Source organism: Paenibacillus sp. 102 (assembly GCF_039549175.1).
In the GTDB taxonomy this organism is placed as follows: Bacteria; Bacillota; Bacilli; order Bacillales; family Bacillaceae_G; genus Bacillus_A.
This window is the reverse complement of sequence record NZ_JBCGHT010000008.1, coordinates 57,672-173,014: the sequence shown is the minus strand read 5'-3', so window position 1 is coordinate 173,014 and position 115,343 is coordinate 57,672. Positions and strand designations below refer to the sequence as shown.

The 115,343-nt window shown below is 34.7% G+C and carries 114 protein-coding genes, 2 pseudogenes and 1 riboswitch (2 of these 117 cut by a window edge); of the genes and pseudogenes, 93 read left to right on the top strand and 23 right to left on the bottom strand.

Annotation, left to right across the window (positions count from 1 at the left end; all coding sequences use genetic code 11):
- From fosB to AAIE21_RS18305, 7 genes are all read left to right on the top strand, one after another.
- Positions 1 to 231, top strand: the 3' portion of a protein-coding gene (gene fosB / locus AAIE21_RS18335; RefSeq protein WP_343268082.1) for a FosB family fosfomycin resistance bacillithiol transferase. The gene continues 186 nt to the left of window position 1, outside the view; the window shows 231 of its 417 coding nt (coding positions 187–417); its start codon lies beyond the left edge, outside the window; it ends in the stop codon at positions 229 to 231.
- A gap of 199 nt (positions 232 to 430) precedes the next feature.
- Positions 431 to 1,867, top strand: a complete 1,437-nt coding sequence (locus AAIE21_RS18330) for an IS4 family transposase (protein WP_343268081.1) — start codon at positions 431 to 433, stop codon at positions 1,865 to 1,867.
- Positions 1,868 to 2,275: 408 nt separating this feature from the next.
- Positions 2,276 to 3,013, top strand: coding sequence for an ABC transporter ATP-binding protein (locus tag AAIE21_RS18325; RefSeq protein WP_343268080.1), 738 nt, complete (start codon positions 2,276 to 2,278; stop codon positions 3,011 to 3,013).
- 75 nt (positions 3,014 to 3,088) lie between these two features.
- Positions 3,089 to 4,039 carry an ABC transporter ATP-binding protein gene (locus AAIE21_RS18320; RefSeq protein WP_343268079.1) on the top strand — a complete coding sequence of 317 codons (951 nt, stop codon included), beginning with the start codon at positions 3,089 to 3,091 and terminating at the stop codon, positions 4,037 to 4,039.
- A gap of 1 nt (position 4,040) precedes the next feature.
- Entirely contained in the window at positions 4,041 to 4,781 is a 741-nt protein-coding gene (locus AAIE21_RS18315; protein WP_098674507.1) for an ABC transporter permease, read from the top strand.
- Between the two features lie 545 nt (positions 4,782 to 5,326).
- On the top strand, positions 5,327 to 6,613 hold the full coding sequence (locus tag AAIE21_RS18310; protein ID WP_343268078.1) for an APC family permease: 1,287 nt from the start codon (positions 5,327 to 5,329) through the stop codon (positions 6,611 to 6,613).
- Positions 6,597 to 7,193 carry a bifunctional transcriptional activator/DNA repair enzyme AdaA gene (locus tag AAIE21_RS18305; RefSeq protein ID WP_343268077.1) on the top strand — a complete coding sequence of 199 codons (597 nt, stop codon included), beginning with the start codon at positions 6,597 to 6,599 and terminating at the stop codon, positions 7,191 to 7,193. The genes AAIE21_RS18310 and AAIE21_RS18305 overlap by 17 nt, the downstream gene beginning before the upstream one ends.
- Before the next feature lie 545 nt (positions 7,194 to 7,738).
- Here the strand turns inward: AAIE21_RS18305 and AAIE21_RS18300 are convergent.
- A complete protein-coding gene (locus tag AAIE21_RS18300) occupies positions 7,739 to 9,169 on the bottom strand; it encodes an IS4 family transposase (protein WP_343268076.1) in 1,431 nt (476 codons plus the stop codon).
- 190 nt (positions 9,170 to 9,359) lie between these two features.
- Here AAIE21_RS18300 and AAIE21_RS18295 point away from each other — a divergent pair, with 190 nt between their 5' ends.
- On the top strand, positions 9,360 to 9,932 hold the full coding sequence (locus AAIE21_RS18295; RefSeq protein ID WP_327903905.1) for a DJ-1/PfpI family protein: 573 nt from the start codon (positions 9,360 to 9,362) through the stop codon (positions 9,930 to 9,932).
- Between the two features lie 256 nt (positions 9,933 to 10,188).
- On the opposite strand, the gene AAIE21_RS18290 is transcribed toward AAIE21_RS18295, so the two are convergent.
- The 3 genes from AAIE21_RS18290 to AAIE21_RS18280 form a co-directional block, all read right to left on the bottom strand.
- Positions 10,189 to 11,619, bottom strand: a complete 1,431-nt coding sequence (locus tag AAIE21_RS18290; RefSeq protein ID WP_343268075.1) for an IS4 family transposase — start codon at positions 11,617 to 11,619, stop codon at positions 10,189 to 10,191.
- 144 nt (positions 11,620 to 11,763) lie between these two features.
- The gene (locus tag AAIE21_RS18285) at positions 11,764 to 12,141 is read right to left on the bottom strand and encodes a YxeA family protein (RefSeq protein WP_343268074.1); all 378 of its coding nucleotides are present in this window, start codon (positions 12,139 to 12,141) and stop codon (positions 11,764 to 11,766) included.
- A gap of 390 nt (positions 12,142 to 12,531) precedes the next feature.
- Complete coding sequence (locus tag AAIE21_RS18280) at positions 12,532 to 12,738, bottom strand: hypothetical protein (RefSeq protein ID WP_343268073.1); 207 nt, start codon at positions 12,736 to 12,738, stop codon at positions 12,532 to 12,534.
- Between the two features lie 268 nt (positions 12,739 to 13,006).
- On the opposite strand from AAIE21_RS18280, the gene AAIE21_RS18275 reads away from it, so the two are divergent.
- The 6 genes from AAIE21_RS18275 to AAIE21_RS18250 all read left to right on the top strand — a co-directional run bounded on the left by AAIE21_RS18275 (position 13,007) and on the right by AAIE21_RS18250 (position 17,705).
- Positions 13,007 to 13,612 (top strand): pentapeptide repeat-containing protein, encoded by a 606-nt coding sequence (locus tag AAIE21_RS18275; RefSeq protein ID WP_343268072.1) that lies wholly within the window; start codon positions 13,007 to 13,009, stop codon positions 13,610 to 13,612.
- Positions 13,613 to 13,690: 78 nt separating this feature from the next.
- Entirely contained in the window at positions 13,691 to 14,137 is a 447-nt protein-coding gene (locus AAIE21_RS18270; RefSeq protein WP_343268071.1) for a GNAT family N-acetyltransferase, read from the top strand.
- A gap of 27 nt (positions 14,138 to 14,164) precedes the next feature.
- Positions 14,165 to 14,509, top strand: coding sequence for a YunG family protein (locus AAIE21_RS18265; RefSeq protein ID WP_343268070.1), 345 nt, complete (start codon positions 14,165 to 14,167; stop codon positions 14,507 to 14,509).
- Positions 14,510 to 14,601: 92 nt separating this feature from the next.
- The gene (locus AAIE21_RS18260) at positions 14,602 to 15,930 is read left to right on the top strand and encodes a bifunctional S-methyl-5'-thioadenosine deaminase/S-adenosylhomocysteine deaminase (RefSeq protein WP_343268069.1); all 1,329 of its coding nucleotides are present in this window, start codon (positions 14,602 to 14,604) and stop codon (positions 15,928 to 15,930) included.
- A 208-nt stretch (positions 15,931 to 16,138) separates the two neighbouring features.
- Positions 16,139 to 17,020: a phosphotransferase family protein gene (locus AAIE21_RS18255; RefSeq protein WP_343268068.1), complete on the top strand. Its 882-nt coding sequence runs from the start codon at positions 16,139 to 16,141 to the stop codon at positions 17,018 to 17,020.
- A gap of 235 nt (positions 17,021 to 17,255) precedes the next feature.
- Positions 17,256 to 17,705, top strand: coding sequence for an AraC family transcriptional regulator (locus AAIE21_RS18250; RefSeq protein ID WP_343268067.1), 450 nt, complete (start codon positions 17,256 to 17,258; stop codon positions 17,703 to 17,705).
- Between the two features lie 48 nt (positions 17,706 to 17,753).
- Here the strand turns inward: AAIE21_RS18250 and AAIE21_RS18245 are convergent, their stop codons facing one another.
- Positions 17,754 to 19,049, bottom strand: a complete 1,296-nt coding sequence (locus AAIE21_RS18245; RefSeq protein WP_343268066.1) for an Nramp family divalent metal transporter — start codon at positions 19,047 to 19,049, stop codon at positions 17,754 to 17,756.
- A gap of 524 nt (positions 19,050 to 19,573) precedes the next feature.
- On the opposite strand from AAIE21_RS18245, the gene trhO reads away from it, so the two are divergent.
- Positions 19,574 to 20,548 (top strand): oxygen-dependent tRNA uridine(34) hydroxylase TrhO, encoded by a 975-nt coding sequence (gene trhO, locus AAIE21_RS18240; RefSeq protein WP_343268065.1) that lies wholly within the window; start codon positions 19,574 to 19,576, stop codon positions 20,546 to 20,548.
- A gap of 65 nt (positions 20,549 to 20,613) precedes the next feature.
- Here trhO and AAIE21_RS18235 read toward each other — a convergent pair whose 3' ends face one another.
- Both AAIE21_RS18235 and AAIE21_RS18230 read right to left on the bottom strand, forming a co-directional pair.
- Entirely contained in the window at positions 20,614 to 21,075 is a 462-nt protein-coding gene (locus tag AAIE21_RS18235; protein WP_343268064.1) for a YfbM family protein, read from the bottom strand.
- A gap of 418 nt (positions 21,076 to 21,493) precedes the next feature.
- Positions 21,494 to 22,039 (bottom strand): GNAT family N-acetyltransferase, encoded by a 546-nt coding sequence (locus AAIE21_RS18230; protein WP_343268063.1) that lies wholly within the window; start codon positions 22,037 to 22,039, stop codon positions 21,494 to 21,496.
- 226 nt (positions 22,040 to 22,265) lie between these two features.
- Here AAIE21_RS18230 and panE point away from each other — a divergent pair, with 226 nt between their 5' ends.
- On the top strand, positions 22,266 to 23,198 hold the full coding sequence (panE, locus tag AAIE21_RS18225; RefSeq protein WP_343268062.1) for a 2-dehydropantoate 2-reductase: 933 nt from the start codon (positions 22,266 to 22,268) through the stop codon (positions 23,196 to 23,198).
- A 250-nt stretch (positions 23,199 to 23,448) separates the two neighbouring features.
- Positions 23,449 to 23,829 carry a hypothetical protein gene (locus AAIE21_RS18220; RefSeq protein WP_343268061.1) on the top strand — a complete coding sequence of 127 codons (381 nt, stop codon included), beginning with the start codon at positions 23,449 to 23,451 and terminating at the stop codon, positions 23,827 to 23,829.
- A 52-nt stretch (positions 23,830 to 23,881) separates the two neighbouring features.
- Here the strand turns inward: AAIE21_RS18220 and AAIE21_RS18215 are convergent, their stop codons facing one another.
- The gene (locus AAIE21_RS18215; RefSeq protein WP_343268060.1) at positions 23,882 to 24,010 is read right to left on the bottom strand and encodes a bacitracin ABC transporter ATP-binding protein; all 129 of its coding nucleotides are present in this window, start codon (positions 24,008 to 24,010) and stop codon (positions 23,882 to 23,884) included.
- A 142-nt stretch (positions 24,011 to 24,152) separates the two neighbouring features.
- Positions 24,153 to 24,299: riboswitch (cyclic di-AMP (ydaO/yuaA leader) on the top strand.
- 144 nt (positions 24,300 to 24,443) lie between these two features.
- On the opposite strand from AAIE21_RS18215, the gene AAIE21_RS18210 reads away from it, so the two are divergent.
- The 6 genes from AAIE21_RS18210 (at position 24,444) to AAIE21_RS18185 (ending at position 32,597) form a co-directional block, all read left to right on the top strand.
- Positions 24,444 to 26,270, top strand: a complete 1,827-nt coding sequence (locus AAIE21_RS18210) for an APC family permease (RefSeq protein ID WP_343268059.1) — start codon at positions 24,444 to 24,446, stop codon at positions 26,268 to 26,270.
- A 640-nt stretch (positions 26,271 to 26,910) separates the two neighbouring features.
- On the top strand, positions 26,911 to 28,434 hold the full coding sequence (locus AAIE21_RS18205) for a sensor histidine kinase (protein WP_343268058.1): 1,524 nt from the start codon (positions 26,911 to 26,913) through the stop codon (positions 28,432 to 28,434).
- Complete coding sequence (locus tag AAIE21_RS18200) at positions 28,397 to 29,071, top strand: response regulator (RefSeq protein ID WP_343268057.1); 675 nt, start codon at positions 28,397 to 28,399, stop codon at positions 29,069 to 29,071. Before AAIE21_RS18205 ends, AAIE21_RS18200 begins: the two co-directional genes overlap by 38 nt.
- Positions 29,072 to 29,290: 219 nt before the next feature.
- Entirely contained in the window at positions 29,291 to 30,397 is a 1,107-nt protein-coding gene (locus tag AAIE21_RS18195; RefSeq protein ID WP_343268056.1) for a hypothetical protein, read from the top strand.
- A 38-nt stretch (positions 30,398 to 30,435) separates the two neighbouring features.
- Positions 30,436 to 31,536, top strand: coding sequence for a hypothetical protein (locus AAIE21_RS18190; RefSeq protein ID WP_343268093.1), 1,101 nt, complete (start codon positions 30,436 to 30,438; stop codon positions 31,534 to 31,536).
- Positions 31,537 to 31,649: 113 nt separating this feature from the next.
- Complete coding sequence (locus AAIE21_RS18185) at positions 31,650 to 32,597, top strand: sugar-binding transcriptional regulator (RefSeq protein ID WP_343268055.1); 948 nt, start codon at positions 31,650 to 31,652, stop codon at positions 32,595 to 32,597.
- A 60-nt stretch (positions 32,598 to 32,657) separates the two neighbouring features.
- Here AAIE21_RS18185 and AAIE21_RS18180 read toward each other — a convergent pair whose 3' ends face one another.
- Positions 32,658 to 33,020: a hypothetical protein gene (locus AAIE21_RS18180; protein WP_343268054.1), complete on the bottom strand. Its 363-nt coding sequence runs from the start codon at positions 33,018 to 33,020 to the stop codon at positions 32,658 to 32,660.
- Between the two features lie 164 nt (positions 33,021 to 33,184).
- Between AAIE21_RS18180 and deoC the strand changes: the two genes are divergently transcribed.
- The 4 genes from deoC to AAIE21_RS18160 all read left to right on the top strand — a co-directional run bounded on the left by deoC (position 33,185) and on the right by AAIE21_RS18160 (position 36,924).
- Entirely contained in the window at positions 33,185 to 33,856 is a 672-nt protein-coding gene (gene deoC / locus AAIE21_RS18175; protein ID WP_343268053.1) for a deoxyribose-phosphate aldolase, read from the top strand.
- Between the two features lie 112 nt (positions 33,857 to 33,968).
- Positions 33,969 to 35,150 (top strand): NupC/NupG family nucleoside CNT transporter, encoded by a 1,182-nt coding sequence (locus AAIE21_RS18170; RefSeq protein WP_343268052.1) that lies wholly within the window; start codon positions 33,969 to 33,971, stop codon positions 35,148 to 35,150.
- 37 nt (positions 35,151 to 35,187) lie between these two features.
- Positions 35,188 to 36,489, top strand: coding sequence for a pyrimidine-nucleoside phosphorylase (locus AAIE21_RS18165; protein ID WP_343268051.1), 1,302 nt, complete (start codon positions 35,188 to 35,190; stop codon positions 36,487 to 36,489).
- Between the two features lie 39 nt (positions 36,490 to 36,528).
- Positions 36,529 to 36,924: a cytidine deaminase gene (locus tag AAIE21_RS18160; RefSeq protein ID WP_343268050.1), complete on the top strand. Its 396-nt coding sequence runs from the start codon at positions 36,529 to 36,531 to the stop codon at positions 36,922 to 36,924.
- A 150-nt stretch (positions 36,925 to 37,074) separates the two neighbouring features.
- Here the strand turns inward: AAIE21_RS18160 and AAIE21_RS18155 are convergent, their stop codons facing one another.
- Positions 37,075 to 37,305, bottom strand: coding sequence for a DUF896 domain-containing protein (locus tag AAIE21_RS18155; protein WP_343268049.1), 231 nt, complete (start codon positions 37,303 to 37,305; stop codon positions 37,075 to 37,077).
- Positions 37,306 to 37,810: 505 nt separating this feature from the next.
- Here AAIE21_RS18155 and AAIE21_RS18150 point away from each other — a divergent pair.
- From AAIE21_RS18150 to AAIE21_RS18140, 3 genes are all read left to right on the top strand, one after another.
- Positions 37,811 to 38,707 (top strand): LysR family transcriptional regulator, encoded by an 897-nt coding sequence (locus AAIE21_RS18150; RefSeq protein ID WP_343268048.1) that lies wholly within the window; start codon positions 37,811 to 37,813, stop codon positions 38,705 to 38,707.
- Positions 38,708 to 38,763: 56 nt separating this feature from the next.
- A complete protein-coding gene (locus tag AAIE21_RS18145; protein WP_343268047.1) occupies positions 38,764 to 39,597 on the top strand; it encodes a YitT family protein in 834 nt (277 codons plus the stop codon).
- A 219-nt stretch (positions 39,598 to 39,816) separates the two neighbouring features.
- Positions 39,817 to 40,377, top strand: coding sequence for an NADPH-dependent FMN reductase (locus AAIE21_RS18140; protein ID WP_343268046.1), 561 nt, complete (start codon positions 39,817 to 39,819; stop codon positions 40,375 to 40,377).
- Positions 40,378 to 40,565: 188 nt separating this feature from the next.
- Here AAIE21_RS18140 and AAIE21_RS18135 read toward each other — a convergent pair whose 3' ends face one another.
- The gene (locus tag AAIE21_RS18135) at positions 40,566 to 41,963 is read right to left on the bottom strand and encodes a DHA2 family efflux MFS transporter permease subunit (protein ID WP_343268092.1); all 1,398 of its coding nucleotides are present in this window, start codon (positions 41,961 to 41,963) and stop codon (positions 40,566 to 40,568) included.
- 453 nt (positions 41,964 to 42,416) lie between these two features.
- Between AAIE21_RS18135 and AAIE21_RS18130 the strand changes: the two genes are divergently transcribed.
- Positions 42,417 to 42,863: a MarR family winged helix-turn-helix transcriptional regulator gene (locus tag AAIE21_RS18130; RefSeq protein WP_343268045.1), complete on the top strand. Its 447-nt coding sequence runs from the start codon at positions 42,417 to 42,419 to the stop codon at positions 42,861 to 42,863.
- Positions 42,864 to 43,190: 327 nt separating this feature from the next.
- Here AAIE21_RS18130 and AAIE21_RS18125 read toward each other — a convergent pair whose 3' ends face one another.
- Positions 43,191 to 43,826, bottom strand: a complete 636-nt coding sequence (locus AAIE21_RS18125) for an FMN-dependent NADH-azoreductase (protein ID WP_343268044.1) — start codon at positions 43,824 to 43,826, stop codon at positions 43,191 to 43,193.
- A gap of 181 nt (positions 43,827 to 44,007) precedes the next feature.
- Positions 44,008 to 44,325 carry a winged helix-turn-helix transcriptional regulator gene (locus AAIE21_RS18120; protein WP_343268043.1) on the bottom strand — a complete coding sequence of 106 codons (318 nt, stop codon included), beginning with the start codon at positions 44,323 to 44,325 and terminating at the stop codon, positions 44,008 to 44,010.
- Between the two features lie 386 nt (positions 44,326 to 44,711).
- Between AAIE21_RS18120 and zwf the strand changes: the two genes are divergently transcribed.
- The 14 genes from zwf (at position 44,712) to AAIE21_RS18050 (ending at position 60,717) form a co-directional block, all read left to right on the top strand.
- Complete coding sequence (zwf, locus tag AAIE21_RS18115; protein WP_343268042.1) at positions 44,712 to 46,223, top strand: glucose-6-phosphate dehydrogenase; 1,512 nt, start codon at positions 44,712 to 44,714, stop codon at positions 46,221 to 46,223.
- 34 nt (positions 46,224 to 46,257) lie between these two features.
- Positions 46,258 to 48,252, top strand: coding sequence for a transketolase (tkt, locus tag AAIE21_RS18110; RefSeq protein ID WP_343268041.1), 1,995 nt, complete (start codon positions 46,258 to 46,260; stop codon positions 48,250 to 48,252).
- Between the two features lie 133 nt (positions 48,253 to 48,385).
- Entirely contained in the window at positions 48,386 to 49,279 is an 894-nt protein-coding gene (gene gnd / locus AAIE21_RS18105) for a phosphogluconate dehydrogenase (NAD(+)-dependent, decarboxylating) (protein WP_343268040.1), read from the top strand.
- A 60-nt stretch (positions 49,280 to 49,339) separates the two neighbouring features.
- Positions 49,340 to 50,008 (top strand): fructose-6-phosphate aldolase, encoded by a 669-nt coding sequence (fsa, locus tag AAIE21_RS18100; protein WP_343268039.1) that lies wholly within the window; start codon positions 49,340 to 49,342, stop codon positions 50,006 to 50,008.
- Between the two features lie 180 nt (positions 50,009 to 50,188).
- The gene (locus AAIE21_RS18095) at positions 50,189 to 51,526 is read left to right on the top strand and encodes a glucose-6-phosphate isomerase (RefSeq protein ID WP_343268038.1); all 1,338 of its coding nucleotides are present in this window, start codon (positions 50,189 to 50,191) and stop codon (positions 51,524 to 51,526) included.
- 453 nt (positions 51,527 to 51,979) lie between these two features.
- A complete protein-coding gene (locus AAIE21_RS18090) occupies positions 51,980 to 53,035 on the top strand; it encodes a lactonase family protein (protein WP_343268037.1) in 1,056 nt (351 codons plus the stop codon).
- Positions 53,036 to 53,388: 353 nt separating this feature from the next.
- Positions 53,389 to 54,336, top strand: a complete 948-nt coding sequence (locus AAIE21_RS18085; protein WP_343268036.1) for a nucleoside hydrolase — start codon at positions 53,389 to 53,391, stop codon at positions 54,334 to 54,336.
- 218 nt (positions 54,337 to 54,554) lie between these two features.
- Entirely contained in the window at positions 54,555 to 56,066 is a 1,512-nt protein-coding gene (locus AAIE21_RS18080; RefSeq protein ID WP_343268035.1) for a spore germination protein, read from the top strand.
- A gap of 27 nt (positions 56,067 to 56,093) precedes the next feature.
- The gene (locus AAIE21_RS18075) at positions 56,094 to 57,059 is read left to right on the top strand and encodes a Ger(x)C family spore germination protein (protein WP_481858690.1); all 966 of its coding nucleotides are present in this window, start codon (positions 56,094 to 56,096) and stop codon (positions 57,057 to 57,059) included.
- Positions 57,060 to 57,070: 11 nt separating this feature from the next.
- The gene (locus tag AAIE21_RS18070; protein WP_343268091.1) at positions 57,071 to 57,325 is read left to right on the top strand and encodes a spore germination protein; all 255 of its coding nucleotides are present in this window, start codon (positions 57,071 to 57,073) and stop codon (positions 57,323 to 57,325) included.
- A 27-nt stretch (positions 57,326 to 57,352) separates the two neighbouring features.
- Entirely contained in the window at positions 57,353 to 58,429 is a 1,077-nt protein-coding gene (locus AAIE21_RS18065; RefSeq protein WP_343268033.1) for a Ger(x)C family spore germination protein, read from the top strand.
- Between the two features lie 18 nt (positions 58,430 to 58,447).
- Positions 58,448 to 59,539, top strand: coding sequence for a GerAB/ArcD/ProY family transporter (locus AAIE21_RS18060; RefSeq protein WP_343268032.1), 1,092 nt, complete (start codon positions 58,448 to 58,450; stop codon positions 59,537 to 59,539).
- Positions 59,540 to 60,202: 663 nt separating this feature from the next.
- Positions 60,203 to 60,337 carry a BA3454 family stress response protein gene (locus tag AAIE21_RS18055; protein ID WP_343268031.1) on the top strand — a complete coding sequence of 45 codons (135 nt, stop codon included), beginning with the start codon at positions 60,203 to 60,205 and terminating at the stop codon, positions 60,335 to 60,337.
- A gap of 95 nt (positions 60,338 to 60,432) precedes the next feature.
- Positions 60,433 to 60,717, top strand: a complete 285-nt coding sequence (locus tag AAIE21_RS18050; protein ID WP_343268030.1) for a hypothetical protein — start codon at positions 60,433 to 60,435, stop codon at positions 60,715 to 60,717.
- A 361-nt stretch (positions 60,718 to 61,078) separates the two neighbouring features.
- On the opposite strand, the gene AAIE21_RS18045 is transcribed toward AAIE21_RS18050, so the two are convergent.
- Positions 61,079 to 61,630, bottom strand: a complete 552-nt coding sequence (locus AAIE21_RS18045) for a hypothetical protein (RefSeq protein ID WP_343268090.1) — start codon at positions 61,628 to 61,630, stop codon at positions 61,079 to 61,081.
- Between the two features lie 269 nt (positions 61,631 to 61,899).
- Here AAIE21_RS18045 and AAIE21_RS18040 point away from each other — a divergent pair, with 269 nt between their 5' ends.
- The 4 genes from AAIE21_RS18040 to AAIE21_RS18025 all read left to right on the top strand — a co-directional run bounded on the left by AAIE21_RS18040 (position 61,900) and on the right by AAIE21_RS18025 (position 65,480).
- Complete coding sequence (locus AAIE21_RS18040) at positions 61,900 to 62,211, top strand: metal-sensing transcriptional repressor (RefSeq protein WP_343268029.1); 312 nt, start codon at positions 61,900 to 61,902, stop codon at positions 62,209 to 62,211.
- 12 nt (positions 62,212 to 62,223) lie between these two features.
- The gene (locus tag AAIE21_RS18035) at positions 62,224 to 64,620 is read left to right on the top strand and encodes a heavy metal translocating P-type ATPase (protein WP_343268028.1); all 2,397 of its coding nucleotides are present in this window, start codon (positions 62,224 to 62,226) and stop codon (positions 64,618 to 64,620) included.
- Between the two features lie 20 nt (positions 64,621 to 64,640).
- Positions 64,641 to 64,844, top strand: coding sequence for a copper chaperone CopZ (copZ, locus tag AAIE21_RS18030; protein WP_343268027.1), 204 nt, complete (start codon positions 64,641 to 64,643; stop codon positions 64,842 to 64,844).
- A 153-nt stretch (positions 64,845 to 64,997) separates the two neighbouring features.
- Positions 64,998 to 65,480, top strand: a complete 483-nt coding sequence (locus AAIE21_RS18025) for a hypothetical protein (RefSeq protein WP_343268026.1) — start codon at positions 64,998 to 65,000, stop codon at positions 65,478 to 65,480.
- Positions 65,481 to 65,724: 244 nt separating this feature from the next.
- Here the strand turns inward: AAIE21_RS18025 and sstT are convergent, their stop codons facing one another.
- Entirely contained in the window at positions 65,725 to 66,963 is a 1,239-nt protein-coding gene (gene sstT / locus AAIE21_RS18020; protein ID WP_343268025.1) for a serine/threonine transporter SstT, read from the bottom strand.
- Between the two features lie 639 nt (positions 66,964 to 67,602).
- On the opposite strand from sstT, the gene AAIE21_RS18015 reads away from it, so the two are divergent.
- Positions 67,603 to 67,818, top strand: coding sequence for a hypothetical protein (locus tag AAIE21_RS18015; RefSeq protein ID WP_343268024.1), 216 nt, complete (start codon positions 67,603 to 67,605; stop codon positions 67,816 to 67,818).
- Between the two features lie 95 nt (positions 67,819 to 67,913).
- Positions 67,914 to 70,061: a DNA topoisomerase III gene (topB, locus tag AAIE21_RS18010; RefSeq protein ID WP_343268089.1), complete on the top strand. Its 2,148-nt coding sequence runs from the start codon at positions 67,914 to 67,916 to the stop codon at positions 70,059 to 70,061.
- Between the two features lie 172 nt (positions 70,062 to 70,233).
- Here topB and AAIE21_RS18005 read toward each other — a convergent pair whose 3' ends face one another.
- Positions 70,234 to 70,383 (bottom strand): hypothetical protein, encoded by a 150-nt coding sequence (locus AAIE21_RS18005; protein WP_343268023.1) that lies wholly within the window; start codon positions 70,381 to 70,383, stop codon positions 70,234 to 70,236.
- 97 nt (positions 70,384 to 70,480) lie between these two features.
- Here AAIE21_RS18005 and AAIE21_RS18000 point away from each other — a divergent pair.
- The 9 genes and pseudogenes from AAIE21_RS18000 to AAIE21_RS17960 form a co-directional block, all read left to right on the top strand.
- A pseudogene (locus AAIE21_RS18000) lies at positions 70,481 to 71,332 on the top strand (heavy metal translocating P-type ATPase); the annotation flags it as partial.
- A 59-nt stretch (positions 71,333 to 71,391) separates the two neighbouring features.
- Positions 71,392 to 71,976: pseudogene (locus AAIE21_RS17995) on the top strand (SCO family protein).
- Positions 71,977 to 72,030: 54 nt separating this feature from the next.
- Positions 72,031 to 72,714, top strand: coding sequence for a thioredoxin domain-containing protein (locus AAIE21_RS17990; protein ID WP_343268022.1), 684 nt, complete (start codon positions 72,031 to 72,033; stop codon positions 72,712 to 72,714).
- Positions 72,711 to 73,148: a disulfide oxidoreductase gene (locus AAIE21_RS17985; RefSeq protein ID WP_343268021.1), complete on the top strand. Its 438-nt coding sequence runs from the start codon at positions 72,711 to 72,713 to the stop codon at positions 73,146 to 73,148. The genes AAIE21_RS17990 and AAIE21_RS17985 overlap by 4 nt, the downstream gene beginning before the upstream one ends.
- Positions 73,149 to 73,214: 66 nt before the next feature.
- Positions 73,215 to 73,745 (top strand): PCYCGC motif-containing (lipo)protein, encoded by a 531-nt coding sequence (locus tag AAIE21_RS17980; RefSeq protein WP_343268020.1) that lies wholly within the window; start codon positions 73,215 to 73,217, stop codon positions 73,743 to 73,745.
- 477 nt (positions 73,746 to 74,222) lie between these two features.
- Positions 74,223 to 75,575, top strand: coding sequence for a branched-chain amino acid transport system II carrier protein (brnQ, locus tag AAIE21_RS17975; RefSeq protein WP_343268019.1), 1,353 nt, complete (start codon positions 74,223 to 74,225; stop codon positions 75,573 to 75,575).
- Positions 75,576 to 75,731: 156 nt separating this feature from the next.
- Positions 75,732 to 76,151: a VOC family protein gene (locus tag AAIE21_RS17970; RefSeq protein WP_343268018.1), complete on the top strand. Its 420-nt coding sequence runs from the start codon at positions 75,732 to 75,734 to the stop codon at positions 76,149 to 76,151.
- Between the two features lie 398 nt (positions 76,152 to 76,549).
- Positions 76,550 to 78,205, top strand: coding sequence for a copper resistance CopC/CopD family protein (locus tag AAIE21_RS17965; protein WP_343268088.1), 1,656 nt, complete (start codon positions 76,550 to 76,552; stop codon positions 78,203 to 78,205).
- 38 nt (positions 78,206 to 78,243) lie between these two features.
- A complete protein-coding gene (locus AAIE21_RS17960) occupies positions 78,244 to 78,870 on the top strand; it encodes a YcnI family copper-binding membrane protein (protein ID WP_343268017.1) in 627 nt (208 codons plus the stop codon).
- 48 nt (positions 78,871 to 78,918) lie between these two features.
- On the opposite strand, the gene AAIE21_RS17955 is transcribed toward AAIE21_RS17960, so the two are convergent.
- Positions 78,919 to 79,830, bottom strand: a complete 912-nt coding sequence (locus AAIE21_RS17955) for a DMT family transporter (protein WP_343268016.1) — start codon at positions 79,828 to 79,830, stop codon at positions 78,919 to 78,921.
- A 97-nt stretch (positions 79,831 to 79,927) separates the two neighbouring features.
- On the opposite strand from AAIE21_RS17955, the gene AAIE21_RS17950 reads away from it, so the two are divergent.
- The 7 genes from AAIE21_RS17950 (at position 79,928) to AAIE21_RS17920 (ending at position 84,817) form a co-directional block, all read left to right on the top strand.
- Positions 79,928 to 80,797, top strand: coding sequence for a LysR family transcriptional regulator (locus tag AAIE21_RS17950; RefSeq protein WP_343268015.1), 870 nt, complete (start codon positions 79,928 to 79,930; stop codon positions 80,795 to 80,797).
- 127 nt (positions 80,798 to 80,924) lie between these two features.
- Complete coding sequence (locus tag AAIE21_RS17945) at positions 80,925 to 81,356, top strand: Rrf2 family transcriptional regulator (protein ID WP_343268087.1); 432 nt, start codon at positions 80,925 to 80,927, stop codon at positions 81,354 to 81,356.
- A gap of 104 nt (positions 81,357 to 81,460) precedes the next feature.
- Complete coding sequence (locus tag AAIE21_RS17940) at positions 81,461 to 82,111, top strand: DsbA family oxidoreductase (RefSeq protein ID WP_343268014.1); 651 nt, start codon at positions 81,461 to 81,463, stop codon at positions 82,109 to 82,111.
- A gap of 73 nt (positions 82,112 to 82,184) precedes the next feature.
- Positions 82,185 to 82,787, top strand: a complete 603-nt coding sequence (locus tag AAIE21_RS17935; RefSeq protein ID WP_343268013.1) for a nitroreductase family protein — start codon at positions 82,185 to 82,187, stop codon at positions 82,785 to 82,787.
- A 29-nt stretch (positions 82,788 to 82,816) separates the two neighbouring features.
- Positions 82,817 to 83,209 (top strand): nuclear transport factor 2 family protein, encoded by a 393-nt coding sequence (locus AAIE21_RS17930; protein WP_343268012.1) that lies wholly within the window; start codon positions 82,817 to 82,819, stop codon positions 83,207 to 83,209.
- Positions 83,210 to 83,379: 170 nt separating this feature from the next.
- Positions 83,380 to 83,520, top strand: a complete 141-nt coding sequence (locus tag AAIE21_RS17925) for a hypothetical protein (RefSeq protein WP_343268011.1) — start codon at positions 83,380 to 83,382, stop codon at positions 83,518 to 83,520.
- 262 nt (positions 83,521 to 83,782) lie between these two features.
- Positions 83,783 to 84,817, top strand: coding sequence for an AI-2E family transporter (locus tag AAIE21_RS17920; RefSeq protein WP_343268010.1), 1,035 nt, complete (start codon positions 83,783 to 83,785; stop codon positions 84,815 to 84,817).
- A 75-nt stretch (positions 84,818 to 84,892) separates the two neighbouring features.
- Here the strand turns inward: AAIE21_RS17920 and AAIE21_RS17915 are convergent, their stop codons facing one another.
- A complete protein-coding gene (locus AAIE21_RS17915; protein ID WP_343268009.1) occupies positions 84,893 to 85,837 on the bottom strand; it encodes an L-lactate dehydrogenase in 945 nt (314 codons plus the stop codon).
- Between the two features lie 479 nt (positions 85,838 to 86,316).
- On the opposite strand from AAIE21_RS17915, the gene AAIE21_RS17910 reads away from it, so the two are divergent.
- From AAIE21_RS17910 to AAIE21_RS17845, 14 genes are all read left to right on the top strand, one after another.
- Positions 86,317 to 87,240: a CobW family GTP-binding protein gene (locus AAIE21_RS17910; RefSeq protein WP_343268008.1), complete on the top strand. Its 924-nt coding sequence runs from the start codon at positions 86,317 to 86,319 to the stop codon at positions 87,238 to 87,240.
- 186 nt (positions 87,241 to 87,426) lie between these two features.
- Positions 87,427 to 88,032: a TetR/AcrR family transcriptional regulator gene (locus tag AAIE21_RS17905; protein ID WP_343268007.1), complete on the top strand. Its 606-nt coding sequence runs from the start codon at positions 87,427 to 87,429 to the stop codon at positions 88,030 to 88,032.
- Between the two features lie 13 nt (positions 88,033 to 88,045).
- Positions 88,046 to 89,536, top strand: a complete 1,491-nt coding sequence (locus AAIE21_RS17900) for an o-succinylbenzoate--CoA ligase (RefSeq protein WP_343268006.1) — start codon at positions 88,046 to 88,048, stop codon at positions 89,534 to 89,536.
- A 4-nt stretch (positions 89,537 to 89,540) separates the two neighbouring features.
- A complete protein-coding gene (locus AAIE21_RS17895) occupies positions 89,541 to 89,957 on the top strand; it encodes a MaoC family dehydratase (protein WP_343268005.1) in 417 nt (138 codons plus the stop codon).
- The gene (locus AAIE21_RS17890) at positions 89,957 to 90,952 is read left to right on the top strand and encodes a 3-oxoacyl-ACP synthase (RefSeq protein ID WP_343268086.1); all 996 of its coding nucleotides are present in this window, start codon (positions 89,957 to 89,959) and stop codon (positions 90,950 to 90,952) included. Before AAIE21_RS17895 ends, AAIE21_RS17890 begins: the two co-directional genes overlap by 1 nt.
- Positions 90,953 to 91,181: 229 nt before the next feature.
- A complete protein-coding gene (locus AAIE21_RS17885) occupies positions 91,182 to 92,399 on the top strand; it encodes a substrate-binding domain-containing protein (RefSeq protein WP_343268004.1) in 1,218 nt (405 codons plus the stop codon).
- Between the two features lie 101 nt (positions 92,400 to 92,500).
- A complete protein-coding gene (locus AAIE21_RS17880; RefSeq protein WP_343268003.1) occupies positions 92,501 to 93,274 on the top strand; it encodes an ABC transporter ATP-binding protein in 774 nt (257 codons plus the stop codon).
- Entirely contained in the window at positions 93,252 to 93,956 is a 705-nt protein-coding gene (locus AAIE21_RS17875) for a branched-chain amino acid ABC transporter ATP-binding protein (protein WP_343268002.1), read from the top strand. Before AAIE21_RS17880 ends, AAIE21_RS17875 begins: the two co-directional genes overlap by 23 nt.
- A gap of 25 nt (positions 93,957 to 93,981) precedes the next feature.
- Entirely contained in the window at positions 93,982 to 94,842 is an 861-nt protein-coding gene (locus AAIE21_RS17870; RefSeq protein WP_343268001.1) for a branched-chain amino acid ABC transporter permease, read from the top strand.
- 1 nt (position 94,843) lies between these two features.
- Complete coding sequence (locus AAIE21_RS17865) at positions 94,844 to 95,848, top strand: branched-chain amino acid ABC transporter permease (RefSeq protein WP_343268000.1); 1,005 nt, start codon at positions 94,844 to 94,846, stop codon at positions 95,846 to 95,848.
- A gap of 167 nt (positions 95,849 to 96,015) precedes the next feature.
- Positions 96,016 to 96,459 carry a MarR family winged helix-turn-helix transcriptional regulator gene (locus AAIE21_RS17860; protein ID WP_343267999.1) on the top strand — a complete coding sequence of 148 codons (444 nt, stop codon included), beginning with the start codon at positions 96,016 to 96,018 and terminating at the stop codon, positions 96,457 to 96,459.
- A 51-nt stretch (positions 96,460 to 96,510) separates the two neighbouring features.
- Positions 96,511 to 97,452 (top strand): ring-cleaving dioxygenase, encoded by a 942-nt coding sequence (locus AAIE21_RS17855; RefSeq protein WP_343267998.1) that lies wholly within the window; start codon positions 96,511 to 96,513, stop codon positions 97,450 to 97,452.
- Positions 97,453 to 97,468: 16 nt separating this feature from the next.
- On the top strand, positions 97,469 to 98,527 hold the full coding sequence (locus AAIE21_RS17850) for an LLM class flavin-dependent oxidoreductase (protein WP_343267997.1): 1,059 nt from the start codon (positions 97,469 to 97,471) through the stop codon (positions 98,525 to 98,527).
- Between the two features lie 12 nt (positions 98,528 to 98,539).
- Entirely contained in the window at positions 98,540 to 99,106 is a 567-nt protein-coding gene (locus AAIE21_RS17845; protein WP_343267996.1) for an NADPH-dependent FMN reductase, read from the top strand.
- 241 nt (positions 99,107 to 99,347) lie between these two features.
- Here the strand turns inward: AAIE21_RS17845 and AAIE21_RS17840 are convergent, their stop codons facing one another.
- Both AAIE21_RS17840 and AAIE21_RS17835 read right to left on the bottom strand, forming a co-directional pair.
- Positions 99,348 to 100,289, bottom strand: coding sequence for a Na/Pi symporter (locus AAIE21_RS17840; protein ID WP_343267995.1), 942 nt, complete (start codon positions 100,287 to 100,289; stop codon positions 99,348 to 99,350).
- Positions 100,290 to 100,366: 77 nt separating this feature from the next.
- The gene (locus AAIE21_RS17835; RefSeq protein WP_343267994.1) at positions 100,367 to 100,573 is read right to left on the bottom strand and encodes a hypothetical protein; all 207 of its coding nucleotides are present in this window, start codon (positions 100,571 to 100,573) and stop codon (positions 100,367 to 100,369) included.
- Positions 100,574 to 100,808: 235 nt separating this feature from the next.
- Between AAIE21_RS17835 and AAIE21_RS17830 the strand changes: the two genes are divergently transcribed.
- The 5 genes from AAIE21_RS17830 to AAIE21_RS17810 all read left to right on the top strand — a co-directional run bounded on the left by AAIE21_RS17830 (position 100,809) and on the right by AAIE21_RS17810 (position 104,184).
- Entirely contained in the window at positions 100,809 to 101,027 is a 219-nt protein-coding gene (locus AAIE21_RS17830; RefSeq protein WP_336453588.1) for a hypothetical protein, read from the top strand.
- 63 nt (positions 101,028 to 101,090) lie between these two features.
- A complete protein-coding gene (locus AAIE21_RS17825) occupies positions 101,091 to 101,414 on the top strand; it encodes a hypothetical protein (protein ID WP_343267993.1) in 324 nt (107 codons plus the stop codon).
- Positions 101,415 to 101,477: 63 nt separating this feature from the next.
- A complete protein-coding gene (locus AAIE21_RS17820) occupies positions 101,478 to 101,708 on the top strand; it encodes a hypothetical protein (RefSeq protein ID WP_343267992.1) in 231 nt (76 codons plus the stop codon).
- A gap of 175 nt (positions 101,709 to 101,883) precedes the next feature.
- Complete coding sequence (locus tag AAIE21_RS17815) at positions 101,884 to 103,155, top strand: hemolysin family protein (RefSeq protein ID WP_343267991.1); 1,272 nt, start codon at positions 101,884 to 101,886, stop codon at positions 103,153 to 103,155.
- Between the two features lie 267 nt (positions 103,156 to 103,422).
- On the top strand, positions 103,423 to 104,184 hold the full coding sequence (locus AAIE21_RS17810) for a TerC family protein (RefSeq protein WP_343267990.1): 762 nt from the start codon (positions 103,423 to 103,425) through the stop codon (positions 104,182 to 104,184).
- A gap of 176 nt (positions 104,185 to 104,360) precedes the next feature.
- Here the strand turns inward: AAIE21_RS17810 and AAIE21_RS17805 are convergent, their stop codons facing one another.
- A complete protein-coding gene (locus tag AAIE21_RS17805; protein ID WP_343267989.1) occupies positions 104,361 to 104,780 on the bottom strand; it encodes an ATP-binding protein in 420 nt (139 codons plus the stop codon).
- A 388-nt stretch (positions 104,781 to 105,168) separates the two neighbouring features.
- Complete coding sequence (locus tag AAIE21_RS17800) at positions 105,169 to 105,792, bottom strand: histidine phosphatase family protein (protein ID WP_343267988.1); 624 nt, start codon at positions 105,790 to 105,792, stop codon at positions 105,169 to 105,171.
- Positions 105,793 to 106,536: 744 nt separating this feature from the next.
- Between AAIE21_RS17800 and AAIE21_RS17795 the strand changes: the two genes are divergently transcribed.
- From AAIE21_RS17795 to AAIE21_RS17770, 6 genes are all read left to right on the top strand, one after another.
- Entirely contained in the window at positions 106,537 to 107,940 is a 1,404-nt protein-coding gene (locus AAIE21_RS17795) for a cytochrome ubiquinol oxidase subunit I (protein ID WP_343267987.1), read from the top strand.
- Positions 107,927 to 108,943, top strand: coding sequence for a cytochrome d ubiquinol oxidase subunit II (cydB, locus tag AAIE21_RS17790; RefSeq protein WP_343267986.1), 1,017 nt, complete (start codon positions 107,927 to 107,929; stop codon positions 108,941 to 108,943). The genes AAIE21_RS17795 and cydB overlap by 14 nt, the downstream gene beginning before the upstream one ends.
- Positions 108,943 to 110,664, top strand: coding sequence for a thiol reductant ABC exporter subunit CydD (cydD, locus tag AAIE21_RS17785; RefSeq protein WP_343267985.1), 1,722 nt, complete (start codon positions 108,943 to 108,945; stop codon positions 110,662 to 110,664). Before cydB ends, cydD begins: the two co-directional genes overlap by 1 nt.
- On the top strand, positions 110,661 to 112,385 hold the full coding sequence (cydC, locus tag AAIE21_RS17780; RefSeq protein WP_343267984.1) for a thiol reductant ABC exporter subunit CydC: 1,725 nt from the start codon (positions 110,661 to 110,663) through the stop codon (positions 112,383 to 112,385). Before cydD ends, cydC begins: the two co-directional genes overlap by 4 nt.
- A 207-nt stretch (positions 112,386 to 112,592) precedes the next feature.
- On the top strand, positions 112,593 to 112,814 hold the full coding sequence (locus AAIE21_RS17775) for a hypothetical protein (protein ID WP_343267983.1): 222 nt from the start codon (positions 112,593 to 112,595) through the stop codon (positions 112,812 to 112,814).
- 233 nt (positions 112,815 to 113,047) lie between these two features.
- Complete coding sequence (locus AAIE21_RS17770; RefSeq protein WP_343267982.1) at positions 113,048 to 113,497, top strand: DUF6376 family protein; 450 nt, start codon at positions 113,048 to 113,050, stop codon at positions 113,495 to 113,497.
- Positions 113,498 to 113,815: 318 nt separating this feature from the next.
- Here the strand turns inward: AAIE21_RS17770 and AAIE21_RS17765 are convergent, their stop codons facing one another.
- On the bottom strand, positions 113,816 to 114,817 hold the full coding sequence (locus AAIE21_RS17765) for a S66 family peptidase (RefSeq protein WP_343267981.1): 1,002 nt from the start codon (positions 114,815 to 114,817) through the stop codon (positions 113,816 to 113,818).
- Between the two features lie 230 nt (positions 114,818 to 115,047).
- Between AAIE21_RS17765 and AAIE21_RS17760 the strand changes: the two genes are divergently transcribed.
- Positions 115,048 to 115,343, top strand: the beginning of a protein-coding gene (locus tag AAIE21_RS17760) for a D-alanyl-D-alanine carboxypeptidase family protein (RefSeq protein ID WP_343267980.1). The gene runs 688 nt beyond the window's last position; only the first 296 of its 984 coding nucleotides appear in the window; it begins with the start codon at positions 115,048 to 115,050; its stop codon lies beyond the right edge, outside the window.

The following is a 115,343-nucleotide window of genomic DNA, read 5'->3' as shown; positions in this document are numbered from 1 at the left end:
TCTTACACACATATAGCTTTCACTGTAACAAATAATGAGTTTGATTCTTTAAAAGAAATATTAATTCAAAATCATGTTAATATCTTACCTGGACGAGAGAGAGATGGCCGAGATAAACGGTCTATTTATTTTACAGATCCAGATGGTCACAAGTTTGAGTTTCATACTGGTACTTTACAAGATCGTTTACAATATTATAAAGAAGATAAAAAGCATATGACTTTTTACTGATTAAAAAAGCTAGTAAAATACTAGCTTTTTGCACTTCTGATAATGAAGATTATATAAATGTATAAAGGTAACAGAAACAATGATTAAACAGATATATAAGGCACCAATACATCGCTATAAAACTAAGGTTTTGCACTATCCATAAAGCCAAAAAGACGTTATCCTTTCTGTAGAATTATAGGAAAGGATGGCGTCTTTTATGAATCTCTTGATTCAAGATGAGCTACAACCATTTGCGAAAGAATTACAGCGATATGTTACACCTGTATTTTTAGAAGAACTTGCAAGAGAAATCGGATTTATAAAGCGAAAACGTAAGTTTTCCGGCCCAGATTTAGCTAATATTTGTATTTGGATCAGTCAACGGGTGGCAAGTGATCCCTTAGTCCGATTATGTAGCAGGCTTCATGCAGCTACTGGTACTTTACTCAGCCCTGAGGGCTTAAATAAACGTTTAAATGCGAAAGCAGTTTTGTTTTTAAAACATATTTTTTCTTTACTATTACAACAAAAAGTATGTGAACAAACACAAATTTCTAACCATCTCTTCTCTTATTTTGGGCGAATCCGTATCCTAGATGCCACCGTATTTCAAGTGCCAAATGCTTTAGAGAATGTATATCCAGGCTCTGGAGGATGTGCCCAAACAGCCGGAATCAAAATTCAATTAGAATACGATCTGCACAGTGGGGAATTTCTTAACTTTCAAGTTGGACCTGGAAAAAATAATGACAAAACATTTGGTACGGAATGCTTAGATACCTTACGACCAGGAGATTTATGTATTCGTGATTTGGGGTATTTTTCATTGGAAGACTTAGATCAAATGGATCAACGAGGTACATACTATATTTCTCGTTTAAAATTAAATACAAATGTATATGTAAAAAATCCAACCCCAGAATACTTTAAAAATGGTGCAATTAAGAAACAATCGGAATACATACAAATTGATGTGAAACAGCTTTTAAACCAACTACAGCCCGGAGAAACATTTGAATTAAAACATGCTTATATTGGTGATAAACAACAACTTTTTACACGTGTTATTTTTAATCGATTAACAGAAAAGCAACTTCAAAAACGACGAACGAAGATCGCGGAAAAAGAAAAATCACAAAATAGAACGTACTCAGAGAAAAGTAAACTGGTAGCGGGATTAAACGTATACGTGACAAATACACCTTGGGAATGGGTTCCGATGGAACAGGTACATGAATTATATACTTTGCGTTGGCAAATAGAGATTGTCTTTAAAACGTGGAAATCACTCTTCAAAATAGACCATTATCGTAATGTAAAACGGGAGCGATTAGAGTGCCAATTATATGGAAAGCTAGTCGCTATTTTCCTGTGCTCCTCTACTATGTTTAAAATGCGTCAACTTCTTTTGAAAAAGAAGAAAAGAGAATTAAGCGAATATAAAGCGATTGGAATGGTTCAAGATTATTTACATCTGTTGTATCAAGCTATACAACAAAACACACAAGAAATAACAAAGATTCTAATCCGCCTGTTCCACCTCCTACAGAAGAATGGACGGAAATCTCATCGATATGAGAAGAAAACAGTCTTTGATATTATGAGTGTTGTCTATGAGTATAGTGAACTTGGAAAACAAAAGAAAGCTGCATAATTTTTAAAAATGATACCTAACTAGGTTTATTTGGTATGCCCATTTTTAAAGGTAAATAGTGTTTCAAGAGTTTTTTAGTATGTTTGAACGAAAGTTCATTTTGTTTCCGTTCTTAAGTTGATGGGCATGGGGTCACCATATCATTTAGGGAAAATTGTACGTTTAGACACATTTTCGACACAACTATCTATTTTTTTCTCTTTAAGGAAATAGATAGTTTTTTTATTTCTATACATCAGTTGAATAGTGTTTGTTGCCTATACTTTGATTGAAAACATAATACTCATTACACCTTACAACATTGTAAGGCAAATGTAAGAATAATAAATATCTTCTTTAAAACATAATAGCTAAACTAACAATATATGAATCAACTTGAGATTACATTGGATAATGGAGGAAACTATTATGAGTAAGACAGTATTACATGTAAATAAAGTGAAAAAGGTATACGGAAAAAAGGGAGAAAATCAATCCCATGCTTTAAAAGACGTATCTTTTTCCATTGAAGAAGGAGAATTTGTTGGAATCATGGGTCCCTCAGGCTCAGGGAAGACAACATTATTAAATGTAATTTCTACTTTAGATAAAGCAACTGAAGGTATCATTACCATTGCCGGGACAGATATTACAAAGATGAGAACCAATGACCTTTCTGACTTTCGTTCTCAAAAATTAGGATTTATCTTTCAAGATTTTAACTTACTTGAAAATTTATCGATTTATGAAAACATTGCATTGCCACTTTCTCTTCAAGGTAAATCCTCTCGTGATATTAAGACTAAAGTACAAGGTGTAACGGATATGTTAGGAATTACTTCTATTCTTTCGAAATATCCTGCTGAGATTTCTGGAGGGCAAAAGCAACGTACTGCTGCGGCCCGTGCACTACTCAATAATCCAACCGTACTGGTATTGGATGAAACAACGAGCGCTTTGGATCATATAAGTGAAGCGCGGGTAGATGAATATTTATCTAGTATTAATTGTACACGAATAGTGATAGCCCATCGGTTATCGACGGTGATGAATAGCGACATGATCATTGTTTTGGAGAATGGGAAGGTTTGCGATGTAGGAAATCACAGTCAGTTGTTACATACTTCAAGTTATTATCAATATTACTATAGAGAAATGAGTTCATAGCTGATTTTTATTTACAGGCTGTTCTTAATGGATTCATGAAATGAGGCTACACTTATAATGTAAGGAGTGGGACAATTGAAAACGGTACTATCGGTGCAACACCTAACGAAAGAAATCAAGGGCAAGTTAATTGTGCAAGACATATCGTTCGATGTGGTAGAGGGAGAGATTATTGGACTACTTGGTGCGAACGGAGCGGGCAAGACAACCACGATGAAGATGATAGTTGGTCTAAGCACAATAAGTGCCGGGGACGTGCGGATTGCAGGTTACAGTATTAAGAGTCAGTTTTCTAAAGCACTCTTCAATGTAGGGGCAGTGATTGAAGCACCTGCATTCTATCCTTATTTGAGTGGGTACGAAAATTTACGTCAATATCAGCGTTTGCACAAAAATGCGAGTAAGGATTGGTTGCTGGAGGTAGCCAGTCTGACTGGGATAGAACATGCGCTTAAGCAGCGAGTAGGCACGTACTCCATGGGAATGAAACAACGCTTGGGAATTGCACAAGCACTACTGCGAAAACCAAAGTTGCTTGTGTTAGATGAGCCGATGAATGCACTTGATCCTGCTGGTGTCCGTGAAACCCGGAACTATTTAAATAGAATTGCGGCAGATTTGGGCGTAGCAATTGTGATCTCCAGTCATCAACTGTCTGAGATTGAGCAGATGGCACGCCGAGTGGTTATTATGCAGAATGGCTGCTTAGTGACAGAGCAGCGGATTGATGATAGGTTAAGTGATGGGAAATTCTGTATTACTCTTCACATTGATAATATTGAGCATACAAGCGAAGTTGTGGTTAACTTGTTTGGGGATGCTCATCATGCATTGGATTATATGCAGACAGAGAAATTATCTAACGGTTTGCATACTATGACAGTAGCTATTGATGAAGGTCAAGTTCCAAAGTTGATTCGAGCATTGTGTGATGCCGGGGTGGAAGTTCATCGGGTGTTGCCGACACATACGAGTTTAGAGGATAAGTTTTTAAAATGGACAACTGCGCGCGGTGAGGTGAGTTAAGTTGTTATGGAATGAATGTTTGAAGATAGTGAATAAAAGAATCTTTATTCTTTCACACATTGGTTTTATTGTGATGACGGTACTTTTATCTTGGGCGTACATCAGTAATCTCAAGGCTGATGATACGGTGGCTCAAATGGTAAATGCTTTGCTTGGCCTATCGGGAATGCTTGTTATTCTACCTTGGGCGATTGTTTTGTCACCTCTTATTTGGACGGATGAGTATCAATATGGTACTCTGAAACAACTATTCCTGCATACGTCCTCGCGCTCACGGTTGTATGTTGCAAAAATTGCTGCGATGATTTTGCTCATCGTTACGGGTGTTGTTAATATATTCATTGTTTCTTTGTTAGTGAATCTTCTGATGGCTCCAAAAAACATACAATGGGGCGACATGACGGATGTTATATACTCTATCGGAGCAATCGTATTGCAATGTTGCCTATATGCAAGTCTAGCGTCCTTGATTGGCGTGTGGACGAGATCAGCTGCTATCGCAGTAGGCAGTAGCTTAGTGCTATACTTTTTACAGATAATGTTTGGAGGTAGTCTCTTATCTACATCATGGACGCACATTCTATTCATTCATCATGATGATTTAAGTGTCTATTGGAGCACATCACAATATAAATCGGAATTAGTTGGCTTACCTATGTCGTTAGCGATAGATATCGCCTATATTTTGTTTTTCTTTGCAATTGGATTATGGTTGTTCGTCAAAGAGAGAGGAGCAGACTAAACATAACACAGAGCTAAGAATGAGCAAAATAGGATACAGTTATGTCGCTTATGCCGATACTCCGGATAACGGTATGGAAGACGAAAACAATGAATGTGAAACTGAAAGTATCCAATAATGATAAGTGACAATTGATTACGCTAGTCCAATAAACCAGCAGCAGTCTAGGACTTTATTTTTTTGTCAAAGACTACCGCGTCCCGCCAACAAAACGCGAATTTCGTACGCTAAGGAATTTTCAAGGCAAAAAACTTGGTTTTACCGTACGTTAAGAATGTTCCATAAACGATATTTAACCCTTTTTATGGTGCTTTGTTTTGTTAAGTGACAAAAAAGTAATTTAATTTACAATAAAGTCGTTTAAAACATAATAAAGTTATTTAAAAAACACTAGTTATGTTTTTCAACAATCGATACAGATTATTGAAAGAGAAATATAATAAAAATGCTTTTGATTGTTTTATTAAACGAATTAAACCGCAAAAAACAAGAAGAATTCCCCCCCCGTTACTAGTACACTAAATGCTATAAAAGGGGGGGAGATCATGAACAATAAAGCCATTGGATTATTTCAAGGAATTGCGTTATACATTGCAGCTATTCTAGGATCAGGTGTCCTTTTTTTATCGGGGGTAACGGCCTCAATAGCGGGCCCTGCATCCATTTTATCCTGGTTTATCGTTATTATAATTAGTTTTCCGCTTGCTTATTCCTTTGCTAGTTTGGCACGGATATATCCTGACTCCGGTGGAGCAGCAACCTTTGTTAGAAATTCTTTCGGATATCATCTTGGCAATATCGTTGGGTGGTTTTACTTTGTAACAGCAGCAGTTGGTCAAACAATTGTATCTTTAACCGCTGCTTTTTACGTCAGTCAAGCATTTGGATTTTCACATTTTGAAACAACTTTAATTGCCGTCTTTATTTTGGTAATTGCAGGTACTTCCAATTATTACGGCGTAAATATTAGTGGTAAAGTTGCATTGATTTTAAGTTCTTTATTACTGATTCTCTTAGTGGCAGCTGTATTTGTGGCGTTTCCAAGAATACAATGGGGGAATTTTACTCCCTTTGTTCCAAATGGATGGTTTTCTGTCGGGAACGCTATAACGGTTATCTTTTGGTCATTTTTCGGTTGGGAGGCGATTTGTAATCTGGCTGAGCAATTTAAAAGGCCAGAAAAAGATATTGTCAAAGGGGCAGTTATTAGTGCAGTTATCATTGGATTATTATTTTCAGCGTTAAGCCTTGTCACTATTGGAACGGCCACGTATGGGAGTCAAGAAAGCAACCTGTCTCCTATTGGTGTTATAATGGGAGATACAGTAGGTGGAGGTGCCAAAGTAGTTACAGCTGTTTTAGCTTTAATTATTTGTACAGGGACAGCAAATGCTTTTGTAGCCAGCCTAACGCAATTAGGGTACTCATTAAGCAGGGATGGTGCTTTTCCAAAATTTTTCTCAAGACTGCATACAACTACTCAAATTCCAAGACAGATGGTATTGTTTGTTATCTGTTTTTCGGTAGCAGGTGTTTTAGTGACGAAGGCGTTGTCACTGACGTTTGATGATATTTTGTTTATACCGACTTCACTTGGGATTCTAGTTTACGTTCTTTCAATGGCAGCAGGCGTTAAGTTGTTTAAGAAGAACACACCGGCATGGTGGGCATCGTTAATCTCTTTCATTTTATGTTTGCTGGTGATTCCATTTTTTCAATTGTATATATTTGTTCCTTTAATTGTCGTGGCTTTATATGCGATTTATATGCTTTTGAGTAATAAGATTTTCGCCTACAAGGGAGGGTTAAAATCTAATGAAGGATCAAAATAACCTTTCCATAAATACCATGTGGAAGGCAACAGTATCATGTAATTCAGCGTATGACGGGATATTCTTTTACGCAGTCAAGACAACTGGGGTTTTCTGCCGACCTTCTTGCAAGTCTAAGGTTCCTAATTATGAAAATGTATCCTTTTTTTCAAATGCACAAGAAGCTCAAAGTGCAGGCTATCGACCATGCAAAAGATGCCGACCAGATCTAGATATAAAAATATATGACCCGTTCGAGTGCGTTTTGGAAGATACTATGCGATTGATAAAAAATCATTATGTTCAAAACATGACTTTAAATGAAATTGCATCAAGGGTAGGAGTTAGTCGTTTTCATTTAAATCGGATTTTCAAAGAAAGAACAGGGTATACTCCTCGAATATATTTAGAAAGGATCAGAGTTAAGAAAGCAAAGGAACTTCTCTTGACAACGGTCTTTAATAGTACGGAGATTGGTTACCAAACAGGCTATCAAAGTGTATCTAGCTTTTATAATGCATTTAAAAGAAATACAGGACTTTCACCAAGTCAATTCCGTGCTTGCCATAGTGGAAATACGGCAAACCAAGAATTTGACTGAATTCACGTTCTTTAACAAAAGATAGAATGAATTAACAAGAGTGTTTTGTACTTCTCATATTTTTTGAAAATTGTGATACAAGGAAAGTATTCAAAATACACCAAAAGAGACTATTATATAATTTGTGTAGGACTATTCTAGAAACGGTCACTATTCTTGAATAAACCTTAGATTTTTAAACGACTTTATTGTTATATTTTTGAGTACAGTGAAGCATCTTATATCGAAAATTAAACAACTATATTTTAACCCTGTCCTAAATTTAGAACGGGGTTATGCTTGTTTTAGGGACTATTTGGTACTGGTTAGTCAACCCCAATCGCAATAACTATAGGTTTTCTACAACCTACTAGTGGATCTAATCCATTTGTTGGTTCATCTAAGCGTACGAAATTCGCGAAATGTTGGTGCTACCCCATCGCCATCAAGCTAAGCTTATATAAGTTTAATTTCATGTGAGATTTTTTCTTTTTTCTAAAGATCCAGTGTAAGTTCTTTAAAGGTTTTCATACCAAATAAACCCTATCGGGTTTCAATTTTTTGGATTACGCTACATGCTTGTGGGACATAGAAAAGTTATATATGACGCCTAAAATATCAAAGACTGTTTTCTTCTCATACCTATGGGATTTTCGTCTGTTTTTCTGTAAGAGATTAAACAGACGAAACAATATCTTTGTTAATTCTTGGGTGTCTTTTGGTAAAGATTGATAAATAAGTGGAAAATAATCTTTTATGATATAAATCGCTTTATATTCGCTTAGTTCTCGTTTTTTCTTGATGAGGAGTAATTGGCGCATTTGAAACATGGTGGAGGAACAAAGAAGGATGCTAATTAATTGTCCATATAAATGACATTCAAGTCGTTCTAATTTTATAGAGTTACAGTGATGAATACGAAAAAGTGATTTCCATGTTTTAAAGATAAGTTCAATTTGCCAGCGTAAGGAGTAAAAATCGTATACTTGTTCCTTTTGTAAATATTCCAAAGGAATATTTGTAATGTAAAAGTTAATGGCACTAAGCCGCTTACTCCGTTCTTTATAGGTAATTTGCTTCTTATGTTCTTTAGATGCTAAATCCTTTTGCCTACGTTTCATTTGCGTTTCAGTTAATTTGTACAGAATGAGTCTTGCAGGAAGTTTCTGATACATTCCAATATAAATCTCAGGAATTTCATATGTTTCACCTGACTGTAATTGGTCAATGAATTGCTCCATATCTAATTGGATGTACTCAGAATGTTTTTTTATGGTGCCATTCTGAAAGTATTCAGGCTCTCTATTCTTTTGATATATACGAGTATTGAGCTTTAATCGTGAAATAAAATAAGCGCCACACTCGTCTATCGTATGTAGATCTTTTAAGTCGAAGTATCTTAAATCACGTATACATACATCGTGCGGTTGAAGAGATGTTAGGCAAGTAGAACCATACGTTTTATCATTATGCTTTCCTGATCCTACATGAACATGTAGAAACTGACCACTTAGTAAATCATACTCTAGTTGAATTTTCACACCAGCATTTTGACCACTACCACCTGAACCTTGATATTTAGGAGCGAATTTATCCGGAACCTGAAAATGTGTAGAATCCAATACACGAATACGACGAAAATAGTTTGTATATAGAGTTGTAATTTTGCTAGTGGAACAAAATTGTTGATGAAGTAAATACGCTAGTATTTGTTGTAAAAACTGCACAGCTTGAGAATTAAAGCGTTGATTGAGTCCTTCTGGACTCATAGAAATACCTGTGTTAGCTTCTAATCGACTACATAATTGTGTCAATGAAGTATGAGCTATATTTTGGCTTAACCAAACACACAGAGCTACTAAATCTTGTGCACGATATTTACTTTTTCGTTGAACAAATCCTACTTTTCTAGCTAACTGATCCAGAGCGTGTGGTGACATATGTTGCTGTAATTCTTTAGAAAACAATTGTAATTCATCAGAAATCGATAAATTCATATCAAAAACGCCACCCTTTCTGTATATTTCTACAAAAAGAATAGCGTTTTTTTCATTTTATGGATACAATTTTTTAGCTTGATGGCGATGGGGCGATACCCAGTTATTAAAAAATTTAAACCTCGCTACCGCCAATTGAAATTGTTATAATTAAAATGTTTTTAATATTTTAATAATGGAGGATTAGAAAATGAAAATTGCAATAGTCTGTTTCGATAACTTTACTGATATAGATGTTTTTCTACCATGGGATTTATTAAATCGTGTACGTTTAGTTGGCGGTATTTCTGATTGGAATGTCCAACTATTAGGAACGGAAAAAACTCATATATCCATGTCTGGCTTACGTATTCCCATGACAGGAAGCATATCTGATATTCCTTCTGCTGACGCTGTAATATTTGCAAGTGGTAAGGGTGTACAAGATTTATATAAAAATCAAGAATATATTAATAGCATTCATGTAGATCCACAGAGACAATTAATAGGCTCTATGTGTTCTGGTTCACTATTACTAGGAGCTAAAAAATTGTTAACTGGCAAAAAAGCAACTACATATCCATCCGTAGTAGAACAGCTTAAAGAATTTGATGTAGATGTTATTGAACAAAGTTTTGTAAATGAAGGCAATATATCGACTGCTGCGGGTTGTTTTGCTGCTCAAGATCTCTCAGCTTGGATTATAAGAACCCTAATTAATGAAGAAATGGTTGATACTGTGCTAGAAACTGTTCAACCAGTAGGCAAAGGTTTATATTTTTAATTTCAAATTAAGTCAAGGGATTGGTTGCTCCCCAAAACGAAAAAATGAGCTTTTTTGTTACAAGTTAGCACAAAATTTCGTTCTGGGGTACTATAAAATTTTAGCTTGATGGCGATGTGGCGGGACCCCATTGCTATCAAGCTAAGCTCATGTAACGTCAATGATAAGCAAGAGTATTTCTTTTTTCGAAAGTCTATATGTAGATGCTTTAAAGATTTGCATACGAAATAAACCCTAATGGGTTTCGTTTTTTGATTTAAGCCGCTTGATTATCAGACATGGTACAATTGTAAACGACACCTAATATATCAAAGACCGTTTTCTTCTCATACCTATGAGATTTTCGCCCGTTTTGCTGTAGGAGGTTGAACAGGCGAATTAGAATCTTTGATAGCTCTTGGGTGTCTTTCTGTATAGCTTGGAAAATAAGAAGAAAGTAATCTTTAATCATATATATGGCCTTATATTCACTCAGTTCTCGTTTCTTTTTCATAAGAAGTAATTGCCGCATTTGAAACATGGTAGAAGAACAGAGTAGAATGGCAATCAGTTGCCCATACAAATGGCATTCCAATCGTTCCCGTTTTATCTTTTTACAATGATGAATGTGAAAGAATGATTTCCACGTTTTAAATAAAATTTCGATTTGCCAACGTAAAGAATACCAATCATGTACTTGTTCCATCGGAACAATATCTGTAGGAGTGTTGGTCATATAAACATTGATACCACTAAGTCGTTTACTACGAGGAGAATATTTCATTCCTTTCTTTTTTTCTCGTACAACTTGATCCTGTAATCGTTTTTTTTGTTGTTCTTTGGTTAGTCGATGAACAATCACACGAGTTGGGACTTTATCGGTCACTCCTACATAAGCGTTGGATATTTCACTTGTTTGTCCTGGTTGAAGAGAGTTCATTAAAACCTCCATATCTATCTGAATATACTCTGTACCTTTCTTGATTCTGCCATCTTGAAAATAATCAGGGTTAGGGTTTTTTTGATAAATACGTGTATTCGATTTGATACGTGAGATATAATAAGCCTTTTTATCTTGTATATGTTGAAGATCTTTCAAATGAAAATAACCTAAATCTCGGATATATAAATCATTCGCTGTTACAGTTGGGACACACAGAGAGCCGTAGGTTCGATCATGTTGTTTACCTGGACCTGTATGAATATGAAGGAATTGTCCACTTAATAAATCATACTCAAGTTGAATCTTCACCCCCGCTGTATGGCTGCATCCCCCTGCACCGGGATAAACGGATGAAAAGGAATCTGGGAGTTGAAATGCGGTTGAATCTAAAATACGGATACGCTTGAAAATAGAAGTATATGGAGAAGAAATCGGCATAGATGAGGCCAATTTTTGGTTTAGTAGTTCAGCTAGTATGTGTTGTAAAAATTGGACGGCTGCTCGATTAAATCGTTGATTTAGTCCTTCAGGACTGATGAGTATTTCTGTTGATGCTTCTAAACAGCTAGACAACTGAGTTAAAGACGTCGTAGCGACATTTTGGTTCATCCATACACATAAAGCGATTAGATCTTTTGCTTGGTACTTACTGGTTCGTTGCACAAAACCAACATCTCTAGCAAAACCTCGTAAGATATTTGGAGATAAGAAGCTTTGAATCTCTTGAGCAAATAGTTGTAATTCATCAGATACAGAAATAAACATACAAAACCGCCATCCTTTCCTATGATTCTACAGAAAGAATAGCGTATTTTTTCATTTTAGGGTATATTTTATTCAGCTAGTTTGATAGCGATATGGTGCTATCTCCTCGTATATAAGAGAGTATCCTTTATTTTGATTGGGTAATTATTTAATATGTAATTTTTCTTTTACTTTTGAAGGTAAATCACCTTCTTGAACTTCCTCATAGGATTTTACTTCTTTATGATTTATTTCTGTATTGTTGTTATCCTGTTGATCGATATAAAGGCGTATAAAGGCATTTTCTTTAAGGGGGGTGTCTTTTGGTTTTACACTTCCAAATGTAACTGTTTTTTCTACTCCATCCTTATTATAAGTAGATAAAGTATAGAAACGTTGGTTACCTTTTACCTCACCTTTGTTTGTTATTTGTACATAGTATTGTTCTGTTCCCATTCTATTTATAGTAGGTGATCTTTCGCATCCTATAGCAAAACTAGAAAACAGTACGAATAATATAAATATAACTAATGATTTTTTCATATAACTCTCTCCTTATCTTTGTATATGGAAATTATAGTAAAGGATTTATAGTGAAAAAATTGATTTTAGTGACATTAATATTACAAAATTGTAAGGTTTATTAGGGGTAACCATACATGCCCATCAACTTAAGAATTTTATAACACCCCCAGGATGAAAATATCGTGTGTTTTTTACAGAAAATGGCTTATTTTTTCGTTTTGGGGGTATTTGTATTTCTTAGCTTGATAGCGATGTGGCGGGACCCCTATCTGGACTATTGGGGATGAAAATGATGAAAACTATGCAAATTCCGTGCAAGGGAGAAAGAGTGGGTTGTAATCATTTGTTATCAAGCTAACGGGTGAATTTATTAGAAATGGATAAAAGGATTCTACATGAAATTGAGTCTTAAGTAGTTTTTAATTCTCTATATCCTTTTATCATTGCCAAACTGTTTGTATATGGTTCATGTTCATTTACGCAGTACGTCTTCTGTGTATTGTTGCTTTTTCCTGTAACCTCCAAATACTTGAGGTACTTCATCATAGGAATGCCTTCATTATCTACTAATATGTATCTCTTTCCATTCTCTAGAATCACTTCTTGTACACGCATAGACCTTTACCTCCTAAAACCTTTTTACGCTCTGTTTACCGACCACCCTATGCCTCCCGCTGTGGGCTTTGTCCCCTAACTAATAAAAATACATTTCAGTAATGACATTATATACATAATAGACAATTTTTCGGATATCTGATTATTATATCTATTTTGTATTGAAAAATAGGATAGCATGTTCTATATTGAACATGCTATCCTATTATCATTTTTGTATAGTTAATTGTCGAAGTGAGGTTTCTTTTTGGAAATTTGGAGGGAAAGTATGAGTGAATTTGTAAGTAAAGAGTATGTAGAAGTAGATTTTCGTGATGTTGCTATAAAAGAAGAGGAATTAAAAAATTGTACATTTATAAAGTGCCGTTTTAGAGGTGTAGATGCATCAGAAATTGTAACGGAAAATTGCAATTTCATAGAATGTGACTTCACAGGCGCTCTTTTTAATGCTTCCATTCATCAAGAAACTACGTTTGCAAATTGTAAGTTTTTTGGAGTGAATTTTTTTGTTTCTAAGTTTGAGGAATGTAAAATGACGGGCTCTGATTTTGAAGAGGCGAATTTAGATGGAATCACAATTGTATCTGGAGATTGGTCATATACAAATTTAAGATTTGTGAATTTAAGTAAACAAAAATTAAAGGGTATTCGTTTAGTTGAAGCTGACCTATATGAATGCAATTTAGAAAAAGTTGATTTACGTGATGCTGATTTGACGGGTGCACAATTAGGAAAAGTAAAGCTGGCAGGTGCAGATTTACGGGGAGCGGTAGTTGATAGAATTGACTTTAGAGCATTTGATTTAAATAATGTAAGATTGGATATAACGCAGGCAGTTGCTGTGGCAAAATGTTATGGAGCGAAGGTAGATTAAAATGATGAGAGACCCCTTGCTATGCTAAAGTACAAGTAAGGGGTCTTTTTGTAATATAAAGGAAAGGAAGAGGAAGAAATGATAGTGAGAGAAGTGTTATTAAACGAAGCAAATGAACTAAGTCATATAGCACTAATATCAAAGGCAACTTGGGACTACAGCGAAGAGTTCATACAAGCTTGTAAGGAAGACTTAACAATTACGGAGGATTATATTGTGAATAACTACGTATATGTTTTAGAAAATGAAGGAATAAAAATTGGTTTTTTTTCGTTTTTGCGTAAACAGGAGGATGCTCTTGATTTTCTATATTTACATCCAAATTATAAAGGAAAAGGTTATGGGAAACTTTTGTGGCAAAGCGTTGTAGAAAAAGCAGCTGAATTAGGAATTAAGAGTTTTACAATTGATAGCGATCCTAATGCAAAAGGCTATTATATAAAAATGGGAGCGAAATTAATCGGAGAGACACCTTCTACAGTTTTTAAAGGTCGAGTTTTGCCACTTTTACAATATGATGTATAAAGCTGATTATATATAGGAGATGCTGAGATGGAAGGTTTAAAAATTGAACAGATACATAAGATTTTACTGAAATCTTGGTCACTTGATACAAGCTCCAAATGGACAATAGAAAATCCAGCAAAAGGGCAATGTGGTGTAACAGCACTTGTTATACATGATTTCCTTGGAGGAGAAATAAAGAAGACGCAAGTTGGCGAAGACTGGCACTTTTATAATGTTATAAATGGAAAGCGATATGATTTTACAGCAACACAATTTTTTGAAGAGATAGCTTATATGGATATTCCTTCTAATAGAGAAGAAGCATTTGCAGACACAAATGAAAGGCAATATTATGCTTTAAAACAGAAAGTGCATATCTTTATGCGATAGAATTTGTCTGAAATGAAATATCTTTTGACTCTTAATGTTTAATAAGTTACTATAATGGTGGTAACTTATTAAAGGGAATATACTTCATAGAGTTGAGAGGGGAAATACTTTTGAAAACAGCTTATGTAAGCGCTACGATTGCAACTTTAAATGAACAGAATGAAGTGTTACAAAACGGATATATCATTGTAGAAGATGATAAAATTATAGAAGTGAAAAATGGTGAATTCTCTAATGAAAATCAAGTAGATGAAGTAGTAAATCTTAAAGGGAAATGGATATTGCCAGGTCTTGTGAATACACATACACATGTTGTGATGAGCCTTTTACGTGGAATTGGTGATGATATGTTATTACAGCCGTGGCTTGAAACGAGAATTTGGCCACTTGAAAGCCAATTTACGCCAGAGCTTGCGGTTGCTAGTACAGAACTTGGTTTATTAGAAATGGTGAAGAGTGGGACGACAACATTTTCTGATATGTTTAATCCAATTGGTGTAGATCAGGACGCGATTATGGAAGCGGTTCGTAATAGTGGAATGCGTGCGGCTGTTTCAAGAACTTTATTTAGCTTTGGAACGAAAGAAGATGAAAAAAAAGCAATTCAAGATGCTGAAAAATATGTAAAACGATATTACAGTGAAAACGGCATGTTAACAACGATGGTTGCACCTCATAGTCCATATACATGCTCTACAGAAATGTTAGAAGAGTGTGCGAGAATCGCGGTAGAAAATCAGACAATGGTTCATATTCACCTTTCAGAAACAGAGCGTGAAGTACATGATATTGAAGCGCAATATGGAAAACGTCCAGTAGAGTATGCAGCAAGTTGTGGCTTATTTAAGAGACCAACAGTTATTGCGCACGGGGTTGTATTAAATGAAAATGAGCGCGCTTTCTTAGCAGAACATGATGTTCGTGTGGCTCATAATCCAAATAGCAACTTAAAATTAGGGTCGGGTATAGCAGATGTTAAGTCAATGTTGGAAGCGGGAATTAAAGTGGGTATCGCAACAGATAGCGTTGCATCTAACAATAATTTAGACATGTTTGAAGAACTTCGCGTTGCAACCTTATTACAAAAAGGAATTCATAAAGATGCAACAGCGTTACCAGTTGAAACAGCTCTTTCACTTGCAACAAGAAGAGCTGCAGAAGTTATTGGAATGAAACAAACTGGTTCCATTGAAATAGGGAAATGTGCCGACTTTATTACTATTGACCCATCTGATAAGCCACACTTGCAACCGGCAGAAGAAGTATTGTCACACCTTGTGTATGCAGCGAGTGGAAAAGACGTATCTGATGTTGTCATTAACGGGAAGCATATTGTGTGGAATGGTGAATGTAAAACATTAGATGAAGAGCGAATTATTTTTGAAGCAAGCTGTTATAAGCGAGGATTAAATATGGAGTAAAGAATATACTAGAGATAGAAGTTATCTTGAAATCTTTAGTGAGTAAGCGTACTTATAAAGTGAATTTTGAATCAGTGGGGTGTTCCCCCACTGATTATTATTTTGATAAAAAAAGTTTGTTCAATTAATAATAACAAGTTTTCGGATTCTAAATAATGTAAAATTAAAGTGTTAAAGTATGTTAGATTATAGGGGTAGAGGGGGGGGCATGGATAAGCTACAACAAGTACTAGAAAGATTTAATTTGAATGTATTAACAATTGAAGATGTTCCGCAGTCTTTTAGTTCAATGGTTTATAAAATTAAGTTACTGGATCAGTGCGTGGTCTATATAAAAATTCCGTATTCTAAAGTAAAGCTGGAACGCGAGTATACAGTACTTGAACGATTTCGTCATGAATTATTAGTACCACGAGTGTTGGATTATTGGGAAGGTAATGAGGATGTTACTGGTGCATTATTGTTATCCGCAATCAACGGTGTCCCGGCAACAGGAAATGTGGATGCAGCCTTAGCCTATGATATTGGAGTACAACATGCCAAGCTGCATGCAATTATTCCAAATGAACAGGATTTCAAAAGCTCTGTTTCCAATGTGTATAGTCAATGGTCTGAGTTTATTCAGCAACATTTTTATTCCTTCGCAGAAGATGTAAAGGAAGTGATTGAACCACGTTTATATGAAGAATCGTTACAATATTTTGAACGTCATCTAACATTACTTCCAACTCCAGATGGACCTTGTTTTATACATATGGATTTTCGACCGGGTAATATTTTAGTTTGTGAAAATCTAGTGACTGGTATCATTGATTTTGAAAGTGTCCGTATTGGCGCAACCGAAATGGATTTTACAAAAATGAATCGTGATATTTTCATGAAATATCCTGGAACAATAGAAGCATATCAACAGGGCTATGAATCCATTCGGCCGCTTATTGATTTACAAGAAGTTTTGCAGTTTTATCGTTTTACCGATTCGTTCAATTCAATTGGTTGGTGTAAAAGAAGAGGCATTGAAAAGCATCAAACTTTTTTACAAGAGAATTTATCAATTTTAAACACTTTTTTACGACCATGCAATAGTTAAAGGAAAGTTATCAAATTGTATTGTAGGAACAGTTGAATAGAGAAATAAAAGCACTCGTTATAGTAAACTTTGTTTATAACGAGTGCTTTTGTCTTTCTTAGAAGGGAGAGCAAGGTGTGATATATGAATAATGCTTTGGGAATGGTTGTAATTTTTAAAAATTTAGATGATTCTTTTTTTATACCGTGATAATTTGGAAATGTAGTAAATATCGATATAAAAGGAGAAAAGATATATGAATATTAAGATTGAAAATTTACCAAAATATCGAATTGCATATGTGCGACAAGTTGGTCCATACGGTTCGGATAATGTCCAAGCGATGAAAAAATTAAAAAATTGGGCAGAGAAAAACAATTTGCTTGCCGAAACAGCAATAATACTTGGAATTTCACAAGACAATCCTGAAACAACGGCCCCTGTAAATTGTCGCTATGATGCGTGTATCGTCATTTCAAATGATTATCCAATTGATGATACCGTGAGTGAAAGTGAAGTACCTGGCGGGAGATATGCTATTTGCAAAGTCAAACATACAGCAGAAGATATTCAAAAAGCGTGGGCTGAAATTTTTTCCGAACTATTAAACAGTGGCTATCAAATGGATACCAAACCGATTTTTGAAAGGTATATTGTGGAAATGGTTTATAGCGATTATTGTGAGATCTGCGTACCTATAAAGTGAAAATAAAAAGAGGATATCGTACATATTCGTGCGATATCCTCTTTCTTATTATCCAGTAAAAGTTTGATACAGTAAGAAAATATTTAAAGCAATAACGAGCCCAGCAATTAGCCAAGCAATTGTGTTTGTAATACGATGATTTACGAGTACGCCCATAATCTTTTTGCTACTTGTAAACATAATAAGAGGTACTAATGCAAACGCGATTCCAAATGATAATACAACCTGACTCATGACAAGGGCGTAAGTGGGATTCACACCTAAAGCGATAATAACAAGAGGTGGGATCATTGTAATAAGTCGTCTTACATATAAAGGAATATGCATGCGGATAAATCCTTGCATAATAATATCACCAGACATTGTACCGACGGAAGAACTAGATAAACCCGCAGCTAACAATCCAATTCCAAAAAGGCTAGCTGATACAGGTCCAACTAAGTTGCCGAATTGGTTAAAAGCAACATCTAAATCTTCAACATGTAAGCCGTTTTTGAAGAACAAGGCAGCTGCTACAATTAGCATACTTGCATTAATCGCTCCAGCAATCACCATTGCAATAATGATATCAATGAATTCAAAGCGGAAAATCTTTTTACGCTGTTCATCTGTTGTTCCGACTACGCGGCGCTGCGTTAAAGCAGAATGTAGATAAATTGCATGTGGCATGACTGTTGCACCTAAAATACCAGCTGCTAGTAAAATACTGTCTACACCTTGAAATTTAGGAATAAATAGTCCTGAAAGAAGAGGACTTAGCTCTGGTTTCGCATAGAATACTTGTACACCAAACGCTACAACAACGATAAAGACCATTCCTGTAATAACAGCTTCTAATGGACGAAAGCCTCTACGCTGAAATTCAAGAATAATGAATGATCCAACTGCAGTAATTAAAGCAGCGGGTAACATTGGAATGCCAAACAATAAATATAATCCTAAAGCAGCACCGATGAATTCGGCTAAATCAGTAGCCATAATAACGAGTTCACCTTGTATCCATAAACCGATTGAAACGGGTTTTGGAAAATGCTCACGAGCGATCTCAGGAAGGTTTTTACCAGTAGCAATCCCGAGTTTTGCTGATAGAGACTGAATTAATACGGCCATTAAATTGGAAGCTAGAATCACCCAAAGTAATAAATAACCGTATTGTGATCCTGCTGCAATATTTGTGGCGAAGTTCCCTGGATCAATATAAGCAACAGATGCGATAAATGCCGGTCCTAAAAAAGGTAATAATCTTTTTAATCCTTTTGTTTCACCACTTAAAGCTAAATGAGCAGATTGAACTGTTGTACTTTGAGAAGGGATTTGTTCATCTTTTGTTATACCTTTATTCATAGTAGTCTTCCCCTTTAGTTTCTTAGCTCGATGTAATTATTGTATTTATTTCAATACATTTATATATTTCAGTTGATGTTTTTATTGGAACATAAATGTTTCCTTAATGCAAATTATATGACCATACACAATAAAAGATGTACTTGAAATAATTATGTAAAAAAAATAAATAAAACAGAGAACATACAGTTATAACTTCTGGGATTGCGGGAGAATAAAGAGAAGTGACCTATAATATGGAATGGAAAAGAGTGTTTTTTAATTGTAAAATAAGATTCACAGCATATTAATTGCTGGAAATCAATTTGTATGTTATATAATATATTGGGATTACATCACAACCGCAGTGGATTGTTATGTAATCTCGTTTTTCATTTGCGTTAACTTACGGGAAAACATTGTAAATAGGAGAAAGTTATTTGAACAATAGTTAGCATATTTTTTCTTATTCTTATATGTTCCGATATGATCGTTAACTTATACATGATTTTAAAATATTGATTTAGATAGGTGGTTAAAATAAAATGTCAAATACGAAACCATACAGAGTATTACTGTACTACATGTACACTACAATTGAGAATCCTGAAGAATTTGCTGCTCAGCATTTAGAATTTTGTAATTCACTTGAGTTAAAAGGAAGAATTCTTGTAGCAGAAGAAGGGATTAACGGAACTGCTTCAGGTACTATTGAACAAACAGAAAAATATATGGAAGCAATGAAGAACGACCCACGTTTTGCTGGAATCGTTTTTAAAGTGGATGAAGCGGATGAGCATGCGTTCAAAAAAATGCATGTGCGTCCTCGTGAAGAGCTTGTTACACTTCGACTACATGATGATATTAATCCGAAAGAAACAACAGGAAAATATTTAGATCCAAAAGAATTTTATGAAGCAATGCAAGAGGAAAATACGGTTATCATCGATGCGAGAAACGATTATGAATTTGATCTAGGCCATTTTAGAGGTGCGATTAAGCCGGACATTAAATCATTCCGTGAATTGCCAGACTGGATCGATGAAAATAAAGAGATTCTTGAAGGTAAAAAGATTTTAACGTATTGTACGGGCGGTATCCGCTGTGAGAAATTTTCAGGTTGGTTAGTTCGAGAAGGTTTTGAAGACGTAAGTCAGCTTCATGGCGGGATTGTAACGTACGGGAAAGACCCTGAAGTACAAGGCGAACTTTGGGATGGACAATGTTACGTATTCGATGAGCGTATTGGTGTGCCAGTAAACCAAAAAGAACATGTTATTGTTGGGAAAGACCACTTTACAAAAGAACCATGTGAGCGCTATGTAAATTGTGCAAATCCAGAATGTAACAAACAAATCTTATGCTCGGAAGAAAATGAAGAGAAATATTTACGTGCATGTTCACATGAATGCCGTGTACACCCACGTAACCGTTATGTGGCAGAGCATGAATTAACAGAAGAGCAAGTGACTACTGCATTAGCAAAAATTGAAGCAGAAAATCAAGTGAAATTAGGATAATCATTCACTTTTATAAAAAACGGATTTTCTCGTAAAAGAGAGAATCCGTTTTTTTTTGTTCTTGCTTAGAGAATGAAAAAAATCACACTTTGCTTGTTTGAAACAGCTCGCTTATATAAATTCTTAATTTCTAAAAAACAACTATAAGTATATTCGAATATCTCATCGGACTCATCATCTTCAACAAGTGGATAAAGTTGTTCGTCCATCAACTCTTGAAAGTTATACATGTTATTGAAATCAGATTCACTTAAATCTTTTATTGCAGAATATGCTTCTTCGACTTCACTAGCTGTAAGATAAAACGTACCAAGCGAATCGTTATCTATGATGGAATCATTAAGAGGTACAACATGTCCAAGTGGTGGTTCACCTCCGCCAATCTCACCACATAAAATAAAATGAAGTAATTGCCATGATTTATCAATATCTAGATCAGACTCTTTAAAATAAATGTCCAATTCCTTAGTTTTAATTTTGCTTAATTCCTCCTCTGTGACTAATATATACTGTCCAATCATCCCCATAATAGCCAGCTCCTCTAAAGGTTTTGAATCTAGTATATCACTTTTTATGTAGGTATTTATTACAGGGATTGATAGAATAGGTACTTTGAAACCAAGGGGAGGAAAGGTATTTCAACTCATTTATAAGATATGAAGAAATATAGATTGCCTCTGGTGAATTAAAACAAGGGAAATGTTTTAAATAAAAGAGTAAGCCATAAAATCTTTGGGCTTACTCTTTTTATAATCATTCATTTAGATGTTAAAACTGAAATGTTATAAGGATGTTTCGGAATCTTTTTCCCTTCCACTTTTTATAAAACTACTTCATATGTAACAAGAGATGAATCAAAAATCTCTGCTTTCATACATCTAACAAGCGAAAGTAAAGCTTTCGGGTTATTGCGATTCGCTACAAAAGAGAGGGGAAGTTATTGACTTACTTACTCTTTTTATAATCAGATCTTGTTAAACCATAAACAACAGTATCTTCATAAACTCCCCAGTACAAACAACTCTGTTTAAATGTTCCTTCATGTTTCAATCCTAATTTTTGCATGACTTTAGAAGAGGCAGGATTTTTAGTGAAAGCATCAGCAAAAATACGATTGAGCTGTAATTCTTCAAATGCATATTTAACGATAACTCGCCCAGCTTCTGTGCAATATCCTTTACTCCAATACGATTTACCTATCCAGTATCCTAGTTCTCCCTTATTGTGTTTTTTATTAATAAAAAGGTATATGCAACCGATGAGCATATTTTGCTCATTAACCATTGCAAAGTGAAAACTGTCTCCATTATCCATAGCTGTATGAGTGGAGGTAATCCACTCTTTTGCCCAGCCATCTGGATAAGGATGAGGAATAATTGTAGTATTTTTCGCAACCTCTTTATCTCCTGCTAATACTTGCACTTTAGAAGCATCATCTAATTCAAATGGGCGTATTGTCAATCTTTTAGATAAGAACATTGGGTATTGCATTTCTTTTCATCCTTTCTAACTATACAAGTTTTTACTAAGTGTATAATACATAAATTGAAATGTGACTAATCTATTCGTTAATATCATAATGAATAATATTATATAGTATATAGCCCTTAATTTTTGTTAAAAAGTTGAATTTTCTGTTTATTATACAGATCAGATGTATAATATAGTTATGCTACAAGGAAGTAAAATTTTCATGTTTGGAAAAGAGGGGTTCTGTATGCGTATTTTAGTATTAGGAGCTGGTGGAGTCGGAGGATATTTTGGGGGCCGTTTAGTAGAGAAAGGGGAAGACGTTACTTTTCTCGTTCGTAGTAGACGAAAACAGCAATTAGAAGAAAAAGGTCTCGTAATTCGGAGTGCTAATGGGGATTTTTCATTTCAACCGAAATTAGTAACGAAAGAAGATGTCGTTTCTCCATTCGATGTAATTCTATTTTCAACAAAAGCATATCACTTAAAAGAAGCAATAATAGATTTGAAGCCGTTTGTAGGCGATAATACAATGATAATCCCATTATTAAACGGTATTGCTCATTTATCACATTTGCAACAGGAGTTTGGTGAGGAAAACGTAATGGGTGGCTTATGTTTTATAGAGACAACTTTAAACGATGAAGGGGAAGTTGTACACACTAGTGCTGCTGATAGACTTGTATTTGGAGAAATAAAACACCATGATTCAGCAAGAGCAAAAAAAATTGCTAAAGTATTAACGGGAACGAAAGCGAGTTTTGTTCTAAGTGAACATATTTTGCGAGATATGTGGCATAAATATTTATTTATTTCAGTAATGTCAGGTGTGACGACGTTAATGCATGCACCGATAGGACCGATTCGCGAAAGTAATGGTGGTCGCGATTTTATTCGAAGTTTATTTGAAGAAGCAGCACAGATCATGAGGGGATTTGGAGCTCCGATTCAGGAAAATATTGTTGAGGAACATATGAAGACAATTGATAAAATTTCTTATGCTATGAAGTCATCTATGCAGCGTGATATGGAAAAAGGTTCGTTCATTGAAGGGGAACATTTACAAGGATATTTATTAAAATTAGCAAAACAATTTTGTATCGATGCAACGTTATTAAAAGTGGTTTATCAAAACTTAAAAGTATATGAAGAAATGACTTTAAATAAAGAACCGGTATAGTTTTTGTAGTACCGAAATGAGTGAAGGATAGAAAAAGTATAATTACTTTTTCTATCCTTTTTATATTCGGCAAGTAAAAGTTAGAAGAGTACGATTTATCATCCGGATATAATTAAGGTATTTGAATGAGGTAGCGAAATGATTTTAATAATACCTTTTTGTTGAATTGTGGCATTTTATTTCTAATAAGTAGCGAGTTCTAAAAGAAGGGTCTCTTGAAATATAAATGTGTTGGAAAGGAGGGAGAGTAATGACTATAAGTACTTTTTTAGGGTTATTTTGGGGATGGATCATATTAATTGTATCAGGTGTTCTTTTTGTGCGTCCATCGGTGTTACGTGAATTGAAAAGGTTAGTGGTGGAAGGTAGAGGATCTGGAATTATGTATGGATTTTTATCAATCTTTTTAGGGTTAAGTACCGTCATTTTACATCATGTATGGGAGTTGAATTGGCAAGGATTTGTTACACTCATTGGATGGCTTTCGCTCTTAAAGGGAATCTACATTATTGCATATCCTGAACCTTCAAAAAGGACAGATTTTGAAGTGCGAGTACTTTCTACTCGTATCGTACTCGCAATCATTTCTGCTTTAGCTATATGGATGCTTGTAGTAATTTATATGCAATAAATTTTGACGTTTTAAAATAAAAAGTCTGTTTTATTTTTTAAAACAGACTTTTTTACTTATTTCTTTTATTTTCTTGTGAACGATTTCGTTCTTCATGTGTGTTTCCATATAACTTATTAATTTCTATTATAATTTCATCTAAAAAGGTATCCGATAAAAGCGGCTTCTTTTCTTTAGACAAATCAATGCCTCCCAATCTATATTGATACATATATTCTGTTCATCCATGCAACGATATCATACATAATCATCGAAAACTTTTTATTTTTAAAAATTTTGTTTACTTTTTTAAAATAAAGGAGTATTATAATCCACAGTTTCAAATTTCTAAATCGCTGAAACCGCATGGTACGGGGGACCCGTTTTTATGGATTATTGCATAATCCAAGGGGTGAATCCTTGAAAAAAGGTAGGGCTACTCATAGGCCCGAATCCGACAGCTAACCTCGTAAGCGTTATATTGAGAAGGAAGGTGGAGCTTGTGCGACAAAAAATGTAATGTCTACAAGTCTATTTGTTATGGCTTGTAGACATTTTTTGTTTTCTGAAAAAATAGTTTGTTAATTTAACTAACAGAGAAATGAACGTACAAAATTATTGGAGAGTGAACATCAGTGGTTTCATCCATAAAGAGATTTTTAATTGGTCGACCGTTAAAGTCAACGGAATTAGGAGAGCAAAAACTTAACAAAACGAAAGCATTAGCTATTCTTTCTTCAGATGCTTTATCATCAGTGGCATATGGTCCAGAACAAATATTGATTGCCCTAGCTACACTTGGTGCTGTAGCATTTTGGTATTCTATTCCTATCGCTATAGGAGTATTAGTATTGTTAACAGCTCTTATTTTATCTTATAGACAAATTATTTTTGCGTATCCTCATGGCGGGGGAGCATATGTAGTATCAAAAGAAAATTTAGGTGTGAATCCAGGGTTAATAGCTGGAGGATCCTTATTAGTAGACTATATTTTAACTGTAGCAGTAAGTGTATCGGCAGGTACAGATGCGATTACATCTGCTTTTCCTAGTTTACATGAGCATAATGTCATTATCGCGATTATATTTGTAATATGTATTACAATATTGAACTTAAGAGGTGTAACGGAGTCGGCTTCTGTTTTAGCATATCCTGTTTATCTATTTGTTTTAGCGCTATTTATATTAATCGGCGTAGGAATATACAACATTGTAACAGGTGAAGTTTCGCCTCATTTGCATACACCAATTGGTACACCAGTAGCAGGGGTTAGTTTGTTTTTACTTTTAAGAGCATTTGCATCAGGTAGTTCTGCTTTAACAGGTGTTGAAGCCATTTCGAATGCAATCCCCAACTTTAAAGATCCAGCTCCTAACAATGCAGCCAAAACATTGCTTGCGATGGGGGCTTTACTGGCCGTTTTATTTTCAGGAATTGTTTATCTAGCTTATTATTACGGAATTACTCCTAGTAAAGAAGTAACCGTAGTTTCTCAAATTGCTGAACAAACATTTGGACGAAATTTTATGTACTTTTTTATACAAGGTACAACAGCTTTAATATTAATTCTTGCTGCTAACACCGGCTATTCAGCATTTCCTTTATTAGCAGTTAATCTTGCGAAAGATAAGTTTATTCCAAGGATGTTTACGATTAGAGGCGATCGATTAGGTTATTCAAACGGGATTATCATACTTGGAATTGCTTCCATTCTTTTAATTATTGCGTTTCAAGGTCAAACAGAACATCTTATTCCGCTTTATGCAGTGGGCGTGTTTATTCCATTTACGTTGTCACAGTCTGGGATGGTGGTTAAATGGATTCGTGAAAAGCCTCAAGGATGGATTTTGAAATTAACGATTAATTTAACAGGTGCCGTTATTAGTTTTATCGTTATGAGTATGTTCTTTTTAACTAAATTTGCACAAGTTTGGACTGTGCTTGTTTTCTTACCTGTCATTATTTTTGTTTTCCACCGAATTAAAAAACACTATGAAGCAGTAGGAGATCAGTTAAGCCTTAAAACTTGTGAATCAATTGTGCCAATCGAAGGTAATGTAATCATCGTTCCCGTAGCCGGTATGACTCATGTAGTAGAAAATTCATTGAATTATGCAAAGTCTCTTTCACCAGATCAAATTATCGCCGTATATGTTGCATTTGAAAGAGAAGATGAAAAGAAATTTGAAGAGAAGTGGAAGAAATGGCAGCCTGAAGTAAGGCTTGTTACGTTGCATTCCCACTATAGAAGCATTATTCAACCGCTAACAAAGTTTATCGATACAGTGCAATATAAAGCAAATGAATCCAATTACAGAGTTACTGTAGTAATACCGCAATTTATTCCTAAGAAAGGCTGGCACAATATTCTTCATAACCAGTCGAGCTTATTAATTCGTGCATTCTTACTCTATAAGAGAAATGTTGTTATTACGACGGTTCCTTATCATTTGAAAAAATAAAGATTATAGAACAAGCAATTTTCAAGGTAGCTTTACTTATGTAGAGCTACCTTTTTGTACAAATAGGTTTTATATCTTACCGTTGTGGATCTAATCCTTATTTGAAATTGGGTATTTCGAAACTTTTTATCACTCCAAAAGTAATTCTTTCTAACCTTGTTAAGATTCCTATTCATCAACTTTCGTTTTTTGAATAGACCAATTTTTTAGATTATTTACGTTTTATAAATGTCTTCAACACTATTACAATATATGGTTTTTGATTTTTTTAAGAGCATTATTACAAAATGCGTTTTTTATATGCACATTCTCCACTAAGAAAAATAGGGCAGCTGGTATCTGTTTCCCGATACCAAACTATAATTTTAAGAAGTTGTTAAAACAGAATGAATTATAAGATGGAAAGGAATTAGATTTACAGAAAAGCAAGGGAAGAGTATATTTGTGCACAAATAATTTTTTAAATATGCTAGGAAACCCCTGATTTAGCAAGAAAAATTATATCAAGAATGAATTATATAAAGAAGAACCTTTAGAAAGGAATATAAAAATTGAATACTTATCATATAGTAGAGAGTAAATTTTAGTGAAAACTGAACAATAGGCTGGTTGCTATACTTTCAATTAGGAAGGAAAAAATATGAAACTTCTGCCTCGTTTTGTCCGACATTTCCACCGTTTGCAGTGGAAACTGACTTTATTTTACGTGTTAACAACCATCGGTGTTCTATTAACACTTGAAGTGATGGGCTTTCTTATTTCACTTAGTCTAGTGAAATATAATGCGGACCGAATGTTTGAACAACAGATCAGTATACAAGCTCAAAATATATCTTCTAACTTTAACGGACCATTTATTAATCAAAATCAGCTGAAGAAAGCATTAGAAGATTGGCCCATTGAAGTAGGAACTGAATTCGATGGATTTTCTGTGGTCATTGATCCTAATCGGAAATTACTTGCAGGTGCCGGAGAGGATGTGCCTCAGTTTATTGAGTTTAAAGCAGAATTTCCTGCGGAAGTTTATCAGCATATATATACAGCGTTGTCACTGAAATCATCTGAAGCACGTAAATTAAAAACATATAGCTACCATAAAGATGGAATTTTATATATTGTTGCTCCATTAACAAATCAGAAAGATGTTCGTGGGGTATTAGTGGTTAAAGCAGAGAACATACAGTTTTCGCTCTTCGATTTTTGGAAGGTTACTTTTCAGTTTTTTGGATTTAGTATTTTAGCTTTCTTTATTGGTGCAGCAATTGTTGGTATTACTTTTGGAATTATCACGTCTCGAAGTCTCGTTCGTCGTATCAAAAAGATATTAAACTCTACAGATCAATGGAGTCAAGGGGATTTCACAACATTTGTGCATGATCCTTCAAAGGATGAATTGGGGCAGTTGGCATGTAAGCTGAATCAAATGGCGAAACAATTACGTACCTTACTTAAAGTGCGGCAAGATTTAGCGACACTTGAGGAACGTAATCGATTAGCTCGTGAGCTACATGATAGTATCAAGCAGCAACTGTTTGCTACATCAATCTGGCTGAATACTAGCAAATCTCTTATCGGAAAAGACGATGACACCGCTAAAGAACATTTGCTAAAGGCAGAAAATGTGTTACATCAAACGCAGCGTGAGTTAAGTGCATTGATTCGGGAGTTACGTCCTGTTGCCCTTGAGGGGAAGGATCTGACACATGCATTAAAGGATTATACAGGAATGTGGCAAGAACAAACGGGTATTATCGTTAATTTGGAAACAAGTGGACAGCAACAAGTATCCCCTATTATTGAAGAAACATTTTTTCGCATCACACAGGAGGCACTGAATAATGTTGCACGTCACAGTCAGGCAAATATGGTAATGATTCATCTAGATTATGAAGAAGTTGTAACTCTTTCTATTCATGATAATGGTTGTGGGTTTGATACTCAAAGGGGAGCTCGACAAGGAGTAGGTTTGTCCTCTATGCGTGAACGAATTCATGCGTTAAAGGGGCATATTGACATCCAAAGTGAGATAGGGAAAGGTGTGAAAATTACCGTTCAATGTAAACAAACAGATATTCGAGAAGATAACAATCCGAATGCCAATTGTTATTTAGAAGAGGTGACGGAAAATGGAGAAGGAAGATCCGATTTCGATTTTAATAGTTGATGATCACGCAATTGTAAGACAAGGATTGAATACTCTATTCACAATTCAATCTGACTTTCATGTAGTTGGAGAAGCAGAAAATGGTGAAAGTGCTACGGCCCTAGCTGCTGAGCTTGTGCCAGATATCGTACTCATGGATTTAGTGATGCCAGGTATCCATGGTGTAGAGGCAATTCGAATGATTAAACAAGTTAGTCCTCGTTCTCAAGTGATTGTGTTGACTTCTTATCATGAGGACGAGTACATTTTTCCAGCATTACGTGCAGGGGCAATATCATATGTGCTTAAAGACATCGAGCCTAATCAATTGGTTGAAACGGTAAGGAGAGGCGTACAAGGCGAATCCATCATGCATCCACGGGTAGCTGCACGGGTTGTTAATGAGATTCGTGCTACGAAACAGGCATCTTCCAATCCATTTTCCGAGCTAAGTGAAAGAGAACTGGAAGTGTTACGATTAATTGCTAGGGGGCTCACGAATGCTGAAATTGCTGAAAGTCTTTTCATTAGTGAAAAGACAGTGAAAGGGCATGTTAGCAACATTTTAAGTAAGCTTCATATGCTTGATCGTACGAAAGCTGCTGTTTTTGCCTGGGAACAAGGGTTTATGCGTCCGAATCAGGAAAAAAATTATTAATATAGATTAGAAAATTTCTTATACCAATTCCATTACGCGGAATTGGTATTTTTATTTTGCGATATTTCCAGTTTGTTAATCTACAACTTTGACTATGAAAATTCTTTTCTAAACGGACCTCTAGAACTGTTTATAAACAGTCCTGTGGATTCGTTTCAAATTGCCCCTTTTATCATAATATGAACTTACTCATCAATATACAGTAGGGGGTTGAAGAATATGGTTTTGAAATTAAATGATATACGAAAGTCGAATGATCACTATTCACCAAATACATTGAAAGATAGGAGGGGAAAGCGGAACTTTTTGCTATCAAATTGGCATCGGTGGATCGCCTATATAACTGCAGTTTGGTCCTTATTTTACGGATTTCTGGGACTTTATTGGGCTTTAGGAGGCGCAGGATTTCCTTTTGGTGAAAATGATTCAAGAGGGTTTATGATGGGATCATTTTTAGCAAACATACAATCAGATGTAGGGGGAGTGACAATCGCTTACATCGGGGGGATTGGATCAGTCGTTGCATTGGCTACAATCCGAATGTGGGGAAAGATGATTCCGCGTGCAGTCCTGCTCATTTTCGCATGGATAATGTGTATCACTCTAGTTATGGTAATTCCTGATGTCCGGGTATTACAGAATTTCGCTTATTCATTCATGCTACATTTTCAACTCATCGATTGGCCTGTAATAAATCAACTTCTATGTATGGTAGGAGGATTTTTATGGGGAGCGACAGCCTTGGCTTATCAGCGGCTGAGCCGGGGAGCATGTGTGAATTGCGGACTTCAAAAAGAGACTCAAGATATATCAATTGTCGGAAACAGCTTTGGGAAATATGTAACCTACATTGCTATCGTTATGGCACTTCCTTATGGGGTTGTCCGCTTAGCGTGGGCTGCAGGGATTCCATTGGGGATGAGTAATATAGCAGCGATATCAATCGGTAGCCAGTCACTTACAGAACGCATGACAGAGGCTGTACTTGGTGGATTACCTGTATGTGGTGCGATTCTTACATTGGGACTTATCCAAAAATGGGGAGAAAAATTTCCTCGTTGGTGCCTTTATTTGGCTGGGAAACGTATTCCTGTTTGGTTTGTAGTGATACCAGCAACATGTGCATCTACTCTTATCACTCTTGCGGGATTAAAAATAAGTCCGATTCTCATTTTTAGAATCTTTGACGGTTCAATCAATGCTGGAAATTGGGGAGAATTAGGGCCTTCACTATTTTGGCTTCCATGGGGAATAGCATTAGGGCTGGCAACCATTGCTTATTATCAAAGAAGGCGGGGACAGTGTAAATATTGTAGAAGGCTTTAGTATTATAACTTTCTAATAGAAGGAGTTGTTCTTTTGTGATGTTAAATACTGAGAAAAAAAACGAAACCGGAATTCATATTTTTAGATGGTTATCATTATGGCCCCAATGGATTGGGTATACTGCGGGTTCTTGGTCATTGATGTATTTGATATTAGGTCAGTATTGGGCGTTGGGAGGAAAAGGTTTTCCACTTGGGATAGGGGATCCACAATCTGAATACTCATTGCTAGTTGGTTTGAGCCCTGAGATCGGTGCACCTATGATGGTTGGATTTGGAGTAATGGGAGTCATTGTAGCTGTCATGATGATTCGTGGTTTAGGTAATGGACTTTTACGAATTATATTACTCGGGTTTGTGTATATGTTAGTAGCGATTCTACTATTCGCAGTTATTGACTACCGTGTTTTAGTGACTGTAGCATATGGAATTGTATTTCTGGTAGGAGCGCCATTTGATTTTCCGCATGGAGTGAATTTTTTTGAACAGATGATGTACTGGACGATTGTGAATCAATATATTAGTATGCTAGGAGCCTTTTTATGGATTGCTACTGCTCTAGTCTATCAACGACAAACACGAAATGCTTGTCTGTATTGTGGTCGAAATAGTAAACCTTCTAAATGGACATCACAATCCTCAGCAGCATCTTGGGGAAAATGGTGCACTTACATTGCCATTATAATTCCTATCTGTTATTCCATAACGAGATGGTGTTGGGCGATAGGTATTCCACTGGGAACTACTAAAGAATTACTTGATTCTTTTGAACGTGATTCACCTGGAATTTGGTTAATGGGTGCGTCCTTGGCTACCGTAGCGCTCGGAGGGGCAATTCTTACGCTGGGACTTATTCAGCACTGGGGAGAAAAGTTTCCTCGTTGGTTTCCATTCATTGCTGGTAAGCGTGTACCTCTTTCGTTAGCGATTATTCCTGCTTCGTTGGTTTCTATTATGGTCACTTCAGCTGGTTTGATGTACATTCGGGGTTTTATTAATAAAGGGGGGCTAGATCATAGAGGATGGGCATTGGAAGGTCCAGAATTATTATGGCCAATCTGGGGAATAGCTCTATTTGGCGCTACGATTGCTTATTATTATCGTAGACGTAATCGGTGCAGACATTGTAGTAACTTGTAATTTATTTTTGGAATTAAAAAGTAAAAATTCAGATGGTCGAATTTTATGGAATAAAGCGGTATAATGCTTGTAAATGATAGAAAAATGTAGGAAAGGATATATAAATAGCTACTATGGATAAAGATAAACAACAATTAAGTGTTGAAGTTGCAAGATTATACTACCAATCGGATTATAGCCAACAAGAAATTGCTAATAAACTAAATATCTCTAGACCGACCATCTCAAGGTTGTTAAAATACGCGAAAGAAAAAGGATTTGTTCAAATTAACATTGCAGATCCGTTTGCTGATTTGGATAGTGTCGGAAACTTACTGAAAGAAAAATATGATTTATTAGAAGCACATGTTGTGTTTTCACCAGTACCAGAGTATGGGGCTATTACGGAGTATATTAGTCAGTATGCTGCTGAGTATATGGAGAAGACTGTTATAAATGGTGATATCGTTGGAGTGAGCTGGGGAACAACAATGTATGAAATCGCTCGAAAAATTGTGCCGCAGCATGTAAAAGGGGTAGAGGTTGTTCAATTAAAAGGAGGAATTAGCCATTCAAATGTAAATACCTATGCGAATGAAACGATTTCTTTATTTGCAGAAGCCTTCCAAACAACACCACGAAACCTACCGCTTCCAGTTATATTTGATAATGCCGTTACAAAGGAACTAGTAGAACAGGATAGACATATTCACCATATTATTGAAATGGGAAAACAAGCGAATATTGCTATTTTTACTGTTGGAACTGTTCGAGATGAGGCGCTATTATTCCGATTAGGTTATTTAGATAAGGAAGAAATGAGCTTATTGAAAAAACAAGGAGTGGGCGACATTTGTTCACGTTTCTTCGATGGTAACGGTAATATTTGTAGTGAAGAAATCAATCAGCGTACAATTGGGATTGATTTAGAAGAATTGCGTCTAAAGAAACGTTCGGTTCTTGTTGCTGGAGGTTTTAGAAAAGTAAAGGCGATTGATGGTGCATTAAGCGGAGGATATGCGAATGTGTTGATTATCGATCAGCATACTGCAAAAGAGTTGTTACATTATCAAAAAGGATAAAATAAAAGGCTTTCTCAAAATAATACTTTTGAGAAAGCCTTTTTGAATATATCGTTTATTTTAGTATGAGTAAATCAAGGTATAGTACCTTGTATAGTATTTATAAGAAATACTCTTCGATTGATCTCCTTTTTCAAAAGTTAGGGAGTTAGCCATTATATCTCTTTCCACAAAAGTCCAACCATCTTCCTCCATCATATTGATAAACGGTTCCATTTTTCCACGTTTTACTAAGTAAGGATATTCATTATCTATTGGTTCTACTGCTACCATTTCTTTATCTTGAATAACCATTTTTGAAATAGCTATAGCAAATGGTATTGGGTTCCCTTCTTGGAAAATTACTTTCCTTTTTTGAAAGACAAATATAAATAGTGCGATGCATATTAGTAATGCTAGTATAAAGGGTTTCGATTTTAGCAAATGACTCACATCCTTTGTTTACCGTTTTATACTACAAATTAAGATTCGATTTATTGGGTATAATTTCCTTCCGGAAAATATTGAACAAAATTTCATAATGATATTTACATTTGTTCAAAATGGAGTTAGAATGAAGTTGTTAAAAGATATAAGGAGTGAAGAAAATGAACATTGCAAAGTTAATTGATCATACAATTTTAAAACCGAATACAACAAAAGAAGATGTGATGAAAGTTTTAGAAGAGGCAAAGAAATATAATTTCGCTTCTGTTTGTATTAATCCTACATGGGTGAAATTAGCTGCTGAAGAATTAGCAGGACATGATGTGGATGTTTGTACAGTTATCGGATTCCCTTTAGGTGCAAATACAACTGAAACAAAAGTATTTGAAACAAAAGATGTAATTGCAAAAGGTGCAACTGAAGTAGACATGGTAATCAATGTTGGTGCTTTAAAAGATGGCGATAATGAATTTGTTGAAAAGGATATTCGTGAAGTTGTACAAGCTGCAAAAGGAAAAGCTCTTGTAAAAGTTATTATTGAAACTTGCTTATTAACAGATGAAGAAAAAGTTCGCGCTTGTGAATTATCTGTAAAAGCTGGTGCTGATTTTGTGAAAACTTCAACTGGATTCTCAACTGGTGGCGCGACTGCTGAAGATATCGCATTAATGCGCAAAACTGTTGGAGCAAACGTTGGTGTGAAAGCATCTGGTGGCGTTCGTACACGTGAAGATGCAGAGAAAATGGTTGAAGCGGGTGCTTCTAGAGTAGGAGCAAGTGCAAGTGTTGCAATTGTCTTAAATGACAAAGAAGGTGCTTCAGACAATTACTAATCAATAAACAGTTAGAAGCAATAGATACACAAATTGCACAAAGGCATGGTGTATCTATTGCTTTAACAATTGAAAAATATGTAAGCGGATACGGAGAAGGAGGGAGAATGTTATGAAATATGTAATCGGTATCATAGGCTTGATCATTGTGTTAGGTATCGCATGGCTTGCTAGTAATAATAGAAGGAAAGTGAAATACCGCCCTATTATAACAATGATTGTGCTTCAGTTTATTTTAGGTTTCTTACTATTAAATACAAGCATCGGGAACGTGTTAATTGCTGGGATTGCAGATGGTTTTGGACAATTATTAAAATATGCTGGTGATGGTGTTAATTTCGTATTTGGTGGGTTAGTAAATCAAAAAGAGTTTTCGTTCTTTTTAGGAGTATTAATGCCAATTGTTTTTATATCAGCTTTAATTGGTATCCTGCAGCACATTAAAGTATTGCCGGTCATTGTAAAAGCGATTGGTTTAGCTTTAAGCAAAATAAATGGGATGGGGAAACTTGAATCGTATAATGCTGTGGCTTCAGCAATTTTAGGACAATCAGAAGTGTTCATTTCTGTTAAAAAGCAACTAGGTTTACTATCGGAAAGAAGATTATATACGTTATGTGCGTCTGCAATGTCAACGGTGTCTATGTCTATCGTTGGCTCGTATATGGTTTTATTAAAACCGCAATATGTTGTAACCGCTTTAGTACTTAACTTGTTTGGTGGATTTATTATTGCTTCTATCATTAACCCTTACGAGGTTACTGAAGAAGAGGATATGTTAGAAGTACAAGAGGAAGAGAAAAAGAGCTTTTTCGAAGTATTAGGGGAGTATATAATTGATGGCTTTAAAGTTGCTATTACAGTAGCGGCTATGTTAATTGGCTTTGTTGCTTTAATTGCTTTCATTAATGCTGTGTTTAAAGGTGTAATTGGTATTTCATTCCAAGAAATTCTTGGCTATGTATTTGCACCGTTTGCATTTATTATGGGAGTTCCTTGGCATGAAGCTGTTAACGCAGGTAACATCATGGCGACAAAACTTGTATCAAATGAATTTGTGGCAATGACAGATTTAGCACAAGGGAACTTTAATTTCTCTGGAAGAACAACAGCTATTATATCCGTATTCCTTGTTTCATTTGCGAACTTCTCTTCAATTGGAATTATTGCAGGAGCTGTTAAGAGCTTAAATGAAAAACAAGGGAATGTAGTAGCAAGATTCGGTTTGAAATTACTTTTCGGTGCAACGTTAGTAAGTTTCTTATCAGCAACAATTGTTGGCTTAATATATTAAAAGTTTCATAGAATATAAAAAAGGAATGGTGATTAAGATGAGAATGGTAGATATTATTGCGAAAAAACGTGATGGTAAAGAATTAACAACAGAGGAGATCGGATTCTTTATTAAAGGATATACAGATGGATCAATACCTGATTATCAAGTGAGTGCACTGGCAATGGCTATCTTTTTCCAAGACATGTCTGATCGTGAACGTGCTGACTTAACGATGGCTATGGTGAACTCTGGAGAAACAATTGATTTATCAGAGATTGAAGGGGTTAAAGTAGATAAACATTCAACTGGTGGTGTTGGTGATACAACAACATTAGTTTTAGGACCATTAGTAGCTGCTTTAGATGTACCAGTTGCAAAAATGTCTGGCCGAGGTTTAGGGCATACAGGTGGTACGATTGATAAATTAGAAGCAGTCGAAGGCTTCCACGTTGAAATTACGAAAGAACAATTTATTGACTTAGTGAATCGTGATAAAGTTGCCGTTATTGGACAAACAGGAAATTTAACACCTGCCGATAAAAAAATCTATGCATTACGCGATGTAACTGGAACAGTGAATTCAATTCCGCTAATCGCAAGTTCAATTATGAGTAAAAAAATTGCAGCTGGTGCTGATGCAATTGTTCTTGATGTTAAGACGGGTGCAGGTGCATTTATGAAAACAGAAGAAGATGCGAAAGAATTAGCACATGCGATGGTACGAATCGGAAATAATGTCGGTCGTCAAACAATGGCAGTTATTTCAGATATGTCGCAACCACTTGGTTTTGCAATCGGTAATGCTCTTGAAGTGAAGGAAGCAATTGATACGCTAAAAGGAGAAGGGCCAGAAGACTTAACGGAATTGGTACTTGTATTAGGAAGCCAAATGGTTGTACTTGGTAAAAAAGCCGATACATTAGAGGAAGCTCGTGAAATGTTGAAAGAAGTTATGAAGAATGGGAAAGCGATTGAGAAATTCAAAGAGTTTTTAAGTAACCAAGGCGGAGATAGCTCGATTGTAGATCATTCAGAAAAATTACCACAAGCCAAATATGTAATTGATGTACCAGCTAAAACTTCAGGTGTTGTGTCTAATATCGTAGCCGATGAAATCGGTATTGCTGCTATGCTTCTAGGTGCAGGCCGTGCAACAAAAGAGGATGAAATTGATTTAGCGGTTGGTTTAATGCTACGCAAAAAAGTGGGTGAACCCGTAAAAGAAGGAGAGCCACTTGTTACGATTTATGCAAATCGTGAAAACGTAGAGGATGTAAAAGCTAAAATTTATGAAAACATTTCTGTATCAGAAAATGCTGAAACTCCTAAATTAATTCATACAATTATTACTGATTAATAACCATTAGAATTAACTGTACTTTGAGGAGGAAATAACATGGATAAAAAAAGATACATTGAAGAAGCGACAAAGATGTTAGAGAAGGCTTATATTCCATATTCTAAATTCCCTGTTGGTGCAGCGTTAGTTACGAAAGAAGGTAAAGTGTATACCGGTTGTAACATAGAAAACGCTTCTTACGGTTTATGTAATTGTGCGGAAAGAACAGCTATATTTAAAGCGGTGTCAGAAGGGGAGCGTGAATTTAGTTATTTAGTAGTAACAGGTAAAACCGATGGGCCCATTTCTCCATGCGGAGCTTGTAGACAAGTCATTGCAGAGTTTTGTGAACCTCAGATGCTAGTGTTACTAACAAACCTAAAAGGTGATGAGAAAGAAGTAACGGTTGAACAATTACTGCCAGGTGCTTTTACAATAGCGGATTTATCTTGAGTGTAAAAGTGTTTTAAATTATGACGTGATAGGAATTAGAGATAATTAGATTATATGCTAAAAAGAGCCAGGATTTCTAAATATAGAAATTCGGCTCTTTTTATGTTGAGGTTATTTTGTAAAATTGTTTGTTTGAATTAATTTTAGGCTTCATTTTTTAAGATTCATACGATTTTGTGCATGCTGTAAAGCAAGTGGAGTAACGTTTTCTCCGCTAGGATCTACAATCGTTGTATTTAATAAAATGGAATCTAAACTCCCGCGAAATTCTTTCATATAGCTTTGTCTTAAGATTTGTTGTTCTTGTTTTTCCGTTTCCTGTAGTCCTAAAGTTTTTTCTTTTTTTGCTAGTTCATTAATGCGAAATAATATATTTTTCATTTTCTTCACCTCTTTTATTTTACTATAAATTAGTTGCTTACTAATTTATAGTTATTTTAATATTTCTTTTGGATTATGTCAATAGTTGTAAATGAAAAAGACACCTTTTTCTTCAAGAAGGGTGTCTAACTGTACTATATTAGGTTCATCCATCATTTTTATAAATGATTTCTATTAAAATAATTCATTTTATTTATTTGTGATCTAAATATATAATAGCGATTAGATGAGTGTAAAGAAACAGCTGTTTTATGGATGATTCAAATAGAGAATAAAAGGTCTTCAGAGACTTGCTCAGTGTGAACATATGTGAGTTTGTGAGTAAAACCAACTAAATTCATGAGAATGATTATTTTTATGGGCGTCTCGTTAAATAATAGATTGCGTGTTCGAATAAATGGAAAACGATATAACTTACATATTCATTTTCACATTATTATAGATATATGGTTATAAAAAGAAAAACATCAAGAAGATATAGGATCGTACAACAGGGGGAGTAAGTATGGAGCTGCGTCATTTGAAAACTTTTATTATTGTAGCGGAAAGTGGTGGCTTTACACGGGCTGGAGAACAACTTGGATATACACAATCGACAATTACTAATCATATTCGCTCATTAGAAGAAGAGATTGGGAGTCCATTATTTGATCGTCTTGGCAAAAAGGTAATTTTAACTGATATAGGGGAGCATATGCTTTCTTATGCACATAAAATATTGGAATTATCAAATGAAGCATTGGAATCATCTCAAATGAATGGCAAATCGTCAGGAACAATACGCATTGGAGCGAATGAGTCTTTAATGATTTATCGATTACCTGCTGTTTTATATGAATTTAAAAGGAAGTATCCACAAGTACATATCATTTTACAACCATCAGAGAGTCAAGAATTGCACAATGAACTAAAATCAGGGAAATTTGATTTTGCTTTATTTACACATCCGGAACAACTAGGTACAGACATTGTTACTCATTCTCTTGTTCAAGAGAAGATTGTGCTTATTGCCCCGCCGAAACATCCACTAACAAAAAAGGTGAGCGTTAGTCCTGCTGATTTAGAAGGAGAAATGTTGTTGCTTACAGAGCCAGGGAGTTATCGAGATTTGCTAGAAAGACGGATTAAAGAAGATGGTATTAATTGTTCTCATATTCATTTTTGGAGTATTGAAGCGATTAAGCAAACCGTTATGTGTGGGCTAGGGATATCTTATTTACCGTTTATAACGGTAAAGGAAGAAATCGAGCAAGGAAAGTTAAGTGTACTGCCATGGACGCATAGTGAAGATTTCGTTACAACTGAATTGGCATACCATAAAAGTAAATGGTTAACTCCTGCAATGAAACAATTAATTGAAATGATAGAGAAACATGCAGAAAAATGGAAAGAATTCGCTTGATTCTCTGAGATGAAATTAGGCTGAAAAATATATTGGGGTAGATAGGAGGAAAAGTAATGAATGAAAGAGTAAAAGAAGTAGCACTTGTCGTAATTGGATCATTGTTGTTTGCGATTGGAATTAACTTTTTTGCTATTCCAAATCGATTATCTGAAGGTGGCATTATTGGACTTACAGTTATTACATATTATTTATTTGAATGGTCACCAGGTACTGTAAACCTTTTAATAAATGCAGTATTACTTGCAATTGGGTATAAGTTTTTTGATAAAAAGACAATGGTGTATACAATACTTGGTATTGTCTCTTCATCTTTCTTTTTATATATAACAGAAGATATAGCGACTCCGGTAAATCATGATACATTATTAGCGGCTCTATTCGCTGGTGTTTTCGTTGGCGTTGGTTTAGGATTTATGTTCCGTGCAGGTGGTACATCAGGTGGATCTGCAATCATAGCACAATTAGCCAACCAATATTTAGGTTGGAGTGTTGGAAAAGGTGTACTAATTATTGATATCGTCGTTATTGCAGGTTCAGTATTTATTATTGGACAGGAAAAAGCGATGTATACGCTTGTAGCGGTATTTATCGGTGCAAAGGTTATTGACTTTATTGTGGAAGGATTGAATACAAAGACCGCTGTAACGATTATTTCAAACTACCCAGATATGATTAGAGAATCTATTATGAAGAATATGACACGTGGTGTAACAGTATTAGAAGGAAAAGGCGGTTACACAGGAAGTAACAAAGAAGTATTATATATTGTTATTAATAAACAAGAACTCATGCAATTAAAGAAAGTCGTGAGTCAAAAAGATGAAAATGCATTCGTTGTCATTCACGATGTACGTGATGTGTTAGGTGGCGGCTTTAAAGCGAGTTGAAAAAACTGGTCTTCAATTTTGAAGGCCAGTTTTTTTATTGGAGCTATGAAATAATTTGATGAGTAGAAGTGTGGAAGTCTTTTCGAAATCTATTATGCATCTTAAATTGAATAGTATGTGTACAAAAAGTAAAAGCTACGGATTGTGAAATTAGAAAATACAGATGGATTTTTCAACTCTCTATCTGCATTTATATTACGATGAATATGGAGGAAAGACATGACTAAAATAGGAATTATTATTGGAAGTACACGTCCAGGGCGTAACGGTGAAGCAGTTGCTAAATGGGTATACGAAATGGCAAAGAAACGTAGTGACGCTGAGTTTGAACTTGTAGATATTGCAGATTATAATTTGCCGATGCTAGATGAGCCAGGTTCTCCAGCGGCTGGACAGTATACAAAATCACATACGAAGGTATGGTCTGAAAAAATTGGATCACTTGATGGGTATGTTTTTGTGACACCTGAGTATAACCATGCAACATCAGGAGCGCTTAAGAACGCACTGGATTACTTATATAATGAGTGGAATAATAAAGCAGCTGGTTTTGTAGGGTACGGTGGAATGGGGGGATCTCGTGCAATAGAGAATTTAAGACTGATCATGGGTGAGCTGCAGGTTGCCGATGTGCGTAACCAAGTCGGATTTTCGTTATTCACAGATTTTGAGAACTTTACTGTTTTTAAACCAGCTTCGCATCATGAAGCGGCAGTCAATAACATGATTGATCAAGTTATTGCGTGGAGTGATGCGTTAAAGGTTTTGCGCAATAAATAAGAGACACGGTATGTGGAAAATCTTCAAAGGATTCATCGAGAGTATAAGAATCATGGATTGTTTGAATTTTCTTTTGAAAAAACGCTATTCTATCTGTAGATTTTTACAAAAGAATAGCGTTTTTCTATATGATGAATACAATTTGATGATGTGGTAGGGAGTTTAATCCAAATCACCATTCGTTCTAGTTACTTCTTTTTAAGAAATAAGGTCATAACAAATACGATAACTGCTAATATAGTAGTTACAAGGAAAGCATCTTGCATTCCTAAAATATTTGCTTCTTTTATTGCATCTGCTTTTGGTAATTTTCCTATTAATTCAGGTAAATAATTTTTCGTTTGTGTCGACATAACAGTGGTCAATAATGCTGTGCCAATTGCACCAGAAATCATACGAGCTGTATTAGCTGCAGCGGCACCATGACGACTCATAGATGGTGGAAGTTGGTTTAATCCAAATGTCATTACGGTCATCATAATAAATGAGATACCGAACATAAAAGCAGAATACAGAATGGTTACATGTAATAAACTGGAATCCAAACTTAAAGTTGTATACAGCCAAGATGTTCCTATAATCGTAAGCATTCCAATAAAAGTTAATGGACGTATGCCATAACGATCTAAAATAATACCAGTTATAGGTGACATAATCCCCATAACAATTGCACCAGGTAATAGGATTAATCCGGTTTGAAGTGTGGAGTGTCCTAAAAGATTTTGAATATATACAGGTGTTAAGAGTTCAACACTATACATCGCAAGTGCAACAAAAGCACCGATTCCAATCGTTATAGAAAACTGTTTGTTTTTAAATACGGATAAGTTAAGCATTGGTTGTTCAGCAACTAACTCTCTCCATATAAATAGACCGATAAAAATAAAACCAATTGTGATTGTAATAATAACTTGTTGAGCACTCCAACCTACGCTTCCAGCCATAGAAAAACCATATAATAGTGAACCTAAACCAATTGTCGATGTAATGACACCTAGCAGATCAAACTTTGGATTTCCCTTTTCTGTAACATTACGTAAAAAGAAGAAAGCTAAAATTAAATCTATTATTCCAATTGGAATAATAATATAAAATAGTACTCTCCAAGAATAGTGTTGCAAAATCCATCCTGATAAAGTGGGTCCAATAGCTGGAGCGAATGTCATAGCAATACCAATCATTCCCATTGCTTTCCCGCGTTTTTCAGGTGGATATAAACTAAATATCACAGTTTGCACAAGTGGCATGATTACACCAGCACCTGTTGCCTGGAGTAATCGGCCAACTAGTAGAAATGAAAAACTAGGTGCGATAGCACTTAAAATTGTACCAATTGAGAAGAGTCCAACAGAACTTATAAATAATTGTCTTGTAGAAAATTTTCCAATGAGATATGCCGTAATTGGAATTACGATTCCATTAACCATGATAAATCCAGTACTTAACCACTGAACTGTATTAACATCTAACTGAAAAACTTTACTTAGCTCAGGAATTGCAACATTTAATAGTGTTTGATTTAAAAGAGTCATAAATGACCCAAGAACAAAAATTGATAGGATTAATAATCTTGCTTTATTGCTCATGTTTAAAGAATTGAATTTATTTTGAGTAGCTTCTATGATAATCATCTCCATTTACTAGTTATTAAGAATGAAATACGAGTTATGAAATAATCTTCCCCGATTAAAGTCTCACTTTATATGAACTTTAAAATGAGTAGGACATACTATTTTTATTGCTGCACGTTTCATATTTAAATCCTCCCTAAAACTATTTTGTACCCTTTTAGGACTTTAAAAGGATAACCTTATTTAGTTGTTAATGCAACTAATGTATTTTAATTTTATAATGGTTATTTAGTAATTTATTTATAATATTAGTTGTTAATGCAACTAATATTACGTTAAAGTTTTATAAGAATCAAGTGAAATGATTTTCTAAATTAAAAATGTGAAAACGAATTAGAATGGGTGTTACAGTTTAAGTACTGTATAATATCTCTATCGACAATGTAATCTCAGAAAGGGGAATTACACATGCAAATAAACAATAAAGAATCAATTGGACGCTGGATTTCATTACTTCACAGATACGGAAATGTTTACATGAATGAACATTTGAAAGAATTTGATATTGGAGCAGGGCAATATCAGTTCCTAGCCACTCTATATCAAAATGAAGGAGTTTCTCAGGATGAACTAGCATGTTTATTAAAGGTAGACAAGGGGACTGCAGCTAGGGCGATCGCTAAATTAGAAAAAGAGGGATACGTAGAAAGAAAAATATTTACGGTTGATAAACGTATTAAAAAATTGTACTTAACGGATAAAGCATATATGTTTGAAGCGAAACTAACTGAGATTTTGTTAGGATGGAAAAATATTTTGATTAAAGATTTGTCAATTGAGGAACAAGAATATGCATTAAAGTTACTAAATAAGATGGCCGGAAATGCGGAAGGTTTCCTTGATGAGATAAGATGATGTACATAAATTTGTTATTTTTGATGTGAGTATTTTTTGTCAAGAGTATAGCTGAAATTAGTATTTATATACAGATATTTAGAAATGTATAATTAAGCCTCCATGTCCGAATGCAGACATGGAGGCTTAATTATAATCTGACGAAAAGATCTATTAAAGATTACTTTGACACCTGTATCCCGCATGAACGGGCAGTAAGACCCCTGTCTAAAGATTCCAAGGAAAACGAGGAAGAGAGGTGGGGAATGAAGAAAAACCCCACTGATTAAAGTATCACTTTATTATGGAGGATCAAACTTTTTGTAATACTTTGTTATGGTGAAATATTTAAAAATATTTAGCGACTTCTTTAGCTTGATTAATAGCCTTTTCTTTAATTTCTTGTGCTTTTTCTGGAAACTTATTGTGCCCTTCAATAAATATCCCCTCAAAGGAAGAAGTACCGAAGAATTCCATCATAACTTCTAAATAACGATGTCCCATTTCTTTATGTACTTCTGGACCTTCTGAATAAATATCACCACGTGCTTGAATGTGCAATGCTTTTTTACCTGTTAATAATCCTATCGATCCTTCTTTTGTATATTTAAATGTTTTTCCAGATACAGCTACAGCGTCAAGGTATGTTTTTAAAATGGCTGGAATTGAAAAATTCCACATTGGAGTGACAAATACATATTTATCAGCCAATACAAATTGTCCACCTAATTCAGCTAGACGTCCAACCTTTGATATTTCAATAGGTGCTAATTCATGTAAAGGAATGCCAGATCTCAGTTTTTCCCACCCATTGAACACATCAGCATCAAGATATGGAATATCAGCTTTGTATAAATCAAGATGAACGACTTCATCATTAGGGTTTAATTCTTTATATGATGTAATAAATTCTTTTCCAACTGTCATACTGTACGATTGAGTATCGTCAAATGGATGAGCGGTAATATAAAGAAGATTTGCCATTTATTTCTTCCTGCCTTTCTAAAATGAGGTCAGTTATTACTTTAATATTAACCAGTGTAAATTTCCTAATATAAATTGTCTACTTATTGAACTTATTGGCTGTACGTTTAGGGAATTCCACTTCATTTTTTCGGATAGTACGTGTTTCATTCATGTGTTTGAAAAGTGCGTTCTATGTTATTTATTCTTTCATCCAACTTTCAGCCCACTGACTAATTGGTCCAAGAATTTTTCCTAACTCTGTCCCTTTTCTCGTTAGTAAATACTCTATTCGTACAGGGCGTTCCGCAATTACATGGCGCACCACTATATCATGATCCTCAAGTTCTTTCATTCTTTCTGTAAGCATACGTTTACTTAAGTCTGGAATCATTGTATGAATTTCGCTAAAACGTTTAGGTCCACTCATTAGTACATAAATAATTAAGCCTGTCCATCTTTTTCCTATTAATTCAAAACTTTTTTCTATTTTAGGTCCTATATCTCGTTGGTCATCCATTTCTCATACCTCCGTATAGATGATTTGTAATTTTATGTTCCCTATGTATGTATTGTAACCACATAAATTATACCAAATAAATATGATAATTCCTTTATTCATATCGAAAATTATAATTAATTGGATATTAAAAGTAACCTATATATTTTTAAGGAGTAAACTTTTTCCGAGAAAAAATTGAGGTTTTCATCAGGTGATTTCCTATTGATATGTAATTTTATTAGATTTTTAGTAGAGTAAATATTTCTTGACGTATAATTATCTTGAGATTATTATGGTTACATAAAGTAACCTAACTAACTAAATGTTATTGGATATAACTTTATTATTTAATAATGATGTTGAAACATTTTTAAGAAATGTTTTTCATAAAAGGAGGAAGAGAAATGGAGTCGATGACATTTGTGTTATTCGGAGCAACAGGGGATTTGGCGAAAAGGAAAATTTTCCCTGCTCTTTACAATTTACATGTAAATCAAAAAATGCCTCAATCGATTTCTATCATTGGTTTAGGGAGATCAGAAATGACTGATGGAGAGTTTCAAAATTATGTGAAACAATCTGTAGAACATTTTTCTCGACATATGGAAGAAGACCAATTGAAAATGGAAAAATTCTTAAAAGCATTTCGATATACTTCGTTAGATGCGACAAATATAGAGGATTATAAGAAGTTATTAAAGGTTGTTAAAGAAAGAGAAGAGGAATTAAGTATTCCGGAAAATCGATTGTTCTATCTATCGGTTGCACCAGAGTTTTTTGATACCATTGCTCTAAATATTAAGGAGAGTGGATTAAGTTCTACACAAGGGTGGAAACGTCTTATTATTGAAAAGCCATTTGGGCATGATTTGAAATCAGCTCGGGAATTAAACAATAAATTAAATAAAGCTTTCAATGAAGATGAGATTTACCGAATTGACCATTACCTTGGAAAACCAATGGTTCAAAATCTTGAGGCTTTAGAATTCGCAAACCCTATACTTCAGGCACTATGGAACAATCGATATATAGCTAATATTCAAATTACAGCAAGTGAAACGGTTGGAGTAGAGGAGCGAGCTGGTTATTATGATCAAGCAGGGGCAATTCGTGATATGTTTCAAAACCATCTGTTGCAACTGTTAATGATGACAGCCATGAATTTGCCAAAAAGGCTTGATACAAACGAAATTCGTTATGAAAAAAGAAAAGTAATGGAGTCTCTACGACCATTAAATAAGAAAAATGTTTACTTAGACGTAGTTCGTGGCCAGTATACTTCAGGAGAGGTATTAGGGCAAAAGGTTATTGGCTATACAGAAGAACCTGGAGTAGCTCTTTCTTCACAAAATGATACTTTTATAGCTACTAGAGTATGGATTGATAATCTTTTTTGGAGCGGGGTTCCATTCTATATACGAACTGGAAAGAGAATGAAGGAAAAATCAACACGTATCGTAGTGGAATTTAAAAACCCACTAAAAGGGCTATACGCAAGGGGAGAGGAAGAAAATGCTCCGAATCTATTGATAGTTGAAATCAATCCTACAGAAGGTGTGTCCTTACAATTGAACAGTAAGAATATTGCTAATGGAACGAAAATAGAGCCGATAAAGATAGATTATACGGCGAATCAAAAAGAAATACCGGAAGCTTATGAACTTTTAATCTTTGATGCGTTACGTGGAGATGCAACATATTTCGCTCATTGGGATGAAGTGGAATTGGCTTGGGAGTGGGTACAACCTATATTAGACGCTTTTGAAGAAAATCAATTACCACTTTATTCTTATGAAGCAGGTTCATATGGTCCTCAAGCTGCACAGCGATTAGTGCAACAAGATGGATTTAAGTGGTGGCTAGATATGCTAGATAAAAAATCAACAGAAACACCAAAGTTAGCTATGCAATCTTAATCTAAGATAAAGATTTACTAGGAGGAAATACAAAATGAGTCAAGATATCCATACGTTATCAGTAAATACCATTCGAACACTTTCAATAGATGCGATTAATCGCGCAAACTCTGGGCATCCAGGACTTCCAATGGGAGCTGCTCCAATGGCTTATGCACTATGGGCAAATCATTTAAATCATAATCCGGAAAATGCGAATTGGTTTAATCGGGATCGTTTTGTTCTTTCAGCGGGTCATGGATCTAGCTTATTATATAGTTTACTTCATTTAAGCGGTTATGGTGTATCTAAAGAAGATTTGAAGAACTTCCGAAAATTAAACAGTAAAACGCCTGGTCATCCAGAATTTGGACATACAGATGGAGTAGAAGCTACAACAGGTCCTTTAGGACAAGGAATCGCGACTGCGGTAGGAATGGCGATGGCAGAAGCGCATTTAGCTGCGAAGTTTAATAAAGATGAGATTCCTATGATTAATCATTACACATATGCTTTAGTCGGTGATGGAGATTTAATGGAAGGTGTTTCCTATGAGGCGATGTCTATGGCAGGTCATATGAAACTAGGGAAATTAATTGCATTATACGACTCAAATGACATCTCTTTAGATGGTTCGCTAAATCTTTCTTTCTCTGAAAATATTCAAAAAAGAGCTGAATCTGCTAATTGGCAATATTTACGAGTAGAAGATGGAAATAATGTTGCAGACATCACAACTGCCATCGAATTAGCAAAACAAAATGCTGAACAACCAACTATTATTGAGGTTAGAACGATTATCGGTTACGGTAGTCCGAAGGTTGCCGGAACAAACAAAGCACATGGTAACCCGCTTGGAACAGAAGAAGCTAAAGCGACAAAGCAAGCCTATGGTTGGAACTATGAAGAAGATTTCTTCGTACCTGAAGAAGTGAAAGCACATTTCGCAGAATTAAAACAAATAGGTACTGGAAAAGAAACTAAATGGAATCAATTGTTTAGTTTCTATAAAGAAGTTTATCCTGAACTTGCAAATGAATTAGAAAGTGCTATTAAAGGTAATGTTTTAATTGATGCAAAAGAAATTTTAACTTTCGATACGACAAAAGCTATCTCTACCCGTGTAGCAAGCGGAGAAGCAATTAATCATTATATGAAATCGATTCCTTCTATTTTTGGAGGGAGTGCAGATCTTTCTCATTCCACGATGACGGATATGAAAGGTGAGGCAGTATATGCAGTAGAATCATTTGCTGGTCGAAATGTTTACTTTGGTGTTCGTGAACATGCAATGGGAGCATCAGCGAATGGAATGGCTCTTCATGGCGGATTAAAGCCTTTTGTAAGTACATTCTTTGTATTCAATGACTACCTTCGCCCATCTATTCGTTTGGCAGCATTGCAAAAGCTTCCTGTAATTTATGTGTTTACTCATGATTCAATTGCTGTTGGAGAAGATGGACCAACTCACGAGCCGATTGAACAGCTTGCTGCTCTTCGTGCGATTCCTGGTCTTACAGTAATCCGACCAACAGATGCCAATGAAACGGCAAGCGCTTGGGCTTTTGCACTGCAACAAACAGAAGGTCCAGTTGCACTTATTCTAAGTCGTCAAAACTTACCAGTCTTTGATGAAACAAAAGAAAATATAGAGAACCTTTCAAAGGGTGCGTATATTTTAACGCAAACGAATGAAACGCCAGATACAATTCTTATTGCAACGGGATCTGAGGTTTCCCTAGCTGTTAATGCAAAAGCTGAACTAGAGAAGGAAAATATATCCGTTCGTGTTGTGGCTGTGCCAAGTTGGGAACTTTTCCATCTTCAATCGAGTGATTATAAAGAATTTATTCTGCCTTATTCGGTTACAAAACGTGTGGCACTAGAAATGGGGATCTCCCTTGGATGGGACCGTTTTGTAGGGTCGGAAGGAACGATATTATCCATTGAGACATTCGGTGCTTCAGGTACTGGAGCCGAGGTAATGGAATGGTTTGGATTTACGACTGAAAATGTTGTTCGTATCACGAAAGATTTATTAAATTCATAACTAAAAGTGTTGTATATAGTAGAAGTTAATTGCTAAATTTCTAGATAGTAAAGGTAATTTTATACAAGAATAGTATGTGGTTTTACAAATAATAGGTCTTTATAGACAAAAATGATTGTAGGAGGAAATGAACATGAAAGTTGGAATTATTGGTTTAGGTAAAATGGGATTAAATTTAGGTCAAAATCTAATGGATCATAACCATGAAGTTGTGGGGTTTGATTTAAATAATAGTGCTGTGGAAGAAATGAAGTCTTACGGAGCAAAGGGAACATCAAATTTACAAGAACTTGTACAATCTCTTGAAACACCAAGAGTTTTATGGATCATGGTTCCACATGCTGTTGTCGATACGGTAATTCGTGATGTTGCACCATTATTAGATAAAGGAGATATTATCATTGAAGCTGGTAACTCTCACTATAAAGAATCTATTCGTCGTTACAATGAACTGAAGGAACTAGGTGTAAGTTTTATGGACGCAGGAACTTCAGGTGGTATGGAAGGTGCACGAAATGGTGCTTCTTACATGATTGGTGGGGACCAAGAAGCTTGGGGAATTGTTGAACCGATCTTCCGAGATACAGCTGTAGAAAAAGGATATTTATATGCTGGACCAGTAGGCAGTGGACATTTCTTGAAAATGGTTCATAACGGAATTGAATACGGTATGATGGCTGCTATTGGTGAAGGATTTGAAATTTTAGAGAAAAGTGAATTTGACTACGATTATGAAAAAGTAGCAAGTGTATGGAACAATGGTTCTGTCATTCGTTCATGGCTTATGGAACTGACAGAAAATGCATTTTCTAAAGATGCAAAACTAGATGAAATCAAGGGGATTATGCATTCTTCTGGTGAAGGGAAATGGACAGTCGAAACAGCATTAGACCTTCAAACAGCAACGCCTGTTATCGCAATGTCATTATTGATGCGCTACCGTTCATTAGAAAATGATACATTTACAGGAAAAGTGGTCGCAGCTCTTCGTAACGAGTTTGGTGGACATGCAGTAGAAAAGAAATAAGAAGAAACGAAAATGAAATAAAAAATAAATGATTTGTTGAAAAAATGGAGGGAATGTAAGATGAAATTTTTCATTGATACTGCAAATTTAGAGGAAATTAAAAAAGCCTATGCAATTGGTGTATTATCTGGCGTTACAACAAATCCTTCTTTAGTAGCCAAAGAAGGTGTGAAATTTGAAGATCGGATTACAGAAATTTGTCAAGCAGTACCTGAGGTTGAATCTGTTTCTGCCGAAGTAACTCCAGATGCTGTTACAGCTGAGGAAATGATTGTACAAGCAGAAGAATTAATTAAAATTAATGGCGGAGATAAGAATGTAACAATTAAACTTCCAATGACTTTAGCAGGTTTAGAGGCATGTCGTTATCTCACTAAAAAAGGAGTTAAAACGAACGTTACATTAATTTTCACTGTGAACCAAGCTCTTTTAGCTGCTCGTGCAGGTGCGACATACGTTTCTCCATTTTTAGGACGTTTGGATGATATTTCTGAAGATGGTGTACAATTAGTTGCGAAAATTGCTGAGCTATTCCGTGTTCATAACTTAGATACACAAATTATTGCAGCTTCTGTTCGCCATCCGGATCATGTAACTCGTGTAGCGATGGCAGGTGCTCATATTGCGACAATTCCTTATAAAGTAATTGAGCAACTTTCTATGCATCCATTAACAGATCAAGGGATTGAAAAGTTTGCTGCGGATTGGGAAAAAGTTCCTAAAAATTAAGGGTCTCTGAAATAAAAGTATCTATTATTTTTTAGAGGGTATTAGTTTCTTTGCAGGAAAATATAGGATGATACATGTGATTCCTCTATCGTTTTGTGAAGGATGCTAATGCCTTCTTTACTTGTAATAATTACAATAGAAAAATGATTACGTATAACCAATATAAAGGAGAAGTGTGGTATGACTATTTCTTTTGATTATTCAAATGTACTATCGTTTATGCAACAACATGAAGTAGATAATCTAAGTGAATTTGTGCGACTATCACATGATATGCTTCATGAGAAAAAAGGATCAGGTTCTGATTTTCTTGGTTGGGTTGATTTGCCGCTTAATTATGACAAAGACGAATTTTCAAGAATTAAACAAGCTGCTGAAAGAATTCGCAGTAACTCTGATGCTCTAATTGTAATTGGGATTGGAGGCTCCTATCTAGGTGCACGAGCTGCAATTGAAGCATTGTCGCATACTTTCCATAACCAAATGAATGATATGACTCAAGTTTACTTTGCGGGTCAAAATATTAGCTCTACTTATGTTTCGCATTTACTAGAACTATTGGAAGATAAAGATATTTCTATTAACGTGATTTCTAAATCAGGTACAACAACAGAACCTGCTATTGCTTTCCGCATTTTCCGTGAGTATATGGAGAAAAAATATGGGAAAGAAGAAGCTAGAAAACGTATTTATGCAACGACTGACCAAGAAAAAGGAGCATTAAAAACATTAGCAGATGAAGAAGGGTATGAAACTTTTATTATTCCTGATGATGTAGGTGGACGCTTTTCAGTCTTGACTGCAGTAGGTTTGTTACCAATTGCTACTGCTGGGCTAAATATTGATAAAATGATGGAGGGAGCTGCCGCTGCTGCTCATAAATACAATAATCCAGAACTGTTAACAAATGAAAGCTATCAATATGCAGCTGTGCGAAATGCTCTTTATCGTAAAGGGAAATCCATTGAATTGTTAGTGAACTATGAGCCGTCACTTCATTATGTATCTGAGTGGTGGAAACAACTATTTGGAGAAAGTGAAGGGAAAGATCAAAAAGGACTTTTCCCTGCTTCTGTTGACTTTACAACCGACTTGCATTCTATGGGACAATATGTTCAAGAAGGAAGACGGGATTTAATTGAAACTGTCTTACAGATTAAAAAACCTAAAATTGAGCTAACTGTTCAAGAAGAGTTAGCAAACCTGGATGGTTTGAACTTTTTAGCTGGAAAAACAATGGATGAAATTAACAAAAAGGCATTCCAAGGAACAGTGTTAGCTCATGTAGATGGAGGAGTACCAAACATGAGTGTTGAATTGGATCAATTAAATGAATTCACATTTGGTGAAATGGTGTATTTCTTTGAGAAAGCTTGTGGAATTAGTGGATTGTTGCTAGGGGTAAATCCATTTGATCAACCAGGAGTTGAAGCATATAAAAAGAATATGTTTGCCTTACTTGGTAAGCCAGGTTTTGAAGCAGAAAAAGCGGAATTGATGAAGCGTTTATCCAAATAAAGTGAAACTTTAATCAGTGGGATTTTCTTTATCCTCCACTGATTATTAGCCCTCACCGATCAGGTTTTTATGGGCAGACCTAATCTCTTTGCTTTCGCGGAATGTTGAGGTGAGGGTTTTACTGCCTGTTAATGCGAGATAAAATTGTAAATGTTAAAAATTTAGACCCTTATCGAGACTTTGGATTAAACTAATGTCTTGATAAGGGAGCTTTTTTATGAAAAGAATTATTTGTGTAGGATTACGTGTCTATGGTGTTGTTAGTTCTATGAAAGGGATTTTAATTCCATTTTTGTGGTAGAATGTCGTAAAGTGAAACGTTGATTAGACCTCACCATTGAACGTTTACAGGTAGTTGATTCCTATTTAACATCTTTGCAATTGTTGCATGTTACGGCGGGGGCTTATTATTCGTTAATGCGGGTTAAATTATTTCAAGGGAGGATATCAAGAATGAATAACAGTAAATTGCTTGGATATATCGGAACATATACGCGAGGGGATAGCGAAGGGATTTATAAATTTACATTGGATACACAGATAGCGACAATTAAAGAGGTTAGTCTAGCGGCTAAATTAGATAATCCTACATACTTAGCTATTAGCGAAGATAATCAATTTTTATATTCCGTCATAAAAAAAGGTGAATCAGGTGGAGTAGCAGCTTTTTCTATTAACTATCCTACTAACAGTCTTGAAGCAATAAATAGCCAAGTATTAGATGGGGCATCACCATGTCATGTGAGTATTGATAAAACAAATCAAATGGTAGTTACGGCAAACTATCATAAAGGGACAATTGAATCTTATATAGTAAATAGAGAAAATGGAGCTTTAGATTCGGCGACATCTATTATAGAGCATAAAGGTTCAGGTCCAAATAAAGAGAGACAAGAAAAACCACATACACATTACGCTGGATTTACGCCTGAGCATAAATACGTGGTAGCTGTGGACTTGGGAATTGATCAATTGATTACATATAAAGTAAGTAGAGGTATTTTAACAGAAGTTAATCGATTGTCAGTTCAGCCTGGAAGTGGTCCAAGGCATCTTGTATTCCATCCAAATGGAAGATACGTTTATGTGATGACAGAACTGAGTTCACAGGTAATCGTTTTAACATATAATGCTGAGAATGGTGGATTTAAAGAAGTGCAATATATCTCTACTATTCCAAATGAATGTAGTGGAAATAATCAAGGGAGTGCAATTCATATATCTTCCGATGGTCGTTTTGTATATGCGGCAAACAGAGGGCATAATAGTATTGCTGTTTTCAGTGTGAATCAAGATTCAGGGGAACTTACTTTTGTTGAATCTGTATATACAGAGGGTGATTGGCCCCGAGATTTCATATTAGATCCTACTGAGAAATTCCTTATCGTTATAAACGAAAGAACTAGTAACCTTGTGCTATTTTCAAGAGACGAGTCACATGGAAGATTAAAGCTTTTGCAGTCTGATGTTGTACCTGATCCGGTATGTGTTAAGTTTTTGAATATTTAAGCCTTATTATTGTTTATAGAGGAATTTATTGTATGAGACACGAAAAAAGCCTCTTTCATATATGTGGTAGAATGATTTTATAGATGTTATATTGCTATGATTTAAAAGGTATGCTCATTTTTGTGAGCATACCTTTTCAGATTGAGGAGAAAGTCTTTAAATTTTTCACATGTGTGTGCTGATTATGTACAAAGTTCACGATTGCAGAATTAGAAAAGAGACGGTTACTGAAAATTTCTTTAGAAAAATAAAAATAATAAATTTATTTTCAAGAAAATACAATCTACATTTGAATATAATCAATTGAAGATTGTATTACAACAGGAAAGGAATTGCAAAAAAGGAGGATATAAATGAAACGAAAAATCTTACTTTTCGGTGATTTTGGAATTGATGATACGATAGCACTTCTATATAGCTTTTTTAATGAAGAAATTGAAATAGTTGGTATAGTGGCCGATTATGGTAATGCTCCGAGAGAAAAAGTCCTTAGAAACATTAATTATCTAAAATATTTATCTGGAAATCAAGATATTCCTGTTTTTGAAGGAGCAACTTGTCCTTTGACTGGAATCGAAATAGTTTATTATCCTGAAGTTCATGGACCTGAAGGATTAGGACCAATTATCCCTCCAACAATTAATTATCCTATTTATCCTCTTTATATGGTTCTAGGTGTTGTTGAAAAAAACCTAGCGGATTTAATTATTGTAAACGTTGGCCGAGTTTCTTCTTTAGCTGCAACATTTATTTTGGGAGTAAAATTAATGCAAGAAGCAAAAGAGTATTTATTGATGGGAGGAGCTTTTTTTTATCCTGGAAATGTTACAGCAGTAGCAGAAGCTAATTTTTATGGTGATCCTTATGCTGCTAATATTATTATTAATTACGCGAAAAATTTAACGATAATTCCGTTGAACGTTACACAAAGAGCTATCATTACACCTAACCAAGTGGAACAGATTGATCAATTTCATCAAAAAACAAAAGATCCAATAGGATTAATTATTAAGCCGTTATTAAATTATTATTATCAATTTTATTCACAAAGTGTGCCTGGAATTGAGGGGAGTCCTTTACATGATGTATTTCCGTTGTGGTATTTGTTAAATAAAGGTAAAGTGACACTGAGAGAAATGCCAATCAAAATGATAGTAGATAGAGGTGATGCTTTTGGCCAGAGTATAGGGGATTTTAGGAGTAGACCTACACCAGGTTTTGTTAAGCATAAGGTGGTTCTTAACTTTGATGAGTTTCAATTTAAAAATGATATTATGGGTGCGTTTTTACAAGTTAGATAAGATTAGTATCAGTAAATGATTATATCTAAACCCTTTTTATTTCTGTTCTGGCTTATGCCCTACCATGATTTTGTTATCTTTTTAAAAATAACCTTTTTACATAAATATAAACGAAGCTCGTATTTGGTTAAAGGGAGTGTATGAATTTTACATTGAAGCAAATACTACATCAAGGATTAAGATAAAGTGTATGGTGGGTTGTAGGGAGGGTAGGCGTGGTGAAAAAGTGGATTATAGATAACTTGGTGACAAGCAGGGGAAAACAAGAAAGGAAAAGTCTTTTTCAAATTCTTGAAATAGCTAAAAAATCAATAGATTTTCATGAGTTCTCCCCTTCAAAAAGGCAAGATTTTTTATTTATTAGCTATTATCGAACGTTGATAGATGGGGAGAAATTACAGGGGAAAATATTGCCTTATATCCAAAGTAATTTAAAAACAATACATAACCTACATCAACTAAAAAGTGTTATTCCAATAGAAGATATTCTAATTACAAATGATACAGAAGAGATTGAATTGAAGCTTAATCAAGGATTTGCAGTAGTTAGGCTACAAAAAACAGATGAAATGTGTGCATTAATCAATATTGAAAATTCAAACTTAGGATATAGAGAAAATAATGAGACTGAGAATGAATTTAGTGTAGTAGGTCCCAAAATAGGGTTCGTTGAAAATATTGATATTAATATACACTTGCTAAGAAGACAAATTGTAGCATCAGATTTGATTTTTGAAGAAATAACAGTTGGGTCTATGTCAAAAACGAAAGTGGTAATTTTTTATTTAGAAGGCATTACAAATCCTAAACATATTCAAACAGTTCGTGAAAGGTTAAAGAATTTAGAATTTGACATGGTCTTTGATAGCTCTCAAATTGACCAAATGATTACAGATAATGCTCATACACCTTTTCCATTATTTCTATCGACAGAAAGGATGGATCGTGTTACATATGCAATTGTTAATGGTCAAGTTGCAATTATGAGTAGTGGTTCGCCATATGTTATTACAGGGCCAGCAACAATTATGGATTTTTTTGTATCTCCAGAGGACTATTACTTACCATGGGTTATTGGTTCGTTTTTTAGAATCATACGGATACTTGGGGTTATTTTCTCCATGTTCTCCACTCCTCTATATGTTTCGGTTTTAACGTATCATTATGAAATCATTCCAGTAGATTTATTAGGGCCTATTGTTAATTCAAGAGTAAATGTCCCATTTCCGCCTGTATTGGAAGTGATTTTTTTGGAAATAACCATTGAATTATTAAGAGAAGCTGGAGCGAGACTTCCAACCAAAATCGGTCAAACATTAGGGATAGTAGGTGGGATTGTCATTGGACAAGCTTCTGTTGAAGCGGCACTAACAAGTAATATTTTACTTATTATAGTATCTCTTTCTGCTTTAGCATCGTTTACAACTCCTATTTTTAAAATGTCCAATACAATTCGTCTATTAAGATTCCCTTTCATTTTAGCTGCAGCTCTTTGGGGTGGGTTTGGGATCATTATTAGTTTTGTGCTTTTATTAACTCACCTTATGAGATTAAAATCTCTTGGAACACCTTATTTGGTCCCTTTATATCCATTCAGAAGTTCAGATTATGCGGATAGCTTTATTCGTTCCTCTTATAAATACACCACTAAAAGACCGGGATATCTTAAGCCAAAGCTATTAAAAAGATACAACGCTGGACAAGATCATGATGATATTAATAACGAGTAATAATTACAATAAAATGGAGACACTGATATGAAAAGAATCATTTGTTTTATGATTATTGCAAGTGTTTTATGTGGATGTCTTCGGATGAAGGTAGTTGATCAACTAGATATTCTTAAAGTTTTAGCTTTTGATAAAAAAGAGGATAAGCTTGTAGGAACAGCACTTTATCCAGAATACGCACAGAATGATAAAGAAAATAAAGCTGGGTTTCTAAGGGCAGAAGCCTCCACCACAAATATTATCTTGAGTAAGATGAATCGGAAAACTTCATCTCCTGTTGAAATAGGGAAATTAAAAATGTTGATATTTGGGGAAAATTTAGCTAGAGAAGGGATTTCTGAACTTGTACGTGCTATATGTAAAGATCCTTTAATTGGAAGCCGTGTGCAAGTTGCTGTTGCGGAAAATTCAGCTGAAAAATTATTAAAAAAGGCAAAAAAAGAGGGTGCTTTATTCTTATTTGAATTAGTAGAACAAAATATTAAAAAAGAAAGTTCACCGCTTACTAACTTACAAGTGTTTTTATTTAATTATTATGGGGAAGGACGAGATGCTTACTTACCTTTTTTAAAAGTGAAGAAAGACAATTCTATAGCAATAGATGGAGTAGGTATTATAAAAGATGGAAAATTGAAACTACATTTAAATGAGAAAGATATGTTCACATTTAAACTACTCTCTGGTCATAATATGAATGGGAATATTGAGGTTTTGGTGAAAAAAGAAAATAAAAAAGGTTATGTTGCACTGAATAACTTATATGGGGTTATGAGTATGAGAGCTAGTAACTTAGACTCTATACCTAAAGTTACAGTTCATATCACGATGAATGGATTGATAAAAGATTTACCAAGTTGGTTAAATTTAAAAGATATTCAGAACGTAAAATTCATATCAAAAGAAATAGAAAAAAAACAGAACGAAGAAGTATATCAGTTATTGAAAAAACTGCAAAAGTATGAAGTTGATCCGGTAGGAATAGGAGATTTTTAAGATTCCCTTTCATTTTAGCTGCAGCTCTTTGGGGTGGGTTTGGGATCATTATTAGTTTTGTGCTTTTATTAACTCACCTTATGAGATTAAAATCTCTTGGAACACCTTATTTGGTCCCTTTATATCCATTCAGAAGTTCAGATTATGCGGATAGCTTTATTCGTTCCTCTTATAAATACACCACTAAAAGACCGGGATATCTTAAGCCAAAGCTATTAAAAAGATACAACGCTGGACAAGATCATGATGATATTAATAACGAGTAATAATTACAATAAAATGGAGACACTGATATGAAAAGAATCATTTGTTTTATGATTATTGCAAGTGTTTTATGTGGATGTCTTCGGATGAAGGTAGTTGATCAACTAGATATTCTTAAAGTTTTAGCTTTTGATAAAAAAGAGGATAAGCTTGTAGGAACAGCACTTTATCCAGAATACGCACAGAATGATAAAGAAAATAAAGCTGGGTTTCTAAGGGCAGAAGCCTCCACCACAAATATTATCTTGAGTAAGATGAATCGGAAAACTTCATCTCCTGTTGAAATAGGGAAATTAAAAATGTTGATATTTGGGGAAAATTTAGCTAGAGAAGGGATTTCTGAACTTGTACGTGCTATATGTAAAGATCCTTTAATTGGAAGCCGTGTGCAAGTTGCTGTTGCGGAAAATTCAGCTGAAAAATTATTAAAAAAGGCAAAAAAAGAGGGTGCTTTATTCTTATTTGAATTAGTAGAACAAAATATTAAAAAAGAAAGTTCACCGCTTACTAACTTACAAGTGTTTTTATTTAATTATTATGGGGAAGGACGAGATGCTTACTTACCTTTTTTAAAAGTGAAGAAAGACAATTCTATAGCAATAGATGGAGTAGGTATTATAAAAGATGGAAAATTGAAACTACATTTAAATGAGAAAGATATGTTCACATTTAAACTACTCTCTGGTCATAATATGAATGGGAATATTGAGGTTTTGGTGAAAAAAGAAAATAAAAAAGGTTATGTTGCACTGAATAACTTATATGGGGTTATGAGTATGAGAGCTAGTAACTTAGACTCTATACCTAAAGTTACAGTTCATATCACGATGAATGGATTGATAAAAGATTTACCAAGTTGGTTAAATTTAAAAGATATTCAGAACGTAAAATTCATATCAAAAGAAATAGAAAAAAAACAGAACGAAGAAGTATATCAGTTATTGAAAAAACTGCAAAAGTATGAAGTTGATCCGGTAGGAATAGGAGATTTCATCAGAGGGAAAAAAAGGGACTGGAAAGAAAAAGAGTTTTATAAAATTTATCCTTTCATTACGTTTAGAGTAGAAACAAAGTTGAATTTGATACAATCAGGTATTGGCGAATGAGTTAAGATGGTGAGAAAAATGAATGAACAAAAAGTGAAAAAAAGTTCAATGGTAACACCATTTTTTGTGTTTTTTTTAGTTCATTCTTCACAGACTGGTGTGGGGATTTTGAGTTACCAAAGAGAACTGATTCAAAGGGCAGGACACGATGCATGGCAATCCATTTTAATTACAGGAATAAGTATACATCTTGTGATTTTGATGATGTATTCCATTTTAAAAGATTCAGAAGAAGGGGACATAATTGCTATTAATAAGAGTCTCTTTGGGAAAATAATAGGGCATCTTCTATCTGCATGCTTTTTAGGATACATGGCTCTATCAGCACTTAATGTTACTAGGGCCTACATAGAAATTTTACAGGTGTGGATTTTTCCGATGATTCATACATGGGAGCTGACCTTGCTTGTATTAGTGGTAGTATATTATATTATCTCGGGTGGATTTAGGGTAGTGACAGGTATTAGTTTTTGGGGTGTAGTCATTCCATCATTTTTAATCATTATGATGTTCTTTCTATTGAAATATGCGCATTGGAATAATTTGTTGCCGTTATTTAATCATGATATTTCAGATCTTTTAGAATCAGCAAAAGTATCAATGTTAATGTATCTTGGATTTGAATCTTTATTTTTATACTATCCGTTTATTAAAAATAGGGATAAATCACAAAAATGGGCACAAATCGCTACATTATACACAACTATTTTGTATTTGATTTTAACAATTATCTCTTTTGTATATTTCACTCAAGGGCAATTAAAGCATACGGTTTGGGCTACATTAATTATTACGAAAATTTTCCAACTTCCTTTTATTGAGAGGTTTGAGTATATTGTTATTTTTATTTGGTTTCTAGTTGTTTTACCAACTATTTGTTGTTATGTATGGAGTTTTACAAGAGGCGTCAAGAAAATGTGTAACATTCAACCGAAAAAATCTTTGATATTCGTCATTTTATTAATATATATAGCGTCAGTACTTATCGATAATAGGGTTAAAGTGACGATTTTAGGAAACATTACATCAAATCTTGGATTTTATATTATATATGGTTATGTGCCTTTACTATATGTAGTGACCAAAATAAAAAAAAATTATCAAAAATGAGTATGTATTAATACTTGATTTGTACAAGTAGTTTGGTCGTCAGATAGAATGTCTTTTTAAATGAGAGCGTTGAATAAAGAGCGTACAAATAAAGCTATCCAACCTGAGAAATATACAGGAAGGGTAGCTTTTATTATGAATATTCGTTATTTGTTTCAAAGTGAAAATTCTCATTAAAATTTGAAATGAACTTGTTATTTCAATAAGAATACAGAAATTATTTTTTCATTGCTTAGTTGTTCATAAGGTGAAACTTTAATTATTGAGGCCTTACTATTCATATTAATGTCGAATAAAAAGATAAATATACTTTGTTTGTTGAAGAAGAGAATAAAGATAAATATTTTTCTTGACGGGAAAATATTTAAAGTATATTATCATTACGTAAAGTAACCTAATTTAAAAAAGTAAGTAAGTAAGTTGATGTAAGAGATAGTAACGGAAAAACAAGATAGAAATGGGAGGGTTCTTCATTCAACTATCATGTTGATCATTCTTTCATTACTCATTGGTTACTTAATAACGTATTTAAATAAGACTTGTATAGTCTTTATATATAGTACATGTGATAAAACATAAGTTTTGTAAGAGCTATTACAAAAAATACTATATTTCTAACTAGGAAAAGATAGTTTGTTTGTATAGGTGAAAGGAGGGATAAGAATGATGGCGATAACTGTTAAAGTCAATATTCAAGGGAAAAACTATCAAACAAATGTTATTGCTTATGCAGGAATGACGAAAGAAGCGATTGAACATATGGCTGAAGTACAAGTTAAAAAACAATGGTCACTATAGATTTTATTCATATTTTATGAGAGATACACAATAAGCTTATTTAAACAGAAAATAGATCAGCTTACTTTAATAAAAAATTACGTAGGAGTGAGGCAATGAGTATATTGATGATGTACATGGCCATGTCATTCCTACTGTTCTTGACCGTTTTGAATTATATAGTATTTACAACTTATCAAGATAACAGAAAGAAAAGAAGCTGGATAGGAATGATTGTTATGGTGGTAGGTACGCCTATAGTTATGATAGGAATTGCTGTGGGTATGATGTATATAGGAATAGATGGAATTGGGGCTAGGGTGTCAACAGTGTTAGCAGGGCTGGTTACTTTTATGAATGGCACGTTTATATTTTTGATGAATCGTGCATATAGAATATAATATTGCAGAGATTGATGTATTAAAAGTTTATGAAATAAGGTTAATTTTGTTTAGAAAAGCTGATAGAAGGTTTGTAAATTGTTAAAGATACCTTGAATTTGGAGTAGCTTTTATAGCAGACAATCTAGGTGAATGGATGTTTCAATGCTACGATTTACATCACGTTTCTGCGGGATAAAGGGTGACATTAATAGATAACTTCTTTCACTAATTATTTCAACGATTGTGAGGCTCATTTGTTGGTAGAACACAAATTTATAATATAATTCAATCTAATCGCTCTGTTAAAAATAAAATTAAGGAAATAGGATAAACACCCTCAATGTTATAAAACATTGAGGGTGTTTATCATTTATAGGTGCTAGTGTTTATGTATATGTTGTTCATGTTTGGTTGGGAGTGAGGGAGTATGTTGTGGGAATGTTACAAATACAGTCAGCACAATTGCTATACTAATTGAAAGTAATAATAAGAACCAGCGGTGAATATAGGGAGAAAAAGTTTCTGATAAGAATTGAATGATACATGATGTAGTAATGGTTATCGTGAGCAAGATACTAATAAGAAGTATACTGTGTGCTTGTTGAGCGCTTAACATTTCTGTAATCATAGCCCCCATCATACCAGCCATTAACCCAGAGAACATGCCTTCTAAAGCAGAGTATAGATGAAAGCGGAGTCCAACTAAAAAACCGATTATACTACTAATCAAAATAGAAAATAGAGTAGAATATAACAAATCACCTTTAAAGAGAATGCCAAAATAGAATCCAATACTTAATCCTATGCTCATACTAAAAGACATAATAAATACCATATACTCCATTAGGGTACCTTTGTTTTTAGAAATATAAGAAGTACAAAGAACCAAGATGAAACAAAGTATTAAGGTGATTAATGTATAAGTGGATATAGTAATACCTCCCTGTCTTTTTGTTCACTTCATCATATGAGTGAGTATAGAATACTTATGCCTATTTATATCTGCAAAGTATCTGCATAATTTCGAAAACCTAACGATAAATGAGATTCATTATAAAGATGATTGTTTCAACATTATGAAAAATAATTAGTGTATGCTTGAAAAAAATTAAAAATAGGTTTGTTATCAGTTGCGTTTTATACCCCTTACCCGTATAATGTATTTAAAGAGCGATGATTACTATAACTGAGGTGATATTGATGGGGCATTGTGAAGGTAATGAAACAAATCCAAAAATGGTTCCTCGAACAGAAGAGGAAGTTCAAAATGTTATAAAACGTTTAAAGCGTATTGAAGGGCAAGTACGTGGGGTTCAAAAAATGGTTGAAGATAATCGGTACTGTGTTGATATTTTAATTCAAATTTCAGCGATTAATGCAGCTTTAAATAAGGTAGGTTTTTCTTTGTTAGAACGTCATACAAAACATTGTGTAGCAAAGGCGATTCATGAAGGGAATGGAGATGAGTCTATTCAAGAATTAATGAGTGTCATAAAACAGTTTTCAAAATAGGAGGGGTATACAATGGATAAACAAAAACATGTTACGCTTGGCGTTACAGGAATGACATGTGCAGCTTGTGCAACTCGGATTGAAAAAGTACTAAATAAAATGGATGGAGTAGAAGCTAATGTAAATTTAGCTATGGAAAAAGCAAGTATCAAGTATGATCCATCCCAGCAAGAAATCGCTACTATAAAAAATAGAATTGAAAAATTAGGCTATAACGTAGCGGAGGAAAAAGTTACTTTAGATATTGAAGGAATGACATGTGCAGCTTGTGCAACCCGAATTGAAAAAGTGTTAAACAAAATGGAAGGCGTTTCGAATGCGACTGTAAATTTAGCTACAAATAGCGCGGTTGTAGAATATAATGAAAGCTTGATTTCGACGGAAAATATTTTAGGAAAAATAAAGAAAACGGGGTATAAAGGACAGATACGTAATGAAGATGTAGATCGTTCAGCAAGAAAAGAAGAGGTTATTAAGGCGAAAAAGCGTCAACTTATCATTTCTATTATTTTGTCTTTACCTTTACTCTATACAATGATTGGCCATATGCCATTTGATACAGGTATACCAATGCCACATATTTTAATGAATCCATGGTTTCAACTTCTATTAGCAACACCAGTTCAATTTTATATTGGTGGTCATTTCTATGTTGGTGCTTACCGTGCGCTTCGAAATAAAAGTGCAAATATGGATGTACTAGTTGCCTTAGGAACATCAGCAGCTTATTTTTATAGCCTATATGAAGCATTGAAAACATTAGGAAATCCTGCATACGTTCCAGATCTGTATTTTGAAACAAGTGCAGTTCTAATTACATTAATTCTAGTTGGAAAGTATTTTGAAACATTAGCAAAAGGACGTACAACAGAAGCAATTTCTAAATTGTTGAGTTTACAGGCTAAAGATGCACTTGTTGTACGTGAGGGTCAAGAAATACGGGTACCACTTGAAGAAGTAGTGATTGGAGATACGATCATTGTAAAACCAGGTGAAAAAATACCTGTGGATGGTATTGTAACTTCCGGGGTATCTTCCGTTGATGAATCTATGATTACAGGAGAATCTATTCCAGTTGATAAAAAAGAAGGAGACGCTGTTATTGGCGCTACTATTAACGCAAACGGTGTTCTGACTATTAGAGCTGAAAAAGTTGGAAAAGATACAGCTTTAGCAGGCATTATCAAAATTGTTGAAGAAGCGCAAGGATCTAAAGCACCTATTCAAAGATTAGCAGACATCATTTCAGGTATTTTTGTTCCTATTGTTGTGGCTATTGCTTTAGTTGCTTTTATTGTATGGTATTTCTTTATCACACCAGGGGATTTACCAAAAGCATTGGAAGTCGGGATTGCCATCCTTGTAATCGCTTGTCCGTGTGCGTTGGGTCTGGCAACACCAACTTCTATTATGGTTGGTACAGGAAAGGGAGCTGAGAAAGGAATTCTCTTTAAAGGAGGTGAATTTTTAGAAGGGACGCATAAAATCAATGCTGTGTTACTTGATAAAACAGGAACAGTAACAAAAGGGAAACCGGAAGTTACTGATGTGTTAGAATTTGAAGAAGGCATGCTCGGTTATGCTATTTCAGCTGAAAGTGCTTCTGAACATCCATTAGCACATGCAATTGTTGAATACGGAAAGAAAAACGAAATTCGATTGAAAAATTTAAAACAGTTTTCAGCAATTCCAGGTCATGGGATTGAAGCAAGCATTGAAGATAAAAAGGTTCTTGTTGGAACACGTAAATTAATGAATGAACAATCAGTAGAAATATCACAGCATGAAGAAGTTATGAAAGAATTAGAGTATCAAGGTAAAACAGCAATGCTTATCGCAATTGATGGAAAACTTGCTGGAATTATCGCTGTAGCTGATACAGTAAAAGAAAGCTCAAAGTATGCGATTCAAACATTAAAAGAAATAGGAATCGAAGTATACATGGTAACAGGTGATAATAAACGTACAGCTGAAGCGATTGCGAAGCAAGTTGATGTTGATCATATATACGCAGAAGTATTACCAGAAGATAAAGCTAAAATTGTAGAAGATTTACAAAAACAAGGAAAACGAGTAGCGATGGTGGGAGACGGTATTAATGATGCACCGGCTCTTGCGAAAGCTGATATCGGTATGGCTATTGGAACTGGTGCAGATGTAGCGATTGAAGCAGCGGATGTTACTTTAGTTGGTGGGGATTTATCTCATATCTCAAAAGCAATTGAGTTAAGTCGTAAGACAATGAAAAATATCCGTCAAAATCTATTTTGGGCTTTATTTTATAATGCAATTGGAATTCCTGTAGCTGCCGCTGGATTATTAGAACCTTGGGTAGCAGGGGCAGCAATGGCATTTAGCTCGGTATCTGTTGTGACGAACGCGCTTCGTTTGAAACGTGTTAAAATATAAAATAAATGGAGGAATTTATTATGACTATCACATTAAACGTACAAGGAATGACATGTAATCACTGTAAAATGGCAGTAACAAATGCACTTACAGAGTTAGACGGAGTACAAAATGTTGAAGTGCATTTACAAGAGGGAACTGTAAATGTAGAGTATGATGACACAAAAGTAGATGTAGAAAAAGTGAAAGAAGTTATTGAAGATCAAGGATATGATGTGAAGTAAGAGGTAATCTCAATTATTTTTAGGAAAAAGGTCGCTTTATAAAAGGGATACTACATATTATACATGTATAATATGTAGTATCTTTTATTTTTTATAACTTTTTACGATTTAGGTCTTGAATAATAGTTTGTCTCTTCTCAATTAGATGGTGAAGTGGTATCAATTAATATAGCAGAGGTTTCAAATAATAAAAATCGTGAACTCCAGGTGGAAGCGTTTATAGATGCAAAAGATATTTCAATAGAGGAAACCCAATTGATGAACACAATTACCAAATTGGATTATTTCTTTTACGGCTACTGTATTGCTGTTTTTATTGCAGATGATATTTATATTTTCTCAGCTATTGTAAGTTTAATTTTATTGTTATCTATTAAACCCTTGAATATTATCAAAAGTGAGTTTCTGAATAGTGAATTTATATCTACAAAAGAAACATATTTTTCTTTTATTAATTATTATTTCTTTTATGTGATTTCGATAGTTTGGTTCATGTTTTTCCCTAATCTTTCAGCCCTATTAATTGGAAGCATTAGTTTACTAACTATCAATATCTATATTCATAGAATTGCCAAAAAATTCATGATGAAAAAAATGGTTCCTAATACTTATGATAAGGAGCTAAAAGGTTTATAGTGAAGTTCATTACTCTAATGATACCTTAAATAGGTATATTATACTTAGGTACTTTTTATAAAAATTAAAATTATCCTAAATTAAAACCCACGCATTTTGATTAAACTTTATTCAAAATGCGTGGGTTTCTTCGAGTATAAAATCAACGTTCTTAGCGACCTTTTAATCAAACTTTTTTCCACACCAACAATTGATGTTATATGTTTCTAAAAAACTACATTTGTATGAGAACTAGATTTCTTCTTTATGATGCTTGGCGAATATTTATTTTTTTCCCTTCTTTACGCCACTCTTTAAATTCCGCTGTTGCTGTGAAAAGTACGTCTGTGGATGAGTTAAGTGCCGTTTCAAAAGAGTCTTGTAAAACACCAATAATAAAGCCTACTCCAACTACCTGCATAGCAATATCAGGTGAGATTCCAAATAAGCTGCATGTTAGAGGAATCAGTAATAAAGATCCACCAGCAACCCCTGAGGCACCACAAGCACTTATAGCTGACAGTACGCTAAGGATGATTGCTGTAGGCAAATCCACTTGAATACCAAGTGTATGAACTGCTGCAAGTGTCAAAACAGAAATCGTGACAGCGGCTCCGGCCATATTAATTGTTGCGCCTAATGGGATGGATACGGAATAACTATCCTTATTCAAACCTAAATTTTCACATAATCTCATATTTACAGGAATATTCGCAGCTGAGCTACGTGTAAAGAATGCTGTAATCCCACTTTCCTTTAAGCACTTAAAAACAAGTGGGTAAGGATTTTGGCGTATAAATGCAAATACAATGATTGGATTGACAATCAGCGCTACAAAGAACATACAACTAATCAAAACAGCAAGTAATTTCCCATAGCTTAGTAATGATTCAATTCCATTTGTAGTAATAGAATCCACCACCAGACCCATGATTCCTAATGGCGCAAACTTAATAATCCATGTAACTATTTTGGATATAGCGTCTGAAAAATTTGAAATCGTCGTTTTTGTCGTATCAGAGGCATTTCGTAAAGCCAAACCAAGGAGTGTCGCCCAAGCTAAAATACCGATATAGTTTGCATTATAAATTGCTTTAATTGGGTTATCAACAATGTTCAGCAGTAAAGATTTGAGAACCTCTGTAATCCCTCCAGGAGCAGTCACACCTTCAGCGCTCTTTGCAAGTGTTAAAGTTACAGGGAAAATAAAACTTACAACAACGGCGATTAATCCAGCTAAAAATGTTCCCATAAGATATAGGAAGATAATGGACTTCATATTTGTTTGTTGACCACTCTTATGTTGTGCGATGGCTGACATAACCAAGAAAAGTACCAGCACAGGTGCAATTGCTTTCAAAGCACCTACAAATAAAGTACCTAAAATTACAATAGGCTTTGCTACTTCTGGGATTGTTACAGATAGAATAATACCAATAATCAACCCTACAATGATTTGTTTTACTAGGCTCACTTGATTCCACTTTTTCAGTATACTGTTCATAAATACTCCCCCATTAATTGAAGATAAAATTGCAACATTGCTGCTATAGAGCTATTCGTTTCTCACAACCCTACAATAAAATTAAACCTATTCCACATAGATTCCGTTGAATAATAGATGACTTTTCTAGGGTTGTGCTTTTGATTGTATCCGACTACGCTGTTTCGGAATATACCAAAAGATTTTTTTAATAAAAAAATTCAGACATTTTTTGTGGATAGCCCCTTTTAACGCATTTCACCCCATAAAAACAACTATCTTATTAATAAGTAGTATTATAATGATTTTTTTCGTATATAACAATATTATTTTCTTTGTTTTTAGAAATATCTTAATTGTTAAATTATTATAAAGGTAAATAATACATATACATAATCAACCTTTTAAATTATTCATCACATTTCTTATTTGTATAACTAGTAGAAGTAGTAGATAGCATAGACTTAGTAGGGAAACAATATAGGAATAAAAACAGATATTCTTCCATATAACAATTTCGTGGATAGATTGGTAGAGAAAATAGAGGGATTACAAAGTGATTTAGCAAATATTTCAAGGCAGTTGAATAAGAAAAGTGATATAATAAAAAACTTGGAGAATGAAAATGAAAAATGAAACACGTTATTAGATGGGTTTTCTTTGCTTGTTCGAGTAGAAAAAGTAATACATACAGGGGAAGCGAAGTGTGAAAAAATAAATTATGCTCTGACAGAAACTTTTGGTAATCCTATTATGTATGTTGAAAAGTTTAGTCAAAATGTAGATAGGAGTAATCCGAAAGAAGAGCGAGATGACATTATACAATTAAAATCCAAAAATAGTATAAATATTCAAAAAGATGATTTTGATTGGTGAAAAATCTTCGTTTTGAATATTTTTTTGACTATAAAAAAGTCGAGAAGCGTTAATGCCTTATTTTATAAGGGGTAAAGGAGAGTGACTTGAAAAATATGGTCGCATTAATAATCGCTGAAAAACCAGATCAAGGTTTGGCTCTTGTTTCTCAATTTAAATATCGCAGAAAAGACGGTTATTTAGAAGTAGAAGCAAATGAGTTATTTCCAGATGGAGCTTACTGTACATGGGCAATTGGTCATTTGACACAGTTGTGTAATCCGGAGCATTATTACGCTGAATGGAAAAAATGGTCATTAAATACATTACCAATGATTCCGGAGCGTTTTCAATTTGAAGTCACAAAATCGAAATATAAGCAATTTAATGTTGTGAAACAGTTGTTACATAATCCGCAAGTGACGGAAATTATTCATGCAGGCGATGCGGGGCGAGAAGGGGAATTAATTGTAAGAAATATTATCAATCTTTGTAACGTGCAAAAACCGATGAAACGTCTATGGATTTCTTCCTTAACGAAGCAAGCGATTTACCAAGGGTTTAAAAACTTACTTGATGAGTCAGATACGATTAATACGTATTATGAAGCATATACAAGGTCATGCGCTGATTGGGTCGTTGGGATGAACGCATCACGCGTCTTTAGCATTTTGTTAAAGAAAAAGGGAATGAATGATGTGTTTTCGGCTGGCCGTGTACAAACGCCGACATTAGCTTTAATTGTAAAGCGTGAAAAGGAAATTGAAAATTTTAAATCAGAACCATTTTGGGAAGTGTTTGCAACTTTTAATATCGAAGGAAAGAAATATGAAGGAAAGTGGGAGAAAGATAATGAATCTCGTTTAACAGATCCTGAGATGGCAAATAAAATCGCAGCATTTTGTCAAAACAAGCCGGCTGAAGTAAAAGAAATGAAAACGGAGCGGAAAGAATTTCAGCCACCGTTTTTATTTAACCTATCATCACTGCAAGCAACAGCAAATAAAGCATTTAAATTTTCGCCGAAAAAGACTCTTGATATTACACAAGCATTGTATCAAAAAGGGATTGTTTCTTATCCACGTTCGGATTCTAACTATGTAACACAAGGAGAAGCGGCAACATTTCCTGATATCTTGCAAAAGTTAAGCCAGTTTGATGATTATAAAGATTTGTTACCAGCACCTATTGATTCAATTATGAATAATAAGCGGTATGTGAATGAGAAAAAGGTTACAGACCATTATGCCATCATTCCAACTGAACAGGTTACAAATCCAAGTAAATTATCTGGGGATGAAAAGAAAATTTACGATATGATTATTAGAAGATTAATTGCGGCTCATTATGAAGTTGCGATTTTTGACTATACAACAATTACAACGCTTGTTGATGGACGTGCGGAATTTATTTCAAAAGGGAAACAACAAATTCAAGAAGGATGGCGCAAAGTTATTTTCCAAGATGATAAAGATGATGAAACGATTCTTCCGATCGTAGCAGAAGGCGAGCAAGGAAAAGTCGTAAAGGTGAAAGTTAAAGAAGGAAAAACGCAGCCGCCAAAGCGTTTTACAGAAGGACAACTCATTACATTAATGAAGACGGCTGGAAAGTACTTAGATAATGAAGAGCTTGAGAAAGTATTAAAGAAGACAGAAGGTTTAGGGACAGAAGCAACTCGTGCTGGCATTATCACAATGCTGAAAGATCGTAAGTATATTGATGTTAAGAAAAACCAAGTATACGCAACGGATAAAGGGAAAGTATTAATTACGGCAATTGGTAATAAAATTTTAGCTTCTCCAGAAATGACGGCAAAGTGGGAACAGCGCCTTGCGGAAATTGGAGAAGGTACAGCTTCACCAGCAACTTTTATGGAACAAACGAAAAAGTTATCAGCCAAAATTATTGAAGATGCGATTGAAATGTCTGAGAAATGGGATTTTACCGGATTGAATGTAGAATCGATCGAACGTAAAGGATCGAAATTTACAACAGGTAAAAAAGTCGGAACATGTAAAAAATGTGATGGCGATGTAATCGATAAATCGACTTTTTACGGTTGTTCAAACTACAATACAACCCAATGTGATTTCACGATCTCCAAAAAAATATTAGGAAAAGCAATTTCGCAAAAGAATATGACGAAGCTATTAAAAGGTGAACAGACGGATTTAATTAAAGGTTTTAAAAAGAATGATAAAAGCTTTGATGCGAAGTTGGAGTGGAAAGAGAATAAAATCAATTTTGTGTTTGAGAAATGAGGGTGTCGACAAATAAAAAAATTCTATACTGGGTGTGAAGTGACAAGAAAGTTGTGTACTTTACAAGAAGGTTGTACATTCAACAACAAAGTTATACATGTTACAAGAAAGCTGTACACTTAAAAGTGAAACTACTTTTAGGTTATATGAGAAAAAGCATGACAATTTTATGTCATGCTTTTTTGTTTTCATCTGTCACTTTTATAATTTGTGCCACTGATAAGGAAGTAGCACCTGCTTGGTTTGATTCAGGAACAGGAAGATTCTCAGCAGCCCAAGGTACTTTTTCCACATCCTTAGATGGAACAGTAGACTGCGGCACATTTCCGTCCCGTAATCCTGTCAGGTATCCTGTTTATGTAGCAGTGGCAAAATGATGATAATGCATTTGCGCAGTTCTTCGAAGTGTTGAAGGTTCTGAAGAAGAGTTATTATCTCTTGCACGTACTATTGAAGAGTATTCCAATCACCCGATTGCAAAAGCTATTACGGCATATTCACAAGAACGTAACATTCCGGTACAACAAGGAATAGATTTCCGTGCTATTGTAGGAAAAGGTGCGCAGGTGACCATACCAGGAGAAGTTTATTATGCTGGAAATGCTACCTTATTTGAAGAGCATGGCGTATCTACTGATATTTGGAAAGAGGCAATACAGAATATGCAATACATGGGGCAGACTGTTGTTCTGATTGGTACCAATGACAGCATTTTAGGAATCATTGCGGTCGCTGATTCCATACGTTCAACAACGTTAGAGACGGTTCAAGAGCTTAAACGGTCAGGAATTAAAGAAACCGTGATGTTGACAGGAGATAATGAAGGAACAGCGCAACATATCGCACAGAAAGCGCAGATTGACCGCTACTTTGCTCATTTACTTCCGGAAGATAAGGTTCGTGCCGTGGAACAGCTGCAAGCAGAAGGGAAAACCGTCGCCATGATCGGAGACGGTATCAATGATGCACCAGCACTTGCAACAGCCAATTTAGGTATTGCCATGGGTGGAGCGGGAACGGATACAGCGATGGAAACAGCGGATATTGTTCTCATGGCAGATAATCTAGAAAAACTGCCATACACGATGCATCTCAGCCGAAAGGCATTACGCATCATTAAACAAAATATCTGGTTCTCTCTCATTGTAAAGTTTATTGCGCTCATCTTGATCTTTCCGGGTTGGTTGACACTGTGGATTGCTGTGTTGAGCGATACAGGGGCTACACTACTTGTAATACTTAACAGTATGCGTTTATTACGAAATAAATAATATGATACGGAGCTACCTAGTGGCTCCATATCATAAATACAAAGTGAAAGGGTATACATATGAAAAAAATACGTTTAATTAAATTGCTTATGTTTATTTTCGTAATTACGATTTTAGGAGCATGTAGTGATAATAAACTAAGAGATTCACTAAATTGGGATGTAGAGAAATTTTCATTTACAGATTAAAACGGGAAAAATTTTGGTTCATCTGAGTTAAAAGAAAAGGTCTGGGTAGCTGATTTTATCTTTACAAGTTGCCAAACAGTTTGCCCACCTATGACAGCCAATATGGCAAAACTTCAGAAAATGTTGAATGCTGAGGGAATTAAAGATGTAGAGTTTGTATCATTTAGTGTAGACCCTGAAGTAGACACACCTGAAAAAATAACAGAATTTATGAAGGTTTATGAAATGGATACAAAGAGAACGCATTTCCTAACAGGATATACACGACCAGACATTGAAAAGTTTGCAAAAAAGAACTTCCAAACACTTGTAACCAAACCAGAAAATAATACACAAGTTATACATGGAACAAGTTTTTATCTTGTCGACAAAAGTGGAAAAGTTGTGAAGAAATATTCAGGTCTACAAAAAACACCATATGAAGATATCATTCGAGATATTAAAAGAATTCGTTAAATTAGAAGATTGTTAGTGTTATCTTGTTAAACTCTAAAAATTCGAGGTGTTCACATGAAGAAAAAGCAATCGTCTCACGTAAAGCTACTACTTGTTGTCACATTAATAATCTTTGCTGTAATTACAGCCTTTGTTGTGATGGATAGTAAAGAAGAAACAGCAACAGAAAATAAAGTTATGAAGAAGTTACCTTCTATAGGAAATCAACCTACTTTAGGAAAAGAAGATGCACAAGTTTCTATTGTAGAATTCGGTGATTATAAGTGTCCTGCTTGTAAAGCATGGGGAGAACGAATTTTCCCTCAACTTCAAAAAGATTATATAGATACTGGTAAAGTTAAATTTTCATATGTGAATGTTTTATTCCATGGAACGGAATCCAAGTTGTCTGCTTTAGCTGCTGAATCTGTTTATAAACAAGACCCACAATCATATTGGATATTCCATAAAGAGTTATTTAACGCACAGCCAGAAAATCACGATGATCCATGGATTACTTCGGAGAAGCTACTAGAGATAGCGAGAACATATACACCAAATATAAATGTAAATAAGTTAGAAGAGGATTTAAAGCAACAAGCGGAACAAGAAGAAGTAAACAGAGATGAAAAGCTGGTGCAAGACTATGGCGTAGAGAAAACGCCAAGTATTGTTGTGAATGGAACGATGTTATCCGATCCTTATGATTATGAACAAATCAAAAACTTAATTGAAAAAGCATTGAAGGAAAAGAAATGATGAATACAGTACAAAAAAAATTTGAATGGCGTAATTACACCTTATATATGGCTTGGATCGTTTCAATGTTTGCTACATTGGGTAGTCTGTACTTCAGCGAGGTTCGTGGGTTTATACCATGTGAATTATGCTGGTTCCAACGAATCATGATGTATCCACTCAGTATCATTTTAGGTGTTGCGACATTCTATAACGAAAAGAAAATCAAGAAATATGTATTGCCGCTCTCTATTATTGGTGGAAGTATTTCGCTTTATCACTATTTAATACAGAAAGTCCCGGGTTTTTCAGAGATAAAATCATGTGTCCAAGGAGTTCCTTGTAATGTAGATTATATTAATTGGCTAGGTTTTATCACAATTCCCTTCCTAGCTTTAATAGCTTTTTGTCTAATTACTTTGTTTATGTTGTTAACAAGATCAAAAATGAATTGATTAAAGAGTATTGTGTGGGATGTATTGTTACATATAAAGGTATTTCTACAGAGAGGAGACAGTATGATGTCGAAGATCATACCTGTAGTTTTATTAGTAAACCTATTATTTGTAGTACTAATTGGTTGTAGTTCCGTTAATGATTCATCAGCCAGTAAGAGCAATGCGACACAGAATCAAAAAAAAGTACAAGAGAATAGCGATGATCATTACAAAGGAGATATCCTAGAAACAACAGCTAGTATTGAAACCCTTCCTTCTTTCTTATCATCAGCTAAAAATGGCCAAGTCTCTCAAATTTATGGGATGGTAGGAAAAAACATCGAACTCTTAGAATGGATTCCTTGTTACTGTGGTTGTGGAGAAAACTCAGGACATAAAAACAATAAAGATTGCTTTATCCGTGAGATAAAGCAGAATGGTGAAGTTACATGGGGATCTCATGCAATGAATCACGCAGCTTGTGTAGATATTGCTTTTCAATCTGTCTTAATGAACCAAAATGGAGCATCTACTTTAGAAATTCGTCAATATATCGATAAACAATACAACAAAGAAGGTATAAGCGTCACTCCAACACCAATGCCAAGTGCATAATATATATTTTTTACAAAATAGAAGACATGTAGAAAAAACAAATGCATGTCTTTTTTGTACATTCCTACAATTAAGAGGTGTAAAAAGATGAAAATATTAGAACCAGATATGAATGTGCAAGAAAAAGGAAATGCTAAAACAAGTGCTTCTGTGTTTCCTAAAAACATCATTTGAATAGAAAAGAAACTTTCTAACTGTAGAAGCTTCACTTTATATAAAAGTGAGATTATTGAATATGAAAAAGAGTAAAATGGTCATTAAAGGTTTATATCAGTTAGTGATATGAGGAATATGTAATGTTTTTTTAGTTTTGTATTCAAAGTGAATTTAATTAAAAAATTCAAAAAATAGTATTGAAATATATTATTCTTAAGACTATAATAAGTGAGAATAGTACATTCGCTAATTAAATATTCAGAATCTTCAATTAGTTAAAATTGGAAATGAGATAATGTATTTTGTAATGGAGGTTATATCATGACGAATAAAGTACCTTTTTCGTTCATAGTAGTTATCGGATTAATGTTATTTGCTCTCTTTTTTGGAGCAGGAAATTTAATTTTCCCTGCAATGTTAGGTCAATCAGCTGGAACAAATATTTGGTCAGCGAATGCAGGATTTTTAGTAACTGGGGTTGGACTACCATTACTTGGTGTACTAGCATTTGGTATTTCAGGTAAAGAAGATTTACAATCACTGGCAAGTCGTGTTCACCCTGTTTTTGGAATTGTGTTTACAACAATTCTATATTTAGCAATCGGTCCATTATTTGCAATACCGAGAACGGGTAATGTTTCCTTTGAAATTGGTCTTAAACCTTTTGTACCAGAAAGTTTAGGTTCTATGCCTTTAATTATTTTTACAATTATATTTTTTAGTATTACTTGTTTTTTTTCGCTCAATCCTGCGAAAATTGTCGATATTGTTGGAAAAATCTTGACGCCAATTAAATTAACGTTCATCGGAATTTTAGTAATTGTTGCTTTCATTCGTCCGATAGGGGATATGCAAGCACCTGTTGAAACGTATACATCTAACGCATTCTTCAAAGGGTTTCAAGAAGGATACTTAACAATGGATACGCTTGCATCTTTCGTGTTTGGCATTATTATCATTAATGCTATTAAAGAAAAAGGTGCAAAAACGAAAAAACAAATTATGGTTGTTTGTGCAAAAGCAACGATTATTGCAGCGACAGTATTAGCAATTCTATATACAGCGCTTTCGTATATGGGAGCTTCAAGTGTAGCAAAACTTGGGCACTTAGAAAATGGTGGGGAAGTTTTAGCGAAAGTGTCAAACTACTACTTTGGTTCATATGGTGGAATCCTATTAGGGTTAATGATTACAGTAGCTTGTTTAACGACTAGTGTAGGACTTGTCTCAGCATGTTCTTCATTTTTCCATAAACTATTTCCAAATGTATCTTACAAAAAAATCGTTGTTATTTTATCTGTTTTTAGTGCAATTGTTGCGAATGTAGGATTAACGCAACTCATTGCAGTTTCTGTCCCAGTATTAACAGCGATTTACCCATTAGCGATTGTACTAATCTTTTTAACATTTTTGCATTCATTATTTAAAGGGAGAAGGGAAGTGTATCAGGTAAGCTTACTGGTGACGTTTATTATAAGCTTATTTGATGGGCTAAATGCAGCTGGAGTAAACATCCAAGTAGTGAACCATGTATTTACTAAATTTCTTCCGATGCATGAAGTAGGTCTAGGATGGATTTTCCCAGCTATTATTGGTGGATTTATTGGGTACGGTATTAGTCATTTAAGAGTGAAAAATGAAATTCATTCCAGCGTAGCAAAAGTAAATAAGTAATTATATGTCACAAAAAAGTTATAGCATTTATTTCTATAACTTTTTTGTTATTATAGGAGATAAATGGCTGAGTTGTTATAGTTCGTAGCCGTACGAAAAATATAGCCATTTATATATCTTATATAAAAAAGTAAAAATGAATTTAGGAGAAATATAATGAACAAAAAAATTGATCATATTGGTATTGCTGTTCGCGATATAGATAGTAGTATACGTTTTTACGAGAAGGTTTTATCAGGAACATTAATAGATCGTTATGTAAGTGAGGCGACAGGTGTTGAGAGTGAAGTGGCTATTCTTGAAGTGAATGACGATAGAATTGAATTGCTTGCACCAACGAATAATACTACTTCACCGATTGCAAGATTCATCAAGCAAAAAGGAAAAGGTGTACATCATATTGCTTATCGTGTAGACAATTTGGATCAAGCTTTAGAGGAATTAAAACAACAAGGGATTCGAACGTTGGAGCATACACTACGTATAAACAAGCATGGTAGAAGATTAATTTATCTTAATCCAGCCGATACAGAAGGAACGATCATTGAATATTGTGATTATCCTGAGGGGAAATAGCTTGTGGTTTTAAAAACTTAAAAGAGTATGAAGAGGTGTTACGTCTATACGTAGCACTTTTTTGTTTTTTAATGTTTAGGAAGTGTTAGGGAATCATAAGGTTGGATTTCACAATTCCTTCACAAATGATTCACTGTTTCTTTTCGTTCTAAAAAACTTATATTTATATATTATATGTTATAATCATAACTAGCTTTAAAAAGATAAGTAATGATTATATAAATAGTATCTTAATTAGTATAAGTTCAGGGTGGTGTATGAATAGTTCACAATGAAATTTTTAATTTATATTTTATTATTTAATATTTAATAAAGTTAATTTTTTGGGAATAGAATAAAAATAGTAATGCTTTATTAACTTCCGAGTGAAATACAGCGATGTAAAAGAAAGAAGTGAACTGAATGTGAGTGTATTAAGAAAACTAGGAGCATGGATGGTAATGGCATATGTACTGATGATATTGCTACCTACAGCGGTTTCTGCTCATGCTTATATTGTAAAATCAAACCCTACAGAAAATGAAACATTAGAGAAAGCACCTTCCGTTGTAAGGATTGAATTTGATGAAATGCTTCAGTCTTCGCGCTTTAATACGTTATTGGTAAGGGATGCTTCAGGGAAACGCGTAGATTTAAAAAATGCTCATATTGATAAGAAAAATTCCAAAGTCTTAGAAGCTGGAGTGAAAAAAAATACACCAAATGGTACGTATTCCATTCAGTGGAAAGCTGTTTCTGCTGATGGACATCCTATTCAAGGAGTCATTCCATTCCGTGTTGGAACAGAGGAAAAGGGAGAAAGTAGCATACAAGCAGAAGAAATTGGTTATTTCCCGCAATTGGATATGCTCATAGAAAGAGGCATTTTATATACAGGTTTTTCTATCTATATAGGTGTTCTATTTTTTAACCTGATAATCTATAAGGGGAATTCCAGTATAGTTCAATCAAGAAGTAATAAACTCATTTGGACTTCATTGCTTGGTATATTCACTAGTTTACTATTTAGTCTTCCTTTGCAAGCAAAGATAAATGCTGATGTTTCGTGGGGAGATGCATTTCAACCTGCATTATTAAAAGAAACGTTACAGTTACCTGTTTTTGGATATGTATGGAAAATTCAAATGACGCTCACAATTGTGTTGATCGCTGCTACATATGTTGCCTTAAAACGAGGAAAGCTCTCATCGTTTAAAACATGGATAGTTCCAATTCTTCTTTTTGTTGGATTGCTTATTATGAAGGCGATGAATAGTCATGCATATGGTCTAAAATATAAAAATGTTGCAGTCGTTATGGATTTTCTACATCTATTCGCAGCTTCGCTATGGATTGGAGGTTTAGTATCGATTCTTCTTCTTTTACCTAAAGACGATGAGAAAGAGAAAGGGACAAAGTATTGGGATGCTATTAAAAGATTTTCACCATGGGCAATGGGGACAGTTATTGTTATTTTTGTGACGGGTCTTTTTAATAGTACTTTCTTTATTCCAACGATCCATTCATTATTTGATACAAATTATGGCTTAGCATTGTTAACAAAATTTCTCTTATTTATTGGTATGGGGATATTGGGACTTATTCATTACGTAAGGGGAAGGATGAGAAAAGAGAAAAAATTGGGGGCTACGCTGAAAGGTGAATTTGGTATAGGGATAGTAATTTTCATCATAGTAGCTTTTCTAACAAATGTACAAACGCCACCAATGCCGCCAACTGGACCATTTACAGGAAGCCAAAAACTTGATAATGGATATGAACTTACTTTACAAGTAAATCCAAATAAGGTGGGGATGAATACATTCCGCATTGATTTAAAGGATACAAATGGACAGCCTGTTACTGATATGGAACAAATTGTACTGACCACAAAGTCTTTAGAAATGGATATGGGAAAAGGTACATTTAAGGTTTCGCCGGTTTCACCAGGAGTGTATCAAGCGGAAGGGATGTATATTAATATGACCGGTGAGTGGAATATACATGTTCATGGATTAACGAAAGCTCTTGATAGTTTTGATACGGATTTTAAATTCATGGTCGGCGGTCGATAAAGTAAGTTTGTAGAGAATGAAAAAGGAGTAATGGAAAAATGAAACGTATAAAAAAATTAGGAACAACAATGATAGCAACAGTAATTGCAATGGGACTTTTCGCAGTACCTGCTAGTGCACATGTAACGGTGAAACCAGCTACTTCTGGCGTTAGCTCTTGGGAAACGTATACAATAAAGGTCCCTGTTGAAAAGGATATAGCAACAACGAAAGTTATCCTTAAAATACCAGAGGGAGTCGAGTTTCAACAGTATGAGCCAGTACCGGGATGGAAGATTGATGAACAAAAAGATGCATCTGGAAAGATTAAATCTGTTACGTGGGAAGCGACAGGGGAAGGGATTTTACCAGGTCAATTTCAGCAATTTACTTTTGTTGCGAAAAACCCAGATAAAGAGCAAAAAGTGGTTTGGGACGCCTATCAACAGTACAAAGATGGAGATATTGTAGAATGGACAGGCGATGAGAAGGCTGATAAACCACATTCACTTACAACAATTACAAAGGGTACAGCATTGACTGGAGAGCATGGAGAATCAAAAGTATCTAATGTGAAAGAGAAAGAAAGTACAAGTATGCAAACGGTAGCTATTATTTTATCCATTCTTTCTATTATAGTTTCATTAGGTACATGTATCTTTGTAGTACGCCGTAAAAAGTATTAAATAAGAAAACGCCTATTTGATGATAGGCGTTTTCTTATTTATATTTGACTAGCATCTTTTAGGTTCAACAGACTGTTTCATGGTAAGTGATTTTGGTTTTATATTTACAAAACAAATACTTACGACAATAAATAAGAGTCCGACGAATAAACTAATGGTAATAGCTTCATGCAGGAAAATAGAACTTACAATAATTGCGATTAGTGGAATAAGAAATGTATAAGCTCCAACTTTACTAGCTTCTCCAGCTCCGACAAGTGTAAAGTAGGCAAGCCAACCCATTGCAATAACAAAGATTGAAATGAATAGTAATACGATTACAAATGGTATGCTCCAAGCAATGCTAGACCAGTTTTCAAATTCTGAACCGAATCCAATTAAGCAAAATCCCCCGATAATCAGTTGAAGTGTAACCATCCAAATTGCATTTACACGGTTTCCAGTTTTTTTGATAAATACTGTACCAAGTGCCCAGCCAACTGCACATCCTAAAGCAAGGAAAATACCGATAATAGAAATATGTCCGGTTAAGCTACTAGAGCTAATAACAGCAACGCCCGTAAATCCAAGAATAAGGCCGAAAATTTTCAAGCCATACATTGTTTCTTCAAGCCAAATCCAAGAGAAAATCCCAAGTAAGACAGGCTGAAGAAATACAATAGCGGAAAAGAGTCCGGCAGGCATATACTGAAGTCCTACAGTTTGTAGTCCGTAAAATAAAATAATGTTGAGTAAAGCGGAAATAAAGTATAAATGCCAAGTTTCTTTTAGATGTAATTGTTTGTATTTCGGTAATGCGAAAATAAGTAGAATAAATCCTCCTATTAATGTTCTGACTCCTGCAAATAATACGGGCGGTGTATAATGCAGAGCAAATTTAGATAAAGGCCAATTAATCCCCCACATAAGAACGAGGAATGAAAGGATTATGGCTGTTTTTGTTCGTGAAAGTTGCACCACGATAATACCTCCTTGTTGTATATCATTTCACTATGATATGATATTGAACACGATAAATAAAATGAATCTTTTTTATAGGGAGTATAAGTGATTTGTTATGACTATTACACAACTTCAAGTATTTGTAAAAGTAGTTGAACTAGGAAGTTTTACGAAGGCAGCTCGAGTCTTAAATATGACACAACCAGCTGTGAGTCATGCGATTTCCAGTGTGGAATCGGAATTAGGTGTAACACTTATCATACGTGATAAACGGAAAGGACTCATTCTTACAGATGTAGGAACTCGCCTTCTTGTTCATTTTCGTGAAATTTTAAATGGTGTTGAGAAAGTAGAGCAAGAGGTTGCGATGGAGAAAGGGCATGAAGTTGGTACAATTCGGATTGGAAGTTTTCCGAGTGCATCGGCATATTTCTTGCCTAAAATGATTAATATATTTCGTGAAAAATATCCGAATTTAGAGCTGATTCTCCATGAGGGAACACTCAAAGAAGTGGAAGAATGGTTATTATCACGTGCAATTGATCTGGGAATTGTTATTTTGCCAAATACAGAAATGGAGATTGTACCGTTAACGAAGGGGAAAATGGTTGTTGTTCTAAGAAATGATCACCCTTTGGGTAAGAAGGCGACGATTACAATAGAAGATTTAGAAGATGAGCCGATCATTATTTGTAAAGGTGGGTATGAACCGCCAATTATAGAAATGTTTAAGCAAGCTTCCGTACCGCTTCGCATTGAATACGTTGTGTCTACTGTAACAACATCCTTGAATATGATAAAAGAGGGACTAGGTTTATCTATATTAGCTGAATTATCCTTATCAGATCTACCACCTAATGTTCAAACAAGAGAATTAGAACCACAAGTATGGAGAGAAATTGCGTTAGCTGTTCCTTCCTTGAAAGAATCTTCACTAGCTGTGCAACTTTTTATTGAAGAATTTCAAGGGGTGTTTGCAGAATAGTAAAAAGGCATCTTGTTTGTAAGGTGCCTTTTTACTTATTGCTATCACATGTCAAAAAAGTTTTATAGAAAGGGTTGACTTATAACCTTGTTGTAACTATAATGATTACATCAAGGTGGTGATCATGATGAAAATTAGTAGCCGCTTTTCTATAGCTGTTCATATTTTATCTATTTTGAAAAATAATCCATCTTCTATTTGTACTTCAGATTTTATGGCCGAGAGTGTAAATACAAATCCGGTTGTAATTCGAAAAATAATGTCTTACTTAAAACAAGCCAAGTTTGTTTATGTAAATCGAGGGCCAGGTGGGGCTGGGTTATTAAAGGGTTTAAGTGAAATTACATTATTAGATGTATATCATGCAGTAAATGTAGTTGAGGAAGATAAGTTATTCCATATTCATGAACAACCCAATCCAGATTGTCCAATTGGAGCGAATATTCAAGCGGTATTAGAGATGATTTTGGTTCGAGCACAATCTGCAATGGAAGAGGTTTTGAAAAATATTACTATGGAGCAGTTATTTGAATCTTTACAACAAAAAATAAATGATTGAAATAAGGGTTGCAAGTCTCTATAAGGAGAGAATGTATATTTTTTTGTTATAAATGTAACCGAAACAGTTACAACTGATAATAAGAGAAAGTAAGGTGTAATACTATGACTGTAAAAATGAAAGTGTACTCTGATTTTATTTGCCCATTTTGTTTTTTAGCAAAAGGTCCATTAGATGAAGTGGCGAAGGAGAAAGATGTAGAAATCGAATGGATGCCATTTGAATTACGCCCGAGTCCATATTCAAAAATCGATCCTTGGAACGAGCCAGATAAGTTAGGTTCATGGGATTCTTTCATTCTTCCTACTGCAAAGAAATTAGGAGTTGAAATGCGTCTGCCCCGTGTTTCACCGCATCCATATACACATTTAGCTTTTGAAGGATGCCAATTTGCGAAGGATCGTGGACTTGGAAATGAGTACCATCACCGAGTATTTACTGCGTTTTTCCAGGAAGAGCAAAACATTGAAGAGATAGATGTATTAACGAAATTAGCGGTTGAAGTAGGGATGCCTGAAGCTGAATTTAAAGATGCTTTAGTAACTCGTAAATATAAAGAAAAACATCAGGAAGCAATTCAGCATGCATACGATGAAGCAAACATTATGGCTGTTCCAACTGTAATGATTGGAGACGAAGTCATTCAAGGGCTTGCTAGTAAAGAAACGTTAAAAAGAGTAATTGATAAAGAAATTGAAAAGGATAAAACAAATTCATTTGAAGGTATGCAATGTAATACGGATGGATATTGCTAATCCGTATTTAATTGAGGAATCAACTTGAATTGTTTAAATAAATTATAAAACGTATATATTTGGAGGAACTAACATGTCAGCAACTACAACAAATTTAAAAGAAGCAATCATGAACCGTCGTTCAATTCGTAAAGTAACAAAAAATGCTACAATCACAAAAGAAAGAATCAATGAAGTTTTAAAAACAGCTTTACATGCACCAACATCTTTTAATATGCAAAGTGGTCGTATGGTTGTATTAATGGACGCCGAGCATGAAAAGTTTTGGGATATCGTAAAAGAAACGCTTAGAGTTCGCGTGCCAGCAGAAAACTTTGAAGCAACAGTAGAAAGACTGAAAGGTTTCCGCGAAGGAGTAGGAACAGTATTATTCTTTGAAAATCAAGCGACAGTAAAACAAATGCAAGAAAATGCACCATTATATAAAGAACAGTTCCCATTCTGGTCTCATCAAGGGAATGCAATGCTACAACATACTGTATGGATGCTATTATCTGCAGAAGGAATCGGGGCATCATTACAACACTATAATCCAATTGTAGATGCTGAAGTGAAAGAAACATGGAATATTCCAGCAGAATGGAGCTTAGTAGGACAAATGCCATTTGGTGAGCCAAATGAACAACCGGGTGAAAGAACGTTCTTACCTACTGAAGATGTAGTGAAATTTTACTGAAATATCTTTGGAAGTATAGGGAGTAATATATGACAGAAAGTACAAATTTGCAAATCATTCGTAGTACGTATAAAGGTCCAGAGTACTTAATAAAGGCCCTTTCAAAAGAAGTAGAGTGGACAGAAGCGGCAGGGTTCCCATATGGTGGCACGTATGTTGGGGCAGAAGCTGTCATAGAGAATGTTTTTAGTCGTCTGGCATCAGAATGGAATGATTTTAAAGCGAGCATTCATACGTATCATGAGGTGAATGGCAAAGAAATCATTATTGCTGAAGGAATATACTCTGGAGTATATAAAAGAACAGGTAAAGCATTTCAAGCTGATTTTGTACATGTTTGGGAATTGCGTAATAGAAAAGTTGTAAGGTTCAAACAATATGTTGATAGTCATACTGTTCAACAAGCGCTACGACCTTCTTGAAACTAAATAGAGAGTGAGAGAAGAAGCTGTTTAAGAAATAGCTTCTTTTTTTCATGCTTTTAAATAAAGGTTTGTTATGGTAGGAGTATGATTGCTTCGTTTAGGGAATTAATATAACAAAATAATATATTGGATTGATTCAATGAACAGTTATCAAAGGATGTGTCGTCATGAATAATGAGAAGAAATATACAGTAGTGGGTACCGATATTGATGAAGTGAAGCGTTTAAATAAAAATTCAGGGTTAACGTATAATCAAGTAAAGGAATTGTTAGCAAAAAGAATGGAAAGAAATAAAGCTACGAAATGATCGCCATAAACTCATTGTTTAAGGCGATCATTTCGTAATTAGGACAAGGGAAATTACGAGTATTTGTAATGCTGTTTATATGGAAGTATTTCGATAGAAATGAAATATGACAATTAAAAAGAAAAAAGAGGATTCCTTCAAATTAGTGAGAAAGATTGTCTTTAGGAGTTCATACAATGTCTTAATATAGTAACGAATAAACGGTTAGTATTTTCATAAATATATGAAATTCCCATCCGTTGAAGGGGGAGATTGAGACTTAATGATTCAAGTGAAAAATTTCTTTCAAAGTAGAGGGTTCCAGAGGTTCTTTATATTAATAATTTTAGCTCTTATTTTATACGGGCTAAAAAGTATGATTAATTTAATTTTGATTACCTTTATCCTTACGTTTCTAATGGATCGATTTCAAAGATTTATTTCTGAAAAGCTTAATCGTTTTGTACGGATAAATAGGAAATTGATTATTGCCTTTTTGTACATCGGTTTAGTGGCATTTATTGTTACTACGTTATATAAATATTTACCGGTATTAATGATACAAATTTCGCAATTGATTCATCAGTTTAAAGTATTTTTTAAAAATCCACCTGATAATGAAATGGTTAAATATTTGTTCTCGACAATAAACCAAATGGAAGTATCAAAGTATATTGAACAAGGTGTGGATGTTATTTATCAATCTTTAGCGAATATTGGAAAGGTAAGTTTGCAAATTTTACTTTCTCTTATTTTAAGCTTATTTTTCTTACTAGAAAAAGAGCGTATTATTACTTTTACTTCTAAATTTAAGGATAGTAAACTTAGTATTTTTTATGAGGAAATTGCATACTTTGGTCAGAAATTCGCCCGTTCATTTGGAAAAGTCATTGAAGCGCAGTTTTTGATAGCTGTTGTGAATTGTATTCTCACTGTGATTGCACTTGTGTTTCTCGGTTTTCCACAGCTCCTTGTATTAGCTGTCATGGTATTCCTATTAGGACTCATTCCTGTTGCAGGTGTGATTATTTCCCTATTTCCACTTTGTATCATAGCGTATAACATTGGTGGGATTGCATATGTCGTATACATATTAATTTTTATCACGGTCATTCATGCAATTGAAAGCTATTTCTTAAATCCAAAATTTATGTCCGCAAAAACGAATTTACCAATCTTTTATACATTTATGGTTCTTATCTTTTCAGAACACTTTTTAGGGATATGGGGTCTTATTATTGGGATTCCGATCTTTATTTTCTTACTTGACGTGCTTGAAGTGCACGATGGAGAGAAGTCTTACCCAAATGCGGAATGAATTTTTTAACTATGTAAAAAGCAATCCGAAATATTTGGATTGCTTTTTTATAGGCTTACAACCAGTATATGTTTTTTAAAGTACGGGAGCCATTGTTTCTTTTAGTACTTGAACAGAATGATCAAATTTTAATTCTTCTTCTTCGCTTAATTCAACTTCTAAAATTTCACGGACACCTTGACGGTTTAGAACGGCAGGAACGCCAATATAAACATCGTTTTGTCCATATTGACCATCAAGATAAGCGGATACTGTTAATACGCTGTTTTCGTTGTTCAAAATTGCTTTTGTTACCCGTAAAAGGGACATACCGATTCCGTAGTATGTTGCACCTTTTCGTTCAATAATGTGATACGCAGCATCGCGAACGTTCACAAAGATTTCATCTAAGTCTTTCTGATTATGTTCGTTATCTTTTTCAAGGATTGTTTGTAGTTTTTGAATTCCAATTGATACGTGACTCCAAACAGGAAGCTCTGTATCGCCATGCTCGCCGATGATGTAAGCATGAATATTGTGAGGTCCAATATTGAAATATTCTCCTAGCATATAGCGGAAACGAGCAGAATCTAGAGTTGTACCAGAACCGATTACACGCTCTTTTGGTAAGCCAGATTCTTTCCACGTTACATAAGTTAAAATGTCTACAGGGTTTGTAGCAATTAAGAAGATACCATCAAATCCGCTATCCATAATACTACGAACAATTTCTTTAAAGATTTTAGCGTTTTTCTCAACTAAATCTAAACGTGTTTCACCTGGTTTTTGTGGTAAACCAGCAGTGATTACAACAAGATCTGCGTCTTTACAATCTTCATAGCTACCTTTCCAAACTCTTGTCGGTGCTGGAGCAAAGGGAACCGCATGACTTAAATCCATTGCTTCTCCTTCTGCCTTTGCCTCGTTTACATCAACGAGAACAAATTCTTCTGCAACGCCTTGGTTAATCATGCAGTAAGCGTAGCTACATCCTACTGCCCCAGTTCCTACTAATACAACACGGTTAATACCTTTTTTCATATGACAATTCCTCGCTATTTCAGTAATTTTGATATGTAAGAAAAAACAGGCCTTACTTCTATAGAATCAAATCTAGTTTATTACATTTTATGAAAGATATTCAAGTATTTCAAAATATATCTGTTCACATATGTATTAATTATAAGGAATGAAACATAGGTATTTCTTAGCTGAAGTCAAAGTTCATATTTTTGCGGAGGAGTAACAGCTTTTGAACAAGGGCAAGAACTCGAATTATTTTCTCATATTACATTGCCAGAGGGGTGCATACATTTTGCAAGAGAATATACAACGTTTAGGAACAGTTGAATCTGGAATTTGGGTTGCTGATAAAATAAATCACTGAACATATAGAGGGAATCAACATAGTTAGCTTGTATTGTTTACAAATAGCAGTTATTTTAATAAAATAATAAGTATAAATCGTAATAGTTACGCTTTAAAACATATTAGAAACACAGAAATGGATGGTCGGTAATATGAATAAAGTAGAAATTCATATATTAGGTGGTTTTTTGGGAAGTGGAAAATCAACACTGCTACAAAATCTATTATTAGCGGAAAAGAAGAAAAATCGAAAAGTAGCTGTTTTAATGAACGAAATAGGTGAGTATTCGGTAGATACAGATATTATAGGAAAAGAGAATGTTTTAAGGGAACTTTTAAAAGGTTGTATTTGTTGTACGTTGAAAGATGAACTTGAGATTCAATTACATTCTTTATATCAACAAGAAAGGCCAGATGTCATTTATATAGAAACAACAGGAGTGGCTCACCCGATTGAAGTATTAGATGCATGTTTGTCACCTATTTTAGCTCCTTACCTTGACGTGAAGTCCATCGTTGTTATAGTAGATGCAATAAGATGGTTAAATCGCGATACATTAAGTAAAAATATTCAGCAACTTTTACATGAACAAATCAAATATGGAAGTCATATCCTCATTAATAAATTAGACTTATTAAAAGATGGGGAGAAGAAAAAAGTTTTAGAAGAAGTAGCAGCAATGAATAAACATGCTAAATTGTATGAAACACAGTATTGTAATATATCTTTAGGGGATATAGAAGGTGTGGAATTTAAAGGGAATGAAGAGCATGAAACATTACATGTGAAGCAGCATTTACATATACAAACGATGACATATCAATTTACAAAATCAATTGACCAAGATCAACTATATGAATGGCTTTCCAATTTATCCCAGGAGATTTATCGAGTTAAGGGATTTGTAAAATTTCATGGGGATAAATATCCGCACTTGTTACAATACTCATTTGGGGTACCAATTTTATTAGAACAGGATTTTGGATTTCCGACAAATCTTGTAATTATCGGTGAAGATTTAGATAAGAAACAATTAAAGGAAGGGTTAGAAATTCTAGAACATACATCAAATTGAAAATAACAAATACGAAGTGAATAGTATATTTCAAGCAAACATCTTGTAGGTAAGGGCGTGCCCTTTACTTCCAAGATGTTTTTTATTAGCAATAAATTGTATTTTTTATAGTGTCGAATTTTATCTAAATAAAATAGTTGTAAAATTCAGTTAAATACTTATAATCAAATTTAAGAGGTGATTCAGATGTCAGAAAAAATAATAGTGGATGTAAAAAACTTAACACCAAAAGGATTAGAAACAAGGGAAAAACTATTATGTGCTGCGGAAGAAGTGTTTGGTAGTAAGGGGTATTATGAGGCTTCTATTGTGAACATTACACAAGAAGCGAAGGTGGCACACGGAACATTTTATAATTATTTTCCAGCAAAAAAAGATATATTTGATGAACTCATTCATAGATTTAACCGTGAATTACGCTTGACAATTAGAGAGGAAATGAAGGGAGTAATCGGTTATGAAGAAGCGCAGCGGAAGGGGTTTCAAGCGTTTTTTCGTTGGGTAAAAAAGCGTCGGAATTTATATAGCATTGTGCAACAAGCAGTTGTTGTTGATGAAGAGATGTACAGATGGTATTATTCGAGACTTGCAACTGGATTTTTAAAAAGTTTGTCTGCTGGTATGAAAGCAGGAGAATTTAAAGAACTTGATCAAGAAACAATTGCATACTGTCTCATGTCGATCGGTCAATTCCTTGGTATGCGCTGGGGATATTGGGAAGAACAAGATGTTCCTGAAGAGGTTTTTGAGACAGCAATGTCATTAATATTTGAAGGGTTGCGAAAAAGATAGGAGGGAGAAATATATGAAAGGCATTGCCTATTGGGTTGAAAAGCGTGCATATTTACATCCAGAGCGCATTGCTGTTATTGCTGAAGATGAAAAACTAACTTATAAAAAACTGCATCAGTATGTGAGTAAAGTAGCTTCATATTTGACTTTGAAGTTAGGGAGAAAAAGAGGGGATCGAATTGCTATTTTGTCACAAAATCGATGGGAGTACATTGTTCTTTTATTTGCGATAGCGAAGATAGGATGTATTGCTGTTCCTCTTAATACAAGATTAACGAAAAGTGAACTTGTTTTTCAGTTACAAGATAGTGGAGCTACCGTTTTATTTGCAGAAGAAACATTTCAAGATATTGCACAATCTATAGCAGAGGAATCTAGTATAGAAAGAGTTATTCCGATTGCGTGCTTAAAAGATTTAGAAGAGAACATTCTGAACTCTTTTGATGTAATGAATGAAAGCGCTCCTTTTATTATCTGTTATACATCGGGAACAACTGGGAAGCCGAAGGGAGCGGTATTAACACAAAAAAATATGTTTTGGAACGCACTTCATAATATGTTAGCGATTGATTTAACTTCTAAGGATCGGGTTATTGTATTACTTCCTTTATTCCATATTGGGGGGATTGGCTTATTTGCTTTTCCTACTTTGTTTGTAGGTGGAACAATTATTATTCCAAGAAAATTTGAACCCGTTAAAGTTCTTTCTATGATAGAAGAACATCAAGTCACTGTGGTGATGGGAGTCCCGACAATTCATCAAGCTTTGCTCCATTGTTCAACTTTTGAAACGACAAATTTACAATCTGTTCGGTGGTTTTATAATGGGGGAGCACCATGTCCACAAGAATTGATTAAAGGATTTTTGGATAGAGGATTTTTATTTGGGCAAGGATTTGGCATGACAGAAACCTCACCTACTGTGTTTATGCTTTCTGAAGAGAATGCAAAACGTAAGGCAGGTTCAATTGGCAAGCCTGTGCTGTATTGTGATTATATGCTTATTGATGAAAATAGAAATAAAGTGGGTATAGGTGAAATTGGAGAGTTAATTATAAAAGGGCCAAATGTAATGAAAGAATACTGGAATAGACCGGAAGCAACTATGGAAACAATTCAAGATGACTGGTTATATACAGGTGATTTAGCAAGGGAAGATGAGGAAGGTTTTCTATACATTGTTGGCAGAAAAAAAGAGATGATGATTTCAGGTGGAGAAAATATTTATCCTCTTGAAGTAGAGCAAGTTATTAGTAAACTTTTAGAAGTAGATGAAGTAGCTGTTGTTGGAGCGCCAAATTCAAAATGGGGTGAGGTTCCAATTGCTTTTATAGTAAAGGTGGTTGGAAGCAGGTTAACTGAAAAGGAAATAGTCGATCATTGTTGTTTATTTCTAGCAAAATATAAAATTCCAAAAGAAATTATATTTCTAGAGAAATTACCTAAAAATGCAACGGGAAAAATTCAAAAGATGGAGTTAGTGAATCAATTGAAAAGTAGGTGAAACGATGACAATCTATACGATTGGGCAACAGGCATCATGTAGCAAAACGATAACAGAAACGGATTTTGTACTATTTGCTGGTTTGAGTGGTGATTTTAATCCAATCCATATCGATCATGAGTATGCGAAGCAAACTAGGTTTAATCAGCGAATTGCGCATGGGTTATTAACTTCAAGTTTGTTATCACAACTGTTAGGGGTTCATTTGCCAGGGAAGGGCTCTGTTTATATGGAGCAAACGATTCGTTTTACAGCTCCTGTTTTTATAGGAGATACGATTACAGCGACAGCTACCGTCCAAGAGTTTTTTAAGGAGAAGAGAATTATAAAATTGGTAACAGATTGCCATAATCAAAAAGGGGATTTAGTGTTAACTGGTTTAGCTACAATGATGGTCCCAAACGAAGGGGGATTGATATGATGAATATTGGGATTGAAGCAACTGGTGTGTTCTTCCCAAAAGATGTTGAAACAGCGGCTGATTTAGCTGGTAAAACAGGTATTCCTGAAAACGTTATAATAGAAAAGTTTGGTTTATATGAAAAACATGTAGCCGATGACACGATGCATGCTTCAGATTTAGCAATTGCAGCAGCCAAACCCATTTTATCAAAGGTTGATCCTCTAGCCATCGATGTAGTTATCTACTTTGGCAGTCCACATAAAGATTACCACGTATGGTCAAGTGCCCCGAAGATTCAGTATGAGCTTGGAACAAAAAATGCTTATGCTTTTGAAATCATGAATGTCAGTTCGTGTTTTCCAATTGCTTTAAAAGTTGCAAAAGACATGTTGAATTCTGATAAATCCATTGAAAATATTTTATTAGTAGGCGGGTGTAAAGAATCTCAAATTATAGATTACGATAACCCGCGCTCTCGTTTTATGTTTAATTTTGCCGATGGTGGGAGTGCGGCATTAGTAAAACGAGGAGCTAGAAAAGGTAGAATCTTAGAAAGCGCGATTATAACAAACGGATCTTTTCATGAGGATGTTCGCATTCCCGCTGGTGGATCAAAGCAATTTGCTAGCTATGAGACTGTTGAAAAACGTCAACATTATATTGATGTTATCGATCCAATGAGTATGAAGGAGCATCTTGACCTTGTTTCAATTCCAAATTTTGAAAACGTTATTCGACAAGCTTTGAACAAAAGTGGATTAACTACTAAGGATATTAAAGTATTACTACCACTACATACAAAACGTTCCATGCTAAAGGAGTTATTACATTCACTACATTTAGTGGAAGAACAAGTTGTATATTTAGATCATTATGGACATATGTCAGCACTTGATCCTTGTATTGGCCTTCATTTTGCGAATGAGCAAGATAAATTACAACCTGGTGATATTGCAGTAGCAGTTAGCGCTGGTACTGGATATACTTGGGCAGCAACTGTCATTAGATGGTAGGAGAACGGCTATTATTTATTCAAGGAATGAAATGTGTAATTTAAATAATTGTATGAATATTTACAAATGTATTGGAAGGTATTTGGAAATGTCTGGCGAATGTAGAGGTACTTCGAGAAATTTCTATTGACAACCTGATTTATATTGTTAAAAGCGAAAAGTCATGATTACGGATGGTTACTTTGGCGTATTTGATTCTATCAGAAAGTAAAGTATGGGGAGGATCACAATGTCAGCAAAAAAACGTAAGTGGCTAAAAATGGTGTTTACCGGATGTATTCTTGGTTCATTGTTAGTAACAGCAGGATGTTCAGGGAAAAAAGCAAGTACAGATGATGAGAAGACGATTAAGGTAGGTGTTCTTGCTTCGTTAACAGGCCCGCTTGAATCATATGGGAAACAAACGGTAAACGGCTTTGAACTAGGGCTAGATTACGCAACAGGCGGAACAGGAAAAGTAGAGGGGAAGAAGATTAAGTTTGTTGTAGAAGATACAGAAACAAAAGCGGATGTAGCAGTTAAAAAAGCTACAAAACTATTAGAAGAAGACAAGGTTGACTTTCTCGTTGGTTCTTCGAGTTCAAGTGATACATTAGCAGTGTTACCACTAGCGGAAGAATATGAAAAAATAATGGTTGTTGAACCTGCGGTTGCAGATAGTATTACGGGGAAGAACTGGAATAAATATATTTTTAGAACAGGCAGAAGTTCATCTCAAGATGCAATTGCTGGCGCAGCATCTATTGCTAAGAAAGGTGTAAAGATTGCAACGTTTGCTCCAGATAACGCTTTTGGTCGTGAAGGAATTGCTGCATTTAAAGCTGGAGCGAAGAAATTAGGTGCGAATATTGTAAACGAACAATATGCTGATACGAATTCTACGGATTTTACTGCAAATATTCAAAATATTATTAGTTCAAAACCAGATTATTTATTTATTGTTTGGGCTGGTGCGAACTCACCATGGAAGCAATTAAAGGATATGAATGTGGAAGCACAAGGGATTAAGATTTCAACTGGAGCACCAGATATACCAGCATTAAAAACGATGGATGCATTAGTAGGTATGCAAGGATTTTCAGTATATTATCATACACTTCCGAAAAATAAAGTAAACGATTGGTTAGTAGAAGAACATAAGAAGCGTTTCAATGGAGCAGTTCCAGATTTGTTTACAGCTGGAGGAATGTCAGCAGCAATTTCTATTGTTGAAGGGTTAAAGAAAGCAAAAGGTGATACAGATGTTGATACGCTTATTAAGAAGATGGAAGGAATGGAATTTGAGACTCCAAAGGGAAAAATGAAATTTAGAGATAAAGACCACCAAGCATTGCAAACGCTTTATTCTATCACGCTGCAAAAACAAGATGGTGTCGATTATCCAGTACCTGTTTTAGAGCGTGAACTGACAATGAAAGAAACAGAGCCACCGATTCAAAATAAATAATCAGAATTTTTAGTTAAAATTATATAAAGAGAGGGTCGTTCCCTCTCTTTATCGTTAGTTTTTGAAATGAATAATAAAAATTTCTTATGAGGAGGGATAGAGTGAAGAACCTATTAGAGACTCGGAATCTTTGTGTCTCATTTGGTGACCACCATGTTATTAAAAATGTGAATTTGACAATACCAAAAGGAAAACTTATTTCTATCATTGGACCGAACGGAGCAGGGAAAACAACTCTATTTAACTTGTTAAGTGGGCAAATTTCTCCAACAAAAGGTGAGATTTATTTTAAAGAACGTGACATTACAAAGTTATCGATTCCAGAGCGAACTCGCCTTGGGATGGGACGCTCTTTCCAGCTTACAAATATTTTTCCAGAGTTGACAGTGATTGAAAATATACGTTTAGGTGTACAGGCGTTTGCTCAAGATTATTATAGTTTTTTTCCAAACTTCTCCCGATTTAAGCAACAGATGGGAGAGGCGAGACGTTTTTTGAAGACAGTATTGCTTCATGAAAAAGAAGAAGTGCTAGCGAAAGATTTAGCGCATGGGGAAAAGAGAAAATTAGAACTGGCTATGCTGCTAGCACTCAAAACAGATGTATTGCTACTTGATGAACCGACAGCGGGTATTTCTGTTGAAGAAGTTCCAGCTATTCTACAAGTAATCGAGAATATAAAGAAAAATCGAGAGAATACGATTGTACTCATCGAGCACAAAATGGATATGGTTCTGCATTTATCAGATCACCTTATTGTATTATTTCATGGTGAGTTATTAGCGGAAGGGTTACCGAAGGATATTATGAAGGATGAGCGGGTACAAACGGCATATTTAGGGGGATTGCAAGGTGACACTATTAAAAGTGGATAATATAGAAACGTATTTAGATCAGTTTCATATTTTGCAAGGTGTTTCTTTTGAGGTTGAGACAGGAACGATCACCGTATTATTTGGGAGAAATGGGGCTGGAAAAACAACAACTTTACGTTCAATTATGGGGTTTCATCGGATTTCTAATGGTGAAATTTATTATTGTGATGAGAAAGTGAATGGTTTATCTACTCATCTAATTTCGCGAAAAGGAATAGGCTATGTGCCAGAAAATCAAGGGATTTTTCATGATTTAACGGTAGAAGAAACATTTGCTCTTGCGGGAGCGAAGAAAGGGATAGAGGTCGCGGAAAAAGTAGAATGGATGCTCGATTTATTTCCAGATTTAAAACAATATTGGAATAAAAAAAGTGGGTTGTTGAGCGGAGGACAAAAGCAAATGCTGGCGATTTCAAGAGCGTTCATTAATAGTGATGGATTGCTATTAATCGATGAACCAAGTAAAGGATTAGCGCCGATTATGATTGAAAAGTTAATGTCGGCTATCTTGAAAATGAAAGAGAAAACAACTGTTTTACTTGTGGAACAAAATTTTATGATGGCAAGCCAGATCGGTGATTATTTTTACATTATGGATAATGGTGAAATTGTTCATAATGGTCCGATGCATGAACTGAAAGAAGATAAGGAAACATGTCATAAGTATTTAGGGATTTCTTAACATTGATACGGAGGAGGTATAGAACGTGGATGTGTTAGTGAATTTGTTTGTAAACGGTGTTTCGACAGGTATGCTTATTTTCTTATTAGCATCTGGGCTTTCACTTATTTTCGGTTTAATGAGTGTGCTCAATTTTGCTCATGGTGGATTGTTTGCATGGGGGGCTTTTACGGGGGTATGGCTATTCAACATGACGGGTAGTTATGCACTTGCATTAATAGGAGCGATTTTGATGGGAATGTTTCTTGGTTTCGTTTTAGAAAGATTTCTCATTCGTCCTGTCTATGGAAATCATGTTCGGCAGCTTCTCGTTACACTCGGTGGAATGCTCGTACTTAGTGAATGTATAAAAGTGTTTTGGGGACCGAATCCAATTGGAGCTAAATTACCATCATGGCTGCAAGGAAGTTTTACATTTGATGGCATTATATTAATTAAGTATCGCTTATTTGTTATTGTCGTTGGAGTCGTGATTTATATTGGCTTGATGTTGTTATTACGTAAAACAAAAATAGGACTTATGATTCGCGCGGGTGTAATGGATAAGGAAATGGTGCAAGCTCTTGGCATTAACGTAAAGGCTATATTTTCATTTGTCTTTTTATTAGGGGCAGGAATGGCAGCATTAGGAGGGTTTCTTCTTGCGCCATATTCAGGAGTTATTTTTGCTGAAATGGGTATGCAGTATGCGATTTTAGCTTTTATTGTTGTCATTATCGGAGGGTTAGGCAGCGTGCAAGGTTCGGCAATTGCATCTTTAATTGTTGGGTTGGCTGGAGCGTTTACGGCGTATTATATACCTGATTTATCACTCGCAATCAATATGTTAATGTTATTGTTTTTCTTAATAGTCAAACCGACGGGACTTGTTGGTGAGAAGGGGTGAAATGGTGAACAGTACATTTAACCGTGGTGGGATATATTTTGGGATAGCTGCATTGGTTTGTTTAAGTGTATTCCCTTTCGTAAATGATTCACGAAGCTTACTCATTTTGTTCACACAAATTTTCATCTTTGCTATATTTGCAATGAGTTTTGATCTTCTTCTTGGGTATACAGGAATTGTTTCATTTGGTCATTGTATGTTTTTTGGAATCGGTGCTTATTGTGTCGCGCTTTTATTAGATCGACAAGAAATTTCGATAACCAGTTTTTTAATGGGCATTGGGATAGCGGTTCTATTATCAGCGATAGTGAGTTATATAATTGGATTGCTCTCTTTACGACTAAAAAGTCATTTTTATGCAATGTTAACACTGGCTATTTCCCAATTATTCTTTGTACTGGCTGAAAAATGGCGGGCTGTCACACATGGAGGAGATGGATTTACATTCGGGGTACCTGATATGTTTCGTGACCGCCTCACATTTTACTATATTACACTCGTATGTCTACTTGTGATTTTTTTATTGCTTCGCCTATTTACTCAATCTTCTATCGGAAAAGTTTTGAAGGCAATTTCACAAAATGAGCAACGGGTAGAAGCACTTGGGTATAAGGTTCTTCACTATAAAATTATTGCAAGTATAGTTGCAGGAGTAGTAGCAGCGATTAGCGGTGGTTTGTTTGTTATTACATTACGATTTGTAAATACAACTGTTTTTTCAATTGAAATGACTTTGAATGCTTTATTGATGGCAATGATTGGGGGAGTTGGAACATTAATCGGGGCAATTGCAGGCGCAGGGATTATTGAATCTCTAAAGTATTATTTATCAGAACTTGCGACGCAGTATCCAATCTTTGAAAGATGGACCATTTTTCTTGGATTACTTTATATTATTGTGTTATTAGGTTTCCCGACAGGATTGGTTGGAACGGTGAAAAAAATAAGAAAGGTAGTACAAAATAAAAAGACAGAGAAAGGCAAAGAAGTTGAACATAGCGCATGAAACTTTGTCTCAAGGTTTAGAAAGGAATGCGGAAGATAGGTAAGAGTTAGCCATCAGCGGGAGAGTCTTCTGCTGATGGAGGTTTCAATTGATAAATTTTTTTGCTTGCAATTTTATCAATTGAGTAGTAAAGTGATAGTAAGATCAGTGATGAGGAGGGATTCGAAATGCGTGAAAATACGATAGGATCGTTAATTTGGTTACGTTTAATTCGTTTTACAAACCAAAGTAATCAGTTGTCAAATGATTTTTTAAAACGCTTTGATTTAACGACTGCTCAATTCGATGTACTCATGCAAATTCGAATTTATCAGCCACTCACGCAAATGGAGTTAGCTGAAAAAGTTACGGTTACGCAAGGCGGCATTTCGCGTATGCTAACGCGCCTTGAAAAAGAAGGATACATTGTACGCAAGCAAGATTGGAAAACGAAAATGATTAGTCTTACGGAGAAAGCTGAATCTATTTTAGACAAAGCGTTACCTGAACAAGTTGCATTTCAATCATCATTTTTTAACGATGTATTAAACGAAGAAGAACAAGAAACACTATATAAGCTGATAACACGTGTTCATAAGCATAGTGTAAAAAAAGAATTACCAGCTGAGTAATTTTTTTTACACTATCACTTGATTAGTCAAATGATAAAAGGAGGAACAAAAATGTATAAAATTCCTGGACATCACCACATTTCAATGATTACGAAAAATGCTCAACTGAATAATCAATTTTATCAAAAAGTATTAGGACTACGCCGCGTAAAAAAGACAGTGAATCAAGATAACCCTAAAATGTATCATTTATTCTATGGAGATTTAACAGGTAGTGCGGGAACAGAACTTTCATTTTTTGAAATGCCTATGGCAGGAGGAACAACTGGTGGTACAAATGCAATCACACAAATTGGTTTACTTGTTCCATCTCTTGAAAGTCTTATGTTTTGGAAAAAACGCTTTGAACAATTGGATGTAAAGCATAGTGAAATTACAACATATGTCGGCCGAGATGCTTTGCATTTTGAAGATCCAGATGGATTACGATTGGTACTGTTAAATAATAAAGGAGAAGAGGTACCAGCGTATTGGTCTGCGTGGGATGGTTCTGTTGTAGATCAAGAGCATCGCATTTTAGGAATGGGAAGTGTTGAAATTACGGTACGGGACTTAGAGAGTTTAGGGAAAACATTAAAGGATATGTTTGGTTATGTAGAAGCATCTCGTTCTGATGGAGAGGCAATTTATCAGGCTGTTCGTGGACAGTCATTTGGAGAAATTGTTGTGAAACAGAAAGAAGGACCGAAAGAAAAGCCTGGAAGAGGAAGTATTCATCATTTAGCAATTCGAGTAAAAAACGAGGAAGAACTGCAGTATTGGGACAATATTGTTAAAGAAAATGGGTTTCATTCAACAGGGGTTGTAGACCGCTTTTATTTTCAAAGTTTATATTTCCGGGAATCAAATGGTATTTTATTTGAAATTGCAACAGATGGACCTGGATTTACTATAGATTCAAAAGTAGAAGAACTTGGTAAAGCGTTAGATTTACCACCATTTTTAGAAGAACGACGTGCAGAAATTGAAGGGAAGTTAACACCACTTGATTAAAAAGGAGAGAGAAATGATGAAACAATATCGTATAGATACAAGTAAAGGGATTGAGTTTGGTTTATATTCGATTGGGGATCATATTCCAAATCCACATACAGGTTCAAAAATTAGTGCGGAGCATCGCATTCGAGAATTAATTGAGGCAAGTAAGTTAGCTGATGAAGCAGGACTTGATGTATTTGCTGTTGGGGAAAGCCATCAAACGTACTTTACAACTCAGGCCCATACGGTCATTTTAGGGGCAATTGCACAGGCAACAAAAAATATTAAAATTGCTAGTTCGGCAACAGTGTTAAGTACATCGGATCCTGTTCGTGTATACGAAGATTTTGCCACACTTGATTTAATTTCAAACGGCAGAGCTGAAATTGTTGCTGGACGTGGTTCACGTGTAGGTGCATATGATTTGCTAGGTTATGATGTGCGTGATTATGAAGAGTTATTTGAAGAAAAAATGGAACTATTGCTGAAGTTAAATAATGAGGAAAAAGTAACGTGGGAAGGTCAATTTCGTGCTCCATTGAAAAATGCAACCATTTTGCCGCAACCAGAAGGTGGATATATGCCGATTTGGCGTGCAGTAGGTGGCCCGCCTGCTAGCGCAATTAAGGCTGGATATGCGGGTGTACCGATGATGCTGACAACACTTGGTGGTCCTGCTATCAACTTTAAGGGATCGGTAGATGCGTACCGTGAAGCAGCAGAGCAAAGTGGTTTTGATCCAGCAACTTTACCAATTGCAACAACAAGTTTATTGTATACAGCAGATAATTCACAAGATGCACTTCGTGAGTATTATCCACATATTAATGCTGGAATGTTGGCATTACGTGGCGGAGGCTATCCAAAACAACAATTTGCACAAGCTACAGATTATCGAGATGCACTAATGATTGGTAGTCCAGAGCAAATTATTGAAAAAGTACTATATCAACATGAATTATATGGTCAGCAGCGTTTTATGGCACAAATTGACTTTGGCGGCGTACCATTTGAAAAGGTAGCGAAAAACATTGAGTTGCTTGCCACAAAAGTAATACCAACTATTAAGAAACATACAGCGAAACAATAAGGAGTGAATAGAATGAAAATCGTAGGAATTGCAGGTTCCAATGTGGGTTCTAAAACAAGAACAGCGATGGATTATACGTTGAAATTAGCAAGTGAAAAATATCCCAATGCAGAAATCACATTACTAGACCTCGCAGAATATGAAATGGTCTTTAGTGATGGGCGAAATTATTGGGAATATGAAGGGGATACAAAGTATATAACGGAAACAATCATGGCAGCAGATGCGATTATTATTGGCACACCAACATTTCAAGCATCGATACCGGCGACATTAAAAAATATTTTTGATCTATTACCAGTTAACGCTTTTCGAGATAAAGTGGTGAGCATGCTTGTTACAGCCGGAACAGCGAAGCATTATTTAATGGTGGAGCAGCAGTTAAAACCAATTTTAGCATATATGAAGGCACATATTGTTCCAACGTACGTATTTATCGAAGAAAAAGATTTCCATCGAAAAGAAATTATCAATGATGATATTCTTTTCCGGATGGAGCGTTTAGTGGAAGATACAGTACTACTTGTTGACGCATATGCAGACATTCGCCAAATGAAAGATGCGGAATATGATTTTTAATTTTATACTCTGAAAAAACGCCGATGAAGCAGGAGAATACTGCGTAGTCGGTGTTTTTTATGTTTTGCTTTTCCATACTGATCACGTCCTTTTTAAGAGTAATAGTATCAGGATGTCCAAGCTTCAGAGATTAATTGCAATTGTTTTAAGGTTTTTGCACCAAAACCAGATAACTAATAAAACACATGAATGGGACAGAGTAGAAATAGCGTATCATTATTTGCTACTTTGCCCCTGGGCCTTATAACGAAGGGTTCTTTTTACGATCGTGTATTTTTAAAATAAATTTTGCAAATTGATTTGTAAATGGTAGGAATAGAAGTGAAACTAATACATTAAAGATAACACTAACATGTGCTAGCTGAACATCTGGATGGGAGGACATCAGTTGACCAAGGTCAGTAAGCCATCCTATGAAAGGGAAAAATACAGCAACTCCTAATATATTAATCCACACATGAGCCCAGGCAGTAAGTAGCGATTCCTTTGCACGTGAGACATAACCAGCAAATAATACATCTACACATGTACCAATATTAGCCCCCAGCATAATTGCAACTGCTGTATCTAACTCCATAACACCTGACGTAAGGAATCCCATTGCAATTCCTACAGTAGCACTGCTTGATTGGATTATTCCTGCAATTACTATTCCGGCTAAAACAGCATAAAAGGAATTATCACCTATAGTTAGAAGAAATTGGTTAGCAAATTCCATTTCTAACAATGAAGATGCCAAATATTCAAATCCCCACATAGCTCCAAAGACGGCAGCTAAACCAAGTAAAATAAACCCTGAACTGCGGAGGATTTTTCCTTTTATCAATGCAAACACTCCACCGACAACTGCCATAGGAATGATGAGCGAATCAATGTCCAGCGTAATAATTTCTGCATCTACAGTTGTCCCAATATTAGTACCGAGTATAATTCCAATGGCTTGTGGAAATGTTAGTTTTCTGGCGGAAATGAGCCCAATTGTAATGACCATTACTGCAGAACTGCTATTTAGAACAGCTGTGACTAGAGTACCTATTATTAGACCTTTCCATGGCGCACCCGTTATAGTAAATAGCCATTTATTAAGGGATTGTCCTGAAAAATTAAATAGTCCCTTACCAAATAAGAACATTCCATAAATGAATAACCCTATAAATAGCAGAAAGAGAAATAATTCTAGCACCTTTAACCTCCTTTCTAATTAATCGATATTTTTTACCATGAACATGCAATGCAAAGGTTTAGCCTCCTATGGGACTACTAGTACTTTTTAGGATTAAATGCTTTAATTAAAACAGGGTTTGGATTCATATTTTTCTTTGAATAGATATTATCTGGAACAAATCCTTGGCCTTTAGATAATATGTTAAAGATCTTATTAGTTTGATTTGCAAAAAGTATTCTTAAAAGTGTCAGCTCAAGAATGAAAAAGACTGCCAGGAAAATAAATAGCATTAATTGGTGCATTTTTCCACCTCCTTTAGATATCAATATATGATTAAAATCTCTGAAATGCTTGGACAATTGATAAATTAAAAGAAAGAGTCTGTAAAAAATGAGAGATTAATAGGGGATGGAAAAAGATATTTTCCTAATATTCCGATTAAACTAACGTATATTTTATTATTCTGTAATAAACGCACAGACAAAAGCTGCTGGTATGAAATATAGTAAAGTAATTGAAAGTAAGGAGGAAATCAAATTGACTAATCCGATTTGTCTGCTATTGGAACAAACCCCTCCAGGTACTCTCATACAAGAACTAATGATCAATGGAGAAGATGTATCAAGAGTTGAGGAATTTGTAAAGTATGATAGAGTAACAGGTTTAGCTTTTTTTACTAATAAATCTAATAGTGTTTTTGTGGCAATCGCTGAAAAAATTGACATGATTGAGTTTATACCCGAAATCGAAAACTAAAAAATAGGACTGTCGTATGAATGAAATAAAGTAAAATAATTGAAAGCAAAGGAGGAAATCGAATTGTCTAATTCTATCCGTTTTCTATTGAAACAAGCCTCCCCCTATACACTTGTAAAAGAACTAATAATCAATGGAAAAGAAGTATCAGGGATTGGAAAGTTTGTAAAGTTTGACAGATTATCAGGCCTTGCTTATTTCAGTAAAGAGTCTAATGGTATTTTTGTGGTAATATGCGAGAAAATTAACAAAATTGAGTTTGCATCCGCAGCCGAAACCAAACCGAAACCGATACGGGAACCGAAACTGATACTGAAACCGATACGGGAACCGAAATCGAAACCGATACCGAAACCGAAACTCAACTTTAAAACAAAAACTGAGTAATAATAGGCCTGGCTATATGAATGAAATATAGTAAAGTAATTGAAAGTAAAGGAGGAAACTAAATTGCCTCACCCAATCTGTCGGCTGTTGGAAGAAACCCCTCCAGGTACATTTGTAAAACAAATATTGATGAGTGGAGAAGATATCTCTGGATTTGACACATTTGTAAAGTACGATAAACTAGAAGGTCTTGTCCATTTTACCAATAAATCAAATAGTAGTTCTTTTGTGGCGGCCGGTGAAAGAATTGACATGATTGAGTTTATAATTGAAACCAAATCCAAGCAAAAATGAGTTTGGATTTATATCAAATTTCTGGATATAAAAATGTAGGTTTTAAATCTTATGCATGCCCCAGGCGTCTGTGAGCATGCTTTCACACAAAGGGTATATTCCCTTTTTTTTTATCATTTTATTTAAATTTTTGAAACCGTTAAAAGAAAAAATTTATTTTTTGGAGGTGATATTGATGTTTTCAATCATTCTTTTAGTTTTTCTCTTTTTATTGTCCTCATTCTTTGCCTCAGCAGAAACCGCTTTATCAAGTGTGAATCAAGTAAGGTTAAAAAAATTTGTTAACGAAGGAAGAAGGGGAAGTGGTAAAGCTCTTTATCTTACTAAACCTGAAAATTTTGATAAATCACTTTCTTCAATTCTAGTGGGAAATAACATTGTGAACATTGCAGCGGCAAGTATATCAACTAAATTGTTGACTGATATATTTGGCGGAAATATGGGTGTATGGATAAGTACAGTAATCATGAGTATTCTGATATTGGTATTTGGAGAAATCATTCCGAAATCATTAGCGAAGAATCATGCAGAATCTTATTCTTTAGCTATATCAAATGTTATATATGTTTTAAATAAATTGCTTGCCCCTATAAATTCTCTTCTCCTCAGTTCAAAAGCACTGTTCACAAAAATGTTTTCAAATAATAATAAATTACCTTCTATCACTGAAGAAGAAATAAAATTAATTATAGATATGGGTAAGGAAGAGGGAGCAATTGATGCTGTAGAAAGGAAACTAATCCATCGATCAATGAATTTGGATGAGATCTCCTTGAAAGAAATTTTAACTCCACGTGTGGATATTGTTGCTATTGATATCACCTTAACCACTGAAGAAATAACAAAAGTTTTTTTTAAAGAGCGTTTTTCAAGAATTCTTGTTTATGAAAAGAGTATGGATAATATTATTGGATTTTTATCTAAGAAGGAATTTTTATCGCATTTACTAAAGTATAAAGAGATAAATATTAAAGAACTGCTAAGAGAACCATTGTATGTAGCGGAATCTATGAAGACTTCAGCTCTATTACCGCGCTTGCAAAAAGACAAAATGCGTATGGCAATTGTTTTAAATGAATTTGGAGTAACAATAGGTCTCGTAACTTTGGAGGATATTTTAGAGATGATTGTTGGTGAAATATTGGACGAACATGAAGGACCGAAGAAATTAGTATCTCAAATAAATGAAAATGTATACATTTTTGATGCTCAATACCCTTTACGTGATTTCGCTGAGTTGATGCATGTATCCTTACCTAAAAGTGCCTATTTTGTACTAGGAGGATGGATTCTCGAAAAGCTTGAAGTAATTCCTTCAAAAGGAGATTTATTTTATTATGAAAAATTAAAGATAAGTGTCGATGAAGTAGTAGACAGACGAGTAAGAAAGATTAAAGTTGAAATTCAGGGCAACGAAGTAGCGCATAAAAACAGCTCTGAGGAGTAAAAAGTTTTCGGAATAATATCGAATCACACACCCCTAAAATACAACAAATTTAAGATGATTTTCTTTATCAAAAACATGTTTAAAGCGTATTTTATGGGGTTATTAAGAGAGATTATGAAAAATTTCAAAGCCCGGAATTTCAAATTGTAAAATAGTTAGGAGAATAATTAAATAATCTATAGAACACAGGTGGTGAACCAATAACATACTTTCTTTCTTGAATTGTTAACTTTATATGATTATTAGTTTTAGAAAGGAGAGAATTGGATGGAGTCATTATGGCTAGAGTATGCTTGGGCATTGTTAATTCTAATAGGGTTAGAAGGATTGCTATCGGCAGACAATGCCCTTGTACTAGCAGTGATAGCCAAGCATTTACCCGAAAACCAGAAAAAAAGAGCTATAAATTACGGAATCATTACGGCCTTTGCTTTCCGATTTGCTGCCCTTTTTGCCATTTCATTTATTGCAAATGTCTGGCAGATACAGGCAATAGGAGCAGCTTATCTTCTTTACCTAGGATTAAAGCATGTCATTCAGGCACGGTTCGGAAAAGACAATAAGAATATTCATAAGGACAATGAAAAGGAATCGGCAGGTAAAGGCTACTGGTTCACAGTAGGAAAGATTGCATTAGCTGACCTTGCTTTTGCAATGGATTCGATACTAGCTGCGGTTGCTCTTGCCCTGGGTCTTCCAGATTCACCGCTAGACGATTTCGGTGGTATGGATGGAGGACAGTTCATTGTAGTTCTTCTTGGAGGTATTGCCGGACTTGTCTTAATTAAATTTGCAGCAACCTGGTTTGTGAAACTTCTTGAAACACGTCCAGCATTGGAAACAACAGCATATGCAATTGTTGCCTGGGTCGGTGTCAAACTTACTGTAATTACCCTTGCCCATGAGGATATTGGTATCTTAGATCATCATTTTCCGCACAGTACAGCTTGGACTCTGATTTTCTATGGAGTTTTAGTCGGTATCGCCCTAATTGGTTGGTTTGCACCAAGAAATAAGTCTTTCAGATAAATCCTAAAAGGTAAGGTAATTGTAAAATAACTTGTATGCAAATCACTTGGATACATGATGTTATCAAAATATTATAAATTATAGTAAAATTAAAGGTGGTGAATAAAGCTGCCTCATTAATGGTGATCAGATTGCTGAGAAAGGGAGTATACACTCTTTCTCTAAATTTATTACAGTTATAAAATGAATGAATTGCCATTCGTTTTATAACTGATATTAATTATTTCAGCCATTCGATGAATATCAAGTCTTCTCTCGCTTTGTAAAGCAGATAATATTAAAAGCGAATAAATAGGTAATGATCTTCCTGTTCTGTTTTCTTCATTTGAAATCATTTTAGTAAAAGCAAAATCTGGTTTTGCCCGTTGAATAAATAACTTTACATATCTATCTGTAGACTCTGAACAATCCGTCCATGGTCTTCCGTACATAATAGATCCTTCGAAAATCCTATCAATTCCACGCTCAGTTTTCTCCGCCAAACCAATTCTTTTTAGAGTATCTGCTAAAGCCTGATTCCGTCCATGCGGCTCAACCGTTAACAGATTATTAAAATTAACCCCTTCTATAAATCCACCAGGGCTACTAATAGTCATCCCTTCATCTTCAGTAACCAATGACAAATACAGCAAAAAAAATAGCAAATTTATTTAAAATTTATATGGATTTTTGAGGAAGGTTATTCAAGGAGTATTCAAACCGAAATTTTGCGAATTAAAAACCCTTTCTCGGAAATTCGAGAAAGGGCCGTAAACGTTGATATACCAATAATATTAACGATTTGAGAACTGAGGTGCACGACGAGCGCCTTTAAGGAAGTATTTTTTACGCTCTTTTATTAATTTGCGGGATATATATCTTCACGAGAGAAATTAGATTATCGTTTACCGGTTAACCCCTTTTCACTAGGGTTCGAGAATTTGATGTTATCTTTTACCGTTTGATCTAATTCAACCTGTGAATGGGCTTGGCCTATACTTAAAATCAAATATCCTCTTCAAAATGAGATGTATCACCTACCATTTCAAATAGGAATCTTTTACCATCCCAATGAAAGACAGTAAGACTTGTCCCATAAATGAATGGAGGATCCCACATTTTTTCGGTAGAGATATTCATGGTGTAGAGTAATAGGGCTTTAATCGTTGCTGCATGTGAGACAATTAGAACATTACCACTGGGATTTTCAGCAAGGATTTTATTTAAAACATTCTCGACCCTTTTTTTTAAATCGTTGATTCCTTCCCCTTTATGTGGTCTATGATCGTATAGATGAGGAGCGTTCCAATAATGGAAATACTCTTTTTTAAAATTTTTTTCAATCTCTTCCTTTGTCTTCCCCTCCCATTCTCCGTAACTTATTTCTTTTAAATTTTCGTCCGTTATAATGGGAATGTTTCTTCCTGAACAAATATATTTTGCCGTTTGAATGGTACGCTCGTTAGGGCTTGAATAAACGGCACAAAATTCAATGTTCGATAATCTTTTCCCCAACAATTTAGCATTTCTTATTCCTTTTTCCGTAAGCGGAGAGTTTTTCCATCCTTGTAAGCGATTCTCCGTATTCCATTGTGTCTCACCATGACGTACTAAATAAATCGTTAACATAAATTCCTCCTCCAATTTTAAATTTTTTCTATCATATACAAAAAAATGAAAGGACTTTACGCCGATCCTTTCTTTGACATCGAATATAATATTTTTACGACATTAACATATTCTTTTGAAACGCACCTTTTTAATAAGAGTCTTTCTAAACCCGAATAACCCTGGATTTGTGTAGGTAATTCTCCGGTCTAGCACCTTAGACATCATCGTTATACTATATATTATGTAATAACTTCCTATCAGGAAGTGTATAAGCCTACTTCACATGAAAGTGTGCTGTTTCAAAAGGCCTTTTTAAGAGTAATAGTATCAGTATGTCCAAGCTTAAGAGATTAATTGCAATTGTTTTAAGGTTTTTACACCAGAACCGTTTGAAAAGTAGGTTGTATGTTTAAAAAACATATTTTTATAATATAAAATTTCTATTTCAAAAAAATTACAAAAGACATATTTCAGACAAAATCCTGTCAATAATACGTCAAAAATCACCTGAATTTATTATGCAAGTATATTATACAATTTGATTAACAAACAAAACACTGTGGAAATAGTGAAAAGGTAAAGTGTAAGTAAGAAATGTTTACTTTGATGTATTAAAAGACTGAAAATTTATACTTTCCGACAATACATAAGTGGTACTATTTTTTCGTATTTCCAATGGATTGGATTGCAATGAGAATCTCTTTAATCATTATGACTCAATCTATTTAAAATATAAACATTTAAGAAGGAAGTGACTTTGACATGGATACGCTCGAATTAGCACGAATACAATTTGCATCCACGACGATTTTTCATTATTTTTTCGTTCCGTTGTCTATTGGTTTAGCTTTTATCATTGCGCTAATGCAAACGTTGTATGTGGTAAAGGGACAAGAAATTTATAAGAAGATGACAAAGTTTTGGGCGCAGTTATTCCTTGTTAACTTTGCAGTAGGTGTTGTAACAGGAATTTTACAAGAATTTCAGTTTGGTATGAACTGGTCAACGTATTCACGTTTTGTTGGTGATGTTTTTGGACCATCACTTGCAATTGAAGGGCTATTAGCCTTTTTTATAGAATCAACATTTCTTGGGTTATGGGTATTTGGTGCGGATAAACTTCCGAAGCGAATCCACCTTTTATGTATTTGGCTCCTTTCACTAGGAACAATGTTATCAGCATTTTGGATTTTAACTGCAAGTGCCTTTATGCATGCTCCAGTAGGATATGAAATGACAGCAGATGGACGTGCACAGATGAATGATTTCTTGGCAATTATTCAAAACCCGCAATTATGGGTGCAATTCCCTCATACAATTACAGCAGCATTGGCAACAGGAGCATTCTTTATTGCTGGTGTGAGCACTTGGAAAATTTCAAGAAGACAAGAGACAGAGATGTTTAAAAAGTCTTTCCGGGTTTCAATTATTGTTGGAACAATTGCAACAGCTCTTGTATTATTTTTCGGTCATGCGCAAGCACAGCATTTAATTAAATCACAGCCAATGAAAATGGCAGCAGCTGAAGCATTGTGGAATACGAGTGAGGATCCAGCACCATTCACGGTGATAGCAGGTATTAATCCAGAAACAAAATCAAATTCATTTGAAATTCAAATTCCATACATGTTAAGTCTATTGTCTTATGATAAATTTAGCGGTCAAGTAGAAGGTATGAATCAAATTCAAAAGCAATATGAAGAGAAATACGGACCTGGAGATTATATTCCGCCAGTAAAAACGATGTTTTGGAGCTTTAGAGCGATGGTAATGAGCGGAACATTTATGTTACTTCTAGGAGCATACGGATGGTTCTTATCAAGAAAAGATCGTTTAACTGAAAAGCCTTGGTATTTAAAATTAATGGTGTGTGCGATTGCTCTTCCATTCATCGGTAATACAGTTGGATGGATTATGACTGAAATGGGTCGTCAACCGTGGGTTGTCTTTGGTGTTATGAAAACAGAAGATGCTGTATCACCAAATGTAACATTTGGCGAAGTATTATTCTCGCTTATTTCATTCACATCATTGTATTTAATTATGGGTGGAATTTGCGTTTACTTATTCGTTCGTATTATTAAAGGACATGCGAATAAGAAAACGAAAAAGGATTATCAAAGCCATGATCCGTTTGATAAGGAGGAAGAGTATGTTATCTCTTAATGAGTTGTGGTTTTTAATTATTTCAATCTTATTTGTTGGATTTTTTGTACTTGAAGGTTTCGATTTTGGTGTAGGAACAGTTTCAAGGTTTTTAGGAAAGAACGATTTTGAAAAACGAGTTTACTTAAATACAATTGGACCGTTTTGGCATGCGAATGAAGTATGGCTTGTTTGTGCTGGTGGTGCTATGTTTGCGGCATTTCCACATTGGTATGCAACATTATTTAGCGGCTTCTATATTCCGTTTGTATTTATGTTACTTGCCTTAATTACGAGAGGAGCTGCCTTTAAATTTCGCGCGAAAATAGACAATCATAAATGGAAGAGCGCATGGGATTGGGGCATATTTATTGGAAGTTTGCTACCACCTATCCTTTGGGGAATTGCGATCGCAAACTTTATGGTAGGTGTACCAATTGATGAAACTAAAAATGTTGTAGGTGGATTCCTGCAATTACTGCATCCATTTGCGTTACTTGGAGGAGCGATGTTCCTACTATTATGTATCGTCCATGGATTACAATTTCTCACAATACGTACAACTGGTAAATTACGAGAACGTGCACGTATTGCTGCAATAAAAATTGTACCTTTTTCCTTAATAGCACTCCTTATTTTTGCCGGTGTAGGATTATGGAAAACCGATATTTTCACTGCTCATGGCACAGAGTGGATTATGGTTCCAATTGGAGCTTTTGTAGCGTTATTTGCGTCAACATTATTAAATAAAAGAAGAAGAGACGGTTGGGCTTTCTTTATGACGAGTTTAACAATCATTTTGCTAAGTGCAAGTGTGTTTATTGGCATGTTCCCGCGTGTCATGATTAGTACGTTAGGAGCGATGAATGATTTAACAATTTATAATGCAGCATCAGGGGCTTACGCATTAAAACTCATGACGTATTTTTCGATTGCTATATTGCCGTTTGTAATCGGAAGTCAAATATGGAGTTTTTATGTGTTTAGACAACCTGTAAAGTCAGACAATGATTTGGAGTACTAATGAAAAGAAAAAGAGGACTTCCATCGTATCCTGGTAGCCAGTTTTTATATATTATATTAGGTTTTATTAGTGTGTTAGAAGCGTGTAGTATTGTTGCACAATCTATATTTTTAGCTCGTGCGATTACATTTTTATTTCAAGGAGAACAAGTACAGGGGGTACTGAATGAAATTTTATATTTTGGAATTTCATTTGCTGTACGTCAAATATTGATTCGAATATCACAGCTACTTGTTGAACGCTTTGCTGAAAAAGTAGGATTACTACTGCGCAAACAATTAATTGAGGCATATTTCACATTAGGACCAAGATTTGTTCAAACAAGCGGAACTGGTCATCTGGTGACCTTATCAATTGAAGGAATAGAAAAGTTTAAAACATATGTTGAGCTAACCATTCCCCGAATGATCAGAAGTTGTATCGTTCCAGCACTTCTTGTTATTTATGTCTTTACACTTGATGTGGAGTCAGCGGTGATTTTAGTTGTAACAATCCCAATTGTCATTGTTTTTATGATCCTTTTAGGACTAGCAGCACAAAAAATGGCTGATAATCAATATGATACGTATCGCGTTTTATCAAATCATTTTGTTGATACGTTAAAAGGATTAGAAACATTAAAGTATTTAGGGAAAAGTAAACAACATGAAGGCAAAATTGAAAAGGTGAGTAAGAGATATAGAAAAGCAACGATTCGCACTTTGCGAGTTGCTTTTCTTTCTTCTTTTGCACTCGATTTCTTTACAAGTTTATCAATTGCTTTTGTAGCAGTAGGTCTTGGAATTCGTCTAATAGATGGAACGATTCTGTTGTTGCCAGCTCTTACAATTTTAATTTTAGCTCCAGAATATTTTTTACCAATTCGCCAAGTTGGGGCCAATTATCATGCGACATTAGATGGACAAATCGCGATGGAGCAAATGGAAGAGATTTTAGAGCAACAAAAAGATGTGTCAGCTCATATAAGCAGTGTAAAAATGATGTGGGATGCATCTAGTAGTATGGAATTAAAAGATATAAATGTTTGTAATGATGAAACAGGAAAAGCGATACTAGAAGATATTTGCTTTTCATGGAAAGGTAATGGAATGATTGGCATGATTGGAGAAAGTGGAGCAGGGAAATCGACATTCATCGATGTGTTAGCAGGGTTTCTTCAGCCGTCACATGGAAGCGTAATTGTGGATGGAAATACAATAAATATAAGTACGCGTGAAGCGTGGATCAAAAATATTGCTTATATTCCGCAACAACCATATATTTTTCCAATCTCATTAAGAGATAACTTATGTTTTTATGAGCCAAATACAATGAACGAAGAAGTAGAAAGAGTAATAGATGAGGTCGGTCTTCGTTCACTTATTGATTCACTTCCAAATGGAATGCATGAAAGGATTGGAGAAGGCGGTCGTATGCTAAGTGGAGGACAAGAACAGCGTATTGCAATGGCTCGTGCTCTTTTAAGTAAAAAGCCGATTATTTTATTAGATGAACCGACAGCTCACCTTGATATTGAAACTGAATTTGAGATAAAGCAAGCGATGTTACGTGTATTTAAGGGGAAGCTTGTCTTTCTTGCAACTCATCGTCTTCATTGGATGAAACAAATGGATCATATTCTTGTTTTGGAAAAAGGTAAGATTATAGAAAAAGGAACATATGAAGAGCTTTTTGCGAAAAAATCATTCCATTTTCATACTGAAGGGAGGAGAGAGAAATGAATAACTGGATTGGGCCTTATATAAAGAAAAATAAAGGGAGAATGACTCTGACCCTTATTCTCGGTCTTCTTGGGGTAAGTTCAGGGGCAATGTTACTTTTCATTTCAGGCTATTTAATTTCCAAATCTTCCCTTCGACCGGAAAATATAATGGCTGTATATGTTCCGATTGTGGCAACGCGTGCATTTAGTATCGGACAAGCGGTCTTTCATTATGTAGAGCGCTTAGTTGGACATGATGTGGTTCTCCGTATATTAGAAAAAATGCGTACAAAGTTATATAGAATAGTAGAACCGCAAGCTTTATTTTTAAGGTCTCGCTTTCAAACTGGCGATGTATTAGGTGTATTATCTGAAGATATCGAGCATCTACAAAATCTATATTTGCGTACAATATTCCCTAGTATATTAGCGTTAGCTATATATAGTATATTTGTTGTTGTCCTTGGTACATTTGATTGGATGTTTGCACTTATAGCAGGAAGCATGTTAGCTGTTATTGTCTTTCTCCTTCCATTCGTATCGCTATTCATGATGAAACAACATCATGTTATATTGAAGCGAGGTAGGAATCGTTTATATCAACAATTGACAGATGCCGTATTTGGTTTATCCGATTGGCAAGCAAGTGGCAGAACAGCTGAGTTTGTAAAAGAATATACAGAGCAAAATGTCCAGTTAGTAAAGATTGAAAAGAAAATGAAGCGTTGGCATCATATTCGAGATGGGATTATTCATTTAATAGTAGGAATGGTTGTCATTTTTATGATCATTTGGACTGGAAATCAAGCGGAAAGCGGGCAAATTGCACCAACAGTGATAGCGGCATTTATATTAATGACACTATCAATAACAAATGTGCTTATCCCTGTATCAGATGCAATTGATCGAATTCCGTCTTATATAGAGTCTGCACGACGGCTTACTGGTGTAGAAAATGGTATGGCTCCGCAAGATGAACGAGGGAAGGATGAAGACAAAAGCGATGTTGTGCCAAAAGATGTAGAGATTGAATTGTGCAATGTGTCGTATAGTTATCCGGAAAGTAACGAGTTGGTATTAAAAGATGTATCGCTTAAAATAAAGGCGGGAAAGAAGATTGCTATTTTAGGGAGAAGTGGAACAGGGAAATCTACTTTATTAAAGTTATTAACCGGTGCGCTGAGTCCAATAAACGGTCAAGTTTTACTAAATGGAAAATTAGCACATATGAATCTGTTATCAAAATATATTTCTGTGTTAAATCAAAAGCCACATTTGTTTGACACGACGATTGGGAATAACGTGCGCATCGGAAGACCTGAAGCTGCTGATCAAGATATTTGGAAAGCTTTAGAACAAGCACAAATTGCTTCTCATATTCAATCTCTTTCGGATGGGTTACAAACGAAAATGCATGAGATGGGGAAGAGATTTTCCGGAGGTGAAAGGCAAAGAATTGCTTTTGCAAGAACTCTTATGCAAGAAGCACCCATTATTGTACTGGATGAACCAACTATTGGCTTGGATCCTAAAACGGAATCAGCTTTATTAGAAACGATGTTTGCAGCAACGAAAGATAAAACTGTAATTTGGGTAACACATCATCTTGTAGGGATTGAGCATGTGGATGAAATTATTTTTCTTGAAGATGGTCACATCACGATACAAGGTAGTCATGAACAACTTCTTGTAGAGAGTGAGAAATATCGTAGACTCTATGAGATGGATAAAGGAATATAAGAACATCATTATGAAAAGCACGAATTCTTGATAGTTTAAGATTTGTGCTTTTTTATTTTGGAGATTTTAAAAGAGTGGTTCGTATGACTATGGGACATGAATGCTTTATCGAATGGAGAGTATCGTACGATTTATAAGTGGGTTTAGAACCTAGCAGATAAAGGCAATACTGAGCAGTAGTAGGAATGTAAGTGAAAGGATGATTGTATGTTTGAAGAAGATGGGATAATTTTACTTATGGAACCTCTAGATGAAAGAAATCTTAGGAAATTTATTTTGACTATACCTCAGTCAGTTTATAAGAGAAAAGAAATTTCTTTACAATATGGAGCGGCTATAGGGGAAGGATACACAAATGTTATTGAGGAAATTATCAGTGTTCATATAGAATCAGAACTTGTCACAGTTATAGGATATGTAAGAAAGTAAGCGGCAGGATAAAAAAATTGACATACTTAAGCGATGCTTAAGTATGTTTTTTTTATGAAAAATCCGTATGCTTTTCAAAATTGATTATAAAAAGGAAAATGAAAAGTTTTGCTAGAATATATAAGTTGAGGTATTAAATAGCTAGTATTTTGAATGAAAGTATAACGAAAGGAATAAGTGTTTATAAATGTATAGAAGAAACAATGAATTAGTATTCATTTAGGAGGTAAAATATGAAATTAAAAAAGACAATCTTACTTGTGTTTTTAATTACAATTGGTTTAATGGGATGTTCTGTAATTGAAGAAGGTAAGAATTCAATTGATTATGCTCAAAAGGCTACAGACTATGTGAATGAAGTAAGTGCGTTTGCAAATGAAGCGCCGGGATTAGTAGAAAAGGCAATCAATGATAGTGCAGCCCGAAAAGAGTTAGAAACTAAACTCGGAGAAATTCAAAAGGATATTCCAGCTTTTAATGAATTGACACCACCAGATGCAGCAAAGGACATTCATCAGCAAATTGTTGGATATAATGAAAAGTTAAATGCGCTAATTGATACAACTATGAAAAAGATAGAAGAAGGGAAAATGGATGTAGAACAATTCAAAAACTCAGAGCTTATGAAGACAGTGCAACAAGTTCAAGATTTAAAAGATAAAGTTCAAAATTTAGGGCAGTAGAGAGGATATGAAAAAAGTCCGTTATAAATAACGGACTTTTTTCTATATAATAAGGATGTATTTTCTTATTGTATGGAAAACAACAACTCTAATTTCAATGATAATGTTACCGATTACTTTTTCCTTTATAATGATTTCATCTAGGAAATATCAACCGAACATTGAAATGATGAGGTAACTTAGTGACGCTAATGCAGATGCTTGTTTTAATGCAAAAAATATTTAGCCCAGCATTAATTCCTAATAAAGAGTTATTTTTTTGTTAAATTTGTAAGTAATTTAAAATAAAGATATTCAAAGAATCGCTAAACTTCATATTTATTTTTTCCATTGCTCAATGATACTTACTCTTTTATTTGTTGCATCCATCTCAACTTGAGCACCAATTGGCATAGTAATCATCGGATGTGTATGGCAACAATCAAAGTCTGCAAGAAATGGCAATTTACGATCCTTTAGCACTTCTAGTAATATTTCATGTGGTTTTCGATTTGTACTGCAATCGTTGAATTGCTCATGTTTGCCAAGAATGATTCCTGAAATTTTATCAAATACGCCGTTAATTTTAAGCAATGAGAAACTTCTTTCAATGGTAGCGGCGTCTTTGGAGCTATCTTCAATAAAGAGAATATCTCCTTCTTTAATATCAGGCATAAATGGGCTACCCCATATACCTTGTAGTGTATTTAAGTTTCCGCCCATTAGTCTTCCCGTTGTTTGTCCACTATTTACACAAATCCACTCGTTTTTTCTTAGTTCTTTCTCCTTTGTTTTTTCTTCCCAGTTTATAAATTCATCTGTCCAAAATAAAGGTATATCTAGCTTATAAGGGACGTCTTGATTATCCATTAAAGCTTCTTTAAAGTATGTATAAGTAAAGTCTACAAAAGGTTCAAATTCACCAAAAGAGGGAACAAGTGCTGGTCCATAAAATGTAGTAATGCCTGTTTTTGCATAGATTCCAAGTAGCAAAGCTGTAGTGTCTGAGTACCCAACCATAATTTTTGGGTTTTCTTTAAATGCTTCATAATCAATATAAGGTAAAAGAGAGTTTGAATTCATCCCGCCAATTGTTGACATGATGCATGTAACATCAGGATGTTTAATTAGTGCGTTTAATTCTTCAGCACGTTCTTGAATGCTTCCTGAACGATAAAAATCCTGCTTGCCTGTAAGATGGCCTTCTAATATGCGGAATCCTTTATCTTGTAAATATTTTTTAGCCCGACTAAATCTTTTGGGCGATGTATATGTTACGGGTGAAGAAGGAGAGTAAATACCAATAGTATCTCCTTTTTTTAAGGGATTAAGTAGTATCATTGTATTGATCCTTTCTTGTAAAGATGGGGAGCATTTAAGTAACTTCAAAATATAATATTAGAAAATTTTTATTATTCAATATTGCATTTTAGTATAACATATACTTAACAAATAATCTTGAGAGAATAGCTATCTTGGATTCTTTCCTGTTTGACCTTGACGATTTAAAGGCATTGTTGTTATGGTTAAATTTGAAATTATAAATAGGTAGAGTAAAAGGAGATTTAGTGATGAAAAGGTTAGGGTGGGGAAGCATAACAATACTCTGTGCTATTATTTTGGGTACATGTTGGTTCTTTTTCCAGGGGAGTATCCTAGAAAAGAATGGTACAAATGTTTCCAAAGCAAAAGAAAAAATGACAATAGATGGTCCGCCTCTACAAGTAGCAGAGTTACCAGAGACGGGGTTATCTGAAAAGGTAATTCCACAAAAATATGTCCCAGTAGTTGAAGTGAAAGCAGCAATGATTATTGATGCAAGTGATGGACAAGTTATGTATAAAAATAATGAAGAAGAGCAGCTTGC

Coding starts and splice junctions, on each gene's coding strand:
- AAIE21_RS18145 (WP_343268047.1), top strand. CDS start 38,764: ATGAATGAAAGAGTAAAAGAAGTAGCACTTGTCGTAATTGGATCATTG.
- AAIE21_RS18325 (WP_343268080.1), top strand. CDS start 2,276: ATGAGTAAGACAGTATTACATGTAAATAAAGTGAAAAAGGTATACGGA.
- AAIE21_RS17765 (WP_343267981.1), bottom strand. CDS start 114,817: ATGATACTACTTAATCCCTTAAAAAAAGGAGATACTATTGGTATTTAC.
- trhO (WP_343268065.1), top strand. CDS start 19,574: ATGTCAAATACGAAACCATACAGAGTATTACTGTACTACATGTACACT.
- AAIE21_RS18205 (WP_343268058.1), top strand. CDS start 26,911: ATGAAACTTCTGCCTCGTTTTGTCCGACATTTCCACCGTTTGCAGTGG.
- AAIE21_RS18310 (WP_343268078.1), top strand. CDS start 5,327: ATGAACAATAAAGCCATTGGATTATTTCAAGGAATTGCGTTATACATT.
- AAIE21_RS18290 (WP_343268075.1), bottom strand. CDS start 11,619: ATGTTTATTTCTGTATCTGATGAATTACAACTATTTGCTCAAGAGATT.
- AAIE21_RS17775 (WP_343267983.1), top strand. CDS start 112,593: ATGTTTGAAGAAGATGGGATAATTTTACTTATGGAACCTCTAGATGAA.
- AAIE21_RS18040 (WP_343268029.1), top strand. CDS start 61,900: ATGGGGCATTGTGAAGGTAATGAAACAAATCCAAAAATGGTTCCTCGA.
- AAIE21_RS18075 (WP_481858690.1), top strand. CDS start 56,094: ATGAAAAGAATCATTTGTTTTATGATTATTGCAAGTGTTTTATGTGGA.
- sstT (WP_343268025.1), bottom strand. CDS start 66,963: ATGAACAGTATACTGAAAAAGTGGAATCAAGTGAGCCTAGTAAAACAA.
- AAIE21_RS18255 (WP_343268068.1), top strand. CDS start 16,139: ATGGATAAGCTACAACAAGTACTAGAAAGATTTAATTTGAATGTATTA.
- AAIE21_RS18130 (WP_343268045.1), top strand. CDS start 42,417: ATGCAAATAAACAATAAAGAATCAATTGGACGCTGGATTTCATTACTT.
- copZ (WP_343268027.1), top strand. CDS start 64,641: ATGACTATCACATTAAACGTACAAGGAATGACATGTAATCACTGTAAA.
- AAIE21_RS17905 (WP_343268007.1), top strand. CDS start 87,427: ATGTCAGAAAAAATAATAGTGGATGTAAAAAACTTAACACCAAAAGGA.
- AAIE21_RS18055 (WP_343268031.1), top strand. CDS start 60,203: ATGATGGCGATAACTGTTAAAGTCAATATTCAAGGGAAAAACTATCAA.
- AAIE21_RS18330 (WP_343268081.1), top strand. CDS start 431: ATGAATCTCTTGATTCAAGATGAGCTACAACCATTTGCGAAAGAATTA.
- AAIE21_RS17910 (WP_343268008.1), top strand. CDS start 86,317: ATGAATAAAGTAGAAATTCATATATTAGGTGGTTTTTTGGGAAGTGGA.
- AAIE21_RS17980 (WP_343268020.1), top strand. CDS start 73,215: ATGTCGAAGATCATACCTGTAGTTTTATTAGTAAACCTATTATTTGTA.
- AAIE21_RS18085 (WP_343268036.1), top strand. CDS start 53,389: ATGAAACGAAAAATCTTACTTTTCGGTGATTTTGGAATTGATGATACG.
- AAIE21_RS18295 (WP_327903905.1), top strand. CDS start 9,360: ATGAAAATTGCAATAGTCTGTTTCGATAACTTTACTGATATAGATGTT.
- AAIE21_RS18200 (WP_343268057.1), top strand. CDS start 28,397: ATGGAGAAGGAAGATCCGATTTCGATTTTAATAGTTGATGATCACGCA.
- AAIE21_RS17990 (WP_343268022.1), top strand. CDS start 72,031: ATGAAGAAAAAGCAATCGTCTCACGTAAAGCTACTACTTGTTGTCACA.
- AAIE21_RS17950 (WP_343268015.1), top strand. CDS start 79,928: ATGACTATTACACAACTTCAAGTATTTGTAAAAGTAGTTGAACTAGGA.
- cydD (WP_343267985.1), top strand. CDS start 108,943: ATGAAAAGAAAAAGAGGACTTCCATCGTATCCTGGTAGCCAGTTTTTA.
- AAIE21_RS17895 (WP_343268005.1), top strand. CDS start 89,541: ATGACAATCTATACGATTGGGCAACAGGCATCATGTAGCAAAACGATA.
- AAIE21_RS17890 (WP_343268086.1), top strand. CDS start 89,957: ATGAATATTGGGATTGAAGCAACTGGTGTGTTCTTCCCAAAAGATGTT.
- panE (WP_343268062.1), top strand. CDS start 22,266: ATGCGTATTTTAGTATTAGGAGCTGGTGGAGTCGGAGGATATTTTGGG.
- AAIE21_RS17935 (WP_343268013.1), top strand. CDS start 82,185: ATGTCAGCAACTACAACAAATTTAAAAGAAGCAATCATGAACCGTCGT.
- AAIE21_RS18160 (WP_343268050.1), top strand. CDS start 36,529: ATGGATAAAAAAAGATACATTGAAGAAGCGACAAAGATGTTAGAGAAG.
- AAIE21_RS17835 (WP_343267994.1), bottom strand. CDS start 100,573: ATGCACCAATTAATGCTATTTATTTTCCTGGCAGTCTTTTTCATTCTT.
- zwf (WP_343268042.1), top strand. CDS start 44,712: ATGGAGTCGATGACATTTGTGTTATTCGGAGCAACAGGGGATTTGGCG.
- AAIE21_RS18270 (WP_343268071.1), top strand. CDS start 13,691: ATGATAGTGAGAGAAGTGTTATTAAACGAAGCAAATGAACTAAGTCAT.
- AAIE21_RS18300 (WP_343268076.1), bottom strand. CDS start 9,169: ATGAATTTATCGATTTCTGATGAATTACAATTGTTTTCTAAAGAATTA.
- AAIE21_RS17855 (WP_343267998.1), top strand. CDS start 96,511: ATGTATAAAATTCCTGGACATCACCACATTTCAATGATTACGAAAAAT.
- AAIE21_RS17940 (WP_343268014.1), top strand. CDS start 81,461: ATGACTGTAAAAATGAAAGTGTACTCTGATTTTATTTGCCCATTTTGT.
- fsa (WP_343268039.1), top strand. CDS start 49,340: ATGAAATTTTTCATTGATACTGCAAATTTAGAGGAAATTAAAAAAGCC.
- AAIE21_RS17915 (WP_343268009.1), bottom strand. CDS start 85,837: ATGAAAAAAGGTATTAACCGTGTTGTATTAGTAGGAACTGGGGCAGTA.
- AAIE21_RS18155 (WP_343268049.1), bottom strand. CDS start 37,305: ATGAAAAATATATTATTTCGCATTAATGAACTAGCAAAAAAAGAAAAA.
- AAIE21_RS18280 (WP_343268073.1), bottom strand. CDS start 12,738: ATGCGTGTACAAGAAGTGATTCTAGAGAATGGAAAGAGATACATATTA.
- AAIE21_RS18065 (WP_343268033.1), top strand. CDS start 57,353: ATGAAAAGAATCATTTGTTTTATGATTATTGCAAGTGTTTTATGTGGA.
- AAIE21_RS17960 (WP_343268017.1), top strand. CDS start 78,244: ATGAAACGTATAAAAAAATTAGGAACAACAATGATAGCAACAGTAATT.
- cydB (WP_343267986.1), top strand. CDS start 107,927: ATGTTATCTCTTAATGAGTTGTGGTTTTTAATTATTTCAATCTTATTT.
- AAIE21_RS17795 (WP_343267987.1), top strand. CDS start 106,537: ATGGATACGCTCGAATTAGCACGAATACAATTTGCATCCACGACGATT.
- AAIE21_RS18170 (WP_343268052.1), top strand. CDS start 33,969: ATGAAATATGTAATCGGTATCATAGGCTTGATCATTGTGTTAGGTATC.
- AAIE21_RS17860 (WP_343267999.1), top strand. CDS start 96,016: ATGCGTGAAAATACGATAGGATCGTTAATTTGGTTACGTTTAATTCGT.
- AAIE21_RS18195 (WP_343268056.1), top strand. CDS start 29,291: ATGGTTTTGAAATTAAATGATATACGAAAGTCGAATGATCACTATTCA.
- AAIE21_RS18135 (WP_343268092.1), bottom strand. CDS start 41,963: ATGAGCAATAAAGCAAGATTATTAATCCTATCAATTTTTGTTCTTGGG.
- AAIE21_RS18150 (WP_343268048.1), top strand. CDS start 37,811: ATGGAGCTGCGTCATTTGAAAACTTTTATTATTGTAGCGGAAAGTGGT.
- AAIE21_RS17770 (WP_343267982.1), top strand. CDS start 113,048: ATGAAATTAAAAAAGACAATCTTACTTGTGTTTTTAATTACAATTGGT.
- AAIE21_RS17885 (WP_343268004.1), top strand. CDS start 91,182: ATGTCAGCAAAAAAACGTAAGTGGCTAAAAATGGTGTTTACCGGATGT.
- AAIE21_RS18095 (WP_343268038.1), top strand. CDS start 50,189: ATGACTATTTCTTTTGATTATTCAAATGTACTATCGTTTATGCAACAA.
- topB (WP_343268089.1), top strand. CDS start 67,914: ATGGTCGCATTAATAATCGCTGAAAAACCAGATCAAGGTTTGGCTCTT.
- AAIE21_RS17900 (WP_343268006.1), top strand. CDS start 88,046: ATGAAAGGCATTGCCTATTGGGTTGAAAAGCGTGCATATTTACATCCA.
- AAIE21_RS18120 (WP_343268043.1), bottom strand. CDS start 44,325: ATGGATGACCAACGAGATATAGGACCTAAAATAGAAAAAAGTTTTGAA.
- gnd (WP_343268040.1), top strand. CDS start 48,386: ATGAAAGTTGGAATTATTGGTTTAGGTAAAATGGGATTAAATTTAGGT.
- AAIE21_RS17925 (WP_343268011.1), top strand. CDS start 83,380: ATGAATAATGAGAAGAAATATACAGTAGTGGGTACCGATATTGATGAA.
- deoC (WP_343268053.1), top strand. CDS start 33,185: ATGAACATTGCAAAGTTAATTGATCATACAATTTTAAAACCGAATACA.
- AAIE21_RS18035 (WP_343268028.1), top strand. CDS start 62,224: ATGGATAAACAAAAACATGTTACGCTTGGCGTTACAGGAATGACATGT.
- AAIE21_RS18305 (WP_343268077.1), top strand. CDS start 6,597: ATGAAGGATCAAAATAACCTTTCCATAAATACCATGTGGAAGGCAACA.
- AAIE21_RS18265 (WP_343268070.1), top strand. CDS start 14,165: ATGGAAGGTTTAAAAATTGAACAGATACATAAGATTTTACTGAAATCT.
- AAIE21_RS17805 (WP_343267989.1), bottom strand. CDS start 104,780: ATGACTATTAGTAGCCCTGGTGGATTTATAGAAGGGGTTAATTTTAAT.
- AAIE21_RS18230 (WP_343268063.1), bottom strand. CDS start 22,039: ATGCAATACCCAATGTTCTTATCTAAAAGATTGACAATACGCCCATTT.
- AAIE21_RS17850 (WP_343267997.1), top strand. CDS start 97,469: ATGAAACAATATCGTATAGATACAAGTAAAGGGATTGAGTTTGGTTTA.
- AAIE21_RS17920 (WP_343268010.1), top strand. CDS start 83,783: ATGATTCAAGTGAAAAATTTCTTTCAAAGTAGAGGGTTCCAGAGGTTC.
- AAIE21_RS17815 (WP_343267991.1), top strand. CDS start 101,884: ATGTTTTCAATCATTCTTTTAGTTTTTCTCTTTTTATTGTCCTCATTC.
- AAIE21_RS18190 (WP_343268093.1), top strand. CDS start 30,436: ATGTTAAATACTGAGAAAAAAAACGAAACCGGAATTCATATTTTTAGA.
- AAIE21_RS17945 (WP_343268087.1), top strand. CDS start 80,925: ATGAAAATTAGTAGCCGCTTTTCTATAGCTGTTCATATTTTATCTATT.
- AAIE21_RS18060 (WP_343268032.1), top strand. CDS start 58,448: ATGAATGAACAAAAAGTGAAAAAAAGTTCAATGGTAACACCATTTTTT.
- AAIE21_RS18090 (WP_343268037.1), top strand. CDS start 51,980: ATGAATAACAGTAAATTGCTTGGATATATCGGAACATATACGCGAGGG.
- AAIE21_RS18050 (WP_343268030.1), top strand. CDS start 60,433: ATGAGTATATTGATGATGTACATGGCCATGTCATTCCTACTGTTCTTG.
- AAIE21_RS18250 (WP_343268067.1), top strand. CDS start 17,256: ATGAATATTAAGATTGAAAATTTACCAAAATATCGAATTGCATATGTG.
- AAIE21_RS18245 (WP_343268066.1), bottom strand. CDS start 19,049: ATGAATAAAGGTATAACAAAAGATGAACAAATCCCTTCTCAAAGTACA.
- AAIE21_RS17970 (WP_343268018.1), top strand. CDS start 75,732: ATGAACAAAAAAATTGATCATATTGGTATTGCTGTTCGCGATATAGAT.
- AAIE21_RS17985 (WP_343268021.1), top strand. CDS start 72,711: ATGATGAATACAGTACAAAAAAAATTTGAATGGCGTAATTACACCTTA.
- AAIE21_RS18235 (WP_343268064.1), bottom strand. CDS start 21,075: ATGGGGATGATTGGACAGTATATATTAGTCACAGAGGAGGAATTAAGC.
- AAIE21_RS17930 (WP_343268012.1), top strand. CDS start 82,817: ATGACAGAAAGTACAAATTTGCAAATCATTCGTAGTACGTATAAAGGT.
- AAIE21_RS17810 (WP_343267990.1), top strand. CDS start 103,423: ATGGAGTCATTATGGCTAGAGTATGCTTGGGCATTGTTAATTCTAATA.
- AAIE21_RS18125 (WP_343268044.1), bottom strand. CDS start 43,826: ATGGCAAATCTTCTTTATATTACCGCTCATCCATTTGACGATACTCAA.
- AAIE21_RS17800 (WP_343267988.1), bottom strand. CDS start 105,792: ATGTTAACGATTTATTTAGTACGTCATGGTGAGACACAATGGAATACG.
- AAIE21_RS18285 (WP_343268074.1), bottom strand. CDS start 12,141: ATGAAAAAATCATTAGTTATATTTATATTATTCGTACTGTTTTCTAGT.
- AAIE21_RS18185 (WP_343268055.1), top strand. CDS start 31,650: ATGGATAAAGATAAACAACAATTAAGTGTTGAAGTTGCAAGATTATAC.
- cydC (WP_343267984.1), top strand. CDS start 110,661: ATGAATAACTGGATTGGGCCTTATATAAAGAAAAATAAAGGGAGAATG.
- AAIE21_RS17845 (WP_343267996.1), top strand. CDS start 98,540: ATGAAAATCGTAGGAATTGCAGGTTCCAATGTGGGTTCTAAAACAAGA.
- AAIE21_RS18275 (WP_343268072.1), top strand. CDS start 13,007: ATGAGTGAATTTGTAAGTAAAGAGTATGTAGAAGTAGATTTTCGTGAT.
- AAIE21_RS18140 (WP_343268046.1), top strand. CDS start 39,817: ATGACTAAAATAGGAATTATTATTGGAAGTACACGTCCAGGGCGTAAC.
- AAIE21_RS17865 (WP_343268000.1), top strand. CDS start 94,844: ATGGTGAACAGTACATTTAACCGTGGTGGGATATATTTTGGGATAGCT.
- AAIE21_RS18220 (WP_343268061.1), top strand. CDS start 23,449: ATGACTATAAGTACTTTTTTAGGGTTATTTTGGGGATGGATCATATTA.
- AAIE21_RS18165 (WP_343268051.1), top strand. CDS start 35,188: ATGAGAATGGTAGATATTATTGCGAAAAAACGTGATGGTAAAGAATTA.
- tkt (WP_343268041.1), top strand. CDS start 46,258: ATGAGTCAAGATATCCATACGTTATCAGTAAATACCATTCGAACACTT.
- brnQ (WP_343268019.1), top strand. CDS start 74,223: ATGACGAATAAAGTACCTTTTTCGTTCATAGTAGTTATCGGATTAATG.